This window comes from Xanthocytophaga agilis, assembly GCF_030068605.1.
Lineage (GTDB): Bacteria > Bacteroidota > Bacteroidia > Cytophagales > 172606-1 > Xanthocytophaga > Xanthocytophaga agilis.
Genome location: NZ_JASJOU010000003.1, coordinates 230,685 through 346,027, shown reverse-complemented (window position 1 = coordinate 346,027; position 115,343 = coordinate 230,685). Strand labels below are relative to the sequence as shown.

At 38.9% G+C, this 115,343-nt stretch carries 98 protein-coding genes and 2 tRNA genes (1 of these 100 only partly in view); 56 read left to right on the top strand and 44 right to left on the bottom strand.

Translation table 11 applies throughout. From position 1 onward, the window contains the following. From QNI22_RS11825 to QNI22_RS11775, 11 genes are all read left to right on the top strand, one after another. Positions 1–1,273: the 3' portion of a sulfatase-like hydrolase/transferase gene (locus QNI22_RS11825; protein ID WP_314510838.1), read on the top strand. It extends 329 nt beyond the left edge of the window; 1,273 of the gene's 1,602 nt are visible here — the last part of the coding sequence; the start codon falls outside the window, past its left edge; it ends in the stop codon at positions 1,271–1,273. 27 nt (positions 1,274–1,300) lie between these two features. Further along, positions 1,301–2,716 (top strand): sulfatase, encoded by a 1,416-nt coding sequence (locus QNI22_RS11820; protein WP_314510837.1) that lies wholly within the window; start codon positions 1,301–1,303, stop codon positions 2,714–2,716. An 8-nt stretch (positions 2,717–2,724) separates the two neighbouring features. Then, positions 2,725–4,167 carry a sulfatase gene (locus tag QNI22_RS11815; protein WP_314510836.1) on the top strand — a complete coding sequence of 481 codons (1,443 nt, stop codon included), beginning with the start codon at positions 2,725–2,727 and terminating at the stop codon, positions 4,165–4,167. A 7-nt stretch (positions 4,168–4,174) separates the two neighbouring features. Then, the gene (locus QNI22_RS11810; RefSeq protein WP_314510835.1) at positions 4,175–5,461 is read left to right on the top strand and encodes a hypothetical protein; all 1,287 of its coding nucleotides are present in this window, start codon (positions 4,175–4,177) and stop codon (positions 5,459–5,461) included. Position 5,462: 1 nt separating this feature from the next. Continuing rightward, positions 5,463–7,106: a sulfatase-like hydrolase/transferase gene (locus QNI22_RS11805; protein ID WP_314510834.1), complete on the top strand. Its 1,644-nt coding sequence runs from the start codon at positions 5,463–5,465 to the stop codon at positions 7,104–7,106. Between the two features lie 22 nt (positions 7,107–7,128). Continuing rightward, positions 7,129–8,952 carry a sulfatase-like hydrolase/transferase gene (locus QNI22_RS11800; protein ID WP_314510833.1) on the top strand — a complete coding sequence of 608 codons (1,824 nt, stop codon included), beginning with the start codon at positions 7,129–7,131 and terminating at the stop codon, positions 8,950–8,952. Between the two features lie 379 nt (positions 8,953–9,331). After that, positions 9,332–10,759: a sulfatase family protein gene (locus QNI22_RS11795; RefSeq protein ID WP_314510832.1), complete on the top strand. Its 1,428-nt coding sequence runs from the start codon at positions 9,332–9,334 to the stop codon at positions 10,757–10,759. A 33-nt stretch (positions 10,760–10,792) separates the two neighbouring features. Then, positions 10,793–13,261 (top strand): TonB-dependent receptor, encoded by a 2,469-nt coding sequence (locus QNI22_RS11790; RefSeq protein ID WP_314510831.1) that lies wholly within the window; start codon positions 10,793–10,795, stop codon positions 13,259–13,261. Between the two features lie 83 nt (positions 13,262–13,344). Next, positions 13,345–15,750 (top strand): tetratricopeptide repeat protein, encoded by a 2,406-nt coding sequence (locus QNI22_RS11785; protein ID WP_314510830.1) that lies wholly within the window; start codon positions 13,345–13,347, stop codon positions 15,748–15,750. Positions 15,751–15,840: 90 nt separating this feature from the next. Further along, complete coding sequence (locus tag QNI22_RS11780; RefSeq protein ID WP_314510829.1) at positions 15,841–17,481, top strand: arylsulfatase; 1,641 nt, start codon at positions 15,841–15,843, stop codon at positions 17,479–17,481. Between the two features lie 120 nt (positions 17,482–17,601). After that, positions 17,602–18,264, top strand: coding sequence for a 3-keto-alpha-glucoside-1,2-lyase-like domain-containing protein (locus tag QNI22_RS11775; protein WP_314510828.1), 663 nt, complete (start codon positions 17,602–17,604; stop codon positions 18,262–18,264). Positions 18,265–18,318: 54 nt separating this feature from the next. On the opposite strand, the gene QNI22_RS11770 is transcribed toward QNI22_RS11775, so the two are convergent. Continuing rightward, complete coding sequence (locus QNI22_RS11770) at positions 18,319–19,284, bottom strand: SIMPL domain-containing protein (protein ID WP_314510827.1); 966 nt, start codon at positions 19,282–19,284, stop codon at positions 18,319–18,321. 212 nt (positions 19,285–19,496) lie between these two features. On the opposite strand from QNI22_RS11770, the gene QNI22_RS11765 reads away from it, so the two are divergent. From QNI22_RS11765 to QNI22_RS11750, 4 genes are all read left to right on the top strand, one after another. Next, positions 19,497–20,330: an SDR family NAD(P)-dependent oxidoreductase gene (locus tag QNI22_RS11765; RefSeq protein WP_314510826.1), complete on the top strand. Its 834-nt coding sequence runs from the start codon at positions 19,497–19,499 to the stop codon at positions 20,328–20,330. Positions 20,331–20,375: 45 nt separating this feature from the next. Next, complete coding sequence (locus tag QNI22_RS11760; protein WP_314510825.1) at positions 20,376–21,287, top strand: helix-turn-helix domain-containing protein; 912 nt, start codon at positions 20,376–20,378, stop codon at positions 21,285–21,287. 238 nt (positions 21,288–21,525) lie between these two features. Then, positions 21,526–21,891, top strand: coding sequence for a DUF7674 family protein (locus tag QNI22_RS11755; protein ID WP_313976264.1), 366 nt, complete (start codon positions 21,526–21,528; stop codon positions 21,889–21,891). Positions 21,892–21,933: 42 nt separating this feature from the next. Beyond that, positions 21,934–22,485 (top strand): GNAT family N-acetyltransferase, encoded by a 552-nt coding sequence (locus QNI22_RS11750; RefSeq protein ID WP_314510824.1) that lies wholly within the window; start codon positions 21,934–21,936, stop codon positions 22,483–22,485. Between the two features lie 45 nt (positions 22,486–22,530). Here the strand turns inward: QNI22_RS11750 and QNI22_RS11745 are convergent, their stop codons facing one another. The 3 genes from QNI22_RS11745 to tyrS all read right to left on the bottom strand — a co-directional run bounded on the left by QNI22_RS11745 (position 22,531) and on the right by tyrS (position 26,014). Continuing rightward, positions 22,531–23,910: a dipeptidase gene (locus QNI22_RS11745; RefSeq protein WP_314510823.1), complete on the bottom strand. Its 1,380-nt coding sequence runs from the start codon at positions 23,908–23,910 to the stop codon at positions 22,531–22,533. Positions 23,911–23,937: 27 nt separating this feature from the next. Continuing rightward, the gene (locus QNI22_RS11740) at positions 23,938–24,618 is read right to left on the bottom strand and encodes a substrate-binding periplasmic protein (protein WP_314510822.1); all 681 of its coding nucleotides are present in this window, start codon (positions 24,616–24,618) and stop codon (positions 23,938–23,940) included. 73 nt (positions 24,619–24,691) lie between these two features. After that, entirely contained in the window at positions 24,692–26,014 is a 1,323-nt protein-coding gene (gene tyrS, locus QNI22_RS11735) for a tyrosine--tRNA ligase (protein ID WP_313996406.1), read from the bottom strand. A 276-nt stretch (positions 26,015–26,290) separates the two neighbouring features. On the opposite strand from tyrS, the gene QNI22_RS11730 reads away from it, so the two are divergent. The 3 genes from QNI22_RS11730 to QNI22_RS11720 all read left to right on the top strand — a co-directional run bounded on the left by QNI22_RS11730 (position 26,291) and on the right by QNI22_RS11720 (position 28,611). Further along, the gene (locus QNI22_RS11730; RefSeq protein WP_313996404.1) at positions 26,291–26,632 is read left to right on the top strand and encodes a four-helix bundle copper-binding protein; all 342 of its coding nucleotides are present in this window, start codon (positions 26,291–26,293) and stop codon (positions 26,630–26,632) included. Positions 26,633–26,677: 45 nt separating this feature from the next. Continuing rightward, positions 26,678–26,956 carry an HPF/RaiA family ribosome-associated protein gene (locus tag QNI22_RS11725; protein WP_313976274.1) on the top strand — a complete coding sequence of 93 codons (279 nt, stop codon included), beginning with the start codon at positions 26,678–26,680 and terminating at the stop codon, positions 26,954–26,956. A 176-nt stretch (positions 26,957–27,132) separates the two neighbouring features. Beyond that, positions 27,133–28,611, top strand: a complete 1,479-nt coding sequence (locus tag QNI22_RS11720; RefSeq protein WP_314510821.1) for a tetratricopeptide repeat protein — start codon at positions 27,133–27,135, stop codon at positions 28,609–28,611. A 90-nt stretch (positions 28,612–28,701) separates the two neighbouring features. Here QNI22_RS11720 and QNI22_RS11715 read toward each other — a convergent pair whose 3' ends face one another. Both QNI22_RS11715 and QNI22_RS11710 read right to left on the bottom strand, forming a co-directional pair. Next, entirely contained in the window at positions 28,702–29,307 is a 606-nt protein-coding gene (locus QNI22_RS11715; protein WP_314510820.1) for a thioredoxin family protein, read from the bottom strand. Continuing rightward, positions 29,291–29,944, bottom strand: coding sequence for a 4'-phosphopantetheinyl transferase superfamily protein (locus tag QNI22_RS11710; RefSeq protein ID WP_314510819.1), 654 nt, complete (start codon positions 29,942–29,944; stop codon positions 29,291–29,293). Before QNI22_RS11710 ends, QNI22_RS11715 begins: the two co-directional genes overlap by 17 nt. A gap of 243 nt (positions 29,945–30,187) precedes the next feature. On the opposite strand from QNI22_RS11710, the gene QNI22_RS11705 reads away from it, so the two are divergent. The 3 genes from QNI22_RS11705 to folB all read left to right on the top strand — a co-directional run bounded on the left by QNI22_RS11705 (position 30,188) and on the right by folB (position 32,469). Beyond that, positions 30,188–31,120 (top strand): WD40 repeat domain-containing protein, encoded by a 933-nt coding sequence (locus QNI22_RS11705; RefSeq protein ID WP_314510818.1) that lies wholly within the window; start codon positions 30,188–30,190, stop codon positions 31,118–31,120. A gap of 133 nt (positions 31,121–31,253) precedes the next feature. After that, positions 31,254–32,063, top strand: coding sequence for a DivIVA domain-containing protein (locus tag QNI22_RS11700; protein ID WP_314510817.1), 810 nt, complete (start codon positions 31,254–31,256; stop codon positions 32,061–32,063). Positions 32,064–32,118: 55 nt separating this feature from the next. Further along, a complete protein-coding gene (gene folB, locus QNI22_RS11695; RefSeq protein WP_314510816.1) occupies positions 32,119–32,469 on the top strand; it encodes a dihydroneopterin aldolase in 351 nt (116 codons plus the stop codon). Between the two features lie 65 nt (positions 32,470–32,534). Here the strand turns inward: folB and QNI22_RS11690 are convergent, their stop codons facing one another. From QNI22_RS11690 to QNI22_RS11650, 9 genes are all read right to left on the bottom strand, one after another. After that, the gene (locus QNI22_RS11690) at positions 32,535–33,395 is read right to left on the bottom strand and encodes a PhzF family phenazine biosynthesis protein (RefSeq protein WP_314510815.1); all 861 of its coding nucleotides are present in this window, start codon (positions 33,393–33,395) and stop codon (positions 32,535–32,537) included. 84 nt (positions 33,396–33,479) lie between these two features. Further along, a complete protein-coding gene (locus QNI22_RS11685) occupies positions 33,480–34,079 on the bottom strand; it encodes a Crp/Fnr family transcriptional regulator (protein ID WP_314510814.1) in 600 nt (199 codons plus the stop codon). Between the two features lie 199 nt (positions 34,080–34,278). Further along, positions 34,279–35,154 (bottom strand): DUF4349 domain-containing protein, encoded by an 876-nt coding sequence (locus tag QNI22_RS11680; RefSeq protein ID WP_314510813.1) that lies wholly within the window; start codon positions 35,152–35,154, stop codon positions 34,279–34,281. A gap of 294 nt (positions 35,155–35,448) precedes the next feature. Continuing rightward, positions 35,449–37,131: a gamma-glutamyltransferase gene (ggt, locus tag QNI22_RS11675; protein WP_419836226.1), complete on the bottom strand. Its 1,683-nt coding sequence runs from the start codon at positions 37,129–37,131 to the stop codon at positions 35,449–35,451. 134 nt (positions 37,132–37,265) lie between these two features. Next, positions 37,266–38,234: a transketolase family protein gene (locus QNI22_RS11670; protein ID WP_313996388.1), complete on the bottom strand. Its 969-nt coding sequence runs from the start codon at positions 38,232–38,234 to the stop codon at positions 37,266–37,268. A 69-nt stretch (positions 38,235–38,303) separates the two neighbouring features. Then, a complete protein-coding gene (locus QNI22_RS11665) occupies positions 38,304–39,176 on the bottom strand; it encodes a transketolase (protein WP_314510812.1) in 873 nt (290 codons plus the stop codon). A gap of 89 nt (positions 39,177–39,265) precedes the next feature. Next, on the bottom strand, positions 39,266–39,715 hold the full coding sequence (gene bcp / locus QNI22_RS11660; protein WP_314510811.1) for a thioredoxin-dependent thiol peroxidase: 450 nt from the start codon (positions 39,713–39,715) through the stop codon (positions 39,266–39,268). A 110-nt stretch (positions 39,716–39,825) separates the two neighbouring features. After that, positions 39,826–41,778 (bottom strand): M23 family metallopeptidase, encoded by a 1,953-nt coding sequence (locus tag QNI22_RS11655; protein ID WP_314510810.1) that lies wholly within the window; start codon positions 41,776–41,778, stop codon positions 39,826–39,828. A gap of 127 nt (positions 41,779–41,905) precedes the next feature. Beyond that, positions 41,906–42,517 carry a fumarylacetoacetate hydrolase family protein gene (locus tag QNI22_RS11650; RefSeq protein ID WP_313996379.1) on the bottom strand — a complete coding sequence of 204 codons (612 nt, stop codon included), beginning with the start codon at positions 42,515–42,517 and terminating at the stop codon, positions 41,906–41,908. Between the two features lie 235 nt (positions 42,518–42,752). On the opposite strand from QNI22_RS11650, the gene QNI22_RS11645 reads away from it, so the two are divergent. Beyond that, on the top strand, positions 42,753–43,562 hold the full coding sequence (locus tag QNI22_RS11645; RefSeq protein ID WP_314510809.1) for a M48 family metallopeptidase: 810 nt from the start codon (positions 42,753–42,755) through the stop codon (positions 43,560–43,562). Positions 43,563–43,680: 118 nt separating this feature from the next. On the opposite strand, the gene QNI22_RS11640 is transcribed toward QNI22_RS11645, so the two are convergent. The 5 genes from QNI22_RS11640 to QNI22_RS11620 form a co-directional block, all read right to left on the bottom strand. Further along, positions 43,681–44,055 carry a hypothetical protein gene (locus QNI22_RS11640; protein ID WP_314510808.1) on the bottom strand — a complete coding sequence of 125 codons (375 nt, stop codon included), beginning with the start codon at positions 44,053–44,055 and terminating at the stop codon, positions 43,681–43,683. A 779-nt stretch (positions 44,056–44,834) separates the two neighbouring features. Further along, the gene (locus tag QNI22_RS11635) at positions 44,835–46,271 is read right to left on the bottom strand and encodes a SusD/RagB family nutrient-binding outer membrane lipoprotein (RefSeq protein ID WP_314510807.1); all 1,437 of its coding nucleotides are present in this window, start codon (positions 46,269–46,271) and stop codon (positions 44,835–44,837) included. 14 nt (positions 46,272–46,285) lie between these two features. Continuing rightward, positions 46,286–49,570, bottom strand: a complete 3,285-nt coding sequence (locus tag QNI22_RS11630) for a SusC/RagA family TonB-linked outer membrane protein (RefSeq protein WP_314510806.1) — start codon at positions 49,568–49,570, stop codon at positions 46,286–46,288. Positions 49,571–50,243: 673 nt separating this feature from the next. After that, positions 50,244–51,713, bottom strand: coding sequence for a SusD/RagB family nutrient-binding outer membrane lipoprotein (locus QNI22_RS11625; protein ID WP_314510805.1), 1,470 nt, complete (start codon positions 51,711–51,713; stop codon positions 50,244–50,246). Positions 51,714–51,764: 51 nt separating this feature from the next. Continuing rightward, on the bottom strand, positions 51,765–55,109 hold the full coding sequence (locus tag QNI22_RS11620) for a SusC/RagA family TonB-linked outer membrane protein (protein ID WP_314510804.1): 3,345 nt from the start codon (positions 55,107–55,109) through the stop codon (positions 51,765–51,767). A 634-nt stretch (positions 55,110–55,743) separates the two neighbouring features. On the opposite strand from QNI22_RS11620, the gene QNI22_RS11615 reads away from it, so the two are divergent. Both QNI22_RS11615 and QNI22_RS11610 read left to right on the top strand, forming a co-directional pair. Beyond that, positions 55,744–56,925 carry a class I SAM-dependent rRNA methyltransferase gene (locus tag QNI22_RS11615; protein WP_314510803.1) on the top strand — a complete coding sequence of 394 codons (1,182 nt, stop codon included), beginning with the start codon at positions 55,744–55,746 and terminating at the stop codon, positions 56,923–56,925. A gap of 181 nt (positions 56,926–57,106) precedes the next feature. After that, positions 57,107–58,846 carry a hypothetical protein gene (locus QNI22_RS11610; protein ID WP_314510802.1) on the top strand — a complete coding sequence of 580 codons (1,740 nt, stop codon included), beginning with the start codon at positions 57,107–57,109 and terminating at the stop codon, positions 58,844–58,846. A gap of 90 nt (positions 58,847–58,936) precedes the next feature. Here QNI22_RS11610 and QNI22_RS11605 read toward each other — a convergent pair whose 3' ends face one another. Continuing rightward, positions 58,937–59,779: a hypothetical protein gene (locus QNI22_RS11605; protein ID WP_314510801.1), complete on the bottom strand. Its 843-nt coding sequence runs from the start codon at positions 59,777–59,779 to the stop codon at positions 58,937–58,939. A 477-nt stretch (positions 59,780–60,256) separates the two neighbouring features. Here QNI22_RS11605 and cysK point away from each other — a divergent pair, with 477 nt between their 5' ends. Next, entirely contained in the window at positions 60,257–61,174 is a 918-nt protein-coding gene (cysK, locus tag QNI22_RS11600; RefSeq protein ID WP_314510800.1) for a cysteine synthase A, read from the top strand. Between the two features lie 81 nt (positions 61,175–61,255). Here cysK and QNI22_RS11595 read toward each other — a convergent pair whose 3' ends face one another. The 7 genes from QNI22_RS11595 to QNI22_RS11565 all read right to left on the bottom strand — a co-directional run bounded on the left by QNI22_RS11595 (position 61,256) and on the right by QNI22_RS11565 (position 68,709). After that, positions 61,256–61,729, bottom strand: coding sequence for a c-type cytochrome (locus QNI22_RS11595; protein ID WP_314510799.1), 474 nt, complete (start codon positions 61,727–61,729; stop codon positions 61,256–61,258). A 97-nt stretch (positions 61,730–61,826) separates the two neighbouring features. Next, positions 61,827–62,012, bottom strand: a complete 186-nt coding sequence (locus QNI22_RS11590; RefSeq protein ID WP_313976321.1) for a hypothetical protein — start codon at positions 62,010–62,012, stop codon at positions 61,827–61,829. Positions 62,013–62,052: 40 nt separating this feature from the next. Next, entirely contained in the window at positions 62,053–62,853 is an 801-nt protein-coding gene (gene proC / locus QNI22_RS11585) for a pyrroline-5-carboxylate reductase (protein WP_314510798.1), read from the bottom strand. Between the two features lie 96 nt (positions 62,854–62,949). Continuing rightward, positions 62,950–64,257, bottom strand: a complete 1,308-nt coding sequence (thrC, locus tag QNI22_RS11580) for a threonine synthase (protein WP_314510797.1) — start codon at positions 64,255–64,257, stop codon at positions 62,950–62,952. A 205-nt stretch (positions 64,258–64,462) separates the two neighbouring features. Then, the gene (locus tag QNI22_RS11575; protein ID WP_314510796.1) at positions 64,463–64,816 is read right to left on the bottom strand and encodes a hypothetical protein; all 354 of its coding nucleotides are present in this window, start codon (positions 64,814–64,816) and stop codon (positions 64,463–64,465) included. A 60-nt stretch (positions 64,817–64,876) separates the two neighbouring features. Beyond that, complete coding sequence (locus tag QNI22_RS11570) at positions 64,877–66,700, bottom strand: sensor histidine kinase (RefSeq protein WP_314510795.1); 1,824 nt, start codon at positions 66,698–66,700, stop codon at positions 64,877–64,879. A 161-nt stretch (positions 66,701–66,861) separates the two neighbouring features. Continuing rightward, positions 66,862–68,709 (bottom strand): vWA domain-containing protein, encoded by a 1,848-nt coding sequence (locus QNI22_RS11565; protein WP_314510794.1) that lies wholly within the window; start codon positions 68,707–68,709, stop codon positions 66,862–66,864. A 511-nt stretch (positions 68,710–69,220) separates the two neighbouring features. Between QNI22_RS11565 and QNI22_RS11560 the strand changes: the two genes are divergently transcribed. Both QNI22_RS11560 and QNI22_RS11555 read left to right on the top strand, forming a co-directional pair. Continuing rightward, entirely contained in the window at positions 69,221–70,453 is a 1,233-nt protein-coding gene (locus QNI22_RS11560) for a DUF748 domain-containing protein (RefSeq protein ID WP_314510793.1), read from the top strand. 188 nt (positions 70,454–70,641) lie between these two features. Continuing rightward, the gene (locus tag QNI22_RS11555; protein ID WP_314510792.1) at positions 70,642–71,133 is read left to right on the top strand and encodes a DUF421 domain-containing protein; all 492 of its coding nucleotides are present in this window, start codon (positions 70,642–70,644) and stop codon (positions 71,131–71,133) included. A gap of 319 nt (positions 71,134–71,452) precedes the next feature. Here the strand turns inward: QNI22_RS11555 and QNI22_RS11550 are convergent, their stop codons facing one another. Together QNI22_RS11550 and QNI22_RS11545 are read right to left on the bottom strand one after the other, a co-directional pair. Further along, positions 71,453–72,361 (bottom strand): carbon-nitrogen hydrolase family protein, encoded by a 909-nt coding sequence (locus QNI22_RS11550; RefSeq protein WP_314510791.1) that lies wholly within the window; start codon positions 72,359–72,361, stop codon positions 71,453–71,455. A gap of 119 nt (positions 72,362–72,480) precedes the next feature. Further along, positions 72,481–73,383 (bottom strand): histone deacetylase family protein, encoded by a 903-nt coding sequence (locus QNI22_RS11545; RefSeq protein WP_314510790.1) that lies wholly within the window; start codon positions 73,381–73,383, stop codon positions 72,481–72,483. Positions 73,384–73,646: 263 nt separating this feature from the next. Here QNI22_RS11545 and QNI22_RS11540 point away from each other — a divergent pair, with 263 nt between their 5' ends. From QNI22_RS11540 to QNI22_RS11525, 4 genes are all read left to right on the top strand, one after another. Continuing rightward, positions 73,647–74,693, top strand: coding sequence for a sensor histidine kinase (locus QNI22_RS11540; RefSeq protein ID WP_313976340.1), 1,047 nt, complete (start codon positions 73,647–73,649; stop codon positions 74,691–74,693). A gap of 149 nt (positions 74,694–74,842) precedes the next feature. Continuing rightward, a tRNA-Asp gene (locus QNI22_RS11535) sits at positions 74,843–74,916 on the top strand. 161 nt (positions 74,917–75,077) lie between these two features. Continuing rightward, entirely contained in the window at positions 75,078–75,482 is a 405-nt protein-coding gene (locus QNI22_RS11530) for a hypothetical protein (protein ID WP_314510789.1), read from the top strand. A gap of 211 nt (positions 75,483–75,693) precedes the next feature. Beyond that, positions 75,694–75,767 (top strand) — tRNA-Asp (locus QNI22_RS11525). Between the two features lie 254 nt (positions 75,768–76,021). Here the strand turns inward: QNI22_RS11525 and QNI22_RS11520 are convergent. From QNI22_RS11520 to QNI22_RS11505, 4 genes are all read right to left on the bottom strand, one after another. Beyond that, complete coding sequence (locus tag QNI22_RS11520; protein WP_314510788.1) at positions 76,022–76,585, bottom strand: SMI1/KNR4 family protein; 564 nt, start codon at positions 76,583–76,585, stop codon at positions 76,022–76,024. Positions 76,586–76,629: 44 nt separating this feature from the next. Beyond that, entirely contained in the window at positions 76,630–77,385 is a 756-nt protein-coding gene (locus QNI22_RS11515; RefSeq protein ID WP_314510787.1) for a DUF6000 family protein, read from the bottom strand. An 809-nt stretch (positions 77,386–78,194) separates the two neighbouring features. Further along, positions 78,195–78,758, bottom strand: coding sequence for a dihydrofolate reductase family protein (locus QNI22_RS11510; RefSeq protein ID WP_314510786.1), 564 nt, complete (start codon positions 78,756–78,758; stop codon positions 78,195–78,197). Between the two features lie 395 nt (positions 78,759–79,153). Next, positions 79,154–79,516, bottom strand: a complete 363-nt coding sequence (locus tag QNI22_RS11505; RefSeq protein ID WP_314510785.1) for a cupin domain-containing protein — start codon at positions 79,514–79,516, stop codon at positions 79,154–79,156. Between the two features lie 296 nt (positions 79,517–79,812). On the opposite strand from QNI22_RS11505, the gene QNI22_RS11500 reads away from it, so the two are divergent. Beyond that, entirely contained in the window at positions 79,813–80,226 is a 414-nt protein-coding gene (locus QNI22_RS11500) for a DoxX family protein (protein WP_314510784.1), read from the top strand. A gap of 651 nt (positions 80,227–80,877) precedes the next feature. Here QNI22_RS11500 and QNI22_RS11495 read toward each other — a convergent pair. From QNI22_RS11495 to QNI22_RS11485, 3 genes are all read right to left on the bottom strand, one after another. Continuing rightward, entirely contained in the window at positions 80,878–81,663 is a 786-nt protein-coding gene (locus QNI22_RS11495) for an alpha/beta hydrolase (protein WP_314510783.1), read from the bottom strand. A gap of 76 nt (positions 81,664–81,739) precedes the next feature. After that, on the bottom strand, positions 81,740–82,534 hold the full coding sequence (locus QNI22_RS11490) for a DUF1223 domain-containing protein (RefSeq protein WP_314510782.1): 795 nt from the start codon (positions 82,532–82,534) through the stop codon (positions 81,740–81,742). Positions 82,535–82,748: 214 nt separating this feature from the next. After that, complete coding sequence (locus tag QNI22_RS11485; RefSeq protein WP_314510781.1) at positions 82,749–83,489, bottom strand: SDR family oxidoreductase; 741 nt, start codon at positions 83,487–83,489, stop codon at positions 82,749–82,751. Positions 83,490–83,567: 78 nt separating this feature from the next. Between QNI22_RS11485 and QNI22_RS11480 the strand changes: the two genes are divergently transcribed. The 10 genes from QNI22_RS11480 (at position 83,568) to QNI22_RS11435 (ending at position 91,627) form a co-directional block, all read left to right on the top strand. Beyond that, complete coding sequence (locus tag QNI22_RS11480) at positions 83,568–83,960, top strand: winged helix-turn-helix transcriptional regulator (RefSeq protein WP_314510780.1); 393 nt, start codon at positions 83,568–83,570, stop codon at positions 83,958–83,960. A gap of 174 nt (positions 83,961–84,134) precedes the next feature. Further along, positions 84,135–85,187 carry an alpha/beta fold hydrolase gene (locus tag QNI22_RS11475; protein ID WP_314510779.1) on the top strand — a complete coding sequence of 351 codons (1,053 nt, stop codon included), beginning with the start codon at positions 84,135–84,137 and terminating at the stop codon, positions 85,185–85,187. A 79-nt stretch (positions 85,188–85,266) separates the two neighbouring features. Beyond that, the gene (locus tag QNI22_RS11470; protein WP_314510778.1) at positions 85,267–86,286 is read left to right on the top strand and encodes a sensor histidine kinase; all 1,020 of its coding nucleotides are present in this window, start codon (positions 85,267–85,269) and stop codon (positions 86,284–86,286) included. Beyond that, entirely contained in the window at positions 86,267–87,028 is a 762-nt protein-coding gene (locus tag QNI22_RS11465) for a LytR/AlgR family response regulator transcription factor (protein ID WP_314510777.1), read from the top strand. Before QNI22_RS11470 ends, QNI22_RS11465 begins: the two co-directional genes overlap by 20 nt. Before the next feature lie 92 nt (positions 87,029–87,120). After that, positions 87,121–87,537: a hypothetical protein gene (locus tag QNI22_RS11460; RefSeq protein WP_314510776.1), complete on the top strand. Its 417-nt coding sequence runs from the start codon at positions 87,121–87,123 to the stop codon at positions 87,535–87,537. Between the two features lie 60 nt (positions 87,538–87,597). Beyond that, positions 87,598–88,443: an AraC family transcriptional regulator gene (locus QNI22_RS11455; RefSeq protein ID WP_314510775.1), complete on the top strand. Its 846-nt coding sequence runs from the start codon at positions 87,598–87,600 to the stop codon at positions 88,441–88,443. Between the two features lie 136 nt (positions 88,444–88,579). Then, positions 88,580–89,161, top strand: a complete 582-nt coding sequence (locus tag QNI22_RS11450) for a hypothetical protein (RefSeq protein WP_314510774.1) — start codon at positions 88,580–88,582, stop codon at positions 89,159–89,161. A gap of 368 nt (positions 89,162–89,529) precedes the next feature. Further along, entirely contained in the window at positions 89,530–90,774 is a 1,245-nt protein-coding gene (locus QNI22_RS11445; protein ID WP_314510773.1) for a hypothetical protein, read from the top strand. 288 nt (positions 90,775–91,062) lie between these two features. Further along, on the top strand, positions 91,063–91,320 hold the full coding sequence (locus QNI22_RS11440) for a hypothetical protein (RefSeq protein WP_314510771.1): 258 nt from the start codon (positions 91,063–91,065) through the stop codon (positions 91,318–91,320). Between the two features lie 49 nt (positions 91,321–91,369). Next, positions 91,370–91,627, top strand: coding sequence for a hypothetical protein (locus QNI22_RS11435; RefSeq protein ID WP_314510770.1), 258 nt, complete (start codon positions 91,370–91,372; stop codon positions 91,625–91,627). An 87-nt stretch (positions 91,628–91,714) separates the two neighbouring features. On the opposite strand, the gene QNI22_RS11430 is transcribed toward QNI22_RS11435, so the two are convergent. Continuing rightward, positions 91,715–92,401 (bottom strand): ABC transporter ATP-binding protein, encoded by a 687-nt coding sequence (locus tag QNI22_RS11430; RefSeq protein ID WP_314510769.1) that lies wholly within the window; start codon positions 92,399–92,401, stop codon positions 91,715–91,717. Beyond that, positions 92,398–93,330, bottom strand: coding sequence for a hypothetical protein (locus QNI22_RS11425; RefSeq protein ID WP_314510768.1), 933 nt, complete (start codon positions 93,328–93,330; stop codon positions 92,398–92,400). Before QNI22_RS11425 ends, QNI22_RS11430 begins: the two co-directional genes overlap by 4 nt. A gap of 506 nt (positions 93,331–93,836) precedes the next feature. Here QNI22_RS11425 and QNI22_RS11420 point away from each other — a divergent pair. Together QNI22_RS11420 and QNI22_RS11415 are read left to right on the top strand one after the other, a co-directional pair. Then, positions 93,837–98,342: a DUF7619 domain-containing protein gene (locus tag QNI22_RS11420; RefSeq protein ID WP_314510767.1), complete on the top strand. Its 4,506-nt coding sequence runs from the start codon at positions 93,837–93,839 to the stop codon at positions 98,340–98,342. 15 nt (positions 98,343–98,357) lie between these two features. After that, positions 98,358–98,927: a hypothetical protein gene (locus tag QNI22_RS11415; protein WP_314510766.1), complete on the top strand. Its 570-nt coding sequence runs from the start codon at positions 98,358–98,360 to the stop codon at positions 98,925–98,927. 39 nt (positions 98,928–98,966) lie between these two features. Here QNI22_RS11415 and QNI22_RS11410 read toward each other — a convergent pair whose 3' ends face one another. Then, a complete protein-coding gene (locus QNI22_RS11410; RefSeq protein WP_314510764.1) occupies positions 98,967–99,740 on the bottom strand; it encodes a YoaK family protein in 774 nt (257 codons plus the stop codon). Positions 99,741–100,062: 322 nt separating this feature from the next. Here QNI22_RS11410 and QNI22_RS11405 point away from each other — a divergent pair, with 322 nt between their 5' ends. Both QNI22_RS11405 and QNI22_RS11400 read left to right on the top strand, forming a co-directional pair. Continuing rightward, on the top strand, positions 100,063–100,329 hold the full coding sequence (locus QNI22_RS11405; protein WP_314510763.1) for a hypothetical protein: 267 nt from the start codon (positions 100,063–100,065) through the stop codon (positions 100,327–100,329). Positions 100,330–100,472: 143 nt separating this feature from the next. Then, positions 100,473–100,808, top strand: coding sequence for a hypothetical protein (locus tag QNI22_RS11400; protein ID WP_314510762.1), 336 nt, complete (start codon positions 100,473–100,475; stop codon positions 100,806–100,808). 148 nt (positions 100,809–100,956) lie between these two features. Here QNI22_RS11400 and QNI22_RS11395 read toward each other — a convergent pair whose 3' ends face one another. Then, positions 100,957–103,419 carry an ABC transporter permease gene (locus tag QNI22_RS11395; protein WP_314510761.1) on the bottom strand — a complete coding sequence of 821 codons (2,463 nt, stop codon included), beginning with the start codon at positions 103,417–103,419 and terminating at the stop codon, positions 100,957–100,959. A 266-nt stretch (positions 103,420–103,685) separates the two neighbouring features. On the opposite strand from QNI22_RS11395, the gene QNI22_RS11390 reads away from it, so the two are divergent. Beyond that, positions 103,686–103,967: a hypothetical protein gene (locus QNI22_RS11390; protein ID WP_314510760.1), complete on the top strand. Its 282-nt coding sequence runs from the start codon at positions 103,686–103,688 to the stop codon at positions 103,965–103,967. Positions 103,968–104,094: 127 nt separating this feature from the next. Here the strand turns inward: QNI22_RS11390 and QNI22_RS11385 are convergent, their stop codons facing one another. Further along, entirely contained in the window at positions 104,095–105,003 is a 909-nt protein-coding gene (locus QNI22_RS11385; protein WP_314510759.1) for a hypothetical protein, read from the bottom strand. Positions 105,004–105,304: 301 nt separating this feature from the next. Between QNI22_RS11385 and QNI22_RS11380 the strand changes: the two genes are divergently transcribed. Then, entirely contained in the window at positions 105,305–107,806 is a 2,502-nt protein-coding gene (locus QNI22_RS11380; RefSeq protein ID WP_314510758.1) for a T9SS type A sorting domain-containing protein, read from the top strand. 129 nt (positions 107,807–107,935) lie between these two features. On the opposite strand, the gene QNI22_RS11375 is transcribed toward QNI22_RS11380, so the two are convergent. After that, positions 107,936–108,877 (bottom strand): M48 family metalloprotease, encoded by a 942-nt coding sequence (locus QNI22_RS11375; RefSeq protein WP_314510757.1) that lies wholly within the window; start codon positions 108,875–108,877, stop codon positions 107,936–107,938. A 300-nt stretch (positions 108,878–109,177) separates the two neighbouring features. Between QNI22_RS11375 and QNI22_RS11370 the strand changes: the two genes are divergently transcribed. The 5 genes from QNI22_RS11370 to QNI22_RS11350 all read left to right on the top strand — a co-directional run bounded on the left by QNI22_RS11370 (position 109,178) and on the right by QNI22_RS11350 (position 111,895). Continuing rightward, a complete protein-coding gene (locus QNI22_RS11370) occupies positions 109,178–109,570 on the top strand; it encodes a hypothetical protein (RefSeq protein WP_314510756.1) in 393 nt (130 codons plus the stop codon). Continuing rightward, complete coding sequence (locus tag QNI22_RS11365; protein WP_314510755.1) at positions 109,567–109,983, top strand: hypothetical protein; 417 nt, start codon at positions 109,567–109,569, stop codon at positions 109,981–109,983. Before QNI22_RS11370 ends, QNI22_RS11365 begins: the two co-directional genes overlap by 4 nt. Before the next feature lie 327 nt (positions 109,984–110,310). Next, positions 110,311–110,778, top strand: coding sequence for a hypothetical protein (locus QNI22_RS11360; protein WP_314510754.1), 468 nt, complete (start codon positions 110,311–110,313; stop codon positions 110,776–110,778). A gap of 209 nt (positions 110,779–110,987) precedes the next feature. Beyond that, positions 110,988–111,413, top strand: a complete 426-nt coding sequence (locus QNI22_RS11355) for a hypothetical protein (RefSeq protein WP_314510752.1) — start codon at positions 110,988–110,990, stop codon at positions 111,411–111,413. 32 nt (positions 111,414–111,445) lie between these two features. Further along, the gene (locus QNI22_RS11350) at positions 111,446–111,895 is read left to right on the top strand and encodes a hypothetical protein (RefSeq protein WP_314510751.1); all 450 of its coding nucleotides are present in this window, start codon (positions 111,446–111,448) and stop codon (positions 111,893–111,895) included. 316 nt (positions 111,896–112,211) lie between these two features. Here the strand turns inward: QNI22_RS11350 and QNI22_RS11345 are convergent, their stop codons facing one another. Beyond that, the gene (locus tag QNI22_RS11345; RefSeq protein ID WP_314510750.1) at positions 112,212–113,102 is read right to left on the bottom strand and encodes a leucine-rich repeat domain-containing protein; all 891 of its coding nucleotides are present in this window, start codon (positions 113,100–113,102) and stop codon (positions 112,212–112,214) included. Positions 113,103–113,302: 200 nt separating this feature from the next. Here QNI22_RS11345 and QNI22_RS11340 point away from each other — a divergent pair, with 200 nt between their 5' ends. The 3 genes from QNI22_RS11340 (at position 113,303) to QNI22_RS11330 (ending at position 115,183) form a co-directional block, all read left to right on the top strand. Beyond that, entirely contained in the window at positions 113,303–114,100 is a 798-nt protein-coding gene (locus QNI22_RS11340) for an aminoglycoside phosphotransferase/kinase family protein (protein WP_314510749.1), read from the top strand. A 172-nt stretch (positions 114,101–114,272) separates the two neighbouring features. Beyond that, positions 114,273–114,770: a hypothetical protein gene (locus QNI22_RS11335; RefSeq protein WP_314510748.1), complete on the top strand. Its 498-nt coding sequence runs from the start codon at positions 114,273–114,275 to the stop codon at positions 114,768–114,770. Between the two features lie 35 nt (positions 114,771–114,805). Then, entirely contained in the window at positions 114,806–115,183 is a 378-nt protein-coding gene (locus tag QNI22_RS11330) for a hypothetical protein (protein ID WP_314510747.1), read from the top strand. Positions 115,184–115,343: the final 160 nt, after the last annotated feature.

Sequence of the window (115,343 nt, the reverse complement as noted above, 5' to 3'; positions counted from 1 at the left end):
TCACCTGCATTATCCTTATAACTCTGCTTATGCAGGAGATGGTGGACTGGACTATCTGAAAAAGTTGGGTATTGATTCGCTGGATGTAAAGACACAGGGTATCCCGGAAAGTGAATTAAATATAGCCCAGATCCTGAAGCAGAACGGCTATACTACAGGTATTATTGGAAAATGGCATGCCGGATTTTATGATGGCTATCGTCCGCATCAAAGAGGATTTGATTATAGCTGGGGTTGGTATGGAGGATCTTCTTTGTACTATACTGACTCATCAGATGTGAACTTTGTGACATTTAAGGATGAAAACGGACTATATCATCATTATCCTTCTTCAACAGGAAAATATCAGTGGCAAAGAGACCCTATTGCTACAGGAATATTCCGTAATGGCAAACTGGTTGATGAAAAAGAATACCAGACCTTTGCCATTGCTCGTGAAGCTGAAGCTTTTCTGGAAAAGAACAAAGACAAACCCTTTTTTCTGTATGTGCCTTTTGGGGCTATTCATACACCACTACAGGCTGTAACAAAAGATTATAAACAGTTAAATAAGATTCGTGATCCGCAACAAAAGGTGTTGCTGGCAATGGTACTTGGACTGGATGAGGCTGTAGGACGTATTACACAAAAACTCAAAGAACTTGGTCTGGAAGAAAATACCATTGTAGTATTCTCCGGTGACAATGGTTCTACGTATCACAGTCTCAAACCTGGAGAAAAGGGTGAAGGAAAAACAGTGTATGATGGAACATATGAAAATCTGAATCTGCCCTTCAAAGGAGGAAAGCTCACACATTATGAAGGCGGTATTCGTACTCCTCTTTTTATTAAATGGCCTGGCAAGATCGAACCGGGTAGTGTATACGAACATCCGGTTTCTACCCTGGATCTGCTACCTACCTTTGTTGCAGCAACAAAGACAAAGTTGCCTGCTAACCGGAAATACGATGGAGTAGACTTATGGCCATTTATTTCAGGAGATAATCCTGAAAGTCCGCATCCTGTCTTATTCTGGCGCAATGGATTTGTAAAGACCATTCGTAAGGGGGACTATAAGCTATTGGAAAATGACAGAGACAAAACTGTTTTTCTATATGATCTGAAAAAAGATCCTTGTGAACAAACCGATCTGGCTACACAGCTTCCTGCTGTGGTCAATGAATTGCGTCATGATTTTGCCCAATGGGAAAAAGAACTTTCCCCTCCTCGGTGGAAAAGTCCGAAGGTTACTGAAATACTGGTAGATGGCAAGTTAGTTTCCTTTCAACCTTAACCTATTGTATATCCTTACATTCCTGACATGAAAACATCCTTTTTTCGAAAGTTTTGTTTCCTGGCACTCGTTGTCTTTGCTGGGAACCTATCACTGACATATGCTCAGTCTAAACCAAAATACAATGTTTTATTTATAGCAGTTGATGATCTGAATAATGAGCTGGGCTGCTATGGAAGTAAAGAAGTAAAATCACCTAACATCGACCGACTGGCAAAACAAGGAGTCCGATTTGATCGTGCCTATACACAGTTTCCCCTATGTAGTCCCAGCCGATCTTCTCTACTGACAGGGCAGAGACCAGACGTGACAGGAATTTATGAACTGCAAACGCACTTTCGTAAAAACCTTCCGGATGTAGTAACACTGCCACAGCTTTTCATGAATAACCATTATTACAGTGCACGGGTAGGCAAGATATATCATTATGGCGTTCCTGGTCAAATAGGTACCAATGGATTGGATGACTCCTTATCCTGGCATCACCGCATCAATCCGAAAGGTCGGGATAAAGTAGCAGAATCGACAATCAAAAACCTCACACCTGACCGAAACCTGGGAAGTGCTTTGTCGTGGCGGGCAGATGAAGGTTCAGATGAGGAACAGACAGATGGCCTGATTGCTGCAGAAGCGATTAAACTGCTGGAAGAAAAGAAAAACGAACCTTTCTTTCTGGCAGTAGGATTCTTCAGACCTCATACACCTTATGTAGCACCTAAGAAATATTTTGATCTGTACTCTCCTGAGAAAGTTACCTTGGCTAAAGAAAAGGAAAATGATTTAGAGGACATACCTGAGCCAGCACTATTTACAAAACCTTCACACTGGGGCCTGAATGAAGCAGACAGACGTGAAGCTCAACGGGCTTATTATGCCGTTATTTCCTTTATGGATGCACAAGTAGGTAAAGTATTGGATGCATTGGATCGGTTGAAACTCAGAGATAATACAATTGTAGTTCTCTGGAGTGATCATGGATACAATTTGGGGCAGCATGGACAGTGGATGAAACAGAGTTTGTTTGAAAATTCGGCACGAGTGCCTTTGATTATCTCTGTTCCTGGTGGTGTAAAGGGAAAAGCCTCTCTCCGCACAGTAGAATTAGTAGATCTGTATCCTACGCTGGCACAACTCTGTGAATTGACTCCTCCCTCAGACTTACAGGGTAAAAGTTTGGTGCCTTTGTTGAAAAATCCCAACGCTACCTGGGACAAACCTGCCTATACACAGGTAAGACGTGGAGACATAATGGGGCGCAGTGTGCGTACGGAACGATATAGATATACGGAATGGGATGAAGGCAGACAAGGAATCGAATTATACGACCATCAGACTGACCCGGATGAATTTAATAATCTGGCAAAACAAAGTTCCCATGCAGCTACAGTAAAAGAACTGGCTGAGTTACTTCACAAAGGTTACGCTCTCAAAAACAAATCCTGATAAGAGTTATGAAGATGTTATATTTTGTTAGCAAAGTACTAGTATTAGTTGCTCTGCTGATCTCCTGTAATGTATCTGCACAACAGGGAAAGAAATCCGGAAAGCTTAATGTATTGCTGATTTACGCAGATGATTATAATACCAAGTCAGGATACAATGGACATCCTATTGTACAGACCCCTAATCTGGATAAACTGGCTGCCCGGTCTGTTAACTTTAAAAATGCGTACTGTCAGTATCCTTTGTGTAGCCCGTCGCGGACGTCATTGTTGAGTGGAAAGAGACCTGCTACCACTGGAATACGGGATAATAATACTCCTCCCCGTACGCATTTACAGTCTACTGTTTTTCTACCGCAATTATTTAAACAGAACGGCTACTATACTGCACAGATTGGTAAGATTTTCCATTCTCAACGATTTGTAAAAGATGGGGTACCACAAGGTGACTTCAATATAGACACTGCCAGTTGGTCATTTCAGTACAATGAACTGGTTGATGTAAAAGATCCCGAAGTAATCCGTCTGGCACATGATCCAAAGACATCGCCTGCCCGTAGTGCTAATCAGGAATGGGCTATTCTGAATGTAGCAGATGAGCAAACCGGAGATGGATTAGTGGCTACCAAAGCTCTGGCTATTCTGGAACAACGGGTAAAATCCAATACACCGTTTTTTATTGCAACAGGCTTTCGCCGACCTCATGCGCCATATGATGTGCCAAAGAAGTATTTTGATCTGTACAAAAATGCTTCAATAAAAGTACCGGTTTCTCCGGCCAATGATCTGGATGATATTCCACCTATTGCGCTGACGAAAATTGACTCACTGACGGATCAGGAAACTATAGATAAAATTAAAGGCTACTATGCCAGTATCTCCTTTATGGACGCACAGGTAGGTAAACTGCTGCAAAAGCTGGATGAATACAAACTATGGGACAATACTATTGTGATTTTTCTGGGAGATCATGGCTATCATAATGGAGAACACAGAGGACTATGGCATAAACAAACCCAGTTTGAAGAAGCCACACATGGAAACTTACTTTTGTATACACCACAGGCCGTGAAAGGAAAGGAAGCTAAAGGATTTATTGAATATGTAGATGTTTATCCGACCATTGCCGAACTGGCTGGTTTGAAAGCTCCTTCGGATCTGGAAGGGAAAAGTTTTGTGCCCTTGCTGAATGCTCCTGAAAAAAAGTGGAAACAGGCTGTATTTTCAGAGGTTGTGCATGAAGGGGTACTGGGCAAGAGTGTACGTACAGAACAGTATCGATATACAGAGTGGGGTACAGATAAAGTGGAGTTATATGATTTGAAGAAAGATCCCAATGAATTTACCAATCTGGCTGGAAAATCTGCTTATAGCACCATTCAGCAGCAGCTTAAACAGACGCTGGATAAAGGATGGAAAACTGTAAAGCTGATTTCTGCCAATACTCGATGAATTATCTATGAGAAATACTACACTCAGACAACTTTTATTGTACCTCTGGATTTGTATGATTGGAGCATATACACAAGTTGTGAATGCTCAATCTACAGATCCTTTTCAGGGAGAGAAACTATATGCAGATGTAAAGAAATATGTTTCGTTTGGTGTTCATCGTACGGCTGCACAAGGTGATATTGAAACCTCTACCTGGATACAAAAGAAGCTTGAGGTAAATGGTTTTCAGACTTCTTTTACCTATTTTCCTGTAAAGCAATTTTTTCTGGAGAAGGTAACAGTGGATATCAAAGGTCATTCTGTAGAGGCTTTTCCTCTCTGGTATGTGAAAGATCCGGCGGTAAAGGTGAAAAGCGAGGTTGTCGATTTGAGTGGCAATGCAAAGACAGACATCCGGCATAAAGTTGCATTGGTCCGGTTGCCTCCGGGTGGACAAATCACAAAATCCATTATTCAATTTCTGGACTCTGTAGTCAATGCAGGTGCACAGGCAATCATTGCTATCTCCACCAATAAAGTAGGAGAGATCGTAGCTTATAATACCACCAGGGATCTGCAACCCTGGAAAGTGCCTGTGGTGATAATAGCTCCTAAAGATTCTGTACATATACTAAAGGCAGTTGCTCAGAAAACACCTGTTACCTTGTCAATAAAAGGTACAATCAAAGCTGTACAGGCGCGAAGTATAATAGGTAAGATTGGTTCGGGCAAAAAATATGTGATTATCTCTACACCGATTAGCGGATGGTTTACCTGTGGTGGTGAACGAGGGCCAGGAGTAGCTATTTTTAATGCATTGGCAGAATGGATTAGTAAACAGAATTTGCCTTATACCTTTCTTTTTACAGCTAATTCAGGGCATGAACTGGATAATACAGGAGCTCATGTATTTATTGGCCAACACGCTCCCAAGCCAGAAGATGTGTACCTATGGCTACACTTAGGTGCTGGTATCGCTACCCGTGAGTGGAAATCCTCTGCCTCGGGAGGAACCAAACTAAATACGGTAGATTCATTGAGAAATATCATGTATAGTGAAAATATGGAGGCCAGTATTCTGGCCGGATTTGAAGGGCAACCAGGAAAAAGATGGAAAGTCAAAGATCAGGCCTTAGGAGAATTAAGTGTGGTTTCGGCACATGGATACAAACGTTTCTTTGGTATTGCCTATGGGCACACCTTTCATCATATGCCTTCCGATGATGAAACCACAACTTCACCACAGCTTCTGGAAGAGATTGCACATTCCATTCAAAAAACACTCGAATTAGAACTTCAGCTTTCCAAATAACATGACCTCACCTGTAATACAACCTCGCTCAAAACGATCAAAAACCATTCGACGAATTGGAATCATAGGTATAGGACTAGCAATACTACTGGGCTATTTGTTATATCCATTGGCTTCTCATGACTATGATCTACCTGTTGATAAAAAAGCTATTCAGGAAAAGAATACCTTTCTGACTGCTCCTATTGCTTCCAGACCTGTGGCACGTCAACCTAATATTGTGGTATTGGTAGCCGATGATCTCGGCAAGACGGATATTTCCTTATATGGAAATAAAATTGTGAAGACATCGGCTATTGATAGTCTGGCTGCTCAAGGTGTAACCTTTACAGAAGGATATGTTACAGCTGCTATCTGTAGTCCTTCACGTGCCGGATTGCTTACAGGTCGTTATCAGCAACGCTTTGGACATGAATTACAACCTGTGAATCGCTACCCGAAAAATCGGATGCAGCAACTGCTTGCAGGGTTATTTATTGATAAGCAACAATTAGAGTTTGCCAATAATACAGGTATCCCTACACCTGAAAACGTAGCCCGGCAGGGATTACCGCTGGGTGAGATTACAATTGCCGACTTGCTTAGGAAAAACGGATATGCGACAGGTATCATTGGAAAATGGCATCTGGGTAGCAATGAAGATTTTCTGCCACTAAAGCGAGGTTTTGATTACCATTATGGTTTTTATGACGCGTTTGCCTGGTATACAGATACGACAAGTCCTGGCTTGGTGAATGTTCATCACAAAGGTGTGATGGATTCACATATCTGGGATTTAGGTGGACAAGGCAATTCTCTTGTCCGAAGAGGAAATGAAATTATACACACCAAAGACTATTTGACTAACCAGCTAGCAGCTGTACAGTTTATTGATCAACATCGTGAGAAACCATTTTTTCTGTATGTCCCATTCAATGCTCCACATACTCCTTTTCAAGCCTACAAAAAGGATATAGAAAAATACGAAGCACAAGGAGTCGATCGGAATAAAGCTGTGTACTATGCTATGATTGAGTACTTGGATAGGGCTATTGGAAAGATACATCAAAAGATCAGAGATGCAGGGCTGGAAGACAATACCCTAATTGTGTTTTTGAGTGACAATGGTGGGGCTACCTATACTGATGCTACCAGCAATGCTCCTTTGAAAGGAGGCAAATTGTCACTGTATGAAGGTGGAATTAATGTGCCTTACGTTGTTAAATGGAAAGGACATATTCCGGAAGGAATTACAGATAACAGACTTGTTAGTTCACTGGACATTTTTGCTACAGCTTCTGCTGTTTCAGGTTCTGCATTGCCATCCGGACGAAAATATGATGGGGTCAATTTGATTCCTTTTCTTGCTAAACCAGATTCTGCAACTCCACATGAGACTTTATTCTGGCGTGCTGGCTCAAATAAAGCCGTTCGTAAAGGTGAATGGAAGCTGGTAATCAATGAAAAAGATAATATTACTGCCTTGTATAATCTGATCAAGGACAAAGAAGAAAAACACAATCTGGCTGCTTCTAATCCTGAGAAAGTAAAAGACCTGCAAAGGACATTGAATGAGTGGGAGAAAGGACTAGTGAAGCCATTATGGCCCAGCACTGGTTATTATCGGAACGAGTTTGATGGAGTGGAAGATCGATATAATTTATAACTATTTTATATTTAGTTAAGACATGAGTAACCTGAAAAATATCCTATGTGTGTTGCTTGTTGTAGTAACACTGACTGTACAGGCACAAAAACAAACCGACCGACCGAACATTCTCTGGATTGTAAGTGAAGACAATACAACTTTACTGCATTGTTATGGAGATGAATTTGCGACAACTCCTAACCTGGATAAACTAGCCAAAGAGGGTGTTCGATATACGAATGCTTTTTCTACCGCACCTGTATGTGCCCCTTCCCGATTTACACTCATTACAGGTATGTATCCGCCTGCTATGGGGACAGAACATATGCGTAGTACGTATCCAGTACCTGACTTTGTGAAGTTTTTTCCAAGATATCTGCGTGAAGCAGGGTATTATACCACTAACAATGCAAAAAAGGATTACAATACAGTAGACCAGCTGGAGACATGGGATGAATCCAGTGATAAGGCTTCATATAAAAACAGGAAAGCTGGACAGCCTTTTTTTGCTGTGTTTAATCTGAATGTCTCCCATGAAAGTTCCATTCATCGGTATAAAGATTCTCTGCATCATGATCCAAATAAAGTTCCTCTTCCACCTTACCATCCGCCTACCACTGAATTTAAACACGACTGGGCTCAATACTATGACCAGATTGAGACAATGGATGCACAAGCTGGTAAGTTACTCCAACAGCTGAAAGAAGAAGGTTTGGATGAAAACACTATCGTGTTTTATTACAGTGACAATGGTGGTGTATTAGGTCGCAGCAAACGCTTTATGTATGAATCTGGTTTGCATATTCCTTTGATTATTCGTTTTCCAAAGAAGTATGCCCATCTGGCATCTGGTAAGGCTGGTACTTCAACGGATCGTTTGGTTACGTTTCTGGATTTTGCACCTACCATTCTTAGCCTATTGGATATTCCAGTACCGGAATATCTGCAAGGACAAGCTTTTTTAGGAGGACAGCAAAAAGCTCCCCGACAATATGCTTTCACTTTTCGGGGGCGTATGGATGAATGTATCGATATGGTTAGATCTGTTCGGGATAAAAAGTACCGCTACATCCGTAACTATTTGCCGCATAAAATTTATGGTCAGCATTTGGATTATTTATGGAAAGCCCCTTCTATACAATCTTGGGAAAGAGAATACAAGGCAGGCCGTTTAAATGAAATACAATCTCGCTTCTGGCAGCCAAAGCCTGCTGAGGAACTGTATGACATAGAAGACGATCCTCATAATATCACTAATCTGGCTTCTCAGCCCCAGTATGAAAAAATATTGCTTCGCTTCCGGGAAGTCAATCAGAAATACATAAAGGAGAGTAGGGATGTTGGATTTATACCTGAAGCGATTCTATCACGAAAAGCAGCGCAGGGACCATTGTATACCTATGCTCGCACCAATGGTTTTTCACTGGATAAGATTCAGGAAACTGCAGATTGGGCATCCTCACGTAATCTAAAATACAAAGATGGACTTATTAAGCGTCTTACAGATGCTGATCCGGTTGTGAGGTATTGGGCTGCTACAGGATGTGTTGTATTAAAAGAAGCTGGTACAGCAGCAAAGGTGCAGTTAACTGAATTATTAAATGATGTAGAACCTGCAGTGCAGATTGCAGCTGCTGAGGCCTTGTATCATATAGGTGAAAAGGATAATGCTATCAATACCCTGATTAAAAGCCTGGAGGACTCGAATGAATTTGTGCGATTACAAGCGTTGAATGTTTTGCAAACATTTGGACAAGATGCTACACCTGCTATTCCTGTTGCCAAAAAACTAATTCCTGGAAAGCCTTCAGATACTTATGATGTCCGTGCTGCCAGGAATTTTACAGAGGCGTTTGTTCGCTGAAAGAATGAATTGATAAGCGTCTGTCTGTAATTGTTCTTTCTTGTGATTTTTATTTCCAATCATCTCAAAAGAAATTCTTTTGAGATGATTGGAAATAAAAATCATACTATTACATTTGTCTATAGATTTACTAGAGTTTTATTGCTATCAAACAAAAGTTTTAGTAACCAGGCATTTATACTGCAGATTATTGTTTATCTGTCTCTCTCTGCCATACTATTTCATGTATCACAAATATACAATATAGTTTTTCTAATAGTATTATTTATCAAACTGTTTCAGCTCATAGAAGAAAAGTTTTGGCAATAGCAGATAAACCTCTATTCAAGGTGAAACTGACAGAAGAGATAGTAAACCGATCCATACCACTTACATCCTGATGAAACAATCTTTACTGATCTTTTTCGGTAGTACAATCATAGTATTAGGGCTAGGTTTGTTGTCTTTCACAAACGAAGAAAAAAGACCTGATAAAGCTTCTCACCCTAATATTGTTCTGATCTTGGCCGATGACCTTGGTTATGGAGATCTTTCTTCCTATGGTCAAACACAGTGGCAGACACCCAATATTGACAAACTAGCTGCACAAGGTGCTAAACTTACCGATTTTTATACTCCCACACCGTATTGTGCACCTACTCGTGCTTCATTACTAACAGGCCGATATCCTATACGTCATGGAATGACTGCCAATCCTAATCCGGAAAAAGTGAGAGCTAGTTTTCAGACATACAGAGGAGGAGATGATGTAGGGATTGCGGATAATGAACTACTTCTGAGTGAAGTTCTTAAATCAGCTGGATATGCCACAAAGATCATTGGAAAGTGGCATCTGGGGCATAAACCACAGTTTTTTCCTAGCCGTCATGGATTTGATGAGTATTATGGTATCCCTTACTCCAATGATATGCGTCCGGTTGTGTTAATGGAAAACGATAAAGTAATTGAATACCCAGTATTACAAACTACTATTACAAAACGCTATACACAAAAAGCACTGGAGTTTATTGACAAAAATAAGGATAAGCCTTTTTTTCTTTATCTGCCCCATGCAATGCCTCACAAACCAATGGCAGTATCAGAAGAGTTTTATACACCTGATACCAAAGGTGATCTGTATGCTGATGCTGTACGGGAACTGGATTGGTCTGTAGGAGAGGTAATGAAAAAGTTACAGGAATACCATCTGGAAGAAAATACAATTGTGATCTTTCTATCGGACAATGGTCCCTGGTTTGGAGGAAGTTCAGGAGGATTACGTGGTATGAAAACTCAGAATTGGGAGGGAGGGATACGAGTACCTTTTATTGTGCAATGGAAGGGACATATAAAGCCTGGACATGTATCCAAAGAGCCAGCTGGAGTGATAGATGTATTTCCTACTCTCACAAAGCTGGCAGGTATACCATTACCCAAAGATCATGTACTGGATGGAAAAGACATTTTTCCGTTGTGCGTATCCAATGCGAAAACACCGCACGATGCGCTATTTTCCTTTTATACAGACAAATTGTATACTGTACGTAGTGGCAAATGGAAGTTACATATACATTCTCCTGAATCAGCACAGTTACCCTCAGATTCAACTTGGATAGATCCTCGTAGCCCTGATGGCGTAACTATCATTGCTCCTTTTGAACAGGCGAAAGCCAATCAGTTTCCTGGCGTGAAAACAGGAGATCCGGCAGGAGAGGGACTCTTATTTGATCTGGAAAAAGATCCATCTGAACAGAAGAATATAGCAGCCTCCTATCCGGATATTGTAGAGAAGCTGCGTAAAAAAGCATCTGTTTATTCCTTTCAATGAATAGAATACCTGGTATAACTAATCTGTCAGAATATGATACCTTATATATACAAAAAAGTATTTTATATAGGATTTTTACTTGTGCTCCTTTTACAGGAAACAGTAGCACAGACGTCTATTCAGGGTAGTGTAGTAGATAAAAACAAATTACATCCTCTGGAGTTCTCAACTGTTACATTGCATCGTTTACAAGACAGTTCAATGGTCGCTGGAACAGCTGCTGATGCAAAAGGAACATTTACTCTTACAGACATAAAAGCTGGAAGATATTATATGATTGTACAGTTTTTGGGCTATAAACCTTTTAAGGTACCTCCTATAACTATATCAGGAGATAAAGTCTATACTATAGGCCAGATTGCCCTGGAAGCTAGTCCTGCTTTACTGAATGAGATCATTATTAAAGGAGAAAAAGCAGCTACTTATCATCATATTGATAAACAGGTGTACAATGCTGCACAATTTCAGTCTGCTCAGGGAGGAACAGCTACAGATGTACTGAAAAATCTTCCCTCTATATCTGTTAATAGTGAAGGTGATATTACGATGAGGGGTTCTTCCAGTTTCATTGTATTATTGGATGGAAAACCAGTTCAGTCCGATCCTGGAATTATACTGAATCAACTTCCTGCCAATACCATAGAAAATGTGGAAGTAATTACTACTCCTTCATCCAAATACGATCCGGATGGAAAATCAGGTATCATCAATATTACCACTAAAAAAGGGGCAACAGATGGTTATTACATTCTGACAAATGCTCAGATAGGTTTGCCTAGTGTACAGGACTATGGCAATGAAAACAGGCCTGTCCGTTTTGGAGGAGATGTAACTGCCAACTACAAAAAGGCTAAGTGGAATGTATCGTTGGGTGCCAATTACAAACGTGATGATATTGCCGGGTACCGGGATGGAGAAGCTAAAACATATTTGAATACTATCTATACAACATTCCCTTCTTTGGGAGAAAGAAGTTATTATACCTATTCTTATTCTGTAAAAGGAGTGGCTTCGTATCAGATCAGTCCTTCCAATACACTTGAAGCAGGTTTCTATGCAGGCAAAAAAAGTCAATTTCGGAAGGCTGACATCCTTTATAAACAGCAACGAAGCAACGAAGCAACAGGAGAGCTGCTAAATTCATTTGATTACTTCAATCAGAATCTGCGTGAACGCAGAGGAGATTTTGTTGTTTCGAATCTGGACTATTCTCATCTGTTTTCCGATAAATCTGTATTGACAGTATCTGCTCTGTATGAGAAAACCATTCTGGGTGGACCTACAAACAACAAAGATGTAAATCCGGAGTTGCATTCTCAATTATATAACCAGGCGGTTATGGATGAAAGCAATCCGTTGGATGGATTTCGATTTAAAACAGATTATAGTAAGTCAATTGGGAAAAAAGGAAAATTTGAAGGCGGATATCAATATCGGTATTTATTGCATAAAGGAGATTTTACATACAGAGAATACAACCCCTCTTCCAAAACCTGGTCGGTACGAGAGGATTTGAGCAATGAGGTGAAACTGATCCGACATATTCATTCTCTCTACGGACAGTATTCTGCTGAGATAGGTAAACTCAGCTATACAGCTGGATTACGAACGGAGTTTATTGATCGTACATTAGAAGATAAGAGTACCTCTACACCCTATACTTTTAATCGGGTTAACCTGTTTCCTTCTGCCAATTTGCTCTATACAATCACGAAGGACTTTAAATTGAAAGCAGGGTATAGTCGTAGGATTGTACATACTACTTCCAATATGATGAACCCTTTTCCAGCGAGAAGGCATTCTGAAGTACTGGAAGTAGGTGATCCTAAACTACTACCTGAATACATAGACCTGGCAGAGGTAGGAGTTGTTAAAAATATAGGATTTCATTCTGTATTTGCGAATGTATATTACCGGGGTGTACAACATGTGATTAACCGTGTCAATACTGTTTACAATGACACCATTCTCATTCGTACATATACTAATGCTGGCAATGCTACATCATATGGTATTGAAGCAGGCCTGGATTTGAAACTTGCTGAATGGTGGACTTTTTTTGCTGGAGGAAATGTATACCAGTATGCCATTCGGGGGGGAGTATTTAATACGGCTGTAAAAACAAACAGCATTAATTATTCTGTCAATGGAAATACTACTATCAGAGTTCTTCCTTCTCTTACTTTTCAGGTAAATGTAAACTATACTTCCCGCACGGTGACAGCTCAGGGAGAAGACTCTCGTTTTCTGATACCCAGTGCTACACTAAAGAAAACCTTGTGGAAAGGCCAGGGAAGTGTAAGCCTGCAATGGCAGAATATAGATTTAGGCATGTTGGGTTCTAATGAACAGAGACTGACAACACATGGTAGCAATTTTTACACATCTACCAATTATATTCAGGAAGTAGATGTGTTTCGACTTAATTTCAGTTATCAGTTTAATAAGCTAAGCAAAAAACTGAAATTTACAGAAAGTGAATTTGGAGAAAAGGAATTTTAGGACAAGCATTCTCTGAAAGGATCTATAATTAGATGGAGATATATAATTCTATATCCTTGTGTGAATGAAATACAGGAAAAACAATGCGCAAAACGAGTAAGAAAGAAACGAAAACAGAGTTTACAAGCAAACCTACAAAGAACTTAACAAATAAAAGTAGCTTGTCTTCCCGAAAAACTTTGTGGATAGGAATAACAGCTATTGTGTTAAGTGTTGGCTATTCCTTTTTCTTGATAAGCTGTTCACAGAAGGAGAATGCAGAACAAGCTGATACTTCCACTAATAATGTATCTCTGGCAACCTATGTTGGTAGTAAACAGTGTCAAAGCTGTCATGCTGAGCAACAAACACAGTGGAATTCTTCACATCATGCCCAAGCTATTCAGGAAGCCAATGCACAAACTGTGCTGGGTAATTTCAATAAGGCTACTTTCAGATATAATACTATCCAGAGTCGTTTCTATAAAAAGGGAAATGATTACTTTATTGAAACCGATGGACCAGACGGTAAACTGACTGAATATAAGGTAAGTTACACATTTGGTGTATACCCACTTCAACAATATCTGGTTCAGTTTCCGGGAGGGCGTATGCAGGCTATTCCCATTGCCTGGGATTCGCGCAAGAAAGAGGAGGGCGGACAGAGATGGTTTCATATGTATCCGGACGAAAAAATTGATTTCAAGGATCAGCTTCACTGGACTGGGCCTTACCAGAACTGGAATATGATGTGTGCAGAATGCCATTCGACAGCACTGAAGAAAAACTGGGACCCTGAACAAAAGGCATATCATACCGAATGGAAAGAGTTGAGTGTAGGATGTGAATCTTGTCATGGGCCTGCGTCTGGGCATATTGAGTGGAGTAAAGCAGCTTCAAAGGAAACAGATGCCAAAAAAGGCTTTGCTTTTAGTCTTCGGTCCGGATGGTCTAGTGACTGGCAATTTGCTGATAATGCTCCCATTGCGCATCGGGTTAAAGGACCTAATCCGGCTATTGAAAATGTATGTGCTGCCTGCCATGCGCGTAGTAGTCAGCTGACAGATGGATGGAATGCTTCTCCTGCAGATGAATTTACCCAACATCATAATCCTGCAGTTTTGACAGAACCTTTATTCTGGGCTACAGGTGAGCAACACGATGAAGTATATGTCTGGAATACATTTCATGCAAGTAAGATGTATGCTAATGGGGTTACCTGTGTAGATTGTCACAATGCACATACAGGTAAGCTTCTGGCTTCTGACAATTCACTATGTGGACGTTGTCATAGTCCGGCAGTTTTTGATACACCCAAGCACCATTTTCATCAGGCAGCTACGGCTGGCGCTTCCTGTGTAAGTTGTCATATGCCCACCCGTACCTATATGGGTGTAGACGAACGTCGTGATCACAGCTTTCAAGTGCCACGTCCGGATCTGAGCATGACTACACAAAGTCCGAATGCCTGTGTGTCGTGTCATACGGCAAAGAACAATCAGTGGGCTGCAAAAGCACTGGATAAGTGGTATGGCAATGAGTGGAGACAAAGACCTCATTGGGCAAATACCTTCCATCAGGCTTCTTCCGGCAAACCCAATGCTGACCAGGCTTTAATGACGCTGGCAAAGGATACAAAACAATCTGCTATCGTTAGAGCTAGTTCTCTCTCTTTGTTACGAAGAGAAGCAAGACCAGAAGTGATAGCTCTGGCACAGCTCCTAATGCAGGATGCTGCACCAAAAGTACGTTCAGAGGCTGTAAAGCTACTTGAGACAGTAGAACCAGGAGAAAGGTGGCGATTAGCCAATGCATTGCTGGATGATGCCAATCGTATGGTTCGCATGGAAACGGTAGCTATACTGGCTGATATGCCAGCAGAGCAATTGAATGATACTGATCGCCAGAGATGGGGGAGAGCGTTGGGGGAGTATGAACAATCTTTGCGTTTACATTCTGATTTTCCATCCAATTCTTCGCAGCTTGGTGTTTTGTACTTGCGTCAGCAACGGTGGAACGAAGCTCGTAGCTGGTTGCTCAAAGCTATCGAACTGGATCGGAAATTTGAAGCAGGGTATGTAAACCTGGCAGACTATTATCGTTTAACGAAAAATGATGTGCTGGCTGTAGAGACATTGAATAAGGGATTGGAGTTTGTTCCTAAAGGAGCTGACCTGCGTTATGCACTGGCATTGGCCTATGTTCGTCTGGGAGATGTAAACCAGGCACTTCCTTTACTGAAAGAAGCGATTCGTCTCTCTCCGGATAATGTGCAATATGCCTATGTTTACGCAGTAGCTTTACATGATAAAGCGGGGCCCCTACAAGGGATTGCAGCTTTAAAACAAGCGTTGGAACATCTACCTAACAATGGAGATTTGCTTAGCTTGTTGGTGGAATGGCTGATTGAAACCCGAAACTTTGCAGAAGCACGATCATACAGTGAGCAATATGCAGGTTTATATCCTAATGACCCAGCTATTGCCCGCTGGAAACAAATGATTCCATAAGGTATCATACATGCGACAATTTTATTTAGAAGCAAACATCTCTACAATACATCCACAACCTCTTATTAATCTAATTTATGGTAGTTCATTATGAAGAAATTCTTTTTTTCTCTGGCAGTTGTCCTGACAGCTATGTCTCTGGCAGTTGCACAGAAATCGGCTAAGCCGAACATTATATTGATTATGGTCGATGACATGGGGTATTCAGATATTGGTTCATATGGTTCTGAGATCCAAACCCCTAACCTGGATAAGCTAGCTAATGAAGGCATTCGTTTCCGGGAGTTTTACAATAACTCCATTTGTGCCCCAACCCGTGCTTCTCTGATGACCGGGCAATACCAGCACAAGGCAGGTGTGGGATATTTTGATGTGAATCTGGGATTGCCTGCCTATCAGGGATATCTGAACAAGGAGTCGCTGACACTGGCCGAAGTGTTGAAACAAAATGGGTATAGTACTCTTATGTCAGGTAAATGGCATCTGGGACAGGATAGTCTTGCCTGGCCTAATCAGCGGGGATTTGAGCAGTTTTATGGCTTTGTATCAGGTGCCAGCAACTATTTTGACATTGGCAAATATGGACAGGCTCCTCCTGTTGTACTGATTAAAAATAACAAAAAACTGAAGCTGAAAGAAGGTGAATATTTGACCAATACAATCACAGATAATGCCATTGAATTTTTAAAAGATCAAAATAAGACGAATAAGCCATTCTTCCTGTATCTGGCATTCAATGCACCTCACTGGCCGTTACAGGCATTGCCTGAAGACATTGAAAAGTACAAGGGGAAATATGATATTGGTTGGGATTCACTCAGGGTACAACGACTGGCTCGCCAGAAAGAACTAGGCATATTACAACCTACACAAAAGATAGCAGAACGTGATCCGGAAGTTCCTCTCTGGGATAATCTAACCTATGATCAAAAGCAACTTTGGAAAGCCAAAATGGAAGTATATGCAGCGATGCTGGATCGGGTAGATCAGAGTATAGGCCGGGTACTAAATACCTTGAAAGAGCTGAAAAAGGATGACAATACGTTGATTATCTTTATTTCGGACAATGGGGCTCAGGGAGGATTTGCAGGTATTGGTCGTAAACCACAGCGTAATACAGGTCCTATTGGTTCACCAGGATCGTATGACTATCAGGAGCAAAACTGGGCATATGTATCGAATACTCCTTTACGCCAATACAAAAACAATATGCATGAAGGCGGTATTAGCTCTCCTTTTATTGCCTGGCTTCCTAAACAGATTAAAGCCGGTTCATTGGTAAAAGGAACAGGACATCTAATTGATCTGGCTCCAACCTTTTATGAATTGGCAGGAGCCAAGTATCCTGCTACTTATAATGGTGTAACAGCCAATCAGCTAGCGGGAAAAAGCCTTGTACCTGTATTGACGGGAAAAGCTTCAGAAGTAAACCGTGGAGAGCCATTATTCTGGGAACGTGCTGGTAACAGGGCTGTACATAAAGGAAAATGGAAGATTGTTTCCACCTTCCCAGCTTACCAGTGGGAACTATATGATCTGGAAAGTGACCGTGGCGAAACTAAAAATGTAGCAGCTCAAAATCCACAAATAGTAAATGAACTGTCTGCTGATTACGTTAAGTGGGCTGAAAAGACAGGTGTAGTAGACTATGATAAAATAAAACCTGCTCAACCAATGGTGATTCCTGGACAAAGTTCATCCTCTGCACAGGCACAGAGGACTGCTCAGTAAACGTACTTTCACGAATATTTATACACTACCTGTCTTTTATGTAAGTATAGAAGACAGGTAGTTGCATTTTAAGCATTTTTCGTATACCATTGTTATTTCCTTATTTAACACTGCAACTTTATGAAAAGACATCATCTACTCTGGCTAACCTATGCCTTATTGGGATTAGTCCCATCTCTTGTACAAGCACAAAAGACTACCAGTTATGATCTGGCATTACTTCTGGAACAAAAGAAACTGACAGTCTATAATCGTACTGCCCGTTTGTCTGACAACAAAAAAGCAGTAATGCTGGATGAGAAAGATTCTTCTGAAGGGTTGGTTTGGCTAAATGGAGTCAGTTTTTCCAGTGGAACCATAGAAATAGACCTGAAAGGAAAAGATATTTTGCAACGTAGTTTTTTAGGCGTTGCCTTTCATGGTATAAATGACTCAACCTATGACGCTGTTTATTTCCGTCCGTTTAATTTTCATGCAAAGGATTCGGTACGTAAAATCCATGCTGTGCAGTATATAAGCCATCCAGTCTATACCTGGTCTAAATTGAGAGAAGAGAGAAATGGAATCTATGAAAAGGCCGTCATTTCTCCTCCTGATCCCAATGGCTGGTTTCATGCTCGCATAGAAGTGGTAGGAGAGACAGTGCAGGTCTATGTGAACGACATCAAGACAGCCTCTCTTACTATAAAAAAGCTTAATGACCGCAAAGATGGGAAGATTGGACTATGGGTAGGGGCTGGCTCTGGTGGAGAGTTCAAGAATCTAAAAATAATAAGACAATGAATAAATGCAACAACAAAGGAGTCTCAAACTCTCCTTTGTTGTTGGTACTATTTTTTAATATCCTTCATTTTCATTCTTCAAATCCAGATTTTTCATTTCGCCATTGGGTGTAACAAGTATATATTCTTTGCCATCTTTTGTGGTTGATTTTTTCTCCCGCTTTATCATTACTGTTACTTCATATAATATCTGAATAACAGGTTCCAGTATGACAGGGTTAATTACAAAGTCAAACTCCTTGTCGACAATGGGTTGATAGTATAATGTTGTCGATTTGGCTGATTGATTTATAGTCGCTGGTTTTCTTAGATTCAATGCAGAACTGCTATATGCTTCATAGGAATTGTACATCTCAACAGGTAATGCAACCCGATACCCATCTGTTAGTTGTTTTTCTACATTTACAAATGACTCGCCTACAAGAGCTTCATAGTTTTTCATCTTCTCCTGTACCAAAAGTTTTGCCCTTGTCATAAGATCTTTTTTCATAGCGTCCTGAGTACTCGAAAAGTAATCAACTCTTACCAGGTCGTATATCTCATTTTTTGCTAAGATGGTAATGATATCATTTAACTGAGAGGATTCAGAAAACTTTATGTGAATGTTCTTTTTTAATTCAAATCCTGTAGGTATTTCGTTATAGGTTCGTTTGCTAAATGATTTCTTCTCAATTTCAAACTCATAAATGGGCACAAACGAAACCATATCTGTATAGGTTTCTACCTCTTTTTTTAGTTTTATTTCTGTTAGAGGCTGGGTAATACGTTTGTCTAGTAACTCATTGACTTCTTCTGTTGTTTTGCCTGTTTGCGTTACACTAAAAATGGCTACGTATGCATCCGCTTTTATATTAGCTAGACCCTTTACTTGAATAAAAATGTTGGCAGTAGTAGGGTGATTAAGAGCAATGTTTTCATTTGGAAAATGTATTTTCTGATGGTAGTTGAGGTTGCCTGCATTTTGTGCAGATAAAGTTTGTGTAATGAACAATGCACAAATTATAACAGCTATTTTCTTCATGTGTTTCTGATTTTAATAAAAAGTAGGTGAATTTTGTGGTTTAGTAGGAAAACATTTTAAAAAGAGAACACTTCCAAGCTAAACTTTTCAGAAATAGTAACGTGTATATCTGTAGTTCAGACACTCTTCTCCGTAATTGGGCTACTTCTGATAAAAATTACTTCCTCAATTTTGTATTCATAAAATGAGTTCTAACTTATAAAGTGGATTATATGAATACTGAAAAACAAAAAGTATGGTTTATTACAGGTACTTCCAAAGGTCTTGGATTACAACTAACAAAACTTGTTCTATCCATCGGAGATAAGGTGGCTGCTACTACACGGGATGTAGAGGCGTTGAAAAAGAAAGTAGGCACAAATACAGAGAATCTTTTTCCGGTAGAGTTGGACATCACCTCTGATAAAGATGTAAAAGAAGCTATTAATCGTGTAGTACAGGAGTTTGGTCGTATAGACGTAGTCGTTAATAATGCTGGATATTCTTTGGTAGGAAGTATGGAAGAAATGTCAGATGAAGAGTTTCGGAAAACAATGGATGTCAATCTATTTGGCACTGTCAATGTGATACGAAATGTCATGCCTTATTTGAGAAAGCAGCAATCCGGCCATATAATCAATATTTCTTCCAATGCCGGATATGTTGGATTTGAGAAGGCCAGCAGTTACAATGCCGCCAAGTTTGGTGTAGTAGGTCTTTCGGAGGCTCTGGCACAGGAAGTAAAAGGGTTTGGAGTTCATGTAACTGTTGTAGCGCCCGGCCAGTTTAGAACGGAGTTTATGGATTCTATTCTGTATGTTAAAAACAGGATTGCTGTATATGGTGTGGACGAAGCAGAGAAGATGTGGTCTCAGTTTAGCGGACAGCAACAAGGAGATCCTGAAAAGCTGGTTCAGATCCTTGTTAACCTGAGCCGTATGGAACAGCCACCTGTTCGATTGTTATTAGGCCCTGACACGTATGAACTGGTAACAAAGCAGCGTAAGGTAGAGGAAGCAGATTTTGAGAAATGGAAAGATCTGACACTTTCTACCAATTTCGATTAACTTTTTCTGGGAGCCAATATAGTTGTCTTCTTGACTGCATATACTATGAAACCTTATAACATCCAATCCATTGTCCAGTTGCATAAGCTACTGAAGCTACCCAACCCCAGGCATCCGTTAATTAGTATTATGGATTTTGAGGACATTACCTGTTTTGATGATAGTGCATTGGAAGCTGTTGCCTATAATTTCTATTGTGTTGCTATCAAGAAAAACTTTGAGGGTAAGATGCGATATGGTCAACGCCACTATGATTTTGATAGAGGTGTAATGACATTTTTTGCTCCAAAGCAGGTAGTAGTGACGGAAATACGAGATGACTGGCAGCTTGAAGGTCAGTGGCTGGTATTTCATCCGGACTTTATTCAAGGCTACTCATTGGCTAGCGAAATTCATCAGTTTGGCTTTTTCTCTTATGCAGTGAATGAAGCCTTGCACTTATCAGAAGATGAAGAACGTATTATTATGCGATTGTTTGAAGATATCAGACGGGAATATTCTGCTGTGGTAGACCGTTTCTCTCAGGATGTGATTATCAAACAACTAGAGCTGTTATTGAGTTATTGTAATCGCTTTTATCATCGACAGTTTTTGACCCGAAAGCAGGGGAATGACAGTCTGCTCATCGATTTTGAAAATCTGCTTGATTCCTATTTTGAGAATGGAGATGCCGAGCTACATGGTTTGCCAGGAGTGAGTTATTTTGCTGATCGGTTAAATATCTCACGTAATTACCTGAGTGATATGTTACGAGTTATTACCGGACAAAGTGCACAACAACATATTCAGCAAAAGATAATAGAGAAAGCAAAAGAACTATTAACTCTTTCTGAACTAAGTGTGGCTGAGATTGCCTATCAGCTGGGATTTGAGTATCCACAATCCTTGCACAAACTCTTTAAAAAGAAGACTGATCTATCCCCGCTCGAATTTCGTCAGCAAGTCAGATCAAAATGAGTAAGTCTGTAACCATGAGATTAGTTTGAGTACAATGACACATCTATCTCATACGTCTTTGTTAACTATTTACCAAAACCTTTCTTTCCAAAACAGAAAGGTTTTTTCATTTTGAAAAAGATATACTTGCTTCTATATCTATGATTATTGTTTATATGTATTGATAGACAGTTAGTTATCTGTGTACTAGTCAATTTGGCAAGAGGTTTGGGCATAGATTGTCAAAACAGAATACAATATGAAATCTATTATTCCGCTACTTGCCTTATGGCAGAGTGTTCCTTCCCAATCCGAGAAGAAAAAAGAGATAATCAGTCAGTCAGATCGTGAAAATATCTATACGCTTATTCAGGAGTTGGCCGATCAAACGAAAGTATTTGCTTTATCCTATCATTTTAAAGATGTGAGACGGTGTTTCATGGTAGCGGAAGATTTGTTACAACATTCTGATATTCAAATACGAAGTGCTGTCAGCAATGTGTATCTGTACTCTTTGTCTACCTTACTGGATGAGAACAATTCGCTTTCATCTGTACTTCGGTCATTATTGCTTCCTCAGCTTCGCAAAGAATACTACAGACAATTACAGGCTTCTCTTCCATAATACAAGATGAGCAGAAGCCAATTGAATTTAACTAAAATAGAAATGAATACTGAATTTAAGATAGAAATAGCCTCAATGAAACATATAGGATATGCTGAGTTGATCTGCCAAACCATGGAAACCAGTGCGTTAGCCAGAGGAACAGGTATTTCCAAAAGATTACCCGAAGATATTATACATAAGATGGAAGAAGGCAAAGCCTTTATTGCTACCCATAGAAATGGCGATTGGGCTGGGTTCGGATATTTTGAAGTATGGGACAACGGAAAATCTGTTTCTAATTCAGGTTTAATAGTAGCTCCTCACTATCGGAATAAGGGTATTGCTGAAGCTCTCAAGCGAAAGCTATTCAGGCGTTGCCGTCAGCTGTTTCCGTATGCAAAGATATTTAGCATTACAACCACCAAGACAGTAATGAAAATCAATTCACAATTAGGTTTTAAACCTATGCCTTTTGGAGATCTTACCGCAGATACACAATACTGGAAAGGATGCCAGTCCTGTTGCAACTATGATATTCTGCAACGTACAAACTGTAAATTTTGTCTTTGTACCGGTATGGTATTTGATCCGGCTGAATCGCGGGAAAAATAAACTGGAACAATAAATAAGGGAGAGCAATATTGCCCTCCCTGTGTCTCATTTACTCATCTCTGCATAGTGCTTATAAAACAATCCTATGGTTTCAATGCCTTTCAGGTAGTTAAATACACCATAATGCTCATTTGGAGAATGGATAGCATCGCTGTCCAGACCAAATCCCATCAGCACCGTTTTCAGTCCCAGTTCTTTTTCAAACAAGGCTACAATAGGTATACTGCCACCACCACGGGTTGGAACTGGCTTTTTACCCCATGCCTCTTCAAATGCCTTGCTGGCTGCTTTGAATGCAGTAGAGTCAGTAGGTGTTACAGCCGGATGACCGCCATGATGAGGACGGACTTGTACCTTAACCGTTTTAGGTGCTATACTTTCAAAATGTTTCTGGAATAATTCTGTAATCTCATCCGGAGTCTGATTTGGTACCAGGCGCATACTGATTTTCGCAAATGCTTTCGATGGTAGAACAGTTTTGGCTCCTTCACCTATGTAGCCACCCCAAATACCGTTTACATCCAGTGTAGGGCGAATGCCTGTGCGTTCAATAGTTGTATAACCGGTTTCACCAAATACATCGTCAATACCCAGGTCTTTCTTATATGCTTCCAGATCAAATGGTGCCTGATTAAGTTCTGCCCGTTGTTCGGCTGTCAGTTCTATCACATTGTCATAGAAGTTTGGAATGGTAATGTGCCCATTGGCATCTTTCAGTGAGGTAATCATCTGGCACAATACGTTGATTGGATTATCTACCCCGCCACCATATACTCCGCTATGCAGATCCCGGTTAGGGCCTGTTACTTCTACCTCCACATAACTCAGTCCCCGTAAACCTACTTCCAGTGAAGGTGTATCATTACCAATAATGCTGGTATCAGAGATCAGAATTACATCCGCTTTCAGTTTGTCCTTATAGGCTGTAACAAAAGATTCCAGGTTTTTAGACCCTACTTCCTCTTCTCCTTCAATCATGATTTTGAGATTACAAGGCAGAGAATCGGTTTGTAACATCACCTCCAGCGCCTTGATATGCATATATACCTGCCCTTTGTCATCACAGGCACCACGCGCAAAGATAGCCCCATCGGGATGCAAGGCAGTTTTCTGAATGACAGGCTCAAAAGGAGGAGAGTTCCAGAGATTAATCGGATCTGCAGGCTGTACATCGTAGTGACCATAAACCAACACAGTAGGAAGTTTAAAATCTATGATCTTTTCTGCATAGACAATGGGATTTCCGGCAGTTTCGCATAGTTCAACAAAGTCAGCTCCGGCTGTTTCCAGTTGTGTTTTGGCAAAATTAGCGGCACGGCGTACATCATCCTTGTATTTACTGTCTGCAGATACAGACGGAATACGCAGCCAGTCAATCAATTCTGTTAAAAAGCGATTTTTATGTTGTTCAATATAGGAATTCATAAGCAATCCAGATGATGTTAGTAAGTGTTACAATAATATATTATGAAACCAGCGTTGATACATCATATCATATGTACCATTTTGTTTTAATTCGTCAAGAATCGTGTTGATGGTCTCCCTGAGTGAGTGGTTATCCTTCTGTAACGCAATAGCATACGATGACTCTGTATCTGGCAGAATTAAGCTAACCGAAAGAGTAGGGTGTTTCTCAACAAAAGCCCCTGCAATAGAGGTGTCGTCTACCAGATAATCGAAGGCTCCCGTCTGTAATTGAGTGTATAAATCGTCGTTACTGTCTGATGTATATATGGAGAGGGGATTAAGGTATTGTCGAATGTAGTCTTCTGCTTCTGTGGCAATGCGTACACCTGCTTTCTTTTGAGATAGTTTTTCTATACTGTCTAATAGTCCATCTTTACGACTGACCACCCCAAGATGGAAGTCAAGATACGAGTTGGTGAAACCCAATACTTTCTTGCGGGATTCTGTTACAGTGACAGCAGAGCAGACAATATCTACTTCTTTCTGTTCGAGTTTTTCGAGAATGTCTTTCCACAAAATAATTTTATACTCCAGATGGCAATTAAGTTTTTGAGCTATGTATTGCAAAAGATCCACTTCGAAGCCTTCAAACTGCCCTGAGCGTATATCTGTGTGTAAAGGAACAGGAGCCGCGTGGTCTAACCCAACATGTAGAACGGATTTCATGACAGTAAAAATATAGGATATGAACGTCACAGAACTTTAGAGATTCTGTGACGTTCGTATAAAAGCTGGGTAATTAATCAATAGTTACCAGGCAATAGTCTTTTCCTTTTTGAATCAGAAGATATTTGTTCTGAATTAATGGGAAATCTACTGCTTGAGCAGGGTCTGATACTTTAACTTTATTTATACTTACACCATTTCCCTGAATCAGCTTGCGTGCATCTCCTTTGGATTGAAATAGTGTTTTTTCATTCGCACTTTTTTGTTTTTCTGTAACTACAGAGATTAGTTCAAGAATATTAGGAGCATTGGCCAGTTCTTCTTTGGATAAATGAGCTTGGGTTACTCCCTCAAATGCTTCCAATAGTGTCTGTTCGTCAATTTTAGCTAGGATGTCAGTGGTATTCTTGCCAAATAAAATCTCAGAAGCTTCTACTGCTTTCAGATACTCCGCTTCTGAATGGACCATACACGTAACTTCTTTGGCTAGTGCTTTCTGAAGTACACGCTTACCTGGGTCCTGGTCTTGCTCTGCTTCCAAACTTTCAATAGTTTCTTTATCGAGCAATGTAAATACCCGAATCAGGCGTTTTACTTCTTCATCTTTGACTTTCAGCCAAAACTGATAGAACTTATACGGAGAGGTTTTGGCTGGATCTAACCATACGTTTCCACCTTCGCTCTTTCCAAACTTTTGTCCATCTGCTTTGGTTACCAGAGGAGCTGTTAACGCATAGGCTTTGCCATTGTCAATACGTCCGATTAGTTCTGTACCTGTTGTAATATTACCCCACTGATCAGAACCACCCATCTGTAACCGTACTCCTTTATGCTTGTATAACCAATAGAAATCATAACCTTGTAACAATTGGTAAGAGAACTCTGTGAATGATATACCTTCCTTGCCTTCACCTAAACGGTTTTTAACAGAGTCTTTGGACATCATATAGTTTACAGTCAGGTGTTTGCCCACTGTACGCAAAAATTCCAAAAAGCCAATTTCTTTAAACCAGTCGTAGTTGTTTACCATTTCAGCGGCATTGTCACCTGTAAACTTCAGAAACTTTTCCAGTTGCTTTCTGATTCCTGCCTGGTTAGCTTGTAATGTATCTTCATCCAGCAGATTCCGTTCTTTGGACTTACCTGAAGGATCTCCAATCATACCTGTCGCTCCTCCTACCAAAGCATAAGGCTTGTGACCTGCTCGCTGGAAGTGAACCAGAAGCATAATGGTTGCCAGGTTTCCGATATGTAAAGATGCTGCTGTCGGATCAAATCCAATATATCCACCTGTCATTTCTTTGGCTAGTTGCTCATCAGTACCAGGCATTTTATCATGGAGCATGCCACGCCATTGTAATTCTTCAATAAAATTAATTTTTGCGTCTTTATTCATGAGTCTTAAGTAGAATTCCGGAACAAAGTTAAAAGGAAATTGTTTTTACAAAGGGAGAGTTGCTCTATTTACTGAAAAAATCTATAGGTATAATTTTTTGTGACAGTTTAAAGTACAAATGCCAATGCTGAATATGATAACTAAGATGAGCAGACTATAGTAATATAAACAAATCAATAAAGCGAAATAAATTAGGATTATATCTCTGTTTTTTGGGATGTAAGGCATAATTTTTTGCTCTTATTGGTGTAGTTTCTCACTTATTCCACATCAGTTATGGCTATACAGAATTTAAACACCCTGGTAGAATCACTAGCCAGATGTATTCATGGCTGTGAGCGTTGCGCAACAGGTTGCCTGAATGAAGCAGATACGCCTTTGGTACGTACATGTATTGCTACTGCACTGGATTGTGCAGATGCTTGTTCACTGACGTTGAAATTAATTTCAAGAGAATCAAAGCATTGGAACCATTTATTGCAATTATGTGTGCATATTTGTAAGGATTGTGAAAAAGAGTGTGGAAAACATTCTCTTGAATATTGTAGAGAATGTGCCGAAATTTGTCATTATTGTGCAGAGACCTGTGAGCAATATATGACCGTAGTAGTCTTATAACAGCATTTATACCGAGCAAACAAAAGAGATACTTATTCTATTTTTATGAAAATTGATATTCATATGCTGAATTTTGAGGCAGATGATGAATTTCTGAATCGTATTTATAACCGCATCAAATCACTGAATAACTATTCGGAACTTTTTACAAATGCAGAGGTCTTCCTGAAAAAGGAACAGAACTCAGAAGAATTTAATTTAGAGATTCGTTTACATGGCAGAGCTACAGATATTTCTGCCAATACTCAATTGGGAAGTTTTGATGATGCACTGGAATCTACTTATGAGAAGATTTTGAACGAACTTAAAAAGCGTAATAAATAACTTATACCAGAATTGTAACATACGAACTCATCTGTTTTCTCATTTTATAGAAAATAGGTGAGCTTGTTTGTTATTTTATACACATTCTACAAAACTTACACCTGTTACCCTCCTGGCTTTCCTATACTAGGATACCTTCTTGTAATTAGCTCTATTAAGGTAAAATGCCCGGAGCTATGAATCTTGAACAGAGAAACAATATATTAAGCAAAGCTAGAATTCTTAAGAATCTGAAGCGATACGATTTAGCAGATGCCGAATTGAGGAAACTCCTTGTTGATGATCCTGAGGATGCAGAAGTATTAAAAGCACTTGCCATAAAGGAAATAGAACAGCAACAATACTACGAAGCACAAAAGTATGTTTCACAGTTAGTAGGATTGGTAATCAATGATGCTTACGTCCACTATCTTCAGGCTATTCTTCATTTAACCCTTCAGAAAAATACTGAAGCTGAAAAATCCATTCGTGAGGCGTTAACACTACAGCCTGAAGAACCCATCTATTATGGAATACTCGCGGAAATCTTTGTTTTCCAAAAAAATTGGGAACAAGTATTACTTGTGACAGCATCCGGACTGATATTTGATGCAGACAATCTTCATTGTCTATTATTACGTGCTTGGGCACTAAGTCATAATGATAGGAGAGAAGAAGCCGAAGAAGTAATGAAAAAACTTCTCTCACTAGGTCCTGATCAATCGGAAGTAATATGTTACATAGGTAAGATTCTATATACACAAAAGCGGTTTGATGAAGCCTATTCCTATTTCCAGAATGCCTTGCAGTTAGATCCTTCTAATGAGGAGGCAAGAGCATATGCTTTAACTATCCGAAAGCATCAAAACTGGCTTTTCCGTAATGTAACTTCTCACATAATCAAATTACCTTATCTATTTGGTATATTACCCAAATGGGGCAGGTGGCTAATCCGGTTAAGTGTAGGGGCGGGATGTTTTTATTTGTTGCAGGGTTATGGATTGTGGATACAAATTATTTGTGCCTGTATTATGGCAATCTCAGTGAAGATGCAGCTATCGTTATATTTCTCTCCAGTGATTTTATTGCTTACAAAGGTCTCAGACCAGCTTACAGATGATGACTTGGAGAGCAAACGATTAGCTCAGGGAGGAAAAGAGCCAAATGGAATAGTGATACCTGAAGGCTTCTTATGCATTGTATCATTTGTGGTTTTATCCTGCTGGATATGGGGTGGCCCTGCTTTGGGTATTATCGTAACCTCTGGCATTTTAGTAGTAGGTGTGCTAAGTATATTTACACTATTCAGAAAGAAAGTGTTTAAAACCAATCCTCAGAAAGAAGCAATCCGAAAGCAGGAAAAGGAGGCATTTGAACAAAGGCGAGAAGAGCAGAAAGCGGAATGGAAAGAAACCAAAGCAGAGATAAAGCAGGAATGGCAGACTGCTAAAGATGAATTTAAGCTGGACATGGAAAAAGTTCGGGAAGAACGTAAGCAACGTAATCAGGAAAGAGAGGCCAGATGGCAACAGGCAGAAGGTACAAGAAAGCAAAATCGTCCCCAAAAAAGTATTCTGCGTACTATCGGAAATGTATTCGCCTGGTTAGTAATTATTAAAGTGAGTATGTATATTCTGATATTGCTGGGAATGGGACTAGTTTCTCTCTTTTCCTAAATAAGAACAGTAATTTATATAAAAAACGGTATATTCTGTTTAGTTGAATGGATCAGCAATAGAATACACCGTTTTAATCTACAACTAAGATTATTGTTTTTGTATCGCACATCCAACAGGACGTTTTTCTGCATATGGAAGGTTTTTCCGATTGACTGCAGCTGTAATGGCGTCTCTTAGATAAAATGCAGTAGCTTCCTGGGCTACTTGAGGATTATCGTCAATAGCGCCTCTGTATTTTAAAATAAAATTTCCTTCTCCTGTGTTTTGTAACACAAAAACTTCCGGATTTTTGGTCGCTTTAAATTGCAGTGCTACCTTTTGTTCTTTATCTGCAAGATAGGGTACTACTGCATTTTTCTCTTTTGCCCATTTCTCCATTTCTTCTATTGAGTCATCAAGATGGTCCAGAGATGTATTGGAGTTAATCAGAAGGAACTGTGCCCCTTTCCCCTGGTATTGAGAAATCAGGTTTTGGATACGTTCTTCATAAAGTTTGGCGAAAGGACAGTAATTACTTGTAAAGATCAGTACAATTGCCTTTTCATTCTTATAGTCTGACAATGAAATAGAATTATGGTTAATCGCATTGATTAACGTAAAATTCTCAATCTTGCCCGGTGTTTGAGCAGAAGCCATTATAGCAAGCAACAGGGCTGCTTTCAGTGTTAATATAAAGCTACGTAGAGATTTCACCTTTAAAAGTATAAGCCACTATAAAACTAGTAATTTTCTGATAAAAGATTGTATATGAAGTGTTGTGTGTATCTGCCTTAACAGTACCAAATAATGTACCATTTTCGTATATATCAAAATTTTCTACATAAATTTGATCTCTGAAACTTAATTGACGTTGGCTATACAATTTATAGAGAGCTTCTTTAGCGCACCAGTAGACACAATATTTCTCAATATCGTCTTGTGCATGCACATATTCCTGTGGTGACAAAACTCTGGGAATTATCTTACGCATTTTTTCTTTAACCGGCTCAATGTCAATTCCGACTGGAGAACTTTTGTGCAGAATAGCTGCCGCATATTTTTCAGTATGGCTTACCGATACATAGTATTCATGTTCTGCCAACAGTGGACGGCCCTGCCAGTTTTTGAGTATACCCTGATAGGGTTTTTCCCAATGATGTAATAAATATTGTACAAGTATTCGGGAGGCAAGGGTTTGTTTACGTCTTCCTTCATGACTAATGCTTAACAGATAAGCTGTATCATGTTCGTTGGGCTGCCAGAGATGATATAATTCTTCCAGTGTTTCGTTGATCTCCCATATCCCCCAGATACAGCTATCATTTATACATTCATTTTTGGACAAAGGCATATAGATGGTAAGAAGAGGGCTAAAAACACGAATGTGCTACTTTTTTCTCAGAAAAGAACAGTGTATACAATAACTTGATAGCCAAATATGAATAAAGGAACATTTTCGGGGTAAAAATACTTATACTTACGATTTGTGGCATAATCGAGCGGATATTTTATTTATCGGAGATAACTACTTGATACAGTTTTGAAGAAAGCCACAATTACGATTAATTTTACCTGTGAGGTATTGTAAACACAAATGTCGGAAAATTTGAGTCACAGAATACAAGTAAATAAGGTAGGAACTTTTACAGGTCATAGAGATTGTGTATATGCCATAGAGAAGGCTTCAAATCCGTATCAGTTTTTTTCAGCGGCTGGTGATGGGTTGGTTGTTCAATGGGATTTACAAAATCCTGATCAGGGAAAGCTGTTGGCGCAGATTGGTGCTTCTGTCTATGCATTGCATTTTGAAGAAGAAAGACAACTGCTTTGGATTGGACAGAACTTTGATGGCTTGCATGTAATAGATCTTGTCTCACAGAAGGAGATAGGTTCCGTCAAAATTACCGAATCTGCTATTTTTGATATTCAGATATGGGAAGAATCTGTCTATGTGGCAACAGGAGACGGTACAGTGATCATGCTGGACAAGGAAACATTAACAATCCGAAAACAACTAAAACTCTCCGACAAAAGTGCCAGATGTTTGGCTATAAATATACAAAGTAACGATTTGGCCGTTGGATACAGCGATCACCAGATCAGGATTCTGGATCTGAAAACGTTAACTTTGAAGCATACATTGGAAGGACATACAAACTCTGTTTTTACAGTAGCCTACTCACCTGATTCACAGCTTTTAGTAAGTGCTGGCCGTGATGCTCAGCTGAAAATATGGGATGTTGGGGCTTCGTATTCATTGTACAATTCCATAGTAGCACATATGTATGCTATTAACCATATTACCTTCCATCCTGATGGACACTATTTTGCGACAGGTAGTATGGATAAATCCATTAAAGTGTGGGATGCCCTTTCATTTCGTCTACTGAAAGTTATTGATAAAGCACGTCATGCGGGACATGGAACATCTGTTAATAAATTACTTTGGACAGATTATCATAGTCGTTTAGTATCAGCTAGCGATGATCGTACGTTATCTATATGGGCAATCGATAATTTGCCCTGATTTATAGAGATAAAACCCTTTGGAAAGCCAAAATAATAGGATATTTATATATAAAAGTGTAGCTTTACCACATAAAGAACGCGTTTAAACGACGAAATTTTATATAAACTGCCTGAATCAGGCACAGCAACCTATGAAAATAACACCCATCGAAATACGTCAGAAAGTTTTTTCAGAAAAAATGCTGCGTGGGTACGATAAAGATGAAGTAATTGCATTTTTACAATCCTTATCACAAGAGTGGGAACGCGTATTGGAAGAGAATAGGGAATATCGAATAAAGCTGGAGGTGACTCAAAAAGAGGTACAGAAGATGCGCGATGTAGAGACCTCATTATATAAAACACTAAAAACTGCTGAAGATACTAGTTCCCAACTTATTGAGCAGGCTAACCGTTCTGCAGATTTGCAGATGCGGGAAGCTCGCAACCAGGCTGACTTGTTATTAAATGAAGCTCGTGCCAAAGCACAGAAAATGATTCAGGATGCAGAAAACCAGTCGAGAAACAAGCTGGAAGAAACGCTAACTGAACTCAAAAGCCGTGAGAATGATTTTCGTCAGTTGGAAAGGCTGAAAGAAAGTCTGATCAAAGAGATTCAAAACATTGCCAGTGATACTTTGGACCGAATCAACCGGGTTGCTGAAAAAGGGAATAAGAATGTCTTTGAAGACAAAATACGGGAAGTTCGGGAAGCTCTTGAGAATAAACCCAAGGAAAGCACTAATTCACTGTCTCAGAATACATGGGATACTACCACTAAAAACGGAGAGCCTGAATCTATAGCAACAGGAATGCCTGCAGAAACCAAAGCCTCGTCAACACCTATATCAATTCTGCAAGGTAGTGTAGTGGTTAAGAATCAGTCAAAGCCAGCAACTGAGAAGAAAGAAGATTCTTCACCTTCAAAAGGACCTGCTTCGTTCTTTGATGAGATCAAATAAAAGAATTGCAATTGCTTGAAGAATATCAAATATACATTTTAATTTATACTACATTTTGGGCATTATTGCTTTAGAAGGAATGGAATTTTTTGCCTACCACGGCTTCTATGAAGAAGAACGTAAAGTAGGCAATCGTTTTATTGTAGACCTGGCTGTAACACTGGATCTGACCCAACCTGCACAAACAGATAAACTGAGCCAGACTGTAAACTACGAAGTGCTTTATAACATTGTAAAAGAGGAGATGGAAATACAATCTCATTTATTGGAGAATATGGCAGGGCGGGTATTAGACAAAATCTATCATAAGTATCCTCATATAGAATCTGTTACTGTAAGTATTGCCAAACAAAATCCTCCTGTAGGCGGTGTATGTCGTCAGTCTAAAATTACCCTGACACGATAGTACGCAGATCTGATATACTAAACTTCTATTACATCATCAGGTAAGATGAGCTATCTATAGGCCTCTCAGATCTCTATTGTATATTTTTCGACCAACGTCGCCTGACCACCCGCATACAATAATTGTATCTGATCATCCTTTATATCAAGGTTGATATGAATCAGACTGGGAGAAGGTTGTTTCATGTATCGTCCCTGTTCAATCATATATTCTTTTCTGCGCCTGCCTGAGTGATATAGAAATGCTGCAAGTGGACCCGCTGCCATACCTGTAGCTGACTCTTCTTCTATTCCATACAGTGGAGCAAACATTCGTGTAGTCGCATCTATACCTGCTTGTTGACTTTTAGCAAATACATAATATCCAACTAAGTTATATTTTTCAGAAATAGCTGCAATTTTCTCAAAATTGGGTACAATATGTTGCAATACAGAAATCTCAGGCGCTTCCAGTATAAGAAAAGTATTACCTGTATTCACTAACGCAGGTTTCAAAGTATAGTATTGAGATAACCCCAGCGATTGATAAATAATAGGCAGATCATTTGCTTCCGGAAAAGTATAGTGCGGCGCTTTTTGTTCCATATATACAGCATCCTGAAGAAATCGTATTTGACGGATACCATCTATGGTTTCCTTAGTGGCTTGCGTAACCTGTGTGATGGTCCCCCGTTGTTTAAGATAAGCAAAGGTTGCAATTGTGGCATGTCCACAATGGGCTATTTGCCGGGTAGGAGTAAAGAACTCCAGCTTGATATCGGCTATGCTGGATGAACTGACAAATGCAGTCTCAGAAAGTCCTGCTTTGGCAGCAATTTCCTGTTTCTGGCTAATGGAAAGATTATCTGCATCTAATACAATGGCTGCAGGATTTCCACCTTTACCTTGCTGGGTAAACGCATTGACAATATGTACTTCAACTTGCATAAGTATAGTTTTGTAGTGTATAATATACTTGCAAAGTTGGCGAAGGTGAGATATAGAAACGATCACATAGGATAAGTAATTTTGTTACCCTATGTTAATCTTCTGAAGTTGTGAAATTTGTTTTCGCAGGCGACTCAGGCTTTGTGGCGTAATACCCAGATAGGAAGCAATAAGATGATTGGAAACCCGCTGCTCAATCTGCGGATATCGAGCAATAAACTCCTGATAACGCTCCAGTGCAGTATTGCACAATGCAGAGGCTATCCGACGATTGTAGGCGATGATAGAGTTTCTGTATGTAATGTGGTAATATTGATGCAATTGAGGAATTCTTTCAATCAGTTCTTCCAGCTCTTTTCGGGTAATCTGTAATACTTCACTGTCTTCCAGACAATCTATAGTATAGCTGGTAGGCTGCTCGGTATGAAAGCTATATAGATCATTGGCCCACCAGTCTTCGGGACTGAATTTTATAATATGTTCCTGTCCTTTCTCATCTACCAGATACGTTTTGAGTATGCCTTTGATTACAAATGTGTCATATCTTGCAATATCACCTTGTTGAAGAATATATTGATGTTTCCGAAATTTTCTGTAATGGAAGGCAGATCGTATCAGTGCTATTTGCTCTTCATTGAGTTGAATATTTCTTTGGGTAAAGTGTACAATCAGTAAATCCCACATGCCATTTGGTATAAGTCTGGTTCTGGTACAATGGTTTGTTTTCTAAAATAAGAAAAATGGCCATAGAAGGCTATCAGGGCTTTGATACTTTTTTAACAATATCAAAATTCTGATATTTTCTCAGTACTATCAGAACTTTGATAATTTTATAACACTATTAATAAATAGATTATTTCTGGTTTTCTTAAATAGGATTGTACTATAGCGCTTCTTTGCGAAGTTTACGTTTTATATACAAGCGACGTGAGATCCACACTCCAAGAGCCAATATAATCCACAGAGGCCATAATGTAACTATACCAATGATCAGTTGCAGCAGAATACCCCAGCCATTGCCTGCACCCGCAAAGAGTTTACTCCAGAAGCCAATCTCAGGTGCCGCTGCATAAGGTACCTGCTCGTAAATATCCAGATTAATTGTGCTGTAGCCTACTTGATTGGTGAGATACTTAAGCCGGCCTTCCTTGGATTCAATTTCTTCACGTACTGTTTGCAGGGCTTTTTCTAGTTCAAGAATATCTTTCATAGTCTTGGCTTGTTTCAATAACTCCAGATAACGTGTTTCCAGTGCCCGTTTGGTTTTCAGCCGGGTTTGTATATCTATGAACTCTTCTGTTACATCCTGAGCCGTTACATTGTTCTGCTCTACAAAAATGCCCTGCTTAAGTAATTCTTCCAGCAGTCCTTCAAATTTAGCCGCCGGTACCCGGATGACAAATGTAGCAGTATAGGACGCATTGTCTCGTGATTCGTTTGAGGTAGCCAGATAGCCGCCTGCTTTTTGTACTAACTGGCTGACAATTGTTTTGCTCTCTTTTACCTTTTCTACCTGTATACGGACCTGTGCAGTCTTAATAATTTGCTTTTGGATGACAGCTAGCTCTGTATTATCAGATACGACTTCCATCTCCTTGAAGTTAACAGTACTAACATTACCTTCTGGAGGAGCAGGTAACATCATAAGATCCGCAGTCTGTTCTTCAGTTTTTGAAAGCCCACCTTCAAAGTGACTGCCTTCTCCATTACTACACGAAAGAAGGAGAATTGGGAATGCCAAAAATACGTATTTTTTCATAGTGGTAAGTAACTATAGTGAGTAAAGAAAATAGTGCGAAAAAATAATTATCTTTTTTTCTTAAAAAGATGTTTTCCTTTCTCAGATTCCATACACTAACAAATAAAATATTTTCAGTAGTGATAAAACAAAATGTTTTTTATTTCATTTAGGTATTGATATATAGATAGTTATATAAAAATATTATTGAATCAATTTCAATAACTTCTGCTCAGAAATAACAGTAAAGGCGTCAACGTATCGATGACGCCTTTCTCTTTTGGTAAATGTTTTATTAGAAAATTGTTTGGAAAGCTAGTATCCTATAGCTGTATCATCCCCGCGTGGGTCTGCGCCTCCTTCCATTTTGCGTTTTTTTCGTATTAATATCGCATCTACACGACCAATACCATTTACTTCAGTGATTTTATGTCCTTTCGCTTCCAGTACTTTACGGGTCTCTTCACTAAACGCTCCTTTTTCGGCCATGATTGCATCGGGTAACCATTGATGGTGAAAACGTTTCGCACTCACGGATTCCTGCATCCCCATTTTGTGTTCGAGCACATTCATAATATTCTGGAATACAGAGGTGATAATAGTAGACCCTCCTGGTGTACCTACTACCATATATAACTTTCCTTTTTTCTCAATGATGGTAGGTGTCATAGAAGACAGCATCCGTTTGCCCGGTTGCACGGCATTTGCAACACCACCCACTACTCCATATAGGTTAGGTACACCCGGTTTAGCACTGAAGTCATCCATTTCATTATTCAGTAGAAAGCCGGCTTCTTTTACTACTACTTTGGAGCCGAATCCTCCATTAAGTGTAGTAGTAATGGAAACAGCATTGCCCTGAGCATCTACAATGGAAAAATGGGTGGTTTGATCACTTTCATTTCTGGCAAAAATACCTGCTTTTACTTCATTGGAAGGTGTCGCATGGTCCATCTGTATAGTTTGCAATCGTTCCTGGAGATAGTTGGCATTTAACAAATCGGCGACAGGAACTTTGTAAAAGTCCGGATCACCCAAATGTGAGGCTCGATCTGCATACACACGTCGTTCACATTCTGCCATCCAGTGAACTGTATTAGGCTGTTGCCATCCCCATTTACGTAATTTTGCGTTTTCCATCATTTTCAGCAATTGCAGCAGTGCAACTCCGCCACTGGAAGGAGGTGGCATAGAGATAATTTTATATCCTTTGTAATCGCCAATCATGGGGGCTCGCCATACAGCATGATAGTTCCTGAGATCTTCAAGAGAAATAATTCCATTCGTAGTCTGCATTTCCCGTACAATCATATCGGCAGTTTCACCACTATAAAATCCTTCTCTGCCCAAGTCCCGAATACGTTCCAGTGTTAATGCCAGAGCCGCATGAAATAAAGTATCTCCTTTCTGCCAGGGCTTTTCTCTGACCAGATAGGGAGTGTGCGTATTATACTTGATAAAGTTTTCTTTTGCATTATTCAAACTATTGGCTTCCTTTTCGGTAAGAATTACACCATTGCGGGCCAGGTCAACAGAGGGTTGAACGAGGTCTTTCCATGGAAGTGTGCCCAGTTTCTTGTGCGCTTCTGCCATTCCATCTACTGCACCTGGAACACCAGCTGCCAGGTGTCCATTAATGCTTAACCCTTGAATAACGTTGCCTGCTGAATCCTGATACATTTTTTCAAAGGCTGCTGCTGGGGCTTTCTCCCGATAATCCAATGTTCCTGTAGAACCATCCTTGAGACGATAGACCATAAATCCACCTCCACCAATATTACCTGCTACTGGATATACCACTGCCAGGGCAAACTGTACTGCAATAGCTGCATCTACCGCATTACCACCTTTTTTCAGAATTTCTACACCTACTCGTGAGGCTTCCGGATGGGCAGATACTACCATAGCGTGTTTAGCTGTTACTCCTTTGGGATGTTGGGCAAAGAGGGCGCTCTGTTGCAGAATAAGTAAGAGAACAATAAAGTAACCTTTCTTCATAGATTGTTTGGCTTGTTGGGTAGATTTAAATAGAACTACTTTGTATTACTCCGAATGTATAAAAAACACTATAAATAAAAAACTCCCGAATAAGGTATATCCGGGAGTTATAGCTATTTGAAGAAAAGATTCTTTTAGGCAAGAACTTCTTTTTTCCGTTTGATAGCACGTTCTGCTGCATCTACAATGGCTGTAGAAGTAAGACCATATTTTACCATCAGTTCATCTGGTGTTCCACTTTCACCAAATGTATCCTGTACGGCTACCATTTCCAGAGGAGAAGGATAGTTGCTGCTTAATACATGTGCAATTGCATCTCCCAAACCTCCATTCAACTGGTGCTCTTCTGCTGAAACAGCACAACCTGTTTTCTTCACAGATTCCAGAATCGCTTCTTTATCTAGTGGCTTAATCGTATGGATATTGATAATCTCGGCATCAATTCCACGTTCTGCCAGGATATGGCCTGCTTCAATTGCTTTCCATACCATATGACCTGTGGCAAATATACTTACATCTGCACCTTCGTTCAGCATAAGTGCTTTACCAATGATAAATGGCGTATCTTCTGAGATGAATACAGGGACTACTGGACGTCCGAAACGCAGATAAACTGGTCCATGATGTTCAGCAATCGCCATTGTAGCAGCCTTAGTCTGGTTAAAATCGCATGGGTTGATTACGGTCATGCCTGGTAGCATACGCATCATGCCCAGATCTTCCAGAATCTGGTGGGTAGCACCATCTTCACCCAGTGTAAGACCTGCGTGAGATGCACATATTTTTACATTCTTGTCAGAATAGGCAATAGACTGGCGGATCTGGTCATATACACGGCCTGTAGAGAAGTTGGCAAATGTTCCTGTAAAAGGAATTTTACCTCCAATAGTCAACCCTGCAGCTACACCCATCATGTTAGCCTCGGCAATACCTACCTGGAAAAAACGCTCAGGAAACTCTTTAATAAAAGCATCCATCTTTAGTGAGCCAACCAGGTCAGCACACAACGCAACAACATTTGGGTTTTTCCGGCCAGCTTCCAGTAAACCTACACCAAAACCACTGCGGGTATCTTTTTTATCTAGAATAGTGAATTGTTTCATTTTAAGGTCAGGATTTTCTTTTGAAGAAATACGATTTCAAATAAGAGTTGTATGAGATAGCATTATGCATTAAAAATCACCCAGTGTTTCTGGTAATTGTGCCAATGCCTGAGCCAATTGGTCATCATTAGGCGCAACACCATGCCATTTGTGACTTCCCATCATAAAGTCTACACCATAACCCATACCTGTTTTCATCATGATTGCCACAGGAGAACCTTTTCCGGTTAATGTTTTCGCATGCTCATATGTTTTGATCAGTTCTGCCATGTCGTTTCCGTTTTCCAGAATGATTACTTCCCATCCGAATGCACGGTATTTTGCCGGAAGATCTTTCAAATCCATTACTTTTACAGTAGGTCCGTCAATTTGCTGCCCATTCCAGTCAACTGTTGCAATAAGATTGTCAACTTTATGGTGTGCTGCATACATGGCTGCTTCCCAGATCTGACCTTCATCCTGTTCTCCGTCTCCCATCAGCACATATACCAGGTGGTTATCTCCATTTAGCTTTTTTGCCTGAGCAGCTCCTACAGCTACAGACAGGCCCTGACCCAGTGATCCGGATGCCATACGAATGCCTGGTAATCCTTCGTGGGTAGTTGGGTGTCCCTGCAGACGGGAATTGATTTTGCGGTGAGTGCTTAATTCTGCTACTGGGAAATATCCACTGCGAGCCAGTACCGAATACCACACAGCTGAAATATGTCCATTAGATAAGAAACATAAATCTTCTCCAATACCATCCATCTGGAAGTCAGGGTTATGTTTCATAAGGTGGAAATACAGCGCTACAAAATATTCTGTACAACCTAGTGCACCACCTGGGTGACCATTACCCACTCCATGTACCATGCGTACAATATCACGACGTACTTGAGAGCTGATGTCTTTTAATTCTTCTAGGGTTTTGGGTGTTGAGTCTTGAATCACGGATTCCATAAGTAAATCTGCGGATTAGAAAAAGATAAATAATTAAACTTGATTTTCAAAAGCTAAGGTATTCAGAAGCTTAGTCTGTTGATGATCTGTTACTTCAATATCTGAGCCGAGTGGTTCTTAGTATCTACTTTTTCAATGATATCACTAATAATTCCTTTTTCATCAATTAAAAAGGTAGTACGCATTGTTCCCATATATTTGCGACCATACATGCTCTTTTCTTTCCATACATCATATTGCTCAACTACCTGTTTGTCAGTGTCGGCTACCAATGGAAATTTGAGCTCATATTTGGTGATAAATTTTTTATGTGATTTTTCGTTGTCTACACTTACTCCAATTACCTGATAACCTGCTGCTTCCAGTGCAGATAGATTTTCATTCAGATTACAAGCCTGAGCTGTACAGCCTGAAGTATCGTCTTTGGGGTAAAAGTACAGGACTACCTTCTTGCCCCGATAATCAGAAAGCTTGAAAGGATTGCCATTCTGGTCTTTGCTCACGAAGTCAGGAGCTTCGTCTCCAATGTTCAGTTTCATGAAAGATTGAATTGTAAGAGGTAAAAGAACAGACCTTGTCAGGCATCAAATACCTTACAAGGTCTGGACACTGTGGCAAAGTTTGTGTAAATCTGTCACAATTACAATTCTTATGGAATTTTCATTTCCAATTTTATTGTATTTTGTACATTATCCTCTACTTCAAGTATAAAATCGCCCTGTAATATAGGCATATCCTGAGGTCTGTCAGACCATAAAAGGCCTGTTTTGTAGTCGTATTGCATCAGCAACCAGCGTCCATTGATGTAGGCTCTGTAGTTGCCTATACCTGAAAGGTTATCAGATACTTTGCATACAATTTGTTCTCTGTTTTTTATAATGCATTTGGCAACAGGAGCAATTGTATCTGCCAGTATTGTAAATGTTCCCAGATCTTTGGTGCGGAAGCTAAGGCTATTGTCAATCCATATACCTCCCTGGTAGCTGGGAGTTCTGCCACGTAAGAGATACACAGATGTCTTTGTCTTTTGGGTTACAGGCACATTTGCTTTCAAACGAACGTCAATATAATCACGCAGAGGCACAACCATACGACCTATCTGGTAAATGTTGCCTTGTTGGCGAGTTTCCAGGTATAATGTATCAAACAGGGAACTCTCATTAAAGAGAATGCTTATTGAATCACCTTCATACAAATGGTTCACATTGGAAGGAACCAGTGATTTGAAATAGAAAGGTTCGGTGTGATTGCCAATTTGTACTGAGTCTGGTAGTGCTTTGCGTACATCCCACAGATAAACTACTTCACCTTTCTTTATATAGGCAGAAGGAACCTGTACACTATCTTTGCCTGTATAGAATGTTGCTTTCTGTGCTCCTGCTAATGGGTTGTTTACCCACAGACAAAGCGTGTTCTCAAATAATTGTTGTTGAACCTGAGCCACATTGGTTGCAGATTTGAATGCAGGTATGGAAGGATTATAAGGATTTCCCTGTATGGTGAAATTCAGACGAGTTACATTCTGATAAGCATCCCATACACTAACTTTAACCAGATGTGGTTGGGTATCCATAATATGGATACGGCCTTTGTTTTCATCTGTTTTATACGTTGTCAGTGCATTTCCATCTGTGAGATAACAACGTTGATATCTTTCTCCTGAAAGACGGTATTTTTCGTAAGCAATATGGGTATTAATATATTGTGTCTGATCAAAAGAGAAAGACTCCAGATGGTGTGAGAAAATCACTTGATTATCCAGTTGTACTTCAATACAACTTATGCCATTTCGATTGGATGTACCATCTGACAGATCGTTGGCTAACAACTCCAGACCGAGATCTCCAAAACCATAAACAGGTTTATGAATGATATAATTGCCATTGGGTTGACGTTGTGGTATATATTCCAGACGACCATATTCTCCATCTACTCTGCCTTGTATAGAAAGTGTGCGTAGGGCTAAACGGGATATAATAGGCGAAATATTATCTTTAATTTCAGAAAAACCAAAGTTTAACGGGTTCAGCACATTATCTTTTGCATCCCGGATTTCGAAATGAAGGTGAGGGCCCCCTGAACCACCTGTATTGCCGGAAAGGGCAACTACTTCTCCTCTTTTTACCCGAATCTGAGTACTATCAAGCAATAGGTCAATCTCAAAGCTCTGCTGATCATACTGGTGTGTTTTCAGGTATTGACCAATTATCGCGTTGTATTGTTTGAGGTGACCATATACAGTAACATATCCATTGGGATGAGTGATATATAAACCATTGCCATATCCCTTGCGTGTAACCTTAATGCGGGAAATATATCCGTCTGCTGCTGCATATACAGGAAGCCCTTCTTTACCATCCGTTTTGATATCCAATCCAGCATGAAAATGATCAGGTCTAAGTTCTCCCATATTTCCTGCCAGCAGATTTTTCTGACCAGGCTTTATAGGAAACATAAAATACCCTTTAGGGTAAGATGTCTGTGCCTGCGTAGGGGATAATACTGTCAGACATAAAATGCCTGAAAAGAGATATGAGAGGGGAGTGTAAAGCGTTTTTTTTACAAAAATCCTGTTTTTTAACGTATTCAAAAATGTCAGCATACAGTGGTATGGTTTGAATGAATCAGACTGATTCAGCATGGAAACATATTTACCAATTGATCATTGTTGTAGTTTTAGATTTTGGTGTTGTAGCGTTTGTACTATTGAATGAGTAGTGATGGTAGACTCATTTTACTTCAAATTCAAGCATTTTTTCTCCTTCTATAAAAGCGGTTAGTTTATCTCCGATTTTTACAGGGCCTACGCCTTTGGGAGTTCCTGTAAAGATGATATCTCCTTTCTTTAAGGTAAAGAATTTTGAAACATAGGAGATAATATAATCAAAATTGAATAATGTCAGACCTGTATTCCCTTGCTGACGGGTTTCTCCGTTGATCTGAAGGCTAAAATTTATGTCCCGGATATTAGCAAAGTTTGTTTTGGGTACAAATTCTGAAACAGGAGCTGAACCGTTAAATGCTTTGGCTATTTCCCAGGGTAATCCTTTCTCCTTGCATTTTTGTTGTATATCTCGGGCTGTAAAGTCTATTCCTACACCAATCTCGTCATAATATTTGTGCGCAAATTTTTCCTCAATATATTTGCCCTCTTTACTGATCTTTACTAAAATTTCTACTTCATGATGTACATCTTGTGAAAAATCAGGGTAGTAAAAAGGGGCATTATCTTTGAGTAAGGCTGTATCAGGTTTTAAAAAAACTACAGGTTCAGAAGGTTTTTCGTTTTTTAGTTCTTCGATATGTTCAACATAATTTCGGCCGATAGCAATGATTTTCATGAATCTGATTGTATAAAGTAGGAAGTGGAATTAGGAACAGATAACAGAATATAACGAATAAACAGAAACTTTAAATTTCTTTATGCAATGCAATAACAATAAGTATAAGCAGTGTAAAGAGAAGAGTAGTTAAATCTAAAAACTGTTTAATTGACAAAAATATAAATTTCAGGCAAACTTTTTGCTTCAATTTTAACGTAAAACTTTCATTAGTTTACACATAACAATAGAACACATGAGAAAACTGTCAAAATTTTTACTAAGCCTTGCAATCGTCGGAGGTATTATAAGTTGTCAGAAGGTACCTATAACTGGACGAAGCCAGTTAAACTTTATACCTGATTCTGAGATGAATGCAATGGCTCTGCAAGCCTATACACAATTTTTAACAGAGAATAAGCCTGTAAGTAACAGTCAGGCTGATATGGTGAAGAGGGTAGGGGCAAGGGTGCAAGCTGCACTGGAGAAGCTTTTGAAAGAAAGAAATCAATCAAATGCTATCTCTGGTTTTAAATGGGAATACAATCTGGTTGATAGCAAAGAACTGAATGCTTGGTGTATGCCAGGTGGTAAAGTGGTGGTTTATACCGGATTATTGCCTGTAACGCAGAATGAAGCAGGTCTGGCGGTGGTAATGGGTCACGAAATTGCTCATGCTGTGGCTCGCCATGGAAGTGAAAGGTCCAGTCAGCAGATGGTAACTAATGGATTATTACAGGCTGGAGGGGTTGTAGTAGGCCAAAATCCTACACTGGTAAATCAGATCGTTTTGCAGGCAGCTGGAGCTGGAACACAGCTTGGGTTGCTTTCACACTCCCGTAGTCAGGAGTCAGAAGCAGATGAAATCGGGTTATATGTAGCAGCACTGGCTGGATATGATCCTCAGGAGTCTGTTAAATTATGGCAGCGTATGGCAGAAGCCAGCAAGGGATCTCAAAAACCACCAGAATTTCTTTCCACACACCCTTCAGATGCAACACGTATCAGTCGTTTGCAGAAGCTGATGCCCAAGGCGTTACAATACTATAACCAAAGTAAAAAATAACATAGTACCTGATTAGAGAAAAGCCCCAGTTACAAAATTGTATGGGGCTTTTTTCTTTTAAGGCTATCAAAAGTTACTGAAAGAAATCTGATCTGTATAACGATAGTAAGCGACTTACTTAATTGTTGGCTAGCCCATTCCGGTCTGTGAAACGGACTCCTGTTGCTTCTACTTTAGGAAATGTGGCAGGTTTGCGACCAGCTCCGATTGGTTGACGATAGAATTTAACCTTAACCAATGCCTCACAACCATCCTTGCGAGCCTGACGTCTGACTCGTGCAAGTACTTTCTTGAATGAGGTAACATTACTACCTACTGCTTCATAGTGTGCCACTTCTTCATAATTACGTAACTCTGGCTCTGCTGTATAAACAGGAATGATGCCTTCGGTTCGTTTGGCTGCTGCCTCTGCTTCATAATTTTTATGCATTACCACACAACTACAACACATTCCAATGCACACAGCCAATAATAGATTTTGTAGAAATTTCATGAATAAGCTAGTTGAATTTTTGTAATACAAAGAAATTCAAGCTATTGCTCATTGCATAACAGCTAATAGTGCATTCAATACAGATGTAATTAAATAGAGAAATTTCGTAGGTGGATAGATGTATCAATTCCTGAATTAAGACGAGAATTATTTTGCAGATGGATAAAGCCCAGATCTCACAAAGGATACATACCACACTTGCAAAATATTAGGAAATAGATGTGATATAATAATAAGATGTTGATATATAGAATGTTATACAAGGCGTTTACAAGATTAATGACATTTCTAAACACTTTCGTCCGTAGACAAATGGTCTAAGAATCTTTTGTGTAAATACCTGAGAATCTTCTACATTTTATTTGATTTTATAGCAAAGAAAATATTTTTTGTCTGTCAGGTTCTTGTCTGTTATCTAGTGAATACCTGTCTGATGTGAATCAAAACGTTTCTTCATACTTTAAATAACCAAATAGTGGTGATAGGAGTGAAAACTTTAAGTTTATTGAGCTAAGTCTTTTACCTGTCTGAATGATTAATAAAAAAATCTACTTTTTAGCTAAAAATATTACTTGATATGTCTTTCTACAGGTCGATAAAACAGGTGATCAAATTGTAGTTTATCGTATATAGGAGATGGCTTTATGGGTAATGCTGGAACATCATAAGCTATGATGCTGAAATGCAGCAATTAATTAATCCTTACAATCAATTGTTGATTAGTATAAGAACAGAAAAGGCTGTCCTAAATAGACAGCCTTTTCTGTTAAATTGATTTTTTAGAATTTATCCCAGAAAATCCGGGTAGTTACTTCATCACCGCCAATTGCTTGAGCAGCTTCTGAGTAATTGGCTCTGTTTAGGTTACGCTCCTGATCAGAATAGGTAAAACGCAATGGAAAATCGCCTTGTGGCTCTTCTACTTCATTAAAAGTAGGTGCATCCAATCTTCTATATTCTGTCCAGCCTTCAATACCTCGATTGTATAACGCCAACCATTTTTGAGTACCAATTTTTTGTTTGTAGTCTCCTGATGCAGTGGCATAATTTACCTGTGGTTTTGCCAGATAGGCTGTTGCTTGTTCTGAAGTACCCCCCCAATAAGTAATAGATGCTGTCACTGCCTTATTGTAATGTTCTGCAGCTGTACCTCCCACAGTATATCCTCTTTCTACAGCTTCAGCCAGATAGAATTCAACTTCTGAATAATCCAGCAGAACGCCTGGAAATGTCTGGCTGGTTAATTTATCACTTGGTAGTGAAAATCCTGAAGTGCTGTTCACATTGCCATAAGTACCAGCAAGAAATTGTCCGGTTTCTGTTTCCGGATTAAAGTAGGAAGGCAAACGAGGATCAGCCAGAGGCTTCATAATATTCAGAATCGTATTCGAAGCAACATAATCTGTTCGGCCACTTTGAATCAATTGCACCCATACCGGATTGGTATTAGGTGGTGATTGCAGATAGTTTAAAAGCGCATTATCATCATTCGATGTAAAGACATTGGGTGCTGCCGATTCAACAGCTGTTTTTACTGTAGATGAGAAGGACTCTACATCAGCTACTGTCATGGCTAGTCTTAGTTTTAATGAATTGCCAAACTTAATCCATTTCGATACATTTCCTCCATATATTAAATCGGCAGACCCGAAGCTCTCGCTATCGGTATCCAGAGAAGTTAACGCTTCATCCAAACGGGTAAGCAGATCTGCATAAATAGTTGCTGCGTCGTCATATTTAGGTGTAATTTCTCTATAGTCCAATGCCTGTGAATAAGGAATGTTACCATAAATATTTACCAATACAGACCATGAATAAACTGTCAATATTTCATTAACTGCCAGTTGATTGATTTTCTGCTGAGGGTCCAGAAATGTAGTATCTGCTTTAATTAAACTATCTGCCTCACTAAAGTTCCTGAGTACATCTGTATACATTGCATTCCAGAAGTTACGTGGTATGTTACGTGTATCAATATTGTACTGAGATTCGTCTGCATACGTCGTTTGGGCCCAATACTGAGCCATCAAACGAAATACATTTGTATTAACCTCTGGTGTGTTTACATTATCGACAAGATTTCGTTCTGCATTGGAGAATAACGTTGCTGCCGGAACTTCCGGTGCATTTTTAGGATCATCATTGATGGTGTCAAAATCCTTTGTACAAGCGGTGAAAGCAAGTATCGCTATATATATTGCTATAATCTTTTTCATATTTTCGGTATTTTTTAGAATCTCAGTTTAACATTAAAGCCAAAGTTTCTCACATTGGGATAGGCACCTGTCTGATAGCCCTGGATATTTCCTGCACTTACCTGATCTTCAGGATCTGCATATGGCAGGTTTTTGTGAATAATCCATAGGTTACGTCCAATGAATGACAGATCAATACCTTTAACTGGTCCTAACTTAGAGATGATTGCCTGAGGGAAGGAGTACGAAACACTAACCTCACGCAATTTTATATAACTACCATCATAGATAAATGCTGCTGCTGGATTTCGACGATAGCCATATACACCATAATTGGTATTACTTACCCGAATGTCGTTGCGAGTACCATCTTCTTTTACTCCTCCCAGAATAATGCCACCTGTATCTTCACCCTGAGTCACTGGATTACGGGAAGGATTACCTTTGTCATTCAAGCCTACTGTCTCAGGATACAGACCTGTTGCCAGACCATAATACATATCCAGTGAAAATACATCACCTCCTTTTTTAACATCAACCAGGAAGCCCAGAGATAGATTTTTGTAACGGAATGTATTACTAATACCTCCAATCCAATCCGGGTTCACATTTCCAATAATAGTATCTGTAGTTTGTAGGTAATACCCATTACTACCTACTATCTTCTGACCGTTCATATATTTGAAACCTGATCCTGTAATTGTACCATAAGGTTGGCCGATACGGGCATTAATACCAACTCCTCCCTGTAATGAACCAATCAGCAAGTTCTCTGCATCCTCAAACAGGCGAAGTACTTTATTACGGTTTCTGGTGAAGTTAACGTTAATAGTCCAGGAAAAATCTTTGGTCTGTACAGGTTTACCAAACACACTTAATTCGATACCTTGGTTCTGTACATTTCCAGCGTTGACAAATTTGCGATCATATCCGGTTGTTCTGGATACATCTACTGCAATAATCTGATCGACACTGTTTTGTTTGTAATATGTGAAATCAAATCCTACACGATCTGCCAGGAATGACATTTCTACTCCAGCTTCAAAGCTTCGGGTACGTTCAGGCTTCAGGTTCGCATTGTTTTTATTGATATATACAGAGTACAATGGAACTTCTCCAAAAGACGTAACCTTTGAATAATAATCAGTAGTTTTGCTGGTCGGAGCAAGGTTTCCCACCTCTGCGTAGTTAACACGCAATTTGCCACCTGTCAGGAAAGTCAGTTCTTTTAATAATTCAGAAAAAACAAAGCTGGTAGATACCGATGGGTAATAATAGGTATCATTGTTTCGAGGAAGCGATGTTGCTCTGTCACGTCTGCCTGCAAGATCTAAAAATAGTAAGTTTTTATAACCTAGAGTTACATTGGCATAAAACCCATTCACTTGTAGATCGGAGAACGATTCAATAGGAAGGAATGGCTGGTTTACTGAATTAGAGATTGCATACAAACGCGGAATAACAAGGCCACCATTTGTTGAATTGAATACAGACTCCATTGTAGTACGACGTACATTGCTCCCAAGTACAGCTTTCAGGTTAAAGTCTTCCGAAAGATTTTTATTAATTGTAGCCATCAAATCATAATTGTATTCTTTATAGCTACGGGTAAATCTACTATACCCTGATGGCTGCCCTTCGATGGTCAATGCAGAGATAGATGTACTTGGATCATAGAGGGAAGAAGGTACACTACCTACTGCAATGCGCTCTTCCTGTGTTTCATTATATGTATCCAGCGATACTCTTCCCATTAAACTTAACCAGCTGTTAACTTTGTAATCCAGACGTCCGTACCCGAAATAGCGTAAACGTTCATCTGTTTCATAGTTTTCGTTTCGGACCCAGTAAGGATTATCCCAGTAGATAGGTACTGTACCGGATAGTGGGTTACTGAGATTCCATGATTGATTCTCTCTGGATCTCTCATAGGCAGCTTTCTGCTCTTTGATATCCACATTAGTTTGCCACCATTGACGGAAATTTGTCATAATGTTTTTGGAATCATACCCTGTTCCATAACGACCCTTACCCTGAACATCAGAAAAGTTTACAGCAGCTGTAGCTGTGAACTTAGGGCTGATGTTGTAGGATGCACTGAAATTGACAAAGTCTTTGAGAATACGGCTATTAGGTAGAATACCTTTTTCGTCGTTTCGTGTATAACCTAACTTATAAAAGCCTTTGTCCCCTCCACCATCAAGCATGATATTATGATTGTTTGAAACTGGATTCTGGAAAAATGTTGTAGGATCATTTTTGGCTCCTACCCAGGGAGTGGCTTTACCATAATTAGGCGAATCCCGGTAGAATGCATCCCATTGATATACATTTAGTGTAGGATCAAAAGCTGCTCCATAAGAAGCGTCTTCAGAAGTAGGTACAATATAGTCTATTACTCCATCTCCGTTCAGATCTGATTCGTTGAAGAACCGAGGGTCATTGTCAGGATCAGGACCATAATATTTACCATATCCCCCCCCATATTGCTTCTGATATTTAGGTAAAGTAGACTTATCAACCACACCAAAGTTGATTCCCGAGTTTACAGTTAGACCCAAGCCTTTTCTGCTTCCTTTCTTAGTTGTGATAAGTACTACACCATTCGAGGCTCTTGAGCCATATAATGCTGTAGCTGCTGCACCTTTTAATACGGTTAAACTTTCTATATCATCCGAGTTGATATCTGCTGCTGCGTTACCATAATCATATCCACCCCGTGCTGTTCTTTGATCTGCTGAGTTGGTATTGGAATTATCAATCGGAACCCCATCAATGACAAACAAAGCCTGGTTGTTATACCCCAGAGATTTTGTACCTCTGATAACAACATTGGTTGAACCACCTAATGTATTAGGACGTGTAATCTGCACCCCTGATACTTTTCCGGATAGAGAATTAACAAAGTTTGCATCCCGTGTGCGGTTGATTGCATCACCATCTACTTTTTGTGCAGCATAGGAAAGTTCATTTTTTGTTCTCTCAATTCCCTGAGCTGTAACAATTACTTCATTAAGCTGTTTAGTATCACCTTGTAAGCTGATGTTGATAACGCTTTCTGCACCTATAGGTCTTTCTATCGTTGCATAGCCAATAAAAGAAACAACAATGGTTTGATTCCCTGAAGGGATCGATAGTGTATAGGCACCATTCACGTCTGTTACAGTACCACGTGTAGTACCTTTTACAGTGATGTTGACACCTGGAATAGCCGAGCCATCCTTCTCATCGGTTATCTTTCCTGTAATGGTTCGGTCTTGTGCAACAAGCGTCCCGACCGACATCAGGAGTAATGCACAAAGGAATAAAAGTTTCTTCATAATAATTAGGGTTTAAAAGTTTGTTATGTAATAAAATGGAGAAAAAGTATAGACAAAAATATTGGAAGAATTTGACTTTAGGAAATAAATTTATGTAAATTGAGCTTTATATGTGTTACTGTTGAATATATGTATTGTTTTTTCTCTATTTGCCGATAAATATTTTGTATAATAAAAAAGGCTCCAAAATATATTTTGGAACCTTTTTTGTCTATTGCTGGAACTTTATCCTTTAATGAGCGATGATAGAGAATATATCGGTCAGATGAGGGATAGTTGATGCAGTAAAGTATATAATTGGGTTTATATGTTTTAATTTTATTTAATGAGGTTGTGTTGTTAGAGTTTTAAGTATATTATTTTGTTTACTGGTTTTTGATGTCTTTTTTATACTGTTAATCATTTACAGAGCTGTGTTTGTTACCAATAGTAGTTTTTGTTGTTAAGTATATGCCTAGCTAAGTTACTATTGAAGGGAAAAAGCTGTTTTAGTTGTAATTGGAAGGAACCAAACTGTGATGTAAGAAAACCGTGAAATATGTATTCTATGTAAGCTTGTTAGATAGGAATAATTGTAAAAAGTATTGGTTAGAGAATAAAGTTTAGGTAGGAGGAAAAAAGAAAAGCCGTCCATAAGGAAACGGACAGCTTTTCTTGAAATATATTTTAATTATTAGTAGGGACTGGAATTAGTAGTAGTAGCTGTATATAGTGTTACAGAAGGTACATTTGCCGAATTGGCATTAATCTCAGCCTGAGGATACAATAATCGTTGAGGTAATTCAGAAGCTCCTGATTTTATAGGTACCCCAAGTAGATTATCTGTACGTCGTACATCATTAAAAACTTCGAGCTGACCTGTTAGTGAAATATATCTTTCTTCAATAATTTCACGAAGTAATGCTGCATTTGCTGTGATATTATCTGTATTCTCAATCCCTCCTGGTGCAAAGTCGGTTGCTATATATGGCGCATACAATAATCCATAATCTTCTGGATAAGATGCATTAAGATTAGCTCCTGTATTATAGTAGGCTCGTAAGGTATTAAGTGCATCTAACGCATTGGCAAACTCGTTTTGTTTTGCATAGGCTTCCGCACGAATAAGCATATTTTCCTCAAAGGTTACCATTGGGAAAGATGTTACTGCTCCAAAAAAACCATCTTCATCAGGAGCATTGCCAAAATCTGAACTCCATAAATAGTTCACATCATAAAAACCATCATCTGGCAAATAATAGTAATTTAGACGTGCTTCTTCATTTGTTTTTGCATTATTACGGCTAATATCTGTATTAGCATCTAATAGTTGGGCTGCAAAGCCATTGCCTGCCATGTAGCCTGAACGGTCATACACAAGGAATGAGTAAAACAAGTTAAAAGTTTGTTGATAGCCATCACCATGTGGAGCTAGCATGTTGTCACTTGCAGAAGAAATTGCAAGAGCTGGATCACTATATTTTACTGCATTGGCATAGTCTTTAGTATGAAGATAATAACGTGCTTTTAAGGTATTGGCTACTTGTATCCATTTTTGTCCATCTCCATTAAAAAAGATGTCTGCGTTTTTAGGATCCGCCGCATTTGCCACTTCCTTTGCGAGGTTGATAATTGCTGAATCCAAAATAGCTTGTACACCAGCATATACTGTTGCCTGTGTATCGTATTTAGGTGTAGTAATGATAGGATATTGTAAAGCTTCACTATAAGGAACATCCCCAAATAAATCTGCGGCTAAACCTAGTGTCATAGCTTGCATTACCTGGGCAATGCCTAACGCCCTCATATTATTTACTGCTATAGATTTTTCTTTTATAAGATTCAGATTGGCAAGTACATTAGTATACATTGTAGTCCACTGGTTATTGAAATCACGGGCTGTAACTACATAATTGGAAAGAGGGACATACTGGCGGTCTTCTCCACTAAAGTGACCTGTCCACATTCCTGTAAGTCGATTCATATCTCCTTCATATACTCCGATGAGGTTTACCTGCGCTCCACTCAGATATTGTTTAATATCAATAACACTAGGATCTGTAATGTTGACAGGATCTATATCATAGCCATTGATTAATCCTTTACAACCATTAAGCATCAATACAAGGCTCATGACTCCCAGAAAGGCATATAGTTTTTTCATATAATTAAATAGTAAGTGCTAGTAGATAGATAAATGGAAGTGTGAGACACATTAATAGTTAATAGATAAGCTAAATATGAATGAACGGGTATTGGGATTCTGGAAATAGTCAATACCACGACCATTATTAGCTCCTGTTAAATTTGTTTCAGGGTCAATGCCATTATAGTCTGTCCATAGTGCTAAATTTCTACCTGTAAATCCCAATGTGATAGAAGAGAGTTTAGATTTTCTCCGGAACCCTTCAGTGTTTATTGTGTAGTTCAACGTGATTTCACGGAGACGAGCCCAACTGGCATCTTCAACAAATGGTGCATTTACGCCAAATCCTCCTCCAGAATTGCGATACCATGCTTCATCAAGGGCCACTGGGCCTCCTCCAAAGTCCCCGACAGTACCTCTGAATGTGTAACTACCGTCTGAATTTTGGCGCGCAATAATGCGATTGTTAGATGGATGGATACCATTCGCAATTGTTGCTCCATCAAATGTTTTAATTTGTGCTGCTTCAGTAGCTGAAACTGTAGTTTCTATTGCAGTGGCTTTGGCAGTACCATAATTCATCAGAGCACCACGGGTTCCATTCCACGTCTGATTACCAATACTGAAATCGAATAACGCATATAGGTTTAGTCCTTTGAAGCTGAATGTGTTCCCAATGCTGGCTCTGTAGTTGGGATTGGGATTGCCAATAACGCCAGAGCTAAGTGCAATGGTTGGATATCCATTGTTGTCTAACTGATAGCCACCGTTTTCATTCCTAGCGTAGTAAGTTCCCCATATTACGCCTACAGGTTGGCCTTTTACAGCAACAGAGGAACCATCCGTAAAACCACCTCCCGGTAGGAACACATACTCTACCCCACTTAGATCCACAACTTTATTGCGATACAATGACCATAGAAAGTTAGATGACCAGATAAATCCTCCTTTGTTAACCCACTCGGGTTGAATGGAGAACTCCAGTCCTTTATTTTCCATAGTTGCTGCATTCTTATATTGAGAGCTAAATCCAGATGTCGGAGCAAGATCAACAGGTAAAATTACATCAGTGTTACGATTATAATAAGCTGTACCACTTACTTGTACTTTATTGTTAAAGAATCGTAAATCGAACCCTACTTCAACTTCTTTCTTTTTTTCCGGTTTTAATTTGGGATTACCTGCTGTAGCTGACCGTTGATAGCCTCCTACACCATATTGGGCTCCATTTAAGGAACCTCCCCAGGTCTCTGTGAAAGATGTTGGGAAGTATTTGGTTAAGTTATAGTATGGAGGTGGTTCATTTCCTACTATACCAAAGCCTGCTCTTATCTTTCCAAAGCTTAATATATGATTATCACCTAATAACTTAGTGAACTGCCATGACGAGTTGATAGAGGGATAAAAGAACAAACTTTGTGCTTCTCTGCCAAAAGTAGAAGCTGCCTCTGCTCTTGCAGTTGCAGTAACAAATACCTGATTAAGAATTTCCAAATCTACTTGTGCAAATCCCGCGTTGGTTTTAACAGTGTTAGCATAATTAAAGGGATCTCTGTTTGATGGAGAAGTGTTGGATAAATTAGGTGGTGCATCTGGAACAATAAAGTTACGGGCCGTTGCACCTACATTATTGTATTGACGGCTATTGTAATTAAAACCTAAAAGGAGAGCACCTGTAAAGTTATCTGAGAATTTATGGTTTGCTCGTGCAAACAAATTAGCATTCCACTGACTTTCGCTAATAGTTTGCTCTGTGTACGCTCCTCCAATAGAGATTGCAGACTGAGCATTAACAAAGTCTGTGCGTCGGTCTGTATAAGTATCTACACCAACATTGGCACGTAGATTTAACCAGCTCAAAACATCATAGCTTAGTTCAATATTTCCCAAAATACGGTTTACAACTGTAAAGCTTTTGTTATGATCTATTGTCCATAGAGGGTTATCAAAGTAGCTGAGATTGTTTACATTGCCTAATGGATTTCTATATGAGATCTGCTGATTGGGGAAGATAGCTCCTTCTGCATCCTGGTAAGTACCTGTTGTATAATTATTGTTATAGTCAGGAGCCGTACGTAAACCTCCCAGAAATATACCTCCAAGATTAGAACCTTGTTGAGTTCGGTTTGAACGGACATTGGAATAGCTTACATTGGCCGTTGCTTTTACTTTGTCTGTAAGCTGAGTGACTACATTGATACGTGCCGTGTTGCGATTATAGTCGCTATTTCGTTTAACAATACCTTTTTGTGTTAGATTGGAATAGCTTGCGAAAAAGCTGGCTTTATTGTTGCCTCCACTAAGATTTATGGAGTTGTCTACATAATATCCAGTACGAAATACTTCTTTTCCATGATCATAAGTATCTTTAGAATTCTTTCCTCCATGCGGATTAGTGTTATTTCCTCCTGCTACTGCATAACGTGTAGTTCCATCCGGGAATGTAACAAATGGAACACCTTCTCCTGTATTGTAGGTGTCATTACCTCCTGTTCTATCTGCAATACGATCACCCCAACTGCGGGCATTATTATATGAAAACTTACCATTAAGGCCTTGTCCGAAATCTCTCTGTAATTCAGGAACTTTATTTACTTCATCTAATGATACTGTTCCTTTATAACCAATATTGATTTTTCCATTGCTATTCTGGCCTTTTTTGGTTGTGATTACAATAACACCATTTGCAGCACGGCTTCCCCACAAGGCTGCAGCTGAAGCACTAGGAAGTACTTCAACAGAAGCTATATCTGATGGATTTAAATCATTTAATCGTGATTGTTGCTGTACTCCATCTGTTTGATTACCACTACCTGCTTGGTTGCCATCATTACTGGATATATAACTGTTGAATATAGGAATGCCATCTATTACAATCAGAGGTTGGTTACTACCTGTAATTGAATTTTGTCCCCTTAACTGAATATAGGTTCCTGCTCCGGGATCACTACCATTACGGGTAATACTTACACCTGTTGCTTTACCTGCCAGACCATTTAACAATGATGTTTCACCTGACTGAACAACATTGTTTCCTTTGACGGTAGATACCGTAGTACCAAGTTTGTCTTTAGAGGTTTCTACTCCGATCGCATTGACTACAACTTCATTCAGTTGTCTTACATCTGTTTGCATCTGTACGTTAACGGTTGTGCGGCCGCCAACTTGTACTTCTTGCGTGGCAAATCCTATGAAGCTGAATGTTAATGTGGCATCTGAAGGAGCACTTATCTGAAAGTCTCCATTTGCATTGGAGGTTGTGCCTGTAGTCGTGCCTTTGACTATTACACTTACTCCTGGCAGAGGTGTGCCATCTGTGGCATCTGTAACTTTTCCTGTAATGGTTCGGTCTTGGGCAAAGAGTGCTCCAATCGACAGCAGGAATAACATAAGAAAGGATAAAAGTTTCTTCATAAAAAATAAGGTTTAGAAGTTTGTTATGTAATAAAATGAAGAAAATGTGTAAGTAAAAGTACCTGAATATGTTCATTCTTAAAAATTAATAGTGTAAAATTTTATTTTTTGTACGTTACTAAATTAGTATTGATGTAATTGTGTTGTTTTGGTTTAAAAAATTTTAATAATATGGTTTTTAACTAAAAAATATTCTGTTTTATGTTATGTATTGTGTTTTTATTATAAAATATACGACAAAAAATAAGATATTTCACCCATGATAGTTGGGAGAAATAATTTTGTTTAAGTCTGTTTTACCTAAATATATACTATCTATTTTCTTGTTGAGGTATAAAAAATATTATATATATATTTATTTTTTGTTTTTATAGGTTGTAAATGAGTTTATTAGCTCGATTATGCTATATGTCTTATTTTTAATGTTACTTTTGGTTTTTTATTTTAAGTGTTTGGGCGTAAATCTTTATGTAATATTTTCTACATTTCTTTCTTTTTGGCAAAGAGAAGAGATGTATTAATCAGAATAAGTAGCTAAGGAAATATTCAACATATTGGTGAGTTGAGAATGACAGAAGAGATTATACAAGTCAGTAAATTTTAAAAGCGATTATTTTGAAATACCTTTGCTGGTATGTATCCTAGTTTAGTTTTAAAATCTGGCCGAGATCGGTCGGTTAATAATCGTCATCCCTGGATATTTTCAGGAGGAGTAAAGCAACTGCCTAAGGCTGAGAATGGTGATATTGTGGAAGTACTGGATAACCAGGGAAATCGCCTGGCTTATGGATTTTACTCTCCCCAGAGTCAGATTATTTGTCGTTTGTTTGAATTCTCAAGTTTACCCATTGATTTTAGTCAGCCGGATTACTGGCATCAGAAAATTCAATCGGCCTATGAGATTCGCAAAAAGTATGTACTTACTGCCCAAACCAACTGTTGTCGGCTATTGCATGCAGAAGGAGATTTTCTTCCGGGAGTAATCGCCGATTTATATGATGATCTGGTCGTACTGCAGTTGTTAATTAAGGGTAGTGAGAAGATTGCTCCTCATATTATAGGTGGACTACAAAAAATAGGTGTCAGGTATATTTACCTGAAAAATAAACATAACCCAGGTTTTCGAGAGGAGGTAGTTCTTGAAAATGGATTTCTTACTTCTAATACACTTCAGGATTCAAAAGTTGTCCTTGAAAATGGGGTAAAATTTGCTATTGATTTTGAAAAAGGTCAGAAAACAGGTTTCTTTCTTGATCAACGAGACAATCGGGCTCTGTTACAGAACTACAGTCAGGGAAAAAAAGTGCTGAATGCGTTCAGTTATACAGGTGGATTCAGTATATATGCATTAGCAGGTGGAGCTTCTGAGGTGCACTCTGTAGATATTTCAAAGGATGCAGTCCAACTGGCAGATGAAAACAGTACCTTGAATTTTGGAAAGGATGTAATCCATAAAGCCATTGCAGAGGATTGTTTTGAATATTTGAAAAACACACAAGAAGAATATGATGTGATTGTACTGGACCCTCCCGCATTTGCTAAAAATGCGAAAGCTGTTCCCAATGCATCACGGGGGTATAAAGAACTAAATCTAAAAGGAATAAAAAAGATTAAACCAGGAGGAATTTTGTTTACATTCTCTTGTTCTCAAAATATAGATCGGGATTTATTTCGCAAGATTATCTTTTCGGCTGCGGCAGATGCTCATCGAAACGTTCGTATTTTACACCAGTTAACTCAACCTCTGGATCATCCGGTGAATATTTTTCATCCGGAAGGTGAGTACCTGAAAGGGCTTGTATTGCAGGTTGAGTAAATTTACTAACTAGTCTAGGAAATTTTTCTGTTTCATAAGACATTCTTATTGAGGAGCTTCATGTGATTATTTTTCTGAAATTGCATGAAGCTTTATGTATTTTTTTTATATTTATGTTTACCAGCCTGTAAATCTAATTATTAAAAGAACTTCTGCCTCACCCCGCTACTTTTAAAATCTTATGAAACTGCTTAGATCAACAACATCTATCACCTACGAAACTATTGCCTTTTGTGTATTACTTCTTATTCATCTGATTCCGCTTTTTACAGGAAAGTTCTTTCCTACTTCAGATGGAGCTGCGCACTTGTACAATGCTGAACTGATGAAAGACATGTTGATGGGAACATCTCCTATACATGTTGAGTTTTTGGAATGGAATATATATCCTGACCCCAATCGGTTTTCCCATGTATTCTTAACCACATTGCTGCTCGTTTTTCCGGATTATATTGCTGAAAAGATACTTCTGGCAACATACGTGATTCTGTTTGCTGTTTCTTTTCGCTATCTGATACGAAATATAAATTATAAGGCTACCTTCTTATCTGTATTTGCGTTTCCACTTGTCTATAATCTGTCTTTCTGGTATGGATTTTATAATTTTTGTTTCTCCCTTATCTTTTTCTTCCTATTTGTTGGGTATTGGTTGCGTACTCAATATAATTTTACTCTTAAGCGTACTATTGTATTGATATTCTTGACTTTATGTATGTATTTTTCGCATCCTGTTTCCTATGTCTTTTCTATTCTTTTTCTGGGGCTATGGATTGTTATGGATGCATTCCGGAGAAACAAGCCTGCAGATTATACACATACAGGGTATTGGAAGCGGGTATTTCTTTTGCAGATTCCAAAGCCTGACTGGACGTTCTTATTCCGGCAGACTGGTATGTCTGTGCTGATCTATGGGGTTACAGGTATTTTACTGCTAGTGTATGTTTTGCGCATTGGTGCATCTGCCTATTACTATCCAAGCAGTAAGCTTACACAGGTATTTCAACTAACACAACTGATGCCGCTTCAGTTTCTTGCACAGGATGAGACTCTTCTGCTGGGTATTCTATATCATGTGTTGTTTTGTTTACTCATTGTATGTGTAATCCGGTATCAGCGAATGAGCATTCTGCATTATGTAGTATTGTTTGGCTTACTGGCCGGCTTGGCGTTATATTACATTTTCGGGCCGGATGGTGCTGCTGGCGGAAGTGGAATGCACCCTCGCATCGGATTGTTCTTTTATATCTATGTGGTTATTTTTGCCGCTTTTTATGCCTGGAAGTTATCTACTCAGCGAATTGTCTATATGCTGGTAGCTTTGATTTCCATTACCTTGATGATTGTTCGTACAAAAGAGCTTCTTCGTTTACAATCTGTTTTTGATGAGATTATGACAGCACAAGAACATATACCTGCACATGCTGTTACGTTGCCATATTGTTTCTATCCGATAGATTCTACATTGGAACGTAATTTTCCAATAGACTACTATCCGCTAAAGCATTACAGTAATTATCTGTTATTAGGAAAGAAAGGAATCTCTTTGGATAACTATGAGGCACGCACTGGATATTTCCCATTGAACTGGAATCTGGATAAGATTGCAGATCCTGTACAGTTAAATCACCTGAATGATGTAATGTATGAAAAAGAGCATGTACGCTCTATTGAATTTCATGAAGAAATGATCGGACAGCCTGTCGACTATGTAACGCTGGTGGGTGTCCATGCTACAGATAAATCTTTGCACAAAGATGTTATGACAGAGTTGGAGGAAGAATTCGATCTGATCTATGAGTCTGATAATAGGATTGTTCACGTGTATAAGAAGAAGACATTAGGCAGGCCTATTGGATCTGTAATCTCTGCTCCTGGGAAAGAGAGACCTCTGGCAAAAAGAACCGAAGCTACTTTGGATTAGGCTTATATAACAACAAACCCTTTACTGGTTATAGTAAAGGGTTTGTTGTTATATAAGTATCTATTTAGTTAAATCGGTTGTTGGAGATAATTACCGAATAGTAATTGTATAACTTTTTTCTTCAACAGTAACGGTTACTTTACGGTCGCAATCACCATTGCCATAATTAACGATACGAGTGGCTACATCGACAGGAATTACTTCCAGAACACCACTTACAGGCACCCAGCCACTTGTAGGCAGACAGGAGGCTTTAAACACCAGTGGACTACTCACTACAACATTAAAATCAATATTATTTTGAGTAGTACCAGAAGCAGTACCTGTTATTGAGATCTCATCATCTGTAAAGTTGAGAGGAGTATTGTTGGTACTGTAGGCACGAGTACGGTTGCAGGACCAGGTAATGATCTTTCCAGAAGATTTGGTTATTACTAGGGAACTGATAATATTAGCCGTATAAACCCCATTGGATGGATCGTTGCTGAAAGTAATTGTTTTCGTTCCTTCGATCTTATTACCATTTACATAATAGTTATCAAATGTGATGACACGGGTAGCTCCTTTTATAGGGGCAATAGCTGTATAGGTAATGATGATTTTGCCTGTTCGGGTTCTTCCATCGCGTCCCTTGATACCAGTTGTTCCAAAATCAACTACAATTGTCCCTGTTGTATTTTGTCCTTTGGGAGTAATGGTTACAGTAGCTCCATAGTAGTTTTGTCCTGTTTCTGTCTGGCGCAGGCTGCTGCTATTGGTTTGCATTACTTCGTCTGAAATAGTCACAAGATCTTCCGATTCATTGAATCCGGTATTATTATCTTCAACCACCGGTTCTTCCGCCTGAACTTCATCATCTTTTTTACAGGATGTAATTACAAAAGTGCATGCCAAAAGGGCTGCAAACAGAATTTGAAATAGAAACTTTCTCATAGTTGGGAAAATAGTTAACGTGTTATATAAATGAGGAGTTTAAAATTTGTAAACCTACTACTTAGAAATACTTTCAATATAAAGGTTTAACCAGAGACGAAAAAGTTTTTTAGAAAGCGTGTTGTTGATTTTTGAAAAATGGTTCTTTCTTCTTTTTTTGTTAGGACAAGTAAACGTAAAGGAATATAATAAATTGATTTACAGGTTTCTTACTCTTCTATATAAACGAATTTGCTGACAATCAGGTATAAACAGAAAGTAACAAAAGCTATATTAGTCTTATAGGATAGCTGAATCGAAATATATTTTCGGAATCTCTGTTTGCTGAAAGACTTGATTAATTACTAATCTGATAAAGATAACACCTGAACTGGCTGCATAGGTCTTAATTAAAAAAGATATACTATTTTTACCGGGTTCGATTAGAAAGTACTAATTTCCCGAACTACACAGATTCTTATAACCAACTAACTTTGTATGAAAGCTCAGAACATTTTAGAAACGATTGGCGGAACTCCTCATGTACGCATTAATCGATTGTTTGCTCACCGGAATGTGGAGGTATGGATGAAGTTGGAACGTTCCAATCCGGGGGGAAGTATTAAAGATAGAATTGCTCTTTCCATGATAGAAGATGCTGAGCGACGTGGAATTCTTGAGCCTGATAGTGTAATTGTAGAACCTACCTCTGGTAATACAGGTGTAGGGCTGGCAATGGTGGCAGCTGTAAAAGGATATAAACTGATTCTGGTTATGCCTGAATCAATGTCTGTAGAACGCAGACGACTGATGTCAGCATATGGGGCATTGTTTGAATTGACGCCTCGTGAGAAAGGAATGAGAGGAGCAATCGAAAAGGCTCAGGAAATTGTAAACTCAAATCCGAAGGCATGGATGCCTAGTCAGTTTGAAAATCCTGCTAACATCGAGATTCATAAGCAGACTACTGCTCAGGAGATAGTAAAGGACTTTCCGGAAGGTATTGACTTCCTGATCTCAGGTGTAGGAACTGGAGGGCATATCACAGGGTGCGATGAAGTACTTAAAGCGCACTTTCCTAAATTAAAATCCTATGCAGTTGAGCCTTCTGCTTCTCCTGTAATTAGTGGTGGTCAGCCAAGTCCACACCCTATTCAGGGTATTGGAGCTGGCTTTATTCCTAAAAACCTTCACAAAGAAAATCTGAATGGGGTAATCCAGGTATCTAAAGAAGATGCTTTTGACTATACAATTCGGGCTGCAAAAGAAGAAGGGATATTTATTGGTATTTCGTCCGGAGCCTCTCTGGCGGCTGTAGCTAAGAAGTTGCCAGATATTCCGGATGGATCACGTGTATTGACGTTCTGCTATGATACTGGCGAACGATATTTGTCTATTGAAGGCTTGTTTGTATAAATGTATTGTTGACAAAACTTCAAAAGAAAACCCTGTCAATCTCATTCTGACAGGGTTTTCTTTTCATCGGGTAGAAATGTATTATCCGCCTTGTGCGTCAAGATATTTTAGAATAGCATCAATATCTTCATTCGCCAGATCAGGAAATGACTGCATAGGAATCTTATTGAATTTATTGAAAATCTGATTTCCATAAGCATCTCCGGAAGCAACAACAGCTGAAGAGTTATGAATCCACTTGTATAACCAATCTTTACTTGGCGCTCGTTTGGAAATACCTTTTAGTCCCGGACCTACCACTACATCGTCACCTGCACTATGACAAGCTGCACAGTTATTCTTAAATAGAGATTCGCCCTTTTGCGCTACAGCATCTAATGCTGCTGGAGCAGGAGCAGTTGTTTCAGTTCCAGAAGTACCTGGTGCTGGTTTTGCTGCTACTGGCGCTTCAGGTTTATAGCTGATAATCAAAGCTGCTCCAGTAATAAACACCACAAGCAATGCAATCAAGAGCACTCCTAAGGCAATTTGTAATCGTTTAATGGTCTCTTCCATAAAAAAGGTATGGTTGGTAATAGTATAGTTAGCTAGCGCGAAAATAATTTATTCTTTCCAATAATAAACATGCCTGTATAAAACAACCAGAATTTATTTAGTGAACAGGTTGTAGAGTGTCTGTTTGAGTCGAATCACTTTTGAGCCGATCTTCAATCCGTTCCTGTAATTGCCCTTTTCGTCCAGGCAATGTAGTTACTGAAAAGATATGAATGGTAAAGCCAATGACAGCCAGTACAAACAGGCCACTCACTATCAAAAATATCTTCTTGTTCTTATTCATGATAAAAATCTATTCCATTGTTTGGTATACCCACGACAGATTATTTGCCTAGTTCTTGGGAGCGTTTGAATGCACTGTTAATGGCTTCCTTTACATCTTCTTCTACCCGGTTTTCCAGAAATACTTTTAGTGCCGCTTCGGTAGTACCTCCTTTGGATGCAACCTTTTTGATCCAGTCCTCACAGGAAATTGTGTTCCGGTTCTGAAGGTGTACTGATCCCATGAAAGTTTGATTTACCAATAGTTCTGCCTGAGCTGGGGTAAAGCCTAACTCAATACCTGCCTTAATCATGGCATTCATGAAATAGTATACGTAGGCAGGGCCACTTCCGGAAACAGCTGTTGCAGAGTCAAGGAGTCCTTCATCTTCTACATACATAGCTTTACCTGTGGTGTTGAGCAGGTTTTGAATGATAAACAATTCTTTCCGATCCAGTTCCGGACTACAGCTAAATACAGTCATTCCCATTCCAATCTGAGAGGGTAGATTAGGCATAGCACGTACTAGTTTGGGAATGCCCAGCGAAGTATGTAGTGTTTGAATGCTTACGCCTGCCATCACAGAGAGTACAATTTGCTCGGAATTCAAAAAAGGACGTATGGTTGGTGCTACAGTACTATAATCTTGAGGCTTTACAGAAACAATAATGATATCAGCCTGCCGGATGAAATCACCTGCTGAACGAAAGATATTATAATCCGGAATTTCTGGTAATCGGGTACGACCAGCATCGCTACGAATGAGTAACTGCATTTGATCTGGGGTGGCAAAGTGGGATGCAAGCAGACTCTTGGCATAGGTGGTTCCCATGTTTCCGGCACCAATGATAAGGATATTCATGGTATAAAGTAGGACAGATAGATTGAGTAGGAGGTAGATAGTTGCTAAACAGAACCAGACTCGTTAATGAAGGGAATCTGGTTCTATTGTTGGGTACTAGCTGTTTTTGCTTAGCAGAAATTCCTTAAACAGTTGATAGTCATCAGGCAAAGGAATCGATTTCTTCGGTTTGTCAAGCAACACTGCCAGAGATTCCGGAACAGGCGGTTGTTGTCCTGTTACTTCTGTGACAGATTCCGAGAATTTAACGGGATGAGCTGTTGCCAATACTACACCTGGTACATTTTCTGCTTCTTTCTGGTATTTTTTTAATGCCAGATAACCTACTGCTCCATGAGGATCTATCAGATAGTTATAGGTCTTATATACTTCTTCAATGGCTTTGCGGGTTTCTGCATCCGAGAATCGAAAGCCTGTAATGCGCTGTTTCATGGTTTCCCAGGAATCTCCGAAAATTTCACGCATACGGGCAAAATTACTTGGATCGCCTACATCCATCGCACTGGAAAGGGTAGATACAGACGGTTTGGCAGTATAGTGTGCCGTTTCAAGATATACAGGTACTGTATCGTTAGCATTAGATGCTGCCACAAAGTGATGAATAGGTAAGCCCATTTTCCATGAAAATAAACCAGCCGTTAGGTTGCCATAGTTTCCACTAGGAATAGAAAATACAAATGGTCCTTTGTATTTTTTAGTAAACTGCTGGTATGCATAGAAATAATAAAAGCTTTGAGGCAGTAAACGGGCAATATTAATAGAGTTGGCCGAGGTCAGATATAATTTTTCCCGTAGGGCCGTATCTGCAAAGGCCGTTTTAACAAGGCGCTGACAGTCATCAAATGTTCCGGTAACTTCCAGAGCGGTAATATTCTTGCCTAGTGTACAGAATTGGGCTTCCTGTACCTGACTTACCTTACCGGATGGGTACAACACCACTACTTCTACACCAGGCACCTGATAGAAACCTTGTGCTACAGCACTTCCGGTATCTCCTGAAGTAGCAGCCAGGACAATTACTTTCTTGGTCTCATTCTTGAGTAAGTGAGACATAATACGTGACATAAAGCGGGCTCCTACATCTTTAAATGCCAGAGTAGGACCATGAAACAACTCCAGTATATGGGTTTGTGCATCAAGCTCATTCAGAGGGATTTCAAAGTTCAGCGCTTCTTCACAAATCTGGCGTAAGTCTGATTCGGTAATTTCGTCACCAACAAAGTTTCTGGCTATTTCGAAGCCTATTTCCGGAAGAGATAAAGAAGGAAGTTTTGTGAAAAAGTCAGGGGATAATGCAGGTATTGTCTCAGGCATAAACAATCCCTTGTCAGCAGCTAATCCTTCAATAACCGCATGGGCAAACGATGTAGCAGGGACCTGACGGTTGGTACTAAAATATTTCATGATCAATGGGCAAGAGAAAATAAGGATAAATGCATAAATATTTCTTTGAAAGAAACTGTAGTGTGTTGTTGATGATCAGTCCGCAAAAATAGTATCTTTTCTTTTGAAGATCCCTTTTTAACAAAAAAACCACAGGAAATAAATCCTGTGGAGTAGAAAAATAGAGTTTCCTGACTATAAAATAAATCAGAAGTCCGCAATGCTATTATGTATTAGGCTCTGATTTTGTTCCGGATTTGCTGGATTTACCTTTGGCTTTTAGATCTTTCAAACGTTTTTTCTGTTGTTTTTTCAATGCTCTCCGCATTTCATACAAAGCTCTGCACTTCACCGCTTCTCCAAAAAAGGCAAGTCCTGAACAGAAGATAACCAGACTTATCGTTCCCATTACTACCCATCGGATAGTTGGTGATCCACTATGCATCAGGTGTGAAGTTTCGCTTACCAGGCACAAACCAAAGCCACATAAGGCCAGTCCAAGTGGAGCAAACACTTGCCAGCGTTTATATAATGACCATTTCTGCTGCTTATAGGGAGCTTTTTTCTCTGGTAAATACATAAGGTTTCAAATGCCGAAAAATGAACCGCAAAAATAGAAGATACACCCCAGAATTGAAAGTTAATCAGGCATAGAAAATGGAATAATAAGCTTTATTGTAGTCCCTTTGGCCGGATATGTTTCAATATGCAAATCTCCTCCCAGATTCCGGGCTCTGCGCTGCATGTTATCCAGCCCATTTCCCTTGCGTATATTCTGTATATCAAAGCCTATTCCGTTATCACTGACACTTAAAATAAGTTCTTCATTCATGTGCTGAATACTGATGGTTACTTGCTGTGCTTTGGCATATTTGGCAACATTATTCACAGCTTCTTTGAATATAAGGTAAAAGTCATATTGATATTCTGGCGAAAAGGTAAAATTAGCGAGAGTAGAGTCAATATGAAAGGAATATTCAATCTCCTGAGTTTCGAATACTTGTGCTGTAAACTCCTGCATCCGCAAGGTAATGCTGGCAAAAGAGTTCTTATCTGGACGGGTAGTCCAGACTATGTCACTCATAGCATCCTGTACTTTTATAGAGCTACTACTGATTTTTTCGATCAGTTCCTTTACTGTTTCTGGTCGTTGTTGTAACCGATCCTGTGCTACCTGACTCAGAATAGCAATACTACTTAGAGTAGAGCCAATGTCGTCATGCAGGTCACGGGCAATGCGACTCCGCATCTGCTCATTCATTTTTAGGTGTTTGATGACTTCGTTTTGGGCTGCTTCATTTTCTCTACGGTATTTATTAATCTGAAACGCTATCGCGAACGATAACAGAATTACTTCAAGGGCAGATCCAATCTGCATGGCATTACGGGTAATGTGATTGCTGGGCAGGATATTGGATAATTGTAATACAAATATCGCGGCGCTGATAAGGAGTAATGCCCAGATCGCTGTAAAGAAAATTCCAAGCTTATAACCTTTATACCCGATGATAATGCCTAAAAAGAACAGATAGATCGTAATAGCTAGAGCCGCTCCATGTAATAGTGTAATGCCTTCACTTCGTAAAGGCGTTAGCGTCAGGATAAAACCTGCCACGACAGGAGTTAATAAGGCCCATTTGATCCATCTTGTAACAGGTAATCGATATTCAGCATACAGGAAGCCATTGACAAATAAAATGGCAAACACAAAGGTCCCTGTTATAAAAAAGGAAGTATATCGGTTAAACCAAACAGCATCAGGCCAGAGATATTCATGAGCCAATCCTTTTTGATAACTGAAAAAAGCAGTAAAAAACAGCACATATAGGAAATAATACACATAGGTACGGCTGCCAAAAAGATAAGAGATATAGAAGTTGAAAATTGCAACTGCAAGCATAAGTCCAAAATACATACCCTGAATGAGATCATTGGTATGATTGTATTCAAAGAAAGTATGCAAAGAAGCTACTTTAACTGGAATTACTAAGGGTAAGGAGTTTTGAACACGCAGATAGTAAGTATTGGTTTGCTGAGGAGGTAGGTTCAGGTCAAACAGAAAGAAATTGGTATGAAATACACGATTGAGAAAGGGAGTATAAATGCCGGATCGGGTAAGTATAGAATAGGGTTCGGCTGTATTAACGGTTTTATATAAAGTGATACTGTCTATAACTGGCTCTGAAATTTCCAGGAAAAGGTTGTCAGGAGTTTGATTTTGTAAGGTGAATCGTAACCATATCACAGACTTGCTTACACCAAAGTTGACAATCTTCTGTGTGTTTACTATAAATCGCTTCTTTTGTACCTCATCAATAGTTAGTTGGGTTGTAATATCTTCATACACTTCAATGGAAGGGCTAATGTCAAAGAAGTCTTTTTTGTCTTTTAGTATGGCCGTTGATTGAGCATGTACAATTTCTAGGGTATACCAAAACAGAATAAGCCAGATACTAAATTTCATATAAAGGGACGGAGTTTCTGCAAAATACTAATTTACAGTAATTTGTGGACAAAGTTATAGGCCATTTTTCGATTTACGACAATAGTACCAGGTAAAATAAGGTATAAAAAAAGTCCCTACCTATGAGGGTAAGGACTTCGTATCTCTCTGCTGACAAGAAGTTAAGTTGTTACAGTTGCCTGTACAAATCGCTTGATATCACCACAGGCAATATAGGATTTGCCATCCGAAGCGGTATTTACTTCGTCTACTACATATAAGGTTCCTTCTTCTCGAATGGAACGGGGGAAACGCATATTCCAGGTAGATTCGTAGCCGTCCGATACTACCCGTGCCCGTAGTTTGCTACCATCTTTTACACATTGCACCAGTACACCATCTCCTACCTGATCAGTTGTTTCCAGATCCGCAGCTGTAGGAGCCCCGGCTGATGCTTTGCCATTACTGCTCTTACGTGTACGTGTTGCAGAAGCAAAAGTATCTACTTCACCTGCTTTGGCATAGCGGTTAATTTCTCCTTTCACCCGATAAAAAGAACCATCACTGGACAGTTCGAGTCCTTCTACTACGTAGCGGGCGTTTTCTGCACGAATAGCTCTTGGAAACTGTACATTCTTGTCCTGATCATATGCATCAGACAATACTTTGATACGTAATTTGCCACCTTCACGCACACATTGCAGTTCCACGCCTGTGCCTACTTCTGTTACTACTTTCAGTGCCTTCACCTCTTCTCCTGCAGATACACCCCGGCTACCCAGATCTGCCCGGTTACGGTTACGTGCCTGGTATGACTGATCCAGTAGTTCCTTACGGCCTTCATTGCCTAGTGCTTTTTGCGCCATCCGGCTGGCAAAGTATTCGAGCTGCTCTATTTCCTCTGCAATTTCAAAATGCTCATGGAGGCCTTTTTCCTGTAACTCACGAATCAATGTACGTAATATCTGTTCTGCATCCGCATTGTGTCCAGATTCCAGTAGCTCCAAGGCAGATTCTTTGGCTTTGGCAATTTTCAGTCTGTTTATCTCAATGAGAATGCCACTAGAAGGAGCCAGAGCAGATTCTTCCTGAGTTCCTACCTGTGCTGTAATGTCTATTTGTCCATTTATTTGCTGGATAGCTCCATTCTGCACAACTTCTGCTGTAAATGTTAGCTTACCAATTGGCAATGTTCCTTTGGAAACTTCTGGTAAGGTAAGTGTTAGACCTAGTAATTTGTCTTCCCCTGTATAAATATCACCTAAGGTCAGAATGGTTTGTCCATTGGCAGAGGTTTGGGTTTTGGCAATACTGAGCACATCAGACAATTGTATTCCGGAGGCCAGTTCCAGTGTAGCAGAAAGATTTTGTGCTACAACCGATTTTAAGCTATCCAGCTCAAAGGTAAATACATCTGAGGCCTCATCCATACTCTGAATAAAGTAGAAGTTACCTGTAGCTGCCTGAGCCATGCCTATAAGTAAATCTTCATTGAATCCCCGTCCAAAACCAAGGGTGGTGGTAGTAATACCTTCTGATGCTTTCTTGCCGGCTGTTGCCATCAAACTTTTGGGATCAGTAATACCCATATTGGCATGCCCGTCTGTAAGAAGCAGAACACGGTTTACTTTCTGAGGATCGTAATTAGCCTTTATGTGTTCGCAGCCTTGTAACCAGCCGCCAGACAGATTGGTGATACCGCCGGCACGTACTTTATGAATCAGCGTTTTAACAGCTTCTTTGTCTGTGACTGGCTGCGGTCCAAAAATGGTATTTACATTGTCGTCATATACCACGATGGAAATAATATCGCCGGGTTCCAGTTTGTTGACAACTGCTTCAGCGGCTTTGAGAGCATGTTGCAAAGGAGCACCAGCCATAGATCCTGACCGATCTATAACCAGTGAAAGATTTAGATTGCGGCGCGCTGCCTGTGGCAGATCAGATTGAAAACGGATGAGCAAGTCAGTGGGCTGGCTAATGCCTTCCGGTAAAATGGTTTGAGAAAAACTGTAGCTGGGTTTGAGCATAAGATTGGGTATAATAGATTGAGGTTAGCTGGTAATACTATCTTTGATCTTAACAATACTAAATATTGTTCAATTAATTAATTCCTGCCAGGCTATATTGCCAGGTGCGAGGTAATATAAAAATGCAAGTCACACAAAATCCGATGAAAGAAGAAAGTTTGGGAATTTAGTTACATCGATACTAAGCGTTATTGTCAGACTATGTAAGTGTGTGCAGCTAAAGTTAGAAAAAAAAGATATTTCATTGATAAATAAAATACGAATAATTGATAGAGATAAGGGATGTTTTTTGAAAAGTAGCAAACCTATACAGCAAGTAAAACAGTTTTTTACTTACATGATTTTAAGAAATATACAGCATGTATGATAGAATGCTGATTTACAGAGTTAAGCATCAACATAAGACTTGTCTGCACTTTCAGAATGAAACTATGGGAGGGGATATTTATACAGGCATGCTTTTTTCCTTTTAATGTGACAGGTTAAATATGATGCATTATTAACTAATGTTATGAAAGTGAAAAAGAAATATATCATACTACTTTCCATAGTGGGAGTATTGATAGTGGCAAGGTTATTATTGCCTTATTTTGTGACCCGATATGTAAACAAGGTCCTGGCGGATATTCCCGGCTACTGGGGAAAAATTGATGATGTAGATATACATCTTTACAGAGGTGCCTATCAGGTACAGGGAATGAAACTTTTTAAAGTGGAAGGAAATCAACGGGTTCCATTTCTGGATTTTCCGGTTGTAGATCTATCAGTATACTGGGATGCTATATTCAAAGGAGAGATTGCCGGAAAGGTGGCATTTGACAAACCCGTAATCAACTTTATTGGAGGTAGCAGTGAAGAAAAAAATCAGAGTGGTAAGGATATTGACTGGACCAAACCATTAAAAGAACTAATGCCTTTGCAAATAGATCAGTTGATTGTACGGAAGGGAGCCATCACCTTCAATGATTTCACCACCCGACCTAAGGTAGATCTGTCTATGAAAGATGTAAATATGACAGCTACTAACTTAAGTAATGCTCAGCATAAGTCTGAAACACTGCCTTCAGATGTAAAGCTGACAGCTAATTCGATTGGGAATGGAAAGCTTAACATCTTAATGAAGATTGATGTACTGAAGCCAATGCCTGACTTTGATATGAATTTGAAATTTGAAGATGTCAATATTCCAGCTTTAAATGATTTTTTCAAAGCATATGCAAAAGTGGATCTGGAAAGGGGCAACTTTAATCTTTATAGTGAACTGGCTTTACGGGAAGGTGCTATCACCGGATATGTGAAACCCATAGCTCGCGACCTGAAGTTTATTGACTGGAAAGACAAAGAGGAGACCAAAAATGTGGGCCATCTGCTTTGGGAAGGTATCGCCGGCTTGGTAGCAACAATCTTCAAGAACCATCCCAATGATCAATTGGCAACGGTAGTGCCTGTTTCAGGTACTCTCTCCAAAACTGATATTAATACATGGAAAACCGTGGTGAATATACTTCACAATGCATTTATTAAAGCATTGCCTATGGAAACCGATGGCACGGTAACCTTCGCTGATGCCATTGCTGCTTATCGGGAACAGATGGTAAAGGGAGATAAAGAAAGTGAGAAGGATAACAAAAAAGAGGAGAGAGCCAAGAAGAAGGAAGAGCGTAAAGAAAAAAGAGAGGAGAGAAAAGAAGAACGAAAAGCAAAACGTGAACGAAATAAAGAACAAAATAGTGTGAGTGAATAAAGTGCTTGCAATGTTTACTAACAAGTGTCTGGCACTTTGGATCATCCATGTGCCAGACACTATTTTTTTTGATACTACCAATTTTGCTCCTTTAGTAAAGAAATTTTGAGACAAGTCAGGATAAACAAAACATGCGGTCACTTTGGTAGCTAACAAACCCTTTGATTGTAACGAAAGATTCAACAAGTATGAAAATGTTTTATGCTGTATTTGGGGAAGGAAAAGACCTGAGTGTAGTGCAGATGAGTTGTCGGGCTATTATTGTATTTCTGATTGCATATGGCTTAATCCGTGTATCCGGAAGAAGATCCTTCGCCATTCATACGCCTGTTGATAATATTGTGGTCATATTGCTGGGTGCTATTCTGAGCCGTGCGGTGGTTGGTGCTTCTCCTTTTATACCTGTAGTTTGTGCCAGTCTGACACTGGTATTATTGCACCGGATTTTTGGATGGTTTATGGCACATAATACCCGTTTGGGTAGATGGATAGAAAGCCGGAAAATTATTTTGTATCAGGATGCCCGGTTTATAGAAGAGAATATGAAAAAGGCGCTAGTTCGAAAAGAAGATATTATGCAGGGAATCCGGCAGGCTATCCATACTGAGGATTTAACGAAAATTGATAAAATATACATTGAAGGAAATGGGAAGATCAGTATACTTATAAAAGAAGTCTAAAAACAGGAAGCTAAACTTTGAGTTTTATGACCATAATTATGCTCATGTGGTTGCTTAAACTGAACTATATGCAGAATGACTCTTGCGGTGAATTCAATGCATGAAAACATGATGGCAGATAAGTCTATGGTATGTTCGGGTCAAAAGTGCTTTTGCCTAGAGTTCACCGCAAAATTGCCGATGCGTTGAATAAACCGCAAAAATGTTTTTGCATAGAATTCACCACAATTCACTGCTTGCAGCGAACTATATGCAGTACAAAGATATTGCTGGAATAAAGATGAGATAATTGTTTTGCTACAAAAAGCTCATAAAAGAATTATTGGCTATTCTTCACTGTAAATGTAAACAAATCAGGACGTGAATAATGACCGATTACATCAAAGTCCAGTTTACTTTGAATAACTTCATCCATATCCAGCTCTGCTACCAGTACACCTTTTTTATCCCAAAGCGGACCTGCTATACATTTTCCCTGAGGAGAGACAATTACACTTCCTCCCCGACAAAGGACTGAGTCATCTTCTGCAAGTTGTACCTGAAATTCTGTTGGGTAATCATCTTTATGAAAATACTGGTTACAACCTATTACAAAGCATCTGCCTTCACAGGCAACATGTTGCATAGTTGCTGTCCAGGTTTCACGAGCATCTGCGGTAGGAGCTATATAGAGTTGAACACCTTGCTGATATAAAGCCATACGTGCCAATGGCATATAGTTTTCCCAGCAGATCAAACCGCCCAGTTTTCCAAACTCTGTCTGTACAGTAGTAAGTACGTCAGCTCCATGGCCTTCTGCCCACACAAGTCGCTCAACTCCGGTAGGCTTGATTTTGCGATGCTTACCCATATAGCCCTGATTAGGAGAGATATAGATCATGGTACAATACAAACTACCATTTATACTATCTCTTTCTGTAATACCTGTTACCAGAAATATCTGATGGGTTTTGGCAATTTGTTCTAACTGTGCTAAGTGTTTTCCAGGCAGTTCAAGACTATTTTCCCAATATTGCTGATACAGTTGCCTTCCCTGATTACTACGTTGTCCAATTGTAGAGCCGAACGTAAACTTTCGAGGGTAGCCCGGAATGAATGACTCTGGAAACACAAGTAGCTGGCAACCCTGGGAGGCATATTCGGCAATTGTATTTTCCATTTTCTGAATCGTTGCTTCCAGATTAAAAAATACAGGGGTTTCCTGTACTACAGCTACTTTTACTCGCATAATGAGATTTGAAACAATAGGTAGATTTACAAAAGTATGTGTAAAAGGATATTTTTCAAGTTTTGGTTTGACTTATGATACCTTTAGAAAACAACAGCATGAGGTTTATAACCATAGACTTAGAAAAATATTTCCTGAGCTAGTCTGTAAGTATTGGCATGGGCATCTACAATATCTGCTATCCGAGTGGAATATCCACCTCCCATACTGGCTACCACCGGAATTCGGTGTTGTTTGCATAGCGTCCATACTATGCGATCTCGCTCACGGCAGCCGTCAGGTGTGAGGGAGAGTTTTCCCAGTTTGTCGGTAGCCAACACATCCACTCCTGACTGAAAAAATATAAACTCAGGTTGGTGGATATCTATCAACTGAGGCAGATTAGTACTCAGTAGCGAAAGATAATGTTTATCATCTGTAGAATCCGGTAAAGGTATGTCCAGATCCGATTGTTCTTTATGCAGAGGATAATTATTTGCCCCATGCATACTAAAGGTAAATACACGTGATTCATTCTGAAAAATCTGGGCAGTGCCGTCTCCCTGATGGACATCCAGATCTATCACCAGAATTTTTTGAGCTAATTTCGTCTCCAGCAGGTAGTTTGCACCGATTGCGATGTCATTAAGGAGACAAAAGCCTTCACCTCTGTTGGTGAAGGCATGGTGAGTACCGCCAGCAATATTCATGGCCACACCATATTGCAAGGCAAAGTGTACAGCTTGGATTGTTCCCTGAGCAATGATAATTTCGCGCCTTACCAGAGACTCGGATAGCGGAAAGCCTGTTCTCCGAATCTCTGCCGGAGTCAATGTCTGATTTTTAAGCTTTTCCCAATAGGATTTTTCATGGGTGGTTAAAATCCATTTTTCTTCCAATGGCGTAGGTCTAAAAAAGTTTTCAGAGGAGACAGTCCCTTCATACAGAAGTTGTTCGGGAAGCAATGTGTATTTCTCCATGGGGAAGCGATGACCCTCAGGCAGAGGATGTGCATATTCAGGAGCCCAGGCAATCTTAAGCATTTTGTACAAAATGGTTTGAATCGGTAAAGTTATTGGTAAACCAGAAACACGGGTATTTGGTTTGATTTGCCTTTAATGAGGTATTTTTTCCGTTCCTGTAAAATAGATTGAAAACTGGCACATATTGGTGCATATTTTGATTAATACATACAGACTACAACTAATGAAACACTGATAAAATGAGTGTTAATTGTTAAAAATTAATAATTGGGAGATATTTATTTTACCCTGAGAGAGGGTAAAGTGTGGATTGTAAGAACTGTATGAATCGAAGAAAGATATATTGGCTGTGTCAGATTATTGGCTGGACAGGGTATTCGCTGAGTGACCTCATTATATACATTTTACGGGATGGCTATAGTTATGGACAGGTTGTCAATGTGATTATTAGCATAGGTTTAGGAATTGGTATTACACATCTTTATAGGTTAATTTTAAAGAGGTTACATTGGCTGGAGTTGCCATTAAGCCAGATTATTCCACGTACTTTGATGGCTGTACTCATTATGGCAGTCACCATGGTAGTATTAAGTGTACCTCTCGAATATTTTACTATCCCACGTGTACAAAAACGTTTTGATGAGATAGGAGGGATACCTGTGATTTACCTTGCATGGGGATTTTTGAACTGGACAAAAAATCTGCTGTTATGGTCTGTGATCTATCACGTATATCAGTATTTCTCGCTGAGCAAACGCAATGAAATAGAACGGGTACAGCTCGAATCATCTGTGAAAGATTTTGAGGCAAAGATCCTGCGGGCACAGCTCAATCCACACTTTATGTTTAATGCGTTAAACAGCATTCGGGCTTTGATCTATGAAGATCCTAATAAAGCCAAAGAAGCCCTCACACAACTCTCAAGTCTTTTACGTAACTCTTTACTTAGTGACAGACAGAAAACTGTTAGTCTGAATGAAGAGTTGAAAACAGTCCAGGATTATTTGTCACTGGAAAAAATCCGCTATGAAGATCGTCTTGAGGTACAGACCAATATCAGCCCTGATACATTGAATGTACAGGTGCCTCCTATGATGGTACAGACGTTGGTTGAGAATGCAGTAAAACATGGCATTTCCAAACCACTAAAGGGGGGCTTTATTTCCATACAAGCTCAACTGGAAAGAAACTTCCTAAACCTGATTATTCGGAATACAGGTAAACTGGAACGTGCCGAAAATTCAGATGGCGTTGGCTTACTTAATACTTCTCAACGCTTGGTACTAATCTACGGAACAGGCGCCTCATTTCGGATCAATCAGGAAACCGATGAAGTAGTACGTGCCGAAGTACGATTGCCTGTTCAATAAAAATACAAAAATTTTCTACCTGTCAGTCAGTGTGTTATGTGTTTGTTATGAGAAAGTTGTAATATTTTTGGATCGGAGCTATTGCGTTGTAAAATAATTTATCTACTTTTGCACCACGTTAAGCGAAACGCAAGACGGAAAAGAAAAACGGTGCGGTAGTTCAGTTGGTTAGAATACCGCCCTGTCACGGCGGGGGTCGCGGGTTCGAGTCCCGTCCGCACCGCAAGAAGGCTTTCAGTTCACGCTGAAAGCCTTTTTTGTTTATCAGTTAATTGCTTCCGGAGCACTAACAAAATTTGTAGGTTAACCTCCTAATAGGAAGTAAAAAAGCCTCTTTTGTACTTTAAACAATCTCTTCTACACAACCAATAGCTAACGTTTTCAATGCCACAGGTCATACTACCTCTATTATGGATAGCTCCTTTCCTTACTGAAGCGTTAAGACAGCCACTGAATCATACCAGTTGTCTGATAAACATTCAGTTAGCAAATGATAGTTTAGCAGATAGGGCTACAGAGAATGTTTACATGCTTCCAGAGGTGAGGGCGAAGGAGAAGTATATTCAAAAAATAACAGATGGAAAACAGGGTGTGACACTTCTTGTCCGGGCAAAACCTACATTACAGGAGCCTTTTTATGTTATTCAGGTTGGATATAATAATCCAGATCGGCTAATCGTATACTATACTTTTTATGTGTACCCCAAAAATATGCATATCAAAGTATTAGATACTGTTAGTGGGAAGGTTATTACTCTCTCAGAATGGAGAGCAGGAGGTGCACTATAAATTGTTAAGCCTGGATTGCTCTAAATTTATTAGCAAAGCTGTATCTAAGAGTTGTAAAGTGATTCCTTCTTTCGTAGAAATAGATAAAACAGATTCCGTCCAGGCTTTTTATATATTTTTTTTATAAAATGATTGGAAGGGTATTGCGTCATAAAATAATTTGCCTACTTTTGCACCACGTTAAGCGAAACGCAAGACGGAAAAGAAAAACGGTGCGGTAGTTCAGTTGGTTAGAATACCGCCCTGTCACGGCGGGGGTCGCGGGTTCGAGTCCCGTCCGCACCGCAAAAGGCTTTCAGAATTCTCTGAAAGCCTTTTTTGTTTACGGCCTATTTGTTTTGTCAGTTGTAATTACAATAGAAGCTGTTAATCCAATCAGAGGATGATGGGTTTACTCACTTTATTGACGGAATGGTTTCTGTGAAGAAGACGAGGATGAATAAATCGTGAGAAAGCCATAAAAGACCTCTTTTATAGCTTTCTTATCCTAATGTATTTTGATGGGATTAAATCCTGTATTTCAAAAAAGCATTAAGAGACTACATTTTTATATGTCTCAATGCATAATCAATAGTATCTGCAGACAGGAATTGTTCTGTAATTTCTTCTTCTTTTTCTGCAAAATCAGAATCACCTACTAGTTTTTCTGTCTCCATAATCTCATAGATCAGATATTGAGTAAAGTCCTGAAATATTTTTCCTTTCTGCAACGGGTCATGTGAAAATAAGTATATCTCACCACTTACTTTATCAAAACATACTGGATCGTTGCCCGGACTTTCTGAAAAAACGATCATTGAGCTGATTTCTGGTAATGTGAAATATAATTTTACAAAGCTCCAGTTTGTATCAGCAAGAAACATCCACTCATCGGGCTTCTTTAGGTTATACATAAAATCAGAACTTTGGATTCCTCCAAAATAGAGATAGTACTCCCACATAGCTTCAGGCATCTTTATTTCAAGTCTGGCTTCCGTTTCCTGAAGCCCACCCGAGTCAAGACCTTCACACTCAATATCATAGTTCTCAAGATATGTGGTAAGTTTTTGTATCCAGTCCGGCTCTCCGATTTTTTGAACAGGTAGGTAAAAGTTTGTTGGCATAAAGTAGCTTTTAGAAAAAATGATAGATTCTATTTTGCTTCCTATCAATGGGAGTTATTGTACTGAGATAGTTCTTGAATGATTGGTATTTGCTTATCAAAAAAGTCTGTAGATAACAGAGCTGCTTTTGATTGTTCATTTTCTTGAAAATCTTGATAATTTTTTAATGTGTTTTCACCTTTTGAGTCTTTAATAAATTTAGCTAAGGCCTGTGCTTGCTGTTTTTCGATTTTTGTTTGCTCATTCACGAATGCCTTCCATGAATCCATATGCTGAGTAATGTGGTTTGATTGATTTTGCCTATCTATGAACACCATTGCCTCGATGACTACTTTCTGATCAAAATATAAAGAAGGTTTTGTCAGATAGTAGTCAAGGTATTGATGCAAGTATTGTATACACTGATTGGTATTAAAGAAAGCCAGAGTTAACGCATATATATGTCCCACACAACACACTTCACTTTTTATGAGATGAGTCCCGATGCATTCAATAAGGTCTGTGTATCCTTTTACAGCTGCGAAGTAAGATCCTACCAGTCTAGTTCTCCAGTTAAAATCACCCAATAATAAAAGGCAGAGATCTGGTGTTATTTCATGTTTTATTGCCTTAACGGATTCGATCCAATCTACAGAGTAATAAGACACTATATCCATATAGTAAGGGTTTACCCACTTTTTATAGAAATCAGCAGATAACTCCTGATTATTTCTATGAACTGGTAAATCCTTAAAAGGAGATATGTGTCTGACAGTAGCACCTGCCAAATGTAAGTTCGCCATCTCGTTCATATTCTCCATGGTAACTTTATTTTAACGTTCAAACTGATCAAATAGTAATTGATTTATTCTCTACTAAGCTATAAGTCTATTTATTTTCTGTCATTTTACCAAAATGCAATAATTCGAAAATCTGATAGATCTGGTATGTATATACTAGTTCTCATATAAAAATAAATCAATGTAACTGCTTGTTTTCCAGGTATTATTTTTGTTGTTTGTTTGTCAATTGCCTGAAAGTAATTCCATTAGTGGCATTGCCGTAAGGGCAATTATTTTTTACGTTTTAGTACACTTTTGCTTGCTTCATTTGGGTACTATGGTACATTTTAATCAAACAGGCGTATAATGCATTTGTCAGATGCTATTATATGCCTGTTTTCTTATACACTTCTGAATCAGAATATTACTCAGTACGGTTTGTACTGCGTTTTATATAGAGCTTGTTTGATATCTTAGTAGGAAATAGGTAAGGAGAAGAGAATAAGAAGATTGCCAGACTTAGCAACATTGCCTTTTCACGCGAAGATAGTACCCAGGTTGTAAAATTTCGCTACTATTTTCCAGTTAGCTTATTTTTTATTGTGGGAAGAATAGTTGTATGTGTTTTTTGGAAATGAGGTTATCAACTATAGTATTTATATAATTTGAAAAGCGAACCTTGCCTTGTAAGAAATGAGCTGTAAATCTTGTGGTTAGTTTCCGGCTGACTTGTAATTTTGAATCACTGATTAAATCACTTTATGTAAGTCAAAAGACTTGTTGAAAAGCCATAAGCATTGCTTATGGCTTTTTTCTTTTTAAGGTATATTGTGTTGAAGATTAGATTGTTAAGAGTTGGGTATTCGCTGATATTTCAGTGCTACAATACCACATGGAAAAGCAGTGGAATGAATGAGACGGAAGTTGCTTTTATCCTTAAATATAGGTAACCCTGCCCCCAACGCTGACGGGTTGAGAAGAAGGTGATATTCATCAATTAAATCATTTTCTATAAGGGATGATACAAAAGTAGCCCCTCCATAAGCAATGATATCTTTGCCTTCCTGACTTTTCAGCTTAGTGATTTCAGTTACCAGATCTTCTTGTGCCAGCCTGGTGCGGGGCCATTGGACTTCTTTGAGTGTATGAGAAAAGACTACTTTAGGTGTATCATTCATCTTATGGGCACCTGCATCTGCAGTGTCAGGATTTGAGGCCATTGACGCCCAGGCGTCAATAAATCCTTCTGCCAGTTTTCTTCCCAATAAAATCAGATCAACTGGTTCTGTTAGTTGAGTCACATATTGATTTAACTCATCATCCCAATTCCAGATCATCCAGTCCATTTCCCCATTTGGACCAGCAATATAACCATCTATAGATATTTGTACCTGTAATTTTAGCTTTCTCATGTTAGCAAAGTGTTAATGATATAGATATGATGTATTATTCTGATTTACTTTCATGAAGGCAAAGATATAGAACTGTCTTTTGTAAATAGGAGGGAGAAAACGACATAATAAAGGCATAATTGTGACATTTTCTATCTAACTGACTAGTTAAGATAAGAGAACTCAATAGGGCAGAATGCCGCCTATGGTTAATTCCCGCAAAGTAGAGGTCTTGGTTCCGGATATAGACCAGGAACTGTATAAAAATAGATAGATGAATAAGAGAGAGCTCTACCTTGTAAAAGTGAAGAGAAGGCTGATAAAACAATCCTATACAATCTTAGATCACAAAATCGGATAAACTAAGATTGTATAGGAGTCACATTGCTGATGGTTTGACAGATTGGTGTAGTTATTTAGACAGGGTTAGGAACAAAGTTAATCTCCGAACCTTCTTTAAAAACAACATACAATCGTTTCCAGGGCGCCTCATCAAGGATTTGCCATTTGTGGCCTGAACCAGTTGTATCCATAGCAATCAACACATCGCCTGGTTTCAGAATGAATGATTTGCCACTGTTCATAACAAATTCCAATGTACCACTTAATGTAACTACATACTGAGTAGTGGGGGCCGTGTGCCAGTCATAGGTAGAGTGACCTGGCGTTTCTTTAAACTGAAGTGCAACGGCTGTGGTAAGCACATTAGGAGAAACAGTACCTTCTGTAAAATGAGAGTGCCCATCCGGGCCGGTGAATAGTTTATATGCTTTTAACATGCACTTATTGTCTATAAAGTTTGCAGCTCTAAAGATAGTTGTATCTATGATTCCTGTTAGTATTCAAAGCTCCAATTTTTTAATTATTTGTAGTATAATTGAAGAGGCTTATTGTATTCCTGACGACCGATATCTCAGGTTGGTTTGATGGTTCACAGCTTTACTGGTTAATGTATAACTCAGACCTTAAATGTCTAACCAGCATTTCAATATGTCCACTTGACCTGTATTTTGCTCAGATACTTGTTGAGTATCTGCCATTTTTGGGTCAGTAAATAACATTAACCAACAAGATCATGAACACAAAAACAATTTATTGGATCGGCACTATACTTATATCCTTATGGTTTGGAGCAAGTGGTTTTTTTGAACTTACAAAAAATCCTATTGTCTGGGATATCACTGTGCAACTAGGTTATCCGGCACACTTCATTTACATTCTTGGAGTTGCCAAACTTTTGGGAGTAGCGGTTCTCCTGATTCCTGGCAAGCTACTTAGACTAAAAGAATGGGTATTTGCCGGCATCTTTTTCGATATCATTTTTGCTTTCTTCTCCAAAATAAGTGTACTGGGTCTACCTGCTACAGTGGATGCTATGATTGCGTTTACGATTATAACTGTTACCTATGTCATGTTTCGGAGCCTGTATCCTGTAACCTATAGTAGTAACACTGATTTGAGAAAGGATCCGATTTCTGCGTCAGTGTAAAGGTTTATCTTTCTATATATTTTCTTAAAAGTAAAATACCTGTGAATCATTCACAGGTATTTTGCTTTTTGCTTTATGGAAGGAGAGGGGAGGTAAATAAGAGTTTATTATATGAGACAGAAGATCAAGAAAAAAGAACAGATGTGAGAATAAAAGTCTCTGGGCTCCGCGAGTTCGATCGTTTATTCGTGGCCAAATTGAAAACAGTGTCCGCTCAGCGTAGTCAAGGTAAGCATTTTAGGAGATGAGATCTCTTTTGTACCAGCAACTTCTCGTCCCCAGATTGTGTTTTATCACCAACCTGAACAGTGACAAAGAACTTAAGAAAGTTTTTCTATGCTTATTGATTTTTTGTCCTCCTGAAAGTATCCTGTAACAGATAGAGTAATCTTTGTTTCATGTGCAGTTACCTCCAGATACAAAGGTTATTACAATCTCATTAATATAACCAGGGGGAGGTATGGGGGAGATGTTCCCTCTGACAAATAAGAGCTTGAAAATTCTAAATTCAATGAAATGAGTTAGATGGAGGTGTATTGGGAGTAATAAATCTCTACTATATAGTACCAGACTGTTTGGTGTTAAAAAAATATACTCTACCTCATGAAAGGTAGAGTATGTACACAATGATTTAAATTATAGAGCAGTTGGTTAATTTCCAGCTGCGGCCATGATTACATTTACTACAGCCTGGGCTTGAGATATAAATATAACATGACTGCCTTTGAGTTCTGTAATTTTTGCATGAGCACGTTTGTACATGGTACGTTGTGTATCAGGATTAAGAGCTTTATCTTCTGTTGAGACAATGCCATAGCTGGGTTTGGTCTTCCAAGCTGCCTGTTCAACTACTTCTCCAAAACATTTGCCAATAATAGGTACCTGTGATGCACACATAAAATCACTTTGAGCTTTAGGTAGATCTCCTGCAAAACCACCATGAAATTTAGCGGGCTCAAAGTATACAAATCCAAACTGGTCAGGTTTGGTAAAGCCCGCCTCTGGAGAAGGCGGAGTTGCTGATACCCATTGAGCAGTTGATTCACCACTATCAGGTATGAATGCTGATACATACACTAAGCCTGCTACTTTGGGGTTGATACCTGCCTGAGTAATCACTGTACCTCCCCAGGAATGACCAACCAGAATAACCGGACCCTCCTGTGCATTGATTACACTATTGGTAGCATTGACATCATCTGTCAGGGAGGTCAACGGATTTTGTACAATGCTGACATTGTATCCCTTTTTTGTGAGAATATCATACACTGCTTTCCAGCCAGAGCCATCGGCAAATGCTCCATGCACCAATATAATATTCTTTACTTGGGTAGTTTGTGCATTGACATTCCCTGAAGCTATATACAATAGATTTACTACTAATGTGATAATGAGAAATAGTTGGCGGCTAGTTACAAAACAGAATTTGGTTTTCATGGATTTATAAAATTGAATGTGAAAGAATACAGATGATACACGGTTGTAATTGCTTATAGAGGTGACAGTCTGCTCATTAGGTGCCTTTCATAGGCGGAGTCAGTATGGCACGAGTAGCTGCATGGATTATACCAGTTTTGGGATTTTGCAGCATCGCAATAATTTCCCAATCCTTTGTGTAAAAAGGAGCTGGAAGGTTGAGGGTGACAATACCTTCTTTCTCTGTTTTACGATCAAAATTGTAGAGGGCACGCACAATCTGGACATGAGACAAAGTGCGCCCTTTATTTTCTCCCCGTTCTACTTTGCTCATACCCTGCTTCTGCACAAGTGCAACCACCAACTGACTGGTATTATCTTCTCCTGTGACCTGATAATTGAAGCGGGTATTGCCTGCATACTGTGTTTGAAAGGTCTGCGCCTGAAAGACTAAAGAGGTGGATGTTTGTATTTTAAGTGCACTCATTAACGCATCATTGATAGCAGATTCATCAGAGCCTACAAATTCTTTATTTCCATTAATAATCAGTTGAGGTGTATATACCTGACCTGCAAACTGGCGACTGTAAGTATACTGTCGTTTGGAATACTCAGGCTTACTGAATGAATCTTTCCAGCCTAGGCGATCCCAGTAATCAACATGATAGGCAAGTAAATAAATGGGTTTGTTACCTGCCTGTTTTTGAATGCGAGCCAGGAGTTCATCTGCAGGTGGACAACTGGAACATCCTTCTGAAGTAAAAAGCTCCAGTACTGCGAATCCATTGCCTGCAGCTTTAGAAGATAATAAAGTATGTTGATTGACCAGGGTTGTTGCAGATAGCAGAAGGACAAGTACAACACATACAGCAGATAATTTTACTAGTTTCATGGCGGATAATTTTAATTGATTTCGAGTCAAAATTATCCGCCATGGGCATCGTAGCTGAGTGGAAAAAGGCTCAGTTAGACACATTGGGCTGCCAGTCAGGAATTATGAGGTGTGAAGAAGACTTTCATTCTTATCAGATAAAATAATTTCACGTCTCCCATAACCTGCTTTCAGCAAGTAAGTCTTCTGTCGTTGATCAGAGATAGGAATCAATCTAGAGGCTCATCCCTCCATCTATAAGAAATTCGGAACCTGTAATAAATGATGCCTCTGTTTGGCTTAAGTGAGCAACTAGTTTGGCTACATCGTCGGCTTTACCCATGTGTCGTAATGGTATCTGGTCAATGATCCAGGATTTTACACCTGCTAATTCCTCATCGCTATAGCCTGCTTTGCTAAGTATCTCGGTTTCAATAGGACCTGGACTGACTGCGTTTACCCGAATTTTGCGAGGGGCAAGTTCAACAGCTGCAATTTTCATAATAGCATTAAGTGCAGCTTTGCTGGATGAATAAATAGATGAATTCGCGCCGTTCATACTAGCGGTATTGGACGAAAGAAATACTACAGAAGCGCCTTCATGTAAAATAGGAATGAAGCGACTTAGTGTAAAATATGCTCCTTTGAAATTGACATCCATCACATAATCAAATACTTCCTCAGTCGCAGTTTCAATTTCTGCTCCACCTAATACTCCTGCATTAATAAACAGAATATCAATCTTGCCAAATTTGTCTTTAATTGTTGTTGCCAACTTCTCAATGGCAGACAGATTGCCCTGGTCTGCTACTAAACCCGTTACTCCCAGTTCCTGTGCTGCAATTTCTACGGCCTGCTGACGACGTCCGGTTATGATTACGTCTGCACCTTGTGCTTTGAATTCTTTAGCTGTAGCATAGCCAATGCCACTGTTACCACCAGTAATCACTGCTATTTTTCCTTTTAGATTTTCCATTGTATTTGAATTTAAATTTCTTGCAAAGCTATTTTAAATTGGTATAACTTTGTAACCAGTATAACAGAGTATACCAACATGGAAAATAAAAAGAGGCTTAAACTGGCAAAAGAAGTACTTTCTGATCCACGTAATCCCAAGGAGGAAGTACAGGCACTTCAGGATACTATATATGCCATTGGAGGCAAATGGAAATTGCCCATTATCAATTCTATATGTAATGGAAACAAACGCTTCCGCGAGATTGAACGCAGTATTCCAGGCATTACTACCCGTATGCTTTCCAGAGAACTGAGAGAGATGGAGGCCAATCTGATAATTAAAAGGACTGTAACAGATACCATTCCGGTTGTAGTTGAGTATTCACCTACAGAATACTGCTATACTTTTGGAGATATTATACTGGAGATGATTAAATGGGGCAAAGAACATCGGGAGCGGATCAAGAAAGATTTATCTTCTGAACTTTGATGGGATAGGATTTGAATATGTTTTGTCTGTTTCAGGTAAGAAATGTCTAACTCAGCATTCATAGTGTCTAACTCGCAGTAATAATGGTATTCATAGTAAATAATCAGCTATACTTTTGATCTACCTGACTGACAAGTGTCGGTTGGAAAAATCAAACGTTTAACTGAAAAGAATATGAACACCACTAAAAATATAAATCGTCGTCACTTTCTGAGTATGGCTTCCTTTGCTGTGACAATAGCAGAACTGAGCAGTATAAATCTGCTAAATGCAGAAAGTCGCACACAGGCAGATAGATATAATCCTATTAGTACAAAACAGACATCTTTTGAACAGATCAAACAGATTAAAGCTGGCGTACTTGATGTTGGGTATGCAGAGGCAGGACCATCACATGGGCAACCTGTAATTCTTCTGCATGGCTGGCCTTATGATATTCATAGTTATACAGAGGTAGCCTCATTACTTGCAGCAAAGGGATATAGGGTTATTGTACCCTACCTGCGTGGATATGGAACTACACATTTTCTATCTGCTCAAACACCTCGCAATGGACAGCAATCTGCTTTAGCAACAGATGTAATTGCACTAATGGATGCATTGAAGATCGAAAAAGCTATTATTGGTGGTTTTGACTGGGGGGCACGTACTGCAAATATTGTGGCAGCCTTATGGCCGGAACGGTGCAAAGCTATGGTAGCTGTAAGTGGTTATCTGATTGGTAGCCAGCAAGCAAATCAGACACCGCTGTCGCCTAAAGCAGAATTGTCCTGGTGGTACCAATTTTATTTTGCTACGGAACGTGGTCAAATGGGTTACCAGGCCAATCGACGTGATTTTGCAAAGCTTATCTGGCAAACTGCTTCACCTAAATGGCAGTTTGATGAGCCTACCTTTGCACAGTCAGCAACGGCATTTGATAATCCTGACCATGTAGACATTGTAATTCATAATTATCGCTGGCGTTTGGGACTGGTGACTGGTGAGAAACAATATGATGAGTTGGAGAAAAAGCTGGCTACAGGTCCTGTGATTACAGTACCTGCGGTTACACTGGAAGGCGATGCCAATGGCGCTCCACATCCAGACCCTTCAGTGTATGCTGCTAAATTTAAAGGCAAATATGCTCACCATACACTTATGGGAGGTATAGGACATAACCTTCCCCAAGAGGCTCCAGTTGCTTTTGTGGATGCAATCCTGGAAGCAGATAGCTTTACAAAATGATAGTCTGGAAAATAACATATATTTATCTGAGGTAGGAACTATACCTTCGCTATAGTGTCCAAAGCGATTATGTTTGTTTATGGCAAAACCCCAATTTAAAATATCTCAGGTAACCATCTGGATCAGTTCCATTTTTCTGGGACTGCTATCCTCTGTGCCACAGATGGCCTCACATACCTTCAATCTGGCGGAGGCTGCTGTCAATGCGGCATTAACAGCTACTTTTGCTTTGCTGATGTGGTATTTTAATATTTTTATGTTGTCCCGTCAGCCTGAGAAATCTCGTCAGCAAAGTATATCCTATTCCAAACTAGTGAGTTCATTGCTGGTCGGACTTGTATTGATGCTGGGACTTGCCTGGATACAGCAACTGATTCTGTCACATATTAATTTTGGCCCTACTATGCTGATGGTAGAAGTGCGGGGTATTCTGATCAACCTGGTATTTTATATGTTTCTGAACCTGCTTCAGCAAAACTATGAAAACCAGTATGTCAACATGGAGCTGGAGCGTATCAAGAATGATAATCTGGGAGCGCAGTATGAGTTATTGAAGCAACAGGTTAATCCACATTTTCTGTTCAACAGCCTGAATACCTTAAAAGCTATGGTGGAGAGTGGAGATGAAGAAGCGATTGACTTTATTATCAAGCTCTCCAACTTTTATCGCTATACATTGGAAAGTCGCAAGCTGGATCTGATTCATGTACATGAAGAAATGGAGATACTCAATGCTTATCTGTTTCTTCAGAAAGCGCGGTTTGATAACGGATTTACTTTTACCAATACTCTGGACAGTAATGTACTAACCACCCTTATTCCACCTTTTACCCTACAGCTGCTTGTTGAGAATTGCCTCAAACATAACATCGTTTCACTACAGAAACCCTTGCATATCAAAGTATATCGGGATACAGATTATCTCGTTGTGGAAAATCAGATTCAATTGAAAAAAGGTGAGAATAATTCGCTTGGAGTTGGACTGAAAAACATTGATTTACGTTATAACCATCTGCTTGATAAACATGTAGAAATTAGTAATGACCAGAAAGTATTTAGAATAAAACTACCGCTTATCTATGAACATAATCATTATTGAAGATGAACTCCGGACCGCCAAGTCACTGGAGAATCTTATCTTGAAAAGTAAACCGGGTGCAAAAATAATTGGTCAGTATCAAAGTGTAGAAAGTTCGGTAGAAGCGTTGTCAGATGGTGTCCAGCCTGATCTTATTTTTATGGATGTTCAACTGGCCGATGGGCTTTGTTTTGAAATATTTAAATCTGTGCAGGTAACCTGTCCGGTAGTGTTTTGTACAGCGTATGATGAATATTCACTGGAAGCGTTTAAAAGTAATGGCGTAGATTATGTGCTTAAGCCTTTTTCGAAAGACGATATTGCTGAAGCATTGAAGAAAGTTGACCAACTCAAAAATTTCTTTCAGCAGAAAACTGTACCCAATCTGGAAGAACTTCTAACAAAATTGAATCCTTCGAGTGGTAAAACAAGCTTTCTGGTATTCAAAAATCAGAAGTATACTACTGTACAAACAGATACAATTGCCTTCTTTTGTATCCGAAATGATTCTACTTATATAATATGCTTTGACAAACAGGAATTTGTGCTTACTCAATCACTTGATCAGATTACCAATGCTGTATCTTCAAAACAATTTTTTCGTGTGAATAGACAGTATTTGGTTAACTTCAAAGCTATCAAAGAAGTAGAGCATTATTTTTTGCGAAAGCTGTATGTCAAACTAGTACTTGAAACTCCTGATAAGTTATTGATAAATAAGGAAAAGTCGCATGCTTTTCTGACCTGGATGGAAGACCGATAATAAGTAGTTGTTGATTGAACATTCATTTGGTCTTGAGGTCTATTGCTGTTATGAATAGCCAAAGAGACATATTTGTGATAAAAGTAACCAAAATGTTCCTGCTAAAAAGACATATCTCACCCTATACGGGAACCGACTTGCTGCTCGGTATATTTCAGGAAATAGAAAAGGTCATCCAGGCAAGGGTAGCCTATATAAACGAATGCAAGTCGGCGGATAAATGGGCAGAACAAGCCTACCATGAAGTAAATCTGGAAGAAGATGTGACCATTGAGGATATTTCAGCACTTGTTAAAACTGTTATTCAGACATTTCTGAAAACAGTGTATGTAGTAAGCCTGGTGGAAGAAGGCTTTGGGCAAATTATAAAGAATATTGACAGCATATTTGATTCTGTAGAGGAAGCTGAACAGTATGTAGAAGAAAAAACGAATGCTGATCCTGAGTATGAACCAGGATGGTTTGAGTATGAAGTGATGGAGGTTGACAGGGTGTATTTTGAAAAGTAAGACCTGATTGAATTTATCCGTAGGCTTAACATACTAAAATGAATACAATTTTAACCTCGTATGAAAATCATCTATCAAAACGAGTTTTGCTCTATCATCAATTATATATGTACTTGTACCGATTGTATTCTTTCTCAGTTTGAATATCAGGATACACTTTCTATATGCTTTCTACGAAAAGGAAATTTTGTGTTCCATATATTCCGGGATGAGCTTGATACCTATACCGGGAAGATACTGATTAATAAACCGGAGTATGAATATCGGGTTGCGCATGAACATACTGTTCCTGATGAGTGTACTATTGTTAGGTTTCAGGAAAGTGCCTATTCGTATCTGACCTCCTTTTATAAAAATAGTCTGAATGGCTTTTTTCACAAACCGGATCTTCAATCAATACTTATTCCATCTACAGTAGAAATAGATTATCTGCACAACCGCATTTTTACGCTGACTACTTCCGGGAATAACACAAATATGGAAATAGATTGTCTGTTGGTTGAATTTATAGATCGGATATTTCATCTAAGCCTTACCGACGAAACTGGTAAAAGACTTTCTATACGACATAAAGAAAACTATTTGTCGAAAGTAGAACGAGCGAAAGATTATATACTTGCTCATTTTTCAGAGAACATAACCTTATCAGATATCGCTTCCGTGTCTTGCATGAGTACTTTTCATTTTGTGCGTATTTTTCATTACATCACCCAACTGACGCCTTATCAGTACTTGCTGGATGCCAGACTTAAACATGCCGAACAACTCCTGAAAAAAACACATACTGCTATAACCGATATTGGATATTTGTCAGGGTTTAATACACCGGATCATTTTTCAACTGCATTCAGAGCAAAATATAGTATGGCTCCGCTTTTTTTTCGACAAAGGAAAAGAGAGCAATAATTCTAAAGTGGGTAGAAGCCATGAGTGTTAGTTTTGAAATAATTCAAACTAACACTATATGAATAAACAGATAATTCTAAGCTTACTACAGCTCTTAATCCTGTTAAATCTATGTCTTACAATTAACGCCCAAACCATGAATAAGCAAGTCGTATCCGCACAACAACCAAAGATTAATTCCAATGCTTTTATAGAAGCACTTATATTCAATCAACCTTCCGCTGAGTTAGGTGACGCTGCTTCTGTATATGGATGGTTAGTTGGTAGCTGGCAGGTAGAGGCTACTGACTATCTGCCCGATCATAGCCGAAAAACAATCAGAGGCGAATGGCATTTCGCCTGGGTATTAGAAGGACGGGCTATTCAGGATCTCTGGATTGCACCCAGGCGGTCAGAGAGGAGTTCTTCTCTCTCTCATGATCAGAATAGATATGGATCTACCATCCGGTTTTATGATCAGGCTGACAAAAGCTGGAAAATAAACTGGTTCAATCCTGTAAATGGAAACCATACTCAACTGGTTGGCACTAAGCAGGGAAACGATATTGTGCAGAATGGTAAGAATGCAGAAGGTAATCTGATTCGCTGGGTGTTTACTGATATTAAACCAGATACATTCCGCTGGTATGGTGAAGTCTCTTATGATAAAGGAAAAACCTGGCAACTTGAAGTTGAGTTTTTGGCACAAAGACAAAAGACAGAAATACTTTCTAAATAGAAAAAGTACCTGTGAAGGGCAGTGATCTGAGTTCTGTCCTTCACTTTACCCCTAAAAGTCAACTATATCAGAAATTTAAATTAATTATTCACTCATCTATTGCGTGACTATAATTTTTAATTTAACTTTGAAATGCAAAGTACTTTTGATGGTTTGGTTTAATTAAGCTGAAGTATGCTTCCAGAGGATATTTTACTTTTTCATTTCTGTTGATTGTAGTTTGGACAATAGTAAGGGAGAAGTGATTGTAAAACCAGTTTATTACAGCAACTGAGTAGGTCACAGGTACTTATCTGTTATAAGAAAGTGATAAGGATTATATATTCACAAAACAACTATTACTCCATTTCAATTTACTACACTGTGTTATGAAAAATGAAATTCTATCAAATCTGGACAATCCTGGAAAGCTTGAAAGGCTATACAGGGAAGACAAACTAACATTTAAGCGTGAATTTAGCGCTTTGTATCCTGAGCTTAAAGACAATCTCCTGATTACCTTCTGGAAGGAGCGACTGGCACCTGCCAGCGAAGAAATTTCCTGGGGAAGTTCTAAAGACTTGCTATTTGTCATTCTGGTTTCTCTGGTGGCTGGTATAATTGCAAAAGTTCCGGCAATGTTTCAGATTGATGAGGAATGGTTTTATCCCCGAAACATTGGTTTTATTATTTTTCCAGCATTGTCAGCTTACTTTGCATGGAAAAATAACTTATCTGCTGGCAAAATTCTAGGTATAGTGGGGACAATGCTAGCTGGTTTGATCTTCATCAACTCTCTTCCGGGTATTGTGGATGAAAGCGATACCTTACTTTTATCCTGTATTCATTTAGGCTTATTTTTATGGTCAATTTTAGGCTTTGCCTTTGTAGGTCAAATACAAAATGATGATGAGAAGCGACTTCGCTATCTAAAGTACAATGGCGATCTGGTCGTTATTACAACGCTTATTGTGATTGCTGGTATTATTATGACTGGAATCACTATCGGTCTTTTCTCACTGATTGGTCTAAAGATTGAAAAGTTTTATTTTGAGTATGTGGTAGTTTTTGGACTTCCGGCTGCACCTATTGTAGGTACCTACCTTATTCAGGCTAATCCGCAACTGGTAGGTAAAGTTTCTCCTGTAATCGCTAAGATATTCAGTCCTCTGGTATTGGTAATGCTGGTAATTTACCTGATTGCTATGATCTACTCGGGGAAAGATCCATACAATGATCGGGAGTTCTTGCTGGTTTTTAATGCGTTGTTAATTGGTGTTATGGCAATTATTTTCTTTTCTGTTGCAGAAACATCCAGAACTAAAAATCAGGTAGAAATATGGATTCTCCTATTATTGTCTGTGGTGACTATAGTGGTTAATGGCATTGCATTGTCCGCCATTCTGTTTCGAATTTCAGAATGGGGAATTACTCCCAACAGAGCAGCAGTTCTGGGTGGTAATGTGCTGATCTTAGTAAATCTTCTGTTGGTAGCTGTGAATCTTTTTAAAGCTATGTCTAAGAAAGGGGATATAACCGGAGTTGGAAAAGCCATTGCCTTCTACTTACCTATTTACTGTGTATGGACAGTGGTTGTGACATTTATTTTCCCATTGGCATTTGGTTTTAAATAGAGGGAGACCAAAAGAAATGGTTATAGACATACTACTCTGTGGTGATATACAGATCTACTAGTTTTATTCACATATCTACTACTACAACTATAGTCCTCAGGTCTGGGTTTCGCTCAGACCTTTTTTTTATGTTAAGGCTGGCTTTTTTAATAGAGAACAGCTTAATCAGAATCTGGAAGTTCTCATACTAGCCAAGCAACACTAACCTTACTAACTGCATTTAGCAGATGTTAGCTGCCAGCTTATTTTCATCTGTTATTTATCCCTTCCCAATTAATTTTCAGAAACATGATCAAATATGTTTTACCACTACTACTTCTACTGTTTATAATACATATAGTTACATCACAGATCGTAGCTACCAATTTTGTTCAGCAGAAGTTTGCCTCAGATACTGTAAAAAAAGCTATTACAGAACTAACTGCCGAACTGGCGTTAACGCATCCTGGTTTTTATCACTACACATCCAAAGAATTGTTTGATGCCTATATTGACTCTACAAAATCGACCATAACCGATTCCGTTTCTTTGTTAGAGGCTTTCTGAAAATGAAACAGATTGTTGCAAAAGTTAACTGTCTGCTACAGAAATCGTTTTGCCTCAGTACCATGTTGACTACCTAAACCAACAACCCAATTTATTGCCATTACAGGTATGTTTTAGTGGAGGTAAGGCTTATGTAGTGAAAAATTATTCAGATCAATCTTCCATTGAAACTGGTGATGAGATTATTAGTATCAACGGAAGAGATATTCCATCTATAACCCGACAGTTATTTACCTTGATTCCATCAGATGAACATAACCTGACTCTAAAATCCAGAGCTCAGTCCGTTAGTCATAATACCCTATGAAACCGCTACTAGACAGGATGAAGCATAATCTCACGAGAAGAGTTGTCAAACGTTCTGGGTTTATACTGTGCAGTTTATAAGCCCAGACTATAGCATACCAGTTACTATATCAGCTACCCTGATCCCGATTCCATTCTGTTTCATGTCCTCTTCGATGCTGGTAAAGTCACCTTTTCTAGCACTCTGTTGGATGGTGCCACCTTTTAAATAATGGAGGTAATCGCAGGCGTCATTCAGAGTGGAAAAGATGTGTGAAGACATCAATACAATTTTATTCAGTTCTTTCAGCTTTAAGAGGATTTCCTGAATAATACTGTTACTATGAATATCTACTCCATTAAAGGGTTCATCGAGAATAAATACCTCATTTTTTTGTAGTAACAGGCCGGTTATCGCCAGCTTCTTTTTCATGCCTGTTGAATACGTTTCTGCATATTGATGAAGTGGCAGATCGAACAGATTACCCTCTGTGATTCGATTGTTTTTTATTCCTCTGGCATTACATACTAGTTGCAGATATTCCATGCCTGTTATCTTGGAGAAAAAGAACAAGTCAGTGGGCAAATAACCCAGTTCATTTTTTAGGGTGCCTCTATCATAGTGTATCTGTCCCGAGTAGGAAGTAAGTCCTGCTACGCATTGAAAGAGTGTTGTCTTACCCGCGCCATTTTCTCCTACAATCCCATGAATTTCACCCCGGTTAAAGGTTAGAGAAATTTCATGCAAAACCCGGTGGGTTCCATAGAACTTACTTAGTGACTGAATCGTAATCATTTTAAATAGGTAGTAAGTCGTACCAGTGATTTGAAATAGAAATGAGGAATTAAGATAAGGATCAGGGGAGGCATAAAAATTCCAAGTGCCATCTTAATGATCTGTGGAAGATCTGCTTCTTTAGGATAAATGGCATATTTTCCCAGCACCCAGGTGACAGTATATAGTAGGCCTGTTACCAGAATAATAGCTACAATGTATGCATTGACTGGATTAAGTATCATCAGGAGCAATGCAAGAGGTGATACAAGGATAAGACTATGTAGAATAGATTGTTTGACCTTCATCTGCAAAAACTGATGGGCATTGACCGAATGTATCCATACATAGAAAGGTGGTTCTGGAGTCGAATAATAATTCATAGTGAGCAAAAACAGACAGAATAAAGAAAACAATCCTAAATTATAATTCCCGACAACCATACCAATAACGCCAAGTGTATACAGCACAAATAGCAGCAGATAGGTTTTCCGAAATCCTATCGCAAACTCAAAAGGGCGTTTAGAAAAGGGTGTGGGGATAGCATAGGTTGGCAAAGAAACGGATTGGATAAAGATTCCTGATAAACTTCCTGCCACTGCCACCAATGAGGGTAAAAATTGTTGCATACACATTAGAAAGATATAGAAGGGTAGGGCAATCAAACTATTTTCCAGCAGTCTGAGCTGCAGATATCTTTTTTTGGTAAATATATTTTTGAGAAAGTTATTTCTGCTTTTATTTCCCAGGGTATATACGGCTGCCAGTGGCAATAAGGCATACAGATATGGCGCATAGGGAGGCCATAGCTGCAGAAGTTTTGTATAGGATAATTTAGAAAATAGAATAAAGAACGCTCCAAGTAGTAACAGGCCGAGATATGGATTCAGGCCAAAGGCACTCAGGCTTCTGTTTAATCGCTTATACTGAAGTTCAAAATAGGTTATCATTGGTTTATTTTGATGAGTATGTCTCTATCCTGTAGATACATACTATGAAAAGTTGGTTCTGAGCAATTAACGAAAATTTGATCAAATCTGTATCTATACTAGCAGATAGCCAGTAAAGATATAAATGGGCTATTGTTAATTAAACCAGAGTGAATGCATGAAATATGCAGTTCATATATTGTAATTTTCAGAGTTTGCTACTATCAGCACTCATTTGTTGATAAAACCTGTATAAACTGTCAATTAGTGGCTTTTATAAAAGCTATACAGATAAAATAATAGAATTAATATGTAATAAATTTGATGAGTTTGAGGTAAAATAGATGTTAGCCTTTATGTATTTTTACGTAACATTCTGTATCTATTTTATGATAAAAATTATGCCTCCTTCTGGTCAATTTCTGATCTCTAATCTTTCAGGCTTGTTACAACCGAAATCGGCCTGCTAACATCTTGGCTTGCTTATCTCATTCAGACATTACTCATCAGACATTCATTTACTTTGTATGTGTTGTAAATATATTGCTGTTTTCTTCAGCGTTATTTTATGTATAGTTTTTCTGCCTGCATACGGACAAAAAGATTTTGCATTTCAGCATTTTATCGGACCTAAAATTCCTTTGCAATCATTTCGTGGAATAATCAGTGATTCTCAGGGCAACTTTCTGATTTTGGATTCTGATGATAACTCTATTCACAAAATTGACCTATCAGGAAAATATATTACTAAATTTAGATTGCCCAAAAGAGAGGATAACGCAAACCAGAATCCTATATCTATAACAATAGATAAAAATGATAACATTTATGTAGGTAATTGGAATGGTGGGGAGATTATAAAAATGGATAACGTAGGTAAGATTATAGCAAGATTTTTATCTACAGTTAGTGGAAATGGAATGTATAAAGGTCCTGAAGACATAAAAATAGACAATCGAGGAAACATTTACATTGTAGATACATATACAAATAGGGTACAAAAACTTGATTCTAATGGAAAATTTATAATGAAATTTGGAACTTACGGTTCTGGTAACGGTCAATTAAATGCTCCTGGAGATATTGCAATTGATAATTCGTATAACATTTATGTGGGAGATGGACGCAATGCTCGAATTCAGAAATTTGATTCCAGTGGAAATTTTTTATTTTCTTTTGGTTCCCAAGGATCTCAAGATGGACAATTCTACTATGGTCCTGGAATTACTCTTGATAAACAAGGAAATATATATGCTGCTGATCCTTTAAACAAACGTATTCAAAAGTTTGATCCAACCGGAAAATTTCTTTGGAAGTCAGGTACTCCAGATACAGATAATGGAATACTTATGTTTCCCAACGATATTGCAATTGATCCAAGTGGTAATATCTGTGTGCAAGACCTCGAACTTTTCGGCCTTGTGAAATTGACTCCACAAGGTAAACTAATTTCACAAGTCAAATTTGATAAAGAAAACCGATTGTTTACATATCCAAGTGGAATTGCCAGAGACCTGGGGGATAATATTTATGTAACAGATCAGAAAGGTATTCATAAGTTTGACGCCCAGGGCAATTTTCTCTTAAAGTTTACTACACAAGGTATTTTATCTGACGTTCCTGAATCTATAACTATTGACAAATGGAATAACGTCTATGTAATAGACCGACTAGGTAAGTTGGTGAAATTTGATATAAATGGTAAGGTGATCAGTGCTTTTGATGGCACGTTTGGTAGTCCATTTTCGCAAAGTGTAACTACTGACAATCAGGGTAATCTGTATGCATTGAGCAATAATCGTTTTGTAATATATGATCTAAAGGGAAGATACCTTAAGGATATTAACTTGCCTGCTGTAAATAATGGATACTTCAGGTCTATGGCTGTTGATAAACTAGGATCATTATACATTACTTATTCTACTAATACAGGGATTGTTATAAATAAGTGTAGCTCTACAGGGCGATTAATGAGGACATTTAATATCAAAGATGAATCAGGCTACCCATATGGATATAATACTTATGCGGTCAAGATTGGAATAATTACAGATGAAAATAATAACGTCTATCTTACAGATTACTATAATAAAGCTATACATAAAATTGATGCTATAACAGGTAATATCATAAGTTTTGGCAAATATGGAAGCAATGAACAAGAATTTGATGACCCTTTTGCAGTAACAATCAATTCAAAAGGTTTCTTGTATGTAGTAGATTCTGGAAATGACCGAATCTCTGTTTTTAGTACTATCGGAAGTGCCAAAACAAACTTTATTAGTGGAACTATCTTCTCCGATCTGAATCAAAATTGCAAACAAGATACTAATGAGCCAGGACTTTCTGATGTTCTAGTAGAGGCTCAGCCAGGTTCCATATTAACTATGACGGATGCTACTGGCCATTATAGTATGCAGGTAGATACTGGAACCTATACAGTGACACAACAGTTTGCTAATCATGATAAAACAATTCTGATGAAGCCGATCTGTCCGGCTGATGGTAAATATCATTCTGTACAGGTTAAAGAGGGTATGTCGGTAGATGGAATTGATTTTGCAGATCAGGCTACCTCGCTGCCCTACCTATCGGTACATGTAGCTTCCAATCGGCGTCGCAGGTGTTTTACTAATACTACTACAATTACCTACTCTAATAGCGGTTATGCGGATGCCCAGAATGTAAAGGTATCTGTTAAGCTACCTCAGTATGTTATTCTCAAGTCATCAAATGTTGACTATACTATTGATAAAGACAAGAACTATGTTTTTACAATTGGAACATTAAAAGCAAAGGAAACCGGTGCTATTCAGATTACGGATTCCATAGCTTGTGTTGTCGAGGCTCGGGGTATGACAGCCTGTACCCAAGCCTGGATTACCCCTGCCAATAGCTATACCTTACCTGAGAATTCACCCTGGGACCAGTCAGACATTTTACTTACTGGTAAATGTATAGAGAATGGTCGTGTACAGATGGTGATTAAAAATACAGGAAAAACAATGGCTGATAGTGCGGAGTTCAGAATACTATTAAATGCCCAGCTATCTTTCCGCAAAAACTACAAACTTGCGATTGGTGATAGTCTGGTATTACGTATACCAGCCAATGGTAAAACGGTTCGTCTTGAGGCTGATCAGCGACCCGGACATCCGCGCAAATCTCAAACTAACCTGACTATTGAAGGCTGTGTAGCCTCTGTGAGTGATGTAATTAGCAAAGGATATGTAGCTGTATTGCCCCAGGATGATGCTGAACCTGAAGTAGCTAGTGAATGCCTCCAAATTGTAGATTCCTATGATCCAAACGACAAATTGGTAAGCCCTGCCGGTACACCTTCAGACAATTATACGCCTTCAGCTTCTGAGCTGAAGTATGTGATTCGCTTTCAAAACACAGGAACAGATACAGCGTACGCCGTTACTGTAATTGATACATTATCTGAACATCTGGATATAACCACTCTGCAGATGGGAGCTTATTCTCATCGCTATACACTTAAAGTGAGTGGTAAAGGTCGTCCGGTGCTTACCTGGATATTTGCAGGAATTAATCTACCCGACAGCACTCGTGATCAAGCAGGCAGCAACGGATTTATTCAATTTACCATTAAGCCAAAAGTATACCTGCCTGAAAAGGTCCGAATTGAGAACTTTGCTGATATTATATTTGACTATAATGAACCTGTGCGTACGAATACAACGGTAAACGTCATATATGATGTACCACCTGTAATAGACAAACAAAATCAGCTAAATGAGAAGACTATTGTGCAGCAGAAGCCTACCATCAGCAGTTTTACCCCTGAAGGTGCGAAGTTGAGCGGACAGATTACCTTAACCGGAAACCATTATCAGACTGTTCCCACTGATAATATTGTTAAGGTCAATGAAATACCTGTTGTTGTCATATCTGCTTCTGAAACTCAGTTAGTGGTGGCTCTCCCATCAAAGGTTACAACAGGCAGGATTAGTGTAACTACCCCTGCAGGAACAGCTGTGAGTGCTACCGATTTGGTAGTATTCCAACCTCCTGTTATTACAGGCATAAACCCGGCGAAAGCACATCGAGGTGATCAGATTATACTTACTGGAATTCACTTTGAAAGTGTTGCAGAATATAATTTGGTAAAGATTAATGATATTCCTATGCAGGTATTGACAGCAACAGCTACACAGCTTACTGTGGTGACTCCTGAAAATGCAACTGATGGTAAAGTTTCGTTGACTACACGTGGTGGTAGTGTTATAAGTCCATCTGAATTGGTTATTTTATTCAAGCCTGTTATCACAGCCTTCGCTCCGGAAGAGGCTCAGGTGGGTGAGCAGATTCTGGTTACAGGGATGAATTTTAATCCAATATCCAATCAGAATACTGTGAAAATCAATGGTATGGTAGTAAGTATCGTATCTGCAGCCGAAACGCAATTGGTGATTACTGTACCAACAGGAGTAACAATAGGAAAGGTAAGTGTTGCTACGGAGGGGGGCACAGCAATCAGCGAGAAAGATTTTGTACCGCTTTTACCTGTCATTACTTCTTTTTATCCTGCTACGGGCTTTGTAGGAACTCAGGTTATCATTTCCGGAAAATACTACCAGTCAACTGCTTCTGATAATCGTGTAGTTATTTATGGAAAGGAGGCAGACATTATTTCGGCCAGTGAAACCGAACTGGTAATTCGAATTCCGGAAGGAGCTGCCACAGACAAAATTCAAGTAACCACTCCAACTGGTTCTGTGATAAGTAGTACCAACTTTGTTGTACGGGATAATGCAGAATGGGATGATGTGATTGTTATATTTCCAAATCCAACCGACGGAAAGGTGGCTATTGATCTTTCTCAGTCTATGGCTCAAATGCAACAGATTGAAATATTTAATAATATAGGCAAACGCATATTATCTGAAAAGGTTACTGCAATAACTTCAAAATACGAAGTGGATTTGTCTGGAAATGCAACTGGATTGTATCTGATTTTGGTGAAAACTGACAAAGGAACTGTTACCCGAAAGATAATACTCAAATGATACCTGTTCATATTTATGAAAGTAATAGAAAATAGAATCAAAACGATTTTTATCATTCTGTTTGTATTATCTTCCTGTGAGAACAGTTCTCATACGAATAATGGAACTCCTTTGTGTTCAGGTATTTCTGTGAGACTCCTTTATTCTATGGTAGGATCCCAATTCGATCAGTTAAAGAAGGTATCTGAAAAAAAGTCGATGGATAGTGCAATTATACGTGACTTGAATTATTACATTTCTGATTTTATGCATTATAACGACCAGTACATTGTTGCTGCTGGTGGTTTTCTTCCTGGCGAAAATATCAACTTAGCAAACCCTTGCCGTAAGGATGAGCATGTAACTAAATTGGCTGGAGTAACTATCAACCAATTAAAATATAGAAACTTTGTTGCTCTTCTTCGTAAAGCAGGATTATTAGAAAACGGACAGGATACAAATCTATACTTTATTATTGACTCACATTTCTGCAAAACAAATTGTGTGTTTTCGGATGATAATCTTTCCCACAGCACAATCGGTACTATCATGTTGGAAAATATAACCCTGCAACTTACGATTCTGGATCTAACATTGAGCGCCTAGAGCATAAGTTTCCTGGTTTCTCTTTGCTCTTACTAACTATTAGTATGACTTTATATTGTTGTCTGATGCATTCTTTGACTGGTAATGAAGTAAATTTCGTAGTTTATTTCTCTGACGGAATATGGTAAATTTTACATAGTCGAAAGTCAGAATAATGATCAGAAACAATGCTGGAATCAATAAGGCATGGATTCTTATCATGCTATAGACCAACCCACCCAACAGACCTCCTGTCAGGAAGAATGTAACAATCTGAACACGTAACTGCATACGGCTTCTGAGTTTTTTTCGTTGAGTTAAATCTTTGGAAAAGAATGTTTGGGCCAATTCAATGCCTAGGTCTGTAAATAACCCGGTTAGGTGTGTTGTGCGCACTAACGCATTGGTTAACTGAGTCACTGTCGCATTCTGAAGACCCATAGCAAACAATAGTACAAAGGTAATTAGTGCAGGAGAAAACATTTTTGGCAATAGGGGAGATAACCCGATCAGTCCCAGTAAGCCTGATTCAAGGATTACTGGGACAACATAGATAGATCTTTCATTTTTATTACTGACAGTTTCGATCAACACTCCAGAGATAAATGCACCCAACCAGAAGAAGAAAATATAAAGAAATAGAATGAGTGCTCTCCCTGTGTTGTGATTAAAGAGTGCTTCTGCCAGAAAGGCTACGTGTCCTGTGATATGTGTAGTGAGTGTGTGCACTGCAAGAAATCCGGTTACATTAACCATACCAGCCACCATCGCAAAGCTTGAGGCTAATGTGAGATTATGCTTTCGGGTTCTGGTATGACTGGATTGACTGGACATGTAAACAGAGACAGTAGTTATAAAATACCTGGATTAGGAATTGTTTCAAATCCGGAATTCAAATTGTATACATAGATACCACCTAAACGCATATATACTTTGAAATAATACAAAATAAAGTTTTTCCTACTAAGAAAAGTAGAGAACAGTATAGAGATAAGACAGACTTAATTACTATTTTCGGTAAAGTTTGCGAAGTGATTGATTCAAGACAGATTGCCAGCTTTCATGTAACAACGGATGAAGGCGTAATTAGCACAGTACTTGATTTTAAATATGATTTTACTTCGGTTATGCCTGAACTGCTTGACTTGCTGATTTTTTGGATAAAAAAGAAGAGAAAGAGTTTGTTTTATATATGTACGAGCTTGATTTGAAAATTGCATTCTACATCGATAATGAGGATACTACAGATAGTAAAATTGTAATTAGAAAGTCTAATGGACAACTAATAAAAGAGTATTGGTGTAAAACTGATGACATACATAAAAGTGTTCAGGAAACTCTTGAGGCTTTTGAAAAGATCCTGAATTGCTTTTTTCCTGTTGCTTATAAGCTATTCAATGAAGAGAACTATTTGCTGATCTAAATGGCCTTAAAAACTACTTCGGATGAAAGAAAACTAATCACAATATCTGTCTCTGGATATATGCTTGTGAGAAATAAAACATTCTAATACTGAGTACCCAATGGAGAAGGCTGATTTATTTATAGAAAATATACAACGCCACTTTGATTTCTTGTCTGATTGGGAGGCTCAGAGGCAGGAATGGTTGTTTTTTAATTACCTGGGATTCGCTTTATTATACTTTTGTAGATTGGTTATGTGGACATTTTATACTGGATAACGAATGGGATTGGGCTGAAAATATCTTTCTTTCTGATCTGCTAAAAAGTAAGCTGTATAGGTTTGCACAGGTTTATGATGCTTTCTTTATGAATGAAGACTATCCATTCCATTCACAGTATCATTATGCTATTCTGAATGATCCCCAATGGAAAGATGTAATTCTGCTTGCAGATGAAGTAAAAATACTGTTGGAAACAGATATGTATATATGTACTTAGTCTTTAGAATCTGATAAAACTAATTAAAAGCCACTGAAAATATTTTCAGTGGCTTTTAATTATGACAAAGAATCGGATCGTTATACTCTAGAAAGGAAGATCTGTCCATTAAAGAAGCCAAATAAATTTTGGCAACTACATTTTGAGTTTATTCGGATCGTAGAGACTTGACAGGATTGGCAATAGCTGCTTTGATGGCCTGATAACTTACTGTCGCTAAAGCAATCAGGAAAGATAAGATAGCCGCACCTGCAAATACCCACCAGGAAAGAGAAATATGATAGGCAAATTCCTGCAACCAGAGGTTACTTGCCCACCAGGCAATGGGTGCTGCCAGTACATTGGCAATCAGAACCAGTTTAAGAAAGTCTCTGGACAACAAAGCCGTAAGATTCAACACATCTGCCCCTAATACTTTGCGAATGCCAATCTCCTTGATGCGTTGTTCTGCTGCATAGGTTGCCAGACCAAACAATCCCAGACAGGCTATAAAAATGGTAGCCAGTGCTGCCCAGATCAGGAGGGTTTCACGACGCTGATCGTCTGCATAAAAACGCGCCAACTGCTGATCCAGAAAATGATACTCAAACAGATGGTTGGGATCTATGCGGATCAATGTATTTTCCATTTGTTTGAGTGTATTCTGTATATTCTTGCCTTCTATTCTGGCTGTGAAGTAATCAATATTTTGTACAGGATTTTGGCTATATGCTAACACAAGAGGTGCAATTTTTTCACGCAGAGACTGGAAATGAAAATCCTTGACAATGCCAATCACACGTGCCTTAAAAGGTTTTTTGGATTCATTAACAGGAAAGTATTTGCCTCCAAACGCCATTTCAGGAATTTCGACCAGTTGATCAGATGCTTCCTGAATATGCAGGGCTCTGGCTGCTGTTTCATTTAGTATTATAGAAGATGAATCACGCAAACTGGTAAAGATTCTGCCTTTTAGTAATTGTACCTCAAATGTTTTAGCAAAGTTTTCATCAGCTCCAATCACATAGGCTACCTGAGGATTATCTGTATTGCCTTCTGTTTTGACCTTAACTGTCGGAATTGACTTCCATTCACCCGGAACACGAGAAGTAACAGATACTTCGTTAACACCTGCAATTTTTCCAAATTCTGTTTTGATAGTCTCAGCTTCTTTACGTACCTGTCCACTATTAATATCAACTACCACCAGCAAGTCTTTATTAAAGCCCAGGTTTTTATTGTTGGCATATTGTACCTGAAGAAAAAGCACCATAGTGGCAATCATCATCACAACCGAAACGGTAAACTGAAATACTACCAGGCTCTTGCGTAAGGACAAACCTGTCTTGCTATGTAGCTTTACATTTTTAAGTAGGGCAACTGGCTTAAGGCGAGAAAGCAAAAGTGCCGGATAACTACCTGAAACAATAGCTGTACTAAGTGTAGTCAATATGGCATACAACCAGATGCGATAGTCTGTCTGGAGGCTAAATGAGAGATGTTTACCTGTGAATGTGTTAAAGGTAGGTAGAATGATATTGACCAGTGTAAAGGCCAATACAAAAGCCATCAAGGTAACCAGTAACGATTCAAACAGAAACTGCTTGATCAGGTGGCTATCTGTGGCTCCGGTAGCTTTACGAACTCCAATTTCTTTGGAACGGTTAGATGCTCTGGCTGTGGTAAGATTGATGTAGTTGATGGCGGCAATCACAAGCAGGAAAACGGCTACCAACGCAAAAATCTTGATATATAAGAATGATCCATATTGGGTAGCTGACACATTGGGATTTTTGGCACCATCTACTATATCTTCTGAATACAAATGCATATCCGCCAGTGGCTGCAATCTGAACCGGAGGGTGGTGCCAGCTTCCGGCTTTTGGTGCGAGAGTACAAAACGGGTTATTTTCTGGGATACGGACTGAGGATTAGCGTTCTCTTTCAATAAGGCGTAAACCATATAATTGTGAGAACTCCAGTCGTTTACCATGTTTTCAGAAAACTGTTTGTCGTGCAGAATTGTTGCTTCGGAGATCATAAGGTTGAAATCAAAGCTGGAATTGGAAGGATGGTTTTTCAGAACTGCTGTTATACGCAGAGGAGCTTCCAAAAAGTCAAATTTGAGCGTCTTACCTACCACATGAGTGGTATTAAACAGCTTACGGGCTAGTTCTTCCACTATTACAATGGAATTAGGTTCCTGTAAAGCTGTTTGGGCAGTGCCATCTATTGCTTCAAAATCAAATATTTCCATCAGACTTTGATTGGCAAAGCCGATAGTTTCCAGAAACTTTGTTTTGCTCTCAGGACTGGAAATGTTATCACGTCCTATAAGTGTGATACGTGAAGTATTTTCAATCTCAGCAATATTTTTTTTGGACTCTTCTGCCATATTGTAGCTGGTAGCGGCAATAGTCAGTTCTTCCGATTTATTTTTCTGGTATTCGATTACCCTGTAAATACGATCAGCCTTACTGTGTTGCTGATCAAAGGTTAACTCATCAAACAGATAGAGTCCTATCAGCAAAAAGCAGGTAAGGCCAAAAGTAAGTCCAGCTATATTGAGACTGGTGTAAAGTTTGTTGCGAAACAGTGTTCGAATGGTAATTTTAAGGTAGTTGTATAACATAAAAAGAAAATTTCAGGAATACCGGACTTGTACAGTATAAACAGATTTTTACCTGGATTATTTGATTATATATACTTGTAAAGAAATCACGATAAACATTTACAGGTATATTACATACTATATATCTATCCCAATTCCAATGCCAAAGCTTTGTATGAGCCCTCAACTGCTTTATAACTGGTTTATGCATTTTGAAGTGTCCGTTATCGGACAAGCTTTGTTCATAGATGAACAAGAGATAGTATGATTCTGGTTTGTTCAGAAAGATGAAAGAAACGATAACCTGTTGTCTGGATAGGAAGCTTAAAAATGGTTATCTTGTAGACCGTTGTTATCGCTTGCTAACCCTTGCATCTGAATGTATGTATCTGCTCATAGCCTTCCCAATCATTGCTGTCATAACACTTTTATCTTTTCTGCTTGCCAGGATAAACGAGTCTGTAATGCAAAAGATAGCGGCTGGATTGCTTTTTTTACTCAAATCGTTTGTGGTACTAGGTCTGTTATTGCTGGCCTTCCTGTTTGTTGTGTTGACTAATTGGGGATAGTAAATAAGGAAGTTATTTTCGGTTGCTAAGCAGACCCTGTTTCCATATAAGCAACGGAAGGAATAATCTGGAAGACGAAGGTTTTCCAGCATTTAACAAAGAGATACATCTGTTTGTTTAGTTTATTTTAAAGAGATTGGAGTCTGCCAAGTTTCTGAGCCAGTTCTACATATTGAGGGCATTCCACAAGACCTGCAAGCTCATAAACCATCCGTTTGGTTTTAGCTTCCTTCGAAATTCCTTTATTCATAAAGATGCTGGGATTAATGCCAATAGAAAAATGCCCAATATCATCCAGTGAGTTGGGTTTATCTAGTCCCACTGCATTTTTTAATGCCTGCAAAATGTCGGACTCCAGATGACTTCTTACCGGCACCAGTTTTTCATCCAGATAGATAGCACCAGTTAGTTTCATTGGATTTGTGCTGCCAGATACAAACTGATGAAAACGTAGTTGGAATTTTTGACCGTCTTCCAGGTTCGAACAGAACAGGATTTTAGTGCCTCCATCCATTTGCATAGCAAAGTCGTCAACTGAAACGTTCTCGGAAATTGATCTTTTGGCCTTTTCAAGCTCGGTATTTAGTTCTTTTTCGATGGCATATGTATCCACTAATAGAGATAATGCATCAAAGATATCACCTGTAAGGTATGTTTTTTCTGAAAGCAATCGGGTGAGACGTTCTCCCTTATATTCATGTAAGGCAGGAATAATTGCTAAAAGTTGATTCTGATTTTTCTCCACTTCAGCAACGACCTGCTCTCTGATATCTTCATTAAAATAGAGGATTGTCAATAATGAAACCAATGAAGATAAACCAGCCTCTTTGATTCCTTCATCAGAAACACGTACTACTTTTATCTCATCCAGGTTGGGTACATAAAATTTTTTAAAGGGAGCCGTAGTTTTTTGATCTGAATTTTGTACTGGGACACGGGCTGTATTTCTTGAAGTCAATAGCTTACGAATAATGAGACCAACCACACGTAGAATCATAGGAAATATTGAAGTATTAGTCTGAAATATGGTTAACATGCTTGGCAAGATACATAGTGTTAATCTATAAAATAGTGTATAAAACCTCGCAATCTTACTTGCTTGGATAGATTAATATATCGTCAGAAATAGCTTTGTCTGGTGTTGATAATAGTTTGTAAAAAAATATAAGAAAGCGTGTTTACTGTATTGTTAAAAGGTTATTAATAGGTGCTGTCTATTAAAGTGAACTTTTTCAACTTTTCCACTCTATCCAGAAAATGTAAATTCTTCTTCAGAGAATTAATTTTTTACTTTTTAGTGTAATTATCTATTCATTTTTTCAGACCAGTTATTTTTTATGAAACACATGTATCTGTTGCTGACTGTGATCAGTAACCTGTTTTTCTCTGTGTATGCCACAACCAGCTATGCCGCCAATGAACCAGTGCTCATTTCTCCACAGAATCAGTCGAATGTGGATCTATGTTCCTTTAACAACACCATTACTGTTAATGCCAATCATCCCAGTGCCCGTAAGGTTTATGTGAATGTGTTTCTCAATGACCCCAGACAAACAGTTAGCCTGGACGCAAAAACACTGACTGCTGCTGAAGCCACTCAGCCTGTTACTTTTGTGTATTCGATGTATGGAGGCCTCAATCTGGATCCGGACAAACAGTACCTGATAGAGGTTAAAACAACTGATGCCGCCGGTAGTATACTCGGGCAAAATTATTTTACCATTTTTACAAAGCCTATGGCAAATCCTGTACCTACGTTTACAGGGTTGACCAACAATGCTACCAACGTATCACTGACTCCAACTATACAGGTACTACCTTATACTTCCTGTGGTATTCTGCAGCAGGTAACCTACTGGATAGATCGTGTTCCAGCTGATTGGCAGGGAAATGATATGCAAACAGCCACTTTTACAAATGCTACCTATTCCTGGACTGTACCTCAGCCCTTATTGCCTGGTACAGAATATGAAGTTCGGGTAGCGTTTACAACAGACTATATATGGAGATTTCCTTTGATGAATGGCTTCCGGTTTACCACAAAACCACAGGCATTGCCTGTGCTGGTCAACCCTGTTGAAAGCACAACCTGGGTTTTGTGTGAAAACGAACGAAAGATAGTAAACAATGGCATTACGTTTAATGCCAATGATACTAATGCCCGAAAGGCTACAGTAAAGATTACAGATAAACAAACCGGCAGAGAGCTTGGTGGTACGCAGTGGCCGGGATCTATGCCTATTGTGGTATCTTTTGCCAATGCCCAGCAGGCAACAAGTAATCATCAAGTCAATATCAGTATTTTTGGAGATAGCACACACTTTGAATCATTGATTCAGATAAATACTTATGATTCAGCTAATACTCTGTTAGCTACACGAAGCTACACGATTCCGACATATGTCAAACGATTCTATCGGGTACTTACACCAGAGTTTATCAGTCCGGCTAATGGTGCTACCAATGTATCACTAACACCTACCATTCAGGTTACACGCCCTGTAGAAAATGACCAGGCATGTAATAGGGAAGTTGTTTTTTATTCATATGAAATTGATCGCTATCCGGCAGATTGGGAGGGAGAAGACTATCAGGTCCAATCAGTTGGTCGCACCGTTGCCAGTTGGCAGCCTCTTGTAGCCTTGAAACCAGGGACTACTTATCAGGTACGGGTTAATTATCTGAATACTAATACGCCTTTCTCGCTTATGTCAATCACAGAGTCTTTTACGACAGGCACTGCTGTGGTAACCAATCCGGATTCGACCAGACTCCTCTGGAGTGCATTTAATCTGGCAGGCCCGGCTACTGTTATTGATGGAAAACAATGGAGAGCAGGATCTGATTACAATATTAGTGTGGCAGGAACGTATCATAGCTTTGAAAACCAGCAAGTGTCACTGACACCTGCTACAGATTCCACACGTGCTGCTATGATCCGGTCTTCTATCTGGGGAAATGACTTTACCATACGGTCTTACTTTCCGGGTATCCCATACTACATCTATCTGTATGTTTGGGAAGATAACAATCCACAAACGTATTCCATCACGGTAGATGGTACAGTAGTTGAATCCAGTTACAACAGTGGATCAGCTGGAACCTGGAAGAGATTGGGGCCTTATACCATACAGGGCAAATATGATGTTGCCAATGAGATTCGCTTTCAGGGAGGAGATGCCAATGTATCCGGTATTGAATTTTACTATGACCGTAAATACGAACAGGCTCCTCCTGCAGTAGTGACCAATCTGCAGGCCGTAGCTCTTTCTTCCAGAAAAGTGCAGCTAACCTGGAACGATAATTCTTATAATGAGAGTGAGTTCTGGTTAGAACGAAAACGTATTTCAGATGGTACTAACAGTAGATTTGGATTAGGAGAGAATACTACTGCATTTATAGATACGACAGCAGAACCCAATACTGAATATGAGTACAAAGTACGGGCTTTCTCAAGAGTTATCTCTACAAGTGGTACTATTTATACAAGTTTATCTGCCGGAACAACTGTACTGACACCTGCTGAAAACTTATCCAATGCTGCCCGAATTAGAGGTGAGGAAGGGCTCAGTACAGAACAACTGACTGCAGTACTCTATCCTAATCCGCTGAAAGGAAATACGCTTTCCGTTCAACTTTCCGGTTTGACAGCTCAGCAGCAGATTGTATTTAACGTATTGTCACTGGATGGAAGAAAAATCCGAACCGAAATACTGAAAAATACCCAGAGTAGTGCTGTAGTGTATGATCTGAAGGGGCTTACACTAACTCCTGGATTTTATCTGCTTCAGATTCAGATGAAAGACAAGATCCTATTTAAAAAGATAATAGCAGAGTAATTCTGTTTTATACCCATTCACAAAAAAGTCCGAACTAGCATTCGGACTTTTTTGTGAATGGGTATAATCGTTTTAGTGATGATCTATAAGCCAAGGATTTATGTCGGTTTTGAAATGAATCCTCACCATTTACAGGTCCACTGTATAACCTATTTTCTGCTTACTGGCATTATAGATCTCACCATTGGACGCAATGTATATATAGTTCTTGTTCATATTATAGATCATAAATGGATATTCCTCCCGATTGGATTTAATGAGTTTTCCAATCACCTTTACGCTGCCACCTGTAGTTTTGATCAGATCCATTTGTGTAGTCAGGTAATATTGATTTTCCGGATTGGAGTGAAATATAACTTTGCCTAACAAATATTTTGAGTCAATAGGTTGTATTGCCGCTACCTGTGGGTCAGAAGAGGCAGAAGGATTATTGGTCCGTACATTATCTGTGGGAGTACTCTTTTTCTGGGCAGCCATACCAGCATTGGCTCTTTCCCATCCCACTGCAATGGCTTCCAGACGTGCTCTTTTAGGAGGATGTGTAACGGATCCTTTCTCTTCAGCTAACATACTGATAGCTACTTGTGCTTCTGTTAAGGTAGCTCCCATTTTATGAAGAATAAAACCTGAAAACTCATCAGCTTCCAGCTCATTCGATGGGCGACTGCCTTCTTGTAGCAGTGTGTGTCCATTCAGGTGGTGGCCGATTTCGTGGGCTAAAATGCTGATCGCTGCCCAATCTGTATGACACGCTTGCTGCATCTGAGACATAAAGTGTTGACTATACAGGATATACCGCTTGTTGTCATAAATAACAGCTGCTGCATTCTCGATATTTACAGCTTTTATTTCAAAACGTGCCTTGAGTCCCATAACACTCATAATACGGGCAATAGCCTGACTCGTTTCCTCACTTGAGGTAAACTCATACAAGTCGCCTGCGATAGGCTCTCCAAGATAAGTACAATGGTGATCTGTTTCGATGACTAGTGGATACTGGCCATAACTTTTAAAAGCATACAGGATAAAAAACAGACAAAAGAATCCTTTGCCTAAAGGGATACGGTTCATAAAAAGAGAAGAAAAGAATAGGAGTAGATCTATCTCATTTTTATCCTGTGTTTAGTGTGGTTACAATTGGATAACCCATTTTTAAAAGATTTATTGTCTTTATATTTAAATAATGTATAAAAAATAAATTAGTCTGACTATCAATGTTTTCTTTGATCTGAAAAGATAAAGCCTATCTCTTCTTCACTGCAAATTTTTCAGGAAGAAAACGGGTCTGATCGTTTTTTTGCTACATTGGTCACACAACCCTGATAGTCATAAAAATCCAGATGTTTATGGCTGTATCCTTTTACATATCCAATGTATAAATCAAGATCACTGGCTGGGATTATCGGACCTACGTTGATTGTCATGGTAGCTTCAGAGCTCAAGCTATGGAATCCTACACTATATGATGAACAGATTATTCCGTTGATATACCTATCAGGCGTGTTGTTTTTCATTGCCGGACTAACCATTGTGCGTGCACACAATAACTGGGTTCTTCAATGGCCAGTAGTCATAACTATACTAGGTTGGTTATGTATGGCTCTTGGTCTGTTGCGTATGTTCTTTCCGCAAGCCTACAAAGGTAATTTTAGCAATGATATCAGTGCTATGGTAGTTGAGATTATTCTGATTAGTGTGGGTGTTTTTCTATCCTTCAAGGCCTATTGGCCAAAGGCAGAAAAGGATACATACCTGGAAAAATGAGAAATGTTTTATTGATTATTAGTTTAAGTTGTATTCTCCATTCCTATACAGGAGATGGATTATTTGTTTGCGATAAAGTGATCTATAGTAATGATAGACTAGACTCAATTTTTGTTAAAAAGCTGGATTGGGGAGTTAATGAAAATAGTCGGTTTTTTGCGATTTCGCATGCAAAATATTCAGATGATGTAAGTGAATATAATGTGGAAAAAGACTTTATGTATGAAGGCGACTTTCCAATTTATTATGTCTTATCTCAGGATACTTTGTATATGTATACAGGAAAGTTAGCTAAAAGTCCACCTGATTTTCAATCTGACATTATAGTAAAACAGATTGAACTTACAACCCGGCAGGATGAGCGTTTGTTTCAAAATAAGATTTATACAAGTGTAGCCGATTTGTGCCAATGACAGAGGCAGATATCTACTTTGTTTCGTTCGGAATAAACACTGTTCTAAAGATTAAAACCACTTTTGGTAATGTATCTCAGTATGATAGCTGAAGAATGAAAAAAGAGAAGGTGTCTTATTTATAGAAGATAGTAAGACAAATATCCTGTGAAGACAAAATCCATAATGAATACAAACCATGTAAGAATGAAAAACGTAATTTTACTTATCTGTATTTGTAGTGTTTGTATATGTGGTTTCATGTTGAAACGTGCAAACTCATTTTTCTTCAGTCAACCTTTTAAAAGGAAGTATCATTGTGTTTCAACAGATGGTACCAATAAGTATATGAATACAACTGTACGAATGAATTTGAAGATTATTGAAGAATTTGACACAAGTTTGACAGTTATCAATGAAAAGCAGTACAAACGGTATAAAATTGCCTTCTTTCCTCAGAAAGAACTGGATTATATTCGTCAGGAAGGCTCAAAGATATATTTGTTGGACAATTCCTATTCTTCTACAGACAGAAAAGCTCTTTCAAAAGAATATCTCCTCTTTGATCTGAATGCTGCCAAAGGAAGTGAGTGGAAAATATATCACGATGATTTGTTTAGAAATGCAGTACTTAGAATAGATTCACTGACTCTGTCAGAGCAGGATACAATTTATCACTTTACAGCAGGAAGAAGGATTCAAACATCACATGTTTTTGTCGTAAACTCATTTACTTTCTCAAAAAAGATGGGATTTAACGATTTTGAAGTCTTTGATGGATATGGAAAGATATTCCATTGTACTTGTAGAAAATAAATCTACCTGATATTGTGCCTTACAGAATAGAATGACTAACTGTTGTCTAGTGTGATAGAATTACTACAGGTAATTTTTAAAAATTCTTACTATAGTGAAGTGGTTAACTCACTATAGTAAGTAACCAGGTAAAAACTTTCTCATAGCTTAGAGTCTTGTAAGTATGATATTTGGGTAGATTAATTATTCAGTAAACCTGTTGGTAACTCATGTATAAGTATATAGCACTCTGTTTTGTATTGACCTGTCTGACAGGTTGCCAGACTCCAGATCGAATAGATTTATCTTGTGCAAATATTATTCGTATTGAAGTAGAGAATCGGGGTTTGTTTGGAGATGATCATAATGATAGACGTGTCATTAGCTCAAAAGATAGTATTCAGCAAATCTGTGGGATTCTGATTAATTCCAAAAAGATACGTTTTAAAGATTTTAACGGAAAAGCTAATAGCGGTTTATGTGATATTTATCTTTACTACAAAAACGGAAATAGTCACTGGTTTTACTATACACAGACCATTAAAGATGGTGGTATTGTCAATTACAGCGACAACTTTTACCTTCGTAATGATGAACTGTTGCCGTATTTGTGGTATCCGGGTGCCAAAATACCTGTGCCTGATCCAGCTTTATAAACCTTGAATAATGTGTATACCATCCTTATAACATGTTCTTAATTCTAAGATTCCTGTTTGGATTAGTTCTTTTCATTACTTGTCTATCATATGGACAGGTCAGAACCGTTACAGGGAAAATAGTAGGAGAGGATGAGTTGACACCCCTGATCAATGTTAGCATTCGGAGCATCGATACCATACAATTGGGAGTGACTGACATAAACGGGAACTTTACAGTTGAACTTCCTGCTGGTACTAATCAACTGTTGTTGAGTGCTCTGGCTATGGAATGGACGTTGATAAAAATCTTACCCTCTTGTACCAATCTGGAAATTATTATGCTTATTGATGGCCATCATGATTTTATGACACTTCGTAAAGAGAATCGAATACGTCATAGATATTTTAAGAACCGGGAAAAGCTTCATCTTGCGGCCTACCAGAAAAGAATTTTTACTGCTGATTCGCCTTGCTTTACCTATATCTTCCAAAAATATTGAAATAATACCTGCGATCTTTCTCATTTAGTAATTGAATAGCTTTACTGAGTTGTATAACTCCATATTACCAAGGTAAAGGTTTCTCTGTTTTTTCTTCTGAAAGAAATACTCTTCCTTGCTGTCCTTCTGAAAGAATCTTTTGACAAATAGAGCCATCTTTGCTTTCTGAGAGAAATAAGTATATCCAAACGGAAAGGCTGCTAACCTTGCCAAAAGATTCTTTCAGAAGGACAAAAAAGATGTGTTACTGAAAGGAACACAAAAACAGATATATGTTTTCTGAGCCAAGTTTTGAGGATATCTATCTTCTATCTTTCTAGTCTGTGGTGGTCTCAAAAACAATCTCACAATCAGGCAACAAGGACTTAACCTTTTCTATTTCTGAATCGGGGAGAGGATTGTTGTTGAGATACAATAAAGTTAGACGTGTTAATTTGCTGATTTCCGGAGGTAGGGATGTTAGTTTATTATCTGAAAGGTTTAGTTTTTCCAAACTTGCCAGGCTAAATAATTCCAAGGGTAGATATTCCAGGTTGGTTTTGTCCAGGTCTAAATCCGTAAGTCTTGTCAAATTAGCAATTTCGGATGGAAAAGAGGTAAGCGGATTTCCTTTGAGATGCAATTCATACAGATTCTCAAGGTTTTTTATATTCGGAGGGATGCAATCCAGTTGGTTATCATTTAAGTATAAGTGATGGAGTTTGATGCATTGAAAAAGTTCTTTAGGAATCTCACATAACTGATTATACGAAAGATTTAAACTGAGAAGATTGCTAAGATTTCCAATTTGCAGAGGAAGAGACGCTAATTGATTTTCTGAGATAGTTACATACTCTAGCCTGGTCAAACATCCAATTTCGGCTGGTAGGTTAGTTAATTTGTTGGCATCTGCACTTAATGATGTAATACCTGTAAAATAGTTGATCTGATTTGGGAGCTTTGTTAGCTTAAGCCGGGATAAGTATAGTTCTTTCATGCTATGTATTCTGACTATCTTCTCCTGAAGCGTTAATTGGTGAGCACCCTTATTGAGCCAGGTGGCCTGTTTTGCAATAATCCAGTTATGTATAAACTCAATATCGTTTTTGAACTCTTCAATATCAATCTGTAGGGATTCTGCCAAGGCTAAACCCAGCTCAATATTTTGCAGTTGACCGGATTGTAATAAACGTAGTATGCTTTCTCTTTCGGTAGACTCTGCATTCATTGTAGGTATTGGCAAATGTGGGTTATCCCAGTAAGTTCTTGTCTATTCTATACTTCAATTCTGATTAACAAAGCAAGTTTACAAACAATATTTCGGTTTTCTTCAGAATGGATTAGTAAGATGCTTTGAATATCTTCGGACATGTTTTGTATTTGTTTGGGCAAAGTCCTATACTTTTCGAGACCAATATATTTAAGCGGATGAATCTGAGCAAGGACATTCTTGACGCATTTACTCTGAAGGGAGAGAGTATGCCTTTGTTGGGAGGGCAGCATACCTCAGTCCGGGTTGGTGATTTTGTGCTGAAGCCTATAGATACCAATGTCCGGTATTACGAATGGCTGCTGACCGTCTATAATGCTATACATCCAAAAGGATATCGGCTGGCAAAGCCTGTAAGGAGTCATCAGGAAACTTTTTTGTACAAAGGCTGGTGTTGTACACAATATGAACCGGGTGAATTCCGGAACGGAAAGCTATTTGAAAAGCTCGAGGTAGCGCGACTGTTTCATACAGATCTGGCAGAGTTGTCTTTTCAAGACATGCCATCAGCTGATCACAAATGGGCAAAAGCTCATCAGATTGCCTGGCAAAAAGAAGGCTTGCTCAGAGAGATTACAGGTGATGCGTATACGATATTGAAAGACCTACTTTCCGGTTTGATACTACAAGACAGTTATCCCATGCAGATCATACATGCTGATTTGGCTGGCAATATACTTTTTGATGATACTTTAGCTCCGTTGATTATTGATTTTTCTCCCACCATAGCTCCTGTAGAGTATGCAGAAGCCATACTGGTATGTGACTCCATTGCCTGGTATGGAAGCCGGCTGGAAGAACTACACTATCTTTCACAGTCTGAATTTGTCAGAGAAATGATGCTACGGGCTATTGTGTTCCGGTTAACAGTAGCTGCGCTGTCAACACATGAGAATGAAGTAGTGTTTCGAAACGAATACGAATGCTTTCAGCCTATTATACAATACCTGACATGATCAGGTTCGGGATGAGGATGTGTAGTAGTAACATGAAAGTATATACCTTGTTCTATACAATAGTGTGTATTTGATTACAAGGTGAGGTTCTCGTAATTCTGGTCTTTTTATTTATGTTAAAAAATTTCATTTTCATGCCGGAGTAATTGTATACACACTGTTCCTCAAAAATATGGCTCTAAGCTCAGCTTTCTTATTTGCAGTTCTACTAGTTGCAGTGATTGCACTACTGTTTTACAGCTATCGGCGTAGTGGAAATGGTATGGAAATCGTGCTGGTATTTCTTTTAGGACTTGTGATTGTTTGTGGAGGAATAACCTTGATGATTGCTACTTTTGATTTTCTGCATCCTTCAGATAAAGAGCCTTTTACATTTATGGCCTTTCTGTTGATGTTTATCTTTATTGGCTTCTATTTTTCGGTGTATCAGGCTATTGTCTTTGCGGTTGTCAGACTGATTGCCTCTTTCTTCACGGACTCAAAAATCCTCCATGTCATAGGAGCTGTCTTGTTGGGTATTGGCGCACTGGCGTTGACATTGGTATTTACTTTATTTGCCTCTAATACAAAGGACTGGATATTGGCGGTGTTTAACACGCTGGGCTTCTTGAGTGCCTTCCTGTTTGGATTATGGGGTATTCCCAGACTGCAGTTTTTGAAGAAGGCTTGAGGGATGTATATTGTGAAAAGATAACTGATTAAACAATGTCTAACAAGGAGGTTTCCGAAGAGTTTCGGGTAGGACGAGTCGAAAGGGTAGCAGGAATAATTCTGCTATACTTTCTGGTTCTCTATAGTCTGACCTATTGTGATAACTGGTTAGTTAGTCATTTCCCTCAACACAAGGAAACAGTGGAATTTCTCACAAAAGACTTTCTTTTTCATTCCAGTCTCCCTCTCACTAGTATTCTGGTATATTGTGTGATGAAAACCAATAATCTGATCCTTAAAGGTATTGCATTTATCCCATGTATCCTCTTAAGTCTTGTGTCCTTACTACAATTTTTTATTCTCTTCTCCTGGCTCTTGGATGTATTTACAAGCTCACCAGCAGATCCTACTATAGAAGAAAACCTTCCTTAGGTACGCATAAGGCCAGGCCGTTTGGTACTATCTAAGGCTTTTAGTGATTTCGGTACACATAGGATCATTACATGCCTTCAGCTCTGAATTGCTTGCTAAATTTAATTTATATATGCAGGTTACTAAGTTAATTAAGGAGAAATATCCCATAACTTGTTTG

Coding starts and splice junctions, on each gene's coding strand:
- QNI22_RS11820 (WP_314510837.1), top strand. CDS start 1,301: ATGAAAACATCCTTTTTTCGAAAGTTTTGTTTCCTGGCACTCGTTGTC.
- QNI22_RS11815 (WP_314510836.1), top strand. CDS start 2,725: ATGAAGATGTTATATTTTGTTAGCAAAGTACTAGTATTAGTTGCTCTG.
- QNI22_RS11810 (WP_314510835.1), top strand. CDS start 4,175: ATGAGAAATACTACACTCAGACAACTTTTATTGTACCTCTGGATTTGT.
- QNI22_RS11805 (WP_314510834.1), top strand. CDS start 5,463: ATGACCTCACCTGTAATACAACCTCGCTCAAAACGATCAAAAACCATT.
- QNI22_RS11800 (WP_314510833.1), top strand. CDS start 7,129: ATGAGTAACCTGAAAAATATCCTATGTGTGTTGCTTGTTGTAGTAACA.
- QNI22_RS11795 (WP_314510832.1), top strand. CDS start 9,332: ATGAAACAATCTTTACTGATCTTTTTCGGTAGTACAATCATAGTATTA.
- QNI22_RS11790 (WP_314510831.1), top strand. CDS start 10,793: ATGATACCTTATATATACAAAAAAGTATTTTATATAGGATTTTTACTT.
- QNI22_RS11785 (WP_314510830.1), top strand. CDS start 13,345: ATGCGCAAAACGAGTAAGAAAGAAACGAAAACAGAGTTTACAAGCAAA.
- QNI22_RS11780 (WP_314510829.1), top strand. CDS start 15,841: ATGAAGAAATTCTTTTTTTCTCTGGCAGTTGTCCTGACAGCTATGTCT.
- QNI22_RS11775 (WP_314510828.1), top strand. CDS start 17,602: ATGAAAAGACATCATCTACTCTGGCTAACCTATGCCTTATTGGGATTA.
- QNI22_RS11770 (WP_314510827.1), bottom strand. CDS start 19,284: ATGAAGAAAATAGCTGTTATAATTTGTGCATTGTTCATTACACAAACT.
- QNI22_RS11765 (WP_314510826.1), top strand. CDS start 19,497: ATGAATACTGAAAAACAAAAAGTATGGTTTATTACAGGTACTTCCAAA.
- QNI22_RS11760 (WP_314510825.1), top strand. CDS start 20,376: ATGAAACCTTATAACATCCAATCCATTGTCCAGTTGCATAAGCTACTG.
- QNI22_RS11755 (WP_313976264.1), top strand. CDS start 21,526: ATGAAATCTATTATTCCGCTACTTGCCTTATGGCAGAGTGTTCCTTCC.
- QNI22_RS11750 (WP_314510824.1), top strand. CDS start 21,934: ATGAATACTGAATTTAAGATAGAAATAGCCTCAATGAAACATATAGGA.
- QNI22_RS11745 (WP_314510823.1), bottom strand. CDS start 23,910: ATGAATTCCTATATTGAACAACATAAAAATCGCTTTTTAACAGAATTG.
- QNI22_RS11740 (WP_314510822.1), bottom strand. CDS start 24,618: ATGAAATCCGTTCTACATGTTGGGTTAGACCACGCGGCTCCTGTTCCT.
- tyrS (WP_313996406.1), bottom strand. CDS start 26,014: ATGAATAAAGACGCAAAAATTAATTTTATTGAAGAATTACAATGGCGT.
- QNI22_RS11730 (WP_313996404.1), top strand. CDS start 26,291: ATGGCTATACAGAATTTAAACACCCTGGTAGAATCACTAGCCAGATGT.
- QNI22_RS11725 (WP_313976274.1), top strand. CDS start 26,678: ATGAAAATTGATATTCATATGCTGAATTTTGAGGCAGATGATGAATTT.
- QNI22_RS11720 (WP_314510821.1), top strand. CDS start 27,133: ATGAATCTTGAACAGAGAAACAATATATTAAGCAAAGCTAGAATTCTT.
- QNI22_RS11710 (WP_314510819.1), bottom strand. CDS start 29,944: ATGCCTTTGTCCAAAAATGAATGTATAAATGATAGCTGTATCTGGGGG.
- QNI22_RS11705 (WP_314510818.1), top strand. CDS start 30,188: ATGTCGGAAAATTTGAGTCACAGAATACAAGTAAATAAGGTAGGAACT.
- QNI22_RS11700 (WP_314510817.1), top strand. CDS start 31,254: ATGAAAATAACACCCATCGAAATACGTCAGAAAGTTTTTTCAGAAAAA.
- QNI22_RS11690 (WP_314510815.1), bottom strand. CDS start 33,395: ATGCAAGTTGAAGTACATATTGTCAATGCGTTTACCCAGCAAGGTAAA.
- QNI22_RS11685 (WP_314510814.1), bottom strand. CDS start 34,079: ATGTGGGATTTACTGATTGTACACTTTACCCAAAGAAATATTCAACTC.
- QNI22_RS11680 (WP_314510813.1), bottom strand. CDS start 35,154: ATGAAAAAATACGTATTTTTGGCATTCCCAATTCTCCTTCTTTCGTGT.
- ggt (WP_419836226.1), bottom strand. CDS start 37,131: ATGAAGAAAGGTTACTTTATTGTTCTCTTACTTATTCTGCAACAGAGC.
- QNI22_RS11670 (WP_313996388.1), bottom strand. CDS start 38,234: ATGAAACAATTCACTATTCTAGATAAAAAAGATACCCGCAGTGGTTTT.
- QNI22_RS11665 (WP_314510812.1), bottom strand. CDS start 39,176: ATGGAATCCGTGATTCAAGACTCAACACCCAAAACCCTAGAAGAATTA.
- bcp (WP_314510811.1), bottom strand. CDS start 39,715: ATGAAACTGAACATTGGAGACGAAGCTCCTGACTTCGTGAGCAAAGAC.
- QNI22_RS11655 (WP_314510810.1), bottom strand. CDS start 41,778: ATGCTGACATTTTTGAATACGTTAAAAAACAGGATTTTTGTAAAAAAA.
- QNI22_RS11650 (WP_313996379.1), bottom strand. CDS start 42,517: ATGAAAATCATTGCTATCGGCCGAAATTATGTTGAACATATCGAAGAA.
- QNI22_RS11645 (WP_314510809.1), top strand. CDS start 42,753: ATGAGAAAACTGTCAAAATTTTTACTAAGCCTTGCAATCGTCGGAGGT.
- QNI22_RS11640 (WP_314510808.1), bottom strand. CDS start 44,055: ATGAAATTTCTACAAAATCTATTATTGGCTGTGTGCATTGGAATGTGT.
- QNI22_RS11635 (WP_314510807.1), bottom strand. CDS start 46,271: ATGAAAAAGATTATAGCAATATATATAGCGATACTTGCTTTCACCGCT.
- QNI22_RS11630 (WP_314510806.1), bottom strand. CDS start 49,570: ATGAAGAAACTTTTATTCCTTTGTGCATTACTCCTGATGTCGGTCGGG.
- QNI22_RS11625 (WP_314510805.1), bottom strand. CDS start 51,713: ATGAAAAAACTATATGCCTTTCTGGGAGTCATGAGCCTTGTATTGATG.
- QNI22_RS11620 (WP_314510804.1), bottom strand. CDS start 55,109: ATGAAGAAACTTTTATCCTTTCTTATGTTATTCCTGCTGTCGATTGGA.
- QNI22_RS11615 (WP_314510803.1), top strand. CDS start 55,744: ATGTATCCTAGTTTAGTTTTAAAATCTGGCCGAGATCGGTCGGTTAAT.
- QNI22_RS11610 (WP_314510802.1), top strand. CDS start 57,107: ATGAAACTGCTTAGATCAACAACATCTATCACCTACGAAACTATTGCC.
- QNI22_RS11605 (WP_314510801.1), bottom strand. CDS start 59,779: ATGAGAAAGTTTCTATTTCAAATTCTGTTTGCAGCCCTTTTGGCATGC.
- cysK (WP_314510800.1), top strand. CDS start 60,257: ATGAAAGCTCAGAACATTTTAGAAACGATTGGCGGAACTCCTCATGTA.
- QNI22_RS11595 (WP_314510799.1), bottom strand. CDS start 61,729: ATGGAAGAGACCATTAAACGATTACAAATTGCCTTAGGAGTGCTCTTG.
- QNI22_RS11590 (WP_313976321.1), bottom strand. CDS start 62,012: ATGAATAAGAACAAGAAGATATTTTTGATAGTGAGTGGCCTGTTTGTA.
- proC (WP_314510798.1), bottom strand. CDS start 62,853: ATGAATATCCTTATCATTGGTGCCGGAAACATGGGAACCACCTATGCC.
- thrC (WP_314510797.1), bottom strand. CDS start 64,257: ATGAAATATTTTAGTACCAACCGTCAGGTCCCTGCTACATCGTTTGCC.
- QNI22_RS11575 (WP_314510796.1), bottom strand. CDS start 64,816: ATGTATTTACCAGAGAAAAAAGCTCCCTATAAGCAGCAGAAATGGTCA.
- QNI22_RS11570 (WP_314510795.1), bottom strand. CDS start 66,700: ATGAAATTTAGTATCTGGCTTATTCTGTTTTGGTATACCCTAGAAATT.
- QNI22_RS11565 (WP_314510794.1), bottom strand. CDS start 68,709: ATGCTCAAACCCAGCTACAGTTTTTCTCAAACCATTTTACCGGAAGGC.
- QNI22_RS11560 (WP_314510793.1), top strand. CDS start 69,221: ATGAAAGTGAAAAAGAAATATATCATACTACTTTCCATAGTGGGAGTA.
- QNI22_RS11555 (WP_314510792.1), top strand. CDS start 70,642: ATGAAAATGTTTTATGCTGTATTTGGGGAAGGAAAAGACCTGAGTGTA.
- QNI22_RS11550 (WP_314510791.1), bottom strand. CDS start 72,361: ATGCGAGTAAAAGTAGCTGTAGTACAGGAAACCCCTGTATTTTTTAAT.
- QNI22_RS11545 (WP_314510790.1), bottom strand. CDS start 73,383: ATGCTTAAGATTGCCTGGGCTCCTGAATATGCACATCCTCTGCCTGAG.
- QNI22_RS11540 (WP_313976340.1), top strand. CDS start 73,647: ATGAATCGAAGAAAGATATATTGGCTGTGTCAGATTATTGGCTGGACA.
- QNI22_RS11530 (WP_314510789.1), top strand. CDS start 75,078: ATGCCACAGGTCATACTACCTCTATTATGGATAGCTCCTTTCCTTACT.
- QNI22_RS11520 (WP_314510788.1), bottom strand. CDS start 76,585: ATGCCAACAAACTTTTACCTACCTGTTCAAAAAATCGGAGAGCCGGAC.
- QNI22_RS11515 (WP_314510787.1), bottom strand. CDS start 77,385: ATGGAGAATATGAACGAGATGGCGAACTTACATTTGGCAGGTGCTACT.
- QNI22_RS11510 (WP_314510786.1), bottom strand. CDS start 78,758: ATGAGAAAGCTAAAATTACAGGTACAAATATCTATAGATGGTTATATT.
- QNI22_RS11505 (WP_314510785.1), bottom strand. CDS start 79,516: ATGTTAAAAGCATATAAACTATTCACCGGCCCGGATGGGCACTCTCAT.
- QNI22_RS11500 (WP_314510784.1), top strand. CDS start 79,813: ATGAACACAAAAACAATTTATTGGATCGGCACTATACTTATATCCTTA.
- QNI22_RS11495 (WP_314510783.1), bottom strand. CDS start 81,663: ATGAAAACCAAATTCTGTTTTGTAACTAGCCGCCAACTATTTCTCATT.
- QNI22_RS11490 (WP_314510782.1), bottom strand. CDS start 82,534: ATGAAACTAGTAAAATTATCTGCTGTATGTGTTGTACTTGTCCTTCTG.
- QNI22_RS11485 (WP_314510781.1), bottom strand. CDS start 83,489: ATGGAAAATCTAAAAGGAAAAATAGCAGTGATTACTGGTGGTAACAGT.
- QNI22_RS11480 (WP_314510780.1), top strand. CDS start 83,568: ATGGAAAATAAAAAGAGGCTTAAACTGGCAAAAGAAGTACTTTCTGAT.
- QNI22_RS11475 (WP_314510779.1), top strand. CDS start 84,135: ATGAACACCACTAAAAATATAAATCGTCGTCACTTTCTGAGTATGGCT.
- QNI22_RS11470 (WP_314510778.1), top strand. CDS start 85,267: ATGGCAAAACCCCAATTTAAAATATCTCAGGTAACCATCTGGATCAGT.
- QNI22_RS11465 (WP_314510777.1), top strand. CDS start 86,267: ATGAACATAATCATTATTGAAGATGAACTCCGGACCGCCAAGTCACTG.
- QNI22_RS11460 (WP_314510776.1), top strand. CDS start 87,121: ATGTTCCTGCTAAAAAGACATATCTCACCCTATACGGGAACCGACTTG.
- QNI22_RS11455 (WP_314510775.1), top strand. CDS start 87,598: ATGAAAATCATCTATCAAAACGAGTTTTGCTCTATCATCAATTATATA.
- QNI22_RS11450 (WP_314510774.1), top strand. CDS start 88,580: ATGAATAAGCAAGTCGTATCCGCACAACAACCAAAGATTAATTCCAAT.
- QNI22_RS11445 (WP_314510773.1), top strand. CDS start 89,530: ATGAAAAATGAAATTCTATCAAATCTGGACAATCCTGGAAAGCTTGAA.
- QNI22_RS11440 (WP_314510771.1), top strand. CDS start 91,063: ATGATCAAATATGTTTTACCACTACTACTTCTACTGTTTATAATACAT.
- QNI22_RS11430 (WP_314510769.1), bottom strand. CDS start 92,401: ATGATTACGATTCAGTCACTAAGTAAGTTCTATGGAACCCACCGGGTT.
- QNI22_RS11425 (WP_314510768.1), bottom strand. CDS start 93,330: ATGATAACCTATTTTGAACTTCAGTATAAGCGATTAAACAGAAGCCTG.
- QNI22_RS11420 (WP_314510767.1), top strand. CDS start 93,837: ATGTGTTGTAAATATATTGCTGTTTTCTTCAGCGTTATTTTATGTATA.
- QNI22_RS11415 (WP_314510766.1), top strand. CDS start 98,358: ATGAAAGTAATAGAAAATAGAATCAAAACGATTTTTATCATTCTGTTT.
- QNI22_RS11410 (WP_314510764.1), bottom strand. CDS start 99,740: ATGTCCAGTCAATCCAGTCATACCAGAACCCGAAAGCATAATCTCACA.
- QNI22_RS11395 (WP_314510761.1), bottom strand. CDS start 103,419: ATGTTATACAACTACCTTAAAATTACCATTCGAACACTGTTTCGCAAC.
- QNI22_RS11390 (WP_314510760.1), top strand. CDS start 103,686: ATGAAAGAAACGATAACCTGTTGTCTGGATAGGAAGCTTAAAAATGGT.
- QNI22_RS11385 (WP_314510759.1), bottom strand. CDS start 105,003: ATGTTAACCATATTTCAGACTAATACTTCAATATTTCCTATGATTCTA.
- QNI22_RS11380 (WP_314510758.1), top strand. CDS start 105,305: ATGAAACACATGTATCTGTTGCTGACTGTGATCAGTAACCTGTTTTTC.
- QNI22_RS11375 (WP_314510757.1), bottom strand. CDS start 108,877: ATGAACCGTATCCCTTTAGGCAAAGGATTCTTTTGTCTGTTTTTTATC.
- QNI22_RS11370 (WP_314510756.1), top strand. CDS start 109,178: ATGTATAAATCAAGATCACTGGCTGGGATTATCGGACCTACGTTGATT.
- QNI22_RS11365 (WP_314510755.1), top strand. CDS start 109,567: ATGAGAAATGTTTTATTGATTATTAGTTTAAGTTGTATTCTCCATTCC.
- QNI22_RS11360 (WP_314510754.1), top strand. CDS start 110,311: ATGAATACAACTGTACGAATGAATTTGAAGATTATTGAAGAATTTGAC.
- QNI22_RS11355 (WP_314510752.1), top strand. CDS start 110,988: ATGTATAAGTATATAGCACTCTGTTTTGTATTGACCTGTCTGACAGGT.
- QNI22_RS11350 (WP_314510751.1), top strand. CDS start 111,446: ATGTTCTTAATTCTAAGATTCCTGTTTGGATTAGTTCTTTTCATTACT.
- QNI22_RS11345 (WP_314510750.1), bottom strand. CDS start 113,102: ATGAATGCAGAGTCTACCGAAAGAGAAAGCATACTACGTTTATTACAA.
- QNI22_RS11340 (WP_314510749.1), top strand. CDS start 113,303: ATGAATCTGAGCAAGGACATTCTTGACGCATTTACTCTGAAGGGAGAG.
- QNI22_RS11335 (WP_314510748.1), top strand. CDS start 114,273: ATGGCTCTAAGCTCAGCTTTCTTATTTGCAGTTCTACTAGTTGCAGTG.
- QNI22_RS11330 (WP_314510747.1), top strand. CDS start 114,806: ATGTCTAACAAGGAGGTTTCCGAAGAGTTTCGGGTAGGACGAGTCGAA.